This is a genomic window from Mycobacterium sp. P4_H6 (assembly GCF_056400845.1).
Window position 1 is genome coordinate 1 of record NZ_JBFUKN010000015.1, and the last position, 95,857, is coordinate 95,857.

The window sequence follows — 95,857 nt, forward strand, 5'->3', positions numbered from 1 at the left end:
GGCTGGCCGACTGGCTGGAGCAGTACACGCTCGGGTTGCCCGGTGGCGACGTCCTCTGGGACTTTCTGCAGAACCCGCTGGGCAACTCGATCGCGTTGATCCGGGACTTCCTGACGAATCCGGCGGCAGCGCTGCAGACGTGGGGGCCGTTCCTGGCGGCCGTCGCCTATCAGGCGATCTCGTGGGTCGGCGCGCTGACCACCTACCCGATGATCTTCCTGGCGCCGCTGATGGCCGCCGCGGCGTTGGGCATCCTGATCGGCGTGGGCGCCTACATGCTCAACGAGCTGCTCAAGCTGCAGGACCTGCCGCCACTGGATCTGGGTGAGCCGGCCACGCAGCCGCAGGGTGAGCAGCAGCAGCTGACCCCGGCGGCGTTCCCGGGCGGCGGTGCGCCGGCGACGGCAGCCGCGGGAGCTCCCGCGGGATCCGCGACGGCGGCGGCACCTGCCGCACCCGCGGCGACCGTGGCCGCACCGCTGGTTCCGTACGCGGTGGCCGGCGGCGATCCAGGCGAGGGTTTCACCCCGACGCTGCGGGATCACAACAGCGCGCAGGCACCGGCCGAGGGCATTCCGGCCGCCGCGGCCGGGATCGCGGCGTCATCGGTCGCGCAACGCAAACGGCGACGCAAGAAGGCCGCCGTCATCGAGGACCGCGCGTACGCCGACGCGTACGAAGACTATGAACCCGAGGAGCCCGAGCCCGAACGCCGGGCCGAATCCTGGATCGGCACCTCGACGCGCAGCGGTATCGACGCACAAGGGCTGACCACCGTGCGCACCGATCAGTTCGGCGGCTCGGCGGTCAGCCCGATGCTGCCGGGCGGCTGGCGCCCGGACGACGAGAACTAGCCGGCGGACACCGAACGGCCCGCGCTGTGCAGGTCGTTGCACGCCTCGATGACGCGCTCGGTCATCCCGGCCTCGGCCTTCTTCAGGTAGCTGCGCGGGTCGTAGGCCTTCTTGTTGCCGACCTCGCCGTCAACCTTCAACACCCCGTCGTAGTTGGTGAAGAAGTGGCCGGCGATGGGCCGGCTGAAGGCGTACTGGGTGTCGGTGTCGACGTTCATCTTCACCACGCCGAAGTTCAGCGAATCCTCGATCTCGGACTTCAGCGAACCGGACCCGCCGTGGAAGACGAAGTCGAACGGCTTGCTGCCCTCGGCCAGACCGAGCTTGGCCACCGCGACCTTCTGGCCCTGCTCGAGGATGTCGGGGCGCAGCTTGACGTTGCCGGGCTTGTACACGCCGTGCACGTTGCCGAACGTGGCTGCCAGCAGGTATTTGCCGTGCTCACCGACGCCGAGCGCGTCGATGGTCTTCTCGAAGTCCTCGGGCGTGGTGTAGAGCTTGTCGTTGATCTCGGCCTCGACGCCGTCCTCCTCGCCGCCGACCACACCGATCTCGATCTCCAGGATGATCTTGGCTTCGGCCGACAGCTTGAGCAGTTCCTGGGCGATCTGCAGGTTCTCGTCGATCGGCACCGCGGAGCCGTCCCACATGTGCGACTGGAACAGCGGGTTCTGGCCCTTGGCCACCCGCTCGGCAGAGATCGCGAGCAGCGGCCGGACGAAGGTGTCCAGCTTGTCCTTGGGGCAGTGGTCGGTGTGCAGGGCCACCGTGATGGGGTACTTGGCGGCGACGACGTGCGCGAACTCGGCCAGCGCGGTGGCGCCGGTCACCATGTCCTTGACGCCCAGACCGGACCCGAATTCCGCACCACCGGTGGAGAACTGGATGATCCCGTCGCTGCCCGCGTCGGCGAAGCCCTTGATGGCGGCGTTGATGCTCTCCGAACCGACACAGTTGATGGCCGGGAAGGCGAACGAGTGCTCCTTGGCACGGCCCAGCATCTCGGCGTATACCTCGGGCGTGGCGATGGGCATTGACTTCCTCCTGTGTCGCGAGCGCTTTCCCCGGCAGTATCTCAATAAAGCGACGCCGGCGGCAGGGCGGATACCGCCTTCACCGTTTACCGTGGACGAAGTGCGCGCCAAACCGGTCCTGATTCTGCTGGCGTCAGTGGCATCGGCATCGGTGGTCGGGTGCGCCCCTGCCTCTCCTTCCACACCGATATCCACTCCCGTCGCCGCGCCGACTCGCCCGCCGGAACCCGAGTTGGCCAGGTCCGTGGCCCCGGGGCGCGCTCAGGTCATCGTCAACGGGGACACCGGCCCGACCGGCCCGGTGAGCTGTTCCACCGATGACGGGCTGACCACGATCAGCGTCGGGGACAGCTCCCTGGGTGTCAGCGTGATCGTGACCGACGACGACGTGCCCGCGGTCCGGTCGGTCAGCATCGGCGATGTCGGCGGCGTCGCTCTCGGGTTCGCCGTGGGCACCGCGAGTCAGGCACCGACCGCCTCTCGCAACGGCGCCACGGTCATCGTCTCCGGGTCCGGCAGCGGCACYGATTCGGCCGACCCCGCGCGGGTCGTCGCCTCCAGCTATCAGATCGCCGTGGCCTGCCCGTAAGCCCCAGCCGGTATCTTGGGGCCTCATGACCACCACCCATCTGGCCTTGATGCCGGATTTCATGGATCCGATCAATCTGTTGAGTTATTTCGGAACCTGGGCCCTGGTCGGGCTGCTGGTGGTCGTCTTCGTCGAGTCCGGGGTGCTGTTCCCGATCCTTCCCGGTGACTCGCTGCTGTTCGTGGCGGGCATGCTGGCCGCCGGTATCCAGACGGCATCGGCGGAGGGCAATGTCGCCAGCACGGACTTCCAGCTCTGGCAGCTCCTGGTGTTCATCCCGATCGCCGCGATCCTCGGTGCGCAGGTCGGTTACTGGATCGGCCGCAATGTCGGTACCGCCATGTTCAAGCCGAACGCGCGCTTCCTCAAGCAGAAGTACCTCGACGAGGCGCACCTCTTCTTCGAGCAGCGCGGGCCGTTCGCCATCGTGATCGCCCGCTTCGTCCCGATCGTGCGCACCATCGCCCCGCTCACCGCGGGTGCGGCCAAGATGAACTACGCCGTCTTCACGCTGTACAACGCCGTGGGCGCCATCGTGTGGGGTGTCGGGCTGACGCTGCTCGGCTACTGGCTGGGCCGCTTCGAGGTCATCCAGAAGCTGCTCGAACCGATCGTCATCGGCATCGTCCTGCTGTCGGTGCTGCCGATCGCCATCGAGTGGTACAAACGCCGCAAGGCCGCCAAGAAGGCCGGCATCCCCACCCCGCCCATGGAGTCCGGCGAGCAGCCGTCAGCCTAGGTCGGCACTCCGCTGCGCAGCGCATCGAACAGCCGTCCCAGCCGCTCACGGTGGTCGTCCACCACGGCGTCCGGCCGGCCTTCGGCGATGACGCGTCGCGCAGTTCCGGTCATCACTGTCGCGTAGCCCGCGATGAAGAGCGCGGCGAACAACGGGGCGTCCCCGGCGAAACCCGGGTCGCCGTCGAGAAGTTCCGCCAGGGTCCGCTCCATCTCCGACGCGATCTCCCTCGCCCGCGCGATCAGCGCCGGTGACGCCGCGACGGTCCGGTAGAAGGGGATCGACCCCTCCTTGATGCCGGACAGCGCATGACGGTCGTCGACGAGACGAAACGCGACGTCGCGCAGCGACGCGAGCACGTCGACGCCGGATGCGCGGTCGCGCACGGCCGACCGCAGGATCTCGACGGCATCCTCCTCGCGGTCGAAGAGCAGGTCCTCCTTGCGCGGGAAGTGCTTGAACACCGTGACGCTGGAGACCCCGGCCTCGCGTGCGACATCGGCGACGGTGACGGTGTCGAACCCGCGATCGAGGAACAACACGGTCGCGACATCGGAGATCTTCCGGCGCGTGAGCGGGCCGCCGCGCTCCGCGTTTCTCGGCATTTCACCTCACTGTGTTGACTGACTTAGTTTAGTCACTTAGTTTAGTTGCATGGTTGCTACTCAGAGCATTGTGCCGCCTCGCTCGCTGCGGCAGGCCTGGCCGGCGCTGATGGGCCTGTCGGCGGTGTTCCTCTTCGAGATGCTGGACAACTCGATCCTCACGGTGGCGCTCCCCACGATCGGGCGTGACCTGCACGCCTCCACCACCGCGCTGCAGTGGGTGACCGGCGCCTACGCCGTCGTCTTCGGCGGGCTGATGCTCATCTTCGGCGCCGTCGCCGACCGGTTCGGGCGACGCCGGGTCATGGTCATCGGGCTGGTGCTGCTCGCCGTCGCGAGTCTGTCCACCGCCTTCGTCGAGACCGCGGGGCAGTTGATCGCCGTCCGGATGCTGACGGGTTTCGCGGCGGCGATGACCACGCCCGGTTCGATGGCACTGGCGTTCCGGTTGTTCACCGACGACGCCCTGCGCATCCGGGCGATCACCCTGATCTCCACGGTGGGCCTAGTCGGGTTGGCGATCGGCCCGACCGTCGGCGGATTCGTCATCGCGGTCGCGCCCTGGCAGATCCTGCTGCTGGTGAATGTGCCGATCGCCGTCGTCGCGATCATTGGGGTGCGGTCCGGGATCGGCGCGGACCGGGCGGACGACCTGCATCACGATCCGTTGGACATCGCCGGCGCCGTGCTGGGGACGGCGGCCATCGTGCTGGCATTGGTGGCGCCGACGCTGTTCGTCGAGCAGGGTCCTGGGTCGTGGATCCCGTGGCTGGTCGCCACCGTGGCAGCCGTGACGACGGTGTTGTTCGTGCTCAGGGAAAGGTCAGCGCGCTACCCGTTGATCTCGCTCGACCTCCTTGCGCGCCCACTGGTTTCGAGCGGATTGGCATTCAAGGCCGCGGCCGGCCTGGCGCTCGCGGGCCTCGGCTATTTGGTCACGCTGCAGCTGCAACTGGACTGGGGCTGGTCGCCGGCGCTGGCCGCGGTCGGGATGCTGCCGCAGGTCATCGTGCTGGTGGTCGGCAGTTTCTTCGTCAACCCGTTCGTCGCGCGGGTCGGCCCGGAGCGGGCAGCCTGGCTGAGCGCCTCGGCGGTGGTGGCCGGGCTGGCGGTCTACGGGCTGCTGGGCAACTACTGCTATCCGTGGGTGGCGGTGGCGCTGGTCCTGGTCGCGGCCGGGATGCGGGTGGTCGGGGTGGTCGCCGCGGTCAACGTGCTGCGCGGTCTGCCGGAGAACCGGACCACGATCGGCACCGCGCTCGTCGATACCGCCTCCGAGGTCACCTCCGGTGTCGGGGTCGCGGTCAGCGGCACGATCCTGGCGGCACTGTTCACCGGCGCCATCGCCACCTCGCACTGGAGCGCGGCGCAGACCGCGCAATTCCGGGAGTCCGTCACGATCGCGGGACTGGTGCTGACCGTGCTGGCCGGCGCACTGGTGGCGTTCGGGATCGTGCGGAGCCGCCGGGCCTAACGTTCTTCGAGCGCCCGGATCAGACTGGCCGCATCCCACGGCCCCTGGTGTCGTATGCCGTTGACGAACAGCGTCGGCGTGGCGTTGAGATCCATCGCCTCGGCGTCCTCGGCGTCATCGGTGACCCGGTGCAGCACCTTCGACGAATGCACCCGCACGTCCTGGTCGAACTGCTCGATGTCGCACCCTGCGGCCACCGCATACCGGTAGATGTCCGACCATTCCAGGTCGTCCTGGTGGGCGAACAATTCGTGCGCCATCTCCCAGAACTTGCCCTGCAGTGCCGCGGCCTCACTGGCCCGCGCGGCGTCGAAGGCCCGCGGGTGGGCGCGCTCGAGCGGGAAATGCCGCCACACATAGAGCAATTCGTCGCCGAAATGCGCCCGCACTTCGTCGATCGCGCCGGTCGCGCGGCTGCAGAACGGGCATTCGAAGTCACCGTACTCGACCAGGGTCAGCGGGGCGCCGGGCTCGCCGCGGGCGTGGTCCCGGTCGAGATCGATGGGGCGCAGCAGTTTCAGCCCGACCGGCTCGGGGGGACTGAGCCAGTCGGTGAGCCGGAAGATGGCCCAGCCGAGGGCGAATGCGATGACCGACGCCGCCAGCACACCGATGCGCGCCTGGTCCTGACGGCTGGGGTCGGTGATTGCGATGTCGACGATGAACAGCGAGATGGTGAAGCCGATACCGGACAGCGCTGCGCCACCGGCGATCCGGCGCAGGGTGAGTCCGGGGGCGAGCTCGCCGAGCCCGATGCGCTGGATCAGCCAGGTGGCCCCGGTGATGCCGACGAACTTGCCGATCACCAGGCCGGCGACGATGCCCCACGTCAGCGGTGACTGCAGCGCCGTGGACAAGCTCTGCGCGTCGAGCCGCACGCCGGCATTGACCAAGGCGAACAGCGGCAGCACGACGAACGAGACGGTGGGTCCGACCGTGGTCTGCAGCCGTTCGTTGATCGAGATCGATTCGCGCAGCGCGCGACTCGCGGCGCGGGCGTACTCGGAATTGGGCGACTGCCGGAACGCGCGGATCTGGTCGACGGCCCGCTCGACGGGACGCCGCTCGGGCGTGAACACCGGGATCAGCAGCGCGATCACCACGCCGGCCAGCGTCGGATGAATCCCGGCCATGTACAGGGCGACCCAGAGCGCCACCCCGAAAACCGCGTAGGCGGGTCCACGGAATCCCGGCGGCAGGTACCGCACCAGCGCGAGGGCGCCGGTCAGCGCCGCCGAGACCAGCAGCGGGCCGACCTGGACGCTGTCGGAGTAGAACAGCGCGATCGCACACAGCGCCCCGACGTCGTCCACCACCGCCAGGGTGAGCAGGAAGATCCGCACGCGCGCAGGGAATTTGGGCTTGATGATGGCCAGCGCACCGACCAGGAACRCTGTGTCGGTGGAGATGACCACGCCCCACGCCTGGGCGTTCTCACCCGTCGGGTTGAACGCCAGGAACACCACGGCCGGGATCACCAGGCCCGCGGCCGCGGCGATCACCGGCACCGCGGCCCGCGACCGGTCGGTCAGCTCACCGATGGTGAATTCGCGGGTCACCTCGAGCCCGACGATGAAGAAGAAGAACGTCATCAACGCGTCGTTGATGAAGTGCTTGACCGTCATCTCGAAGTGGTGCGCACCGACACTGAAACCCACGTGGGTGTCCAGCAGGGCCGAATAGCTCTCGGCCCAGGGCGAGTTCGCCCACGCGATGGCGATGACGGTGAACAACAGCAGCAATGCGGCCGCCGTGTTGTCCGTCGTCCTGGTGGCCTTGCTGCCACGGCTGAACCGCGACGGCAGCAGCGGGAAACCCCGCTCGGTCGTCGGCTCAGTCACTGATCGGCGTCTCCGTCAGCGTCGTCGGTGTCGTCGAGCGTGTGGGCGGCTTCCATCAGCATCCAGCCGGACAGCTGCACCGAGAGGTCACGCTCGGCGATCTCGGAGGCGTTGACCGCTCCCTCCACGAACTGGRCATCCCCGGTCACCGATTGCGGCACCACGGCGTTGCGGTCCCAGAAGGCGCCGAACAACGGCAACCCGTCCACCGTCTGCCGGTAATCCCACGCCGACCGCGCCGAGGTGAGCACCAGATCCCGGGCGGTGGTGCGGGCCTGCTCGTCCTCGGGTGCGGTGCCGGGCAGATCGGTGGCGACGAACGCCAGATAGCGGGCCAGGATCGCGTTGAACAGCCCGCCGTCACCACCGCCGGCACCGCGGATGACCCCATCGGTGGTCATCTCCTTGGCGACCGCGGCCACCAGTCGGTGCACCCGCTGGGCGTGTTCGGGGTCGTCGGTGCGGTTGGCCAGCTCGACCTCGAGCCCGAGCACCACGCCCTGGCAGTAGGTGTATTGCGCGCGCACCAGCGAACCGCCCTTGACACCGTCGAACACCAGGTGGGTCTCGGGGTCGATCAGCGTCTCGTCGATCCAGTCGGCCATCTGCTGGGCGCGGCGCACCCGGTCGTGGCGCGCCAGGAAGATCGCGGCGGGTCCGTTGGCCGGTGCGTTGAAGAACTGGTCCTGTTTGCGCCACGGGATGCCGCCGCCGTCCTCGGGCACCCAGGAGTTCAGGAACTGATCGGCCAGCTTGTCGAGCGCGTTTGGTCGTCCGATGTCGCACAGCCGCCCGGAACGTTCCAGTGCGAGCGCCAGCCAGGCCATGTCGTCGTAGTAGTCGTTGGTCCAGCGGAGGTTGTTGCGGATGTGGTGCCCGCGGATCTGACGGTTGATGCGGGTGAGGCGCTGCGGCTGGGGGTCGCGCAGCTGCGCGTCGACCAGGCAGTCCAGCAGGTGGGCCTGCCACCAGTAGTGCCAGGTACCGAACAGGGTCTGTTTGCGGGCGGYCGGCCAGGCCACCACGCCGAGCTGGGTGCCGGGCAGCCCCCACAACCGTTTGAGGTGTCGCTTGGTGATCGCGGCTTCCGAACTGGCTGCACGATTTGCCCACACCTGAACCATGCTTAGATCCTGCCCTACCAGGCCCGGGATGTGTCGGCATGCGTGCGGATCCACGCGTGCATCGCGATGCCGGCGGCGACACCGGCGTTGATGCTGCGGGTCGAGCCGAACTGGGCGATGGACACCGTCAATTCGGCCCCGCCGGAGGCTTCCGGGGTGATGCCCGGGCCCTCCTGCCCGAACACCAGCAGGCATTCCCGGGGCAGCGTGACGTGTTCGAGGGGCTGGGACCCCGGCACATTGTCGACGGCGACGACGGTGAGGCCCGCGCCGGCGGCGAAGTCCAGCAGCTCGGCGGTGGAGTCGTGGTGGCGCAGCCGTTGGTAGCGGTCGGTCACCATGGCGCCGCGACGGTTCCAGCGGCGCCGGCCGACGATGTGCACGGTGTCCACCGCGAAGGCGTTGGCGGTGCGCACCACGGTGCCGATATTGGCATCGCTGCCAAAGTTCTCGATGGCCACGTGCAGCGGGTGCCTTCGGGTGTCGATATCGGCGATGATCGCCTCACGCGTCCAATACCGGTATGCGTCAACGACATTGCGGGTGTCCCCGTCGCGCAACAAGTCCGGATCGTAGCGTGGGTCATCGGGTGCGGGCCCGTCCCAGGGGCCGACGCCCGGCGTCTCGCCCCATTCGGTGGGGCCTGGTCGCTCTGACGAGCTGTCAGTCACCGGTCGTCCACAGCGCCGCGTGGGTGCCGACCAGTGACACCGACGGGTAGAGCAGCGCGGCGTTGATCTCACCCTGGGTGCACATCGATGCCCGGATGGACACCGCGTCCCGCGCCGCGTCGGGCATCACCAACAGCGAGGAGCCGTACAACGAACAGGCATGGGAGAGGCCACTTCCCGGCAGGGTCGGGCCGGTCAGCACCATCAGCGGACCACCGCGCGCCTTCGAGTCGTCCTGGTAGCGTTCGGCCAGCCCGTCGATCGACAGGCCAAGCAGCATGTATCCGTTGCCGCTGAACGCCTCCGGGTCACCCAGCGCGGTCGGCGCCAGCTGCGAGCCGTCGGCCTTGAAAGCATCCACGCTGGTCGAGCGCATCGCCAGGCCGGTCTCGGTGGCGCTGGTGGGCGCCAACCCGACCGGGAAGGCCGCCGCGTAGGCGACCGTCGTCTTGGGCATCCGGTCGTGCGGCGAGTACAGGTACACCCCGCGCACCTGGCTCTGGTCCCGGATCGGGCCCAGACATGCTGTGCCACTGAGGCGCTGCGGGTCCCGCGCGGTGATGGGCTGCAGGCTCAGGTCGGGCGCCGACGCGCACCCGCCGATGGCATTGCCTTCGATGGGGTGGGCGAGCGCACCGTACAGACCGAACCGCAGGGTCTCCGCCGGAGCGTGCGCGCCGCCCTCCTCGGCGACGGCGGCATCGACGTMGATGAGCACCTGATCGCCCTCGAACCGCAGATTGGCCACCGACACGTTCCAGCCCAGGACGGACAGCGACTCGCCCACCTTGGCCTGCTGGGTGCCGAAGGGGCCTGCGGTGTCGTCGCTGCCGGAGCACGCCGCAAGCGTCAGCACCGCCAGCGTGGCCGCCAGCATCCGTTTCCACCGCATTCAGGTCCGCCCGCGGCCTTTACCGACCCTTTTGGTCAAGCCGCGCAACAGGTTCCGAGGAACCAGCCGGCTGCCGGTGGTGAGCACCTTGTACTGCAGGCCGGGCACGATCACGATCTCACCCTTGGCGACATCGGCCAGGCAGTCCCGGACCACGTCGTCGACCTCAAGCCAGAACCAGGACGGCGTGCCCGACATCTCGATGCCGGCCCGCTCGTGGAACTCGGTGCGCACGAAGCCCGGGCACAGTGCGTGCACGCCGACACCGGTGCCGCCGAGGCCGTTGGCCAGGCCCTCGGAGAAGGCGATGACCCAGGATTTGGACGCCGAATAGGTGGAGCCGCGGCCGGGCAGCAGGCCCGCCACACTGGCCACGTTGATGACGGTGCCCTCTCCGGCGGCCAGCATGGCAGGCAGCGCGGCATGGGTCAGTTGCATGACGGCGGTGACGTTGACGTCCAGCTGGGACTGCAGCAGCGCGAAGTCAGCGGTCCAGAACTCGCCCGAGGTGCCGAACCCGGCGTTGTTGATCAGGGTGTGCACCCCGGCGGACAGCCGCTCGGCGACCCGTTGCCGATCCGCGGCGACGGCCAGGTCGGCGGGGAGTACCTCGACGGTGCTTCCGGCTTCATCGCGCAGTTCGGCGGCGAGTTGTTCCAGGCGTGCGGTGTCGCGGGCTACCAGGACCAGGTCGTACCCGTCCTGGGCGTAACGGCGGGCGAAACCCTCTCCGAGGCCGGAGGTCGGCCCGGTGATCAGTGCTACCGGCACAGGCGGTTACCGCTGGTAGTGCGGTGACTGCCGGGTGCTGTTGTGCACCGGCGGACGCTGCTGGACATAGCGGCCCACGTCAGCGCGGCCGGGCGGCAGGTCGCCGCGTCCGGCGGGAAGTTCGGCGGGGCGCGGCAGCAACGGACGGCTCGGCGAACCGCTGCGGCGGGCCAGTGCGGGCTGACCGCTGCGGGCACCGACACCGTTGTGGCCGGGCTGCGGGACCGGAGGCAGCACCCGGAGCAGGTCGTTGAACTGACGCACGGTGCGCAGTCCCTCGTCCCACTGGGCGCGGCTGCTGGTGATCGGCATGGCCACCAGCGTCCAGTTCTGCTCGTTCCACATGATCTCGGCGCAATCGGGTGCGGTGTGCGCGAACGTCACCATCCGGCGGTCGCACGCGCGGCGGGCCGCATCGAGATTGGTGGAGTACACCATCCGCGGGCCGATGGCGCCGAGCAGCCAGATATCGCTCTCGCGGGGCTCCTTGATGTCCTTGAGACGCAGGTCCACCACGACATTGGTGCCGACTTTGCGGTGCAGCGCGATCACGGTGGCGACATCGTCGAGATCGAAGATGAAGACMGCCTCGCCGCGGATCTGGCCCAGCACCACATTGCGGGCCGTGACGCTTTCCCCGACGGTCGACATCACGCCGCGCTTCCAGCGGCTCAGGATGTCGGCAGATTCGTGTTCATAGTCGAAACCGTGCGACTTCGCCCACGACTTACGCCGCCGGCCCAACCCGCGCCGGCGGTCGATATCCACGTACAGCAAGACCGCAGCTCCGACAAAGCAGAGGGCGGACAGCGTGAACCAGAGAGGAACCATTGCCCTCAGCGTACTTGCTGGAGCCCGATTCGCCAGAACTCGAGATGGTCACAACAGGGTTACTCGAGCACCAATGGCCACTTGTTGCACGGAATCGCGGGGGAACCGTGCAACAAGTGGCCATCGAGCGGGGTGGATCAGGCCAAGATCAGGCCCTCGCCGTCGGCGCTGACGTCGACGGTGACGGTGTCTCCGTCGTGCACCTGGCCGGCCAGCAACATCCGGGCCAGCTGGTCGCCGATCGCCTGCTGCACCAGCCGGCGCAGCGGGCGGGCACCGTAGAGCGGGTCGAATCCGCGATCGGCCAGCCACTGCTTGGCCTCCAGCGACACCTCCAGGGTGAGCCTGCGCTGAGCCAGCCGCTTCTGCAGCTGGTTCAGCTGGATGTCGACGATGGACACCAGCTGGTCGGGGGTCAGCGCGTCGAAGATCAGCACGTCGTCGAGACGGTTGATGAACTCCGGCTTGAACGCCGCCCGAACGGCCGCCATCACCTGCTCCTCGGTGCCGCCCGACCCGAGGTTGGACGTCAGGATGAGGATGGTGTTGCGGAAATCGACCGTGCGACCCTGACCGTCGGTCAGCCTGCCCTCGTCGAGGACCTGCAGCAGCACGTCGAACACGTCCGGGTGCGCCTTCTCCACCTCGTCGAACAGCACCACGGTGTACGGCCTGCGCCGCACCGCCTCGGTGAGCTGACCGCCCTGGTCGTAGCCGATGTAGCCCGGAGGCGCACCGACCAGCCGAGCGACGGAGTGCTTCTCGCCGTACTCGCTCATGTCGATGCGGACCATCGCGCGTTCGTCGTCGAACAGGAACTCCGCGAGCGCCTTGGCCAGCTCGGTCTTACCGACACCGGTGGGCCCGAGGAACATGAACGAGCCCGTCGGACGGTTCGGGTCGGCGACGCCGGCGCGTGAACGCCGCACCGCGTCGGAGACCGCGGCGACCGCGTCCTTCTGACCGATGACGCGACGACCCAGCTCGTCCTCCATGCGCAGCAGCTTGGCGGTCTCCCCTTCGAGCATCCGCCCGGCCGGGATACCGGTCCAGGCCTCCACCACCTCGGCGATGTCGTCGGGACCGACCTCCTCCTTGAGCATCACGTTCTCGCGGGCCTCCGCGACCGGCAGTGCGGCGTCGAGCTTCTTCTCGATCTCCGGGATGCGGCCGTAGCGCAGCTCGGCGGCCTTGGCCAGGTCACCGTCGCGCTCGGCGCGGTCGGCCTCGCCGCGCAGCCGGTCCAGCTGTTCGGTGAAATCGCGGACGATGTCGATGGCGCTCTTCTCGTTCTGCCACCGCGTGGTCAGTTCGGACAGCTGTTCCTTCTTGTCGGCCAGCTCGGCGCGCAGCTTCTCCAGGCGGTCCTTCGAGGCGTCGTCCGATTCCTTGGCCAGCGCCATCTCCTCGATCTCGAGGCGGCGGACCAGCCGTTCGACCTCGTCGATCTCGACGGGCCGGGAGTCGATCTCCATCCGCAGCCGCGATCCGGCCTCGTCGACCAGGTCGATGGCCTTGTCGGGCAGGAAGCGGCTGGTGATGTACCGGTCGCTCAGCGTCGCGGCGGCCACCAGCGCGGAGTCGGTGATGCGCACACCGTGGTGCACCTCGTAGCGGTCCTTGAGACCACGCAAGATGCCGACGGTGTCCTCGACGGAGGGTTCGCCGACCAGCACCTGCTGGAAGCGGCGCTCCAGCGCGGCGTCCTTCTCGATGTACTTGCGGTACTCATCGAGCGTGGTGGCACCGACCAGGCGCAGCTCGCCACGGGCCAGCATGGGCTTGATCATGTTGCCGGCGTCCATCGCCGACTCACCGGTGGCACCGGCGCCGACGATGGTGTGCAGCTCGTCGATGAACGTGATGACCTGCCCGGCCGAGTTCTTGATGTCATCGAGGACGGCCTTGAGGCGCTCCTCGAATTCACCGCGGTACTTGGCGCCGGCCACCATGGCACCCAGGTCCAGGGAGACCAGGGTCTTGTCGCGCAGGCTCTCCGGCACGTCGCCGGCGATGATGCGCTGGGCCAGGCCCTCGACGATGGCGGTCTTGCCGACACCGGGCTCACCGATGAGCACCGGGTTGTTCTTGGTACGGCGGCTCAGCACCTGCACGACGCGACGAATCTCGTTGTCGCGCCCGATCACCGGGTCGAGCTTGCCTTCCCGGGCGGCGGCGGTCAGGTCGGTGGAGTACTTCTCCAGCGCCTGATAGGTGCCCTCGGGGTCGGGGCTGGTGACCCGGGCGCTGCCACGCACCTTGGTGAACGCGTCACGCAGGGCTTCCGGCGATGCGCCGGCACCGGTGAGCAGCTTGGCCGTGTCCGCATTGCCGGTGGCCAGGCCGACCAGCAGATGCTCGGTGGAGACGTACTCGTCGTCCATCTCGGTGGCCAGGTGCTGCGCCGTGGTGATCGCGGTGATCGCGTCCGGGCTGAGCTGGGGTTGCGAGCTGGAACCGGAGGCGCTGGGCAGCCGGGCGACGAGGCGCTCGGCCTCGGACCGGATCCTCGCGGGCTCGACTCCGACCGCTTCCAGCAGAGGCGCGGCGATACCGTCGTTCTGCGTCAGCAACGCCATCAACAAATGAGCGGGAGTGATCTGCGGGTTGCCTGCCGACGTCGCCGCCTGCAGGGCCGAGGTCAGTGCCGCCTGGGTCTTCGTGGTCGGATTGAACGAGTCCACGACACCTACCTTTCTAGGTTCTTTACAGCTGGGTAAAAATGCTTGTCGTGTTGTGCAACGCAGTCAAGGTTGAGTCTGTTCCGCTCAACTCTATAAATTTTCGGTGAGTCGCGCCGCGCACCCGCCGACGTTCGACCGGACGGGGTTAACGTCTGTGTATGTCCGAGTCCGGTTCCGGCGATTTCGAGTTCGAACGGAAGTTCTTCGTCCGCGAGATGCCCGCCGTCGCGGCGTCCGATCCCACTCCGGCGCTGATCGTGCAGGCCTACCTGTTCGCCGCGGACGGCTACGCGGTCCGCATCCGCCTCCAGGGTCCGGCCCCCGCCGAGCTCAGTGGGACGCCCGCCGAACTCGTGCAGGCACTGAGTGACGACACGATCGGCACCATGACCGCCAAGGGGCCCGCCACCGGCGGCACCCGCTACGAGGCCGAGCGCGAACTCGATCCGGTGGTGGCCGGGCAGATCGTGGCGCGGGCCGAGCACGTCGTCGTGAAGGTCCGGTACTCGGCGTGGCTGGGCGAGGACGGCTGGATCATCGACCGGTTCCTGAGCGGCAACGCTCCCCTGGTGATCGCCGAGGTCGAGCGCGGCGGGCCCGTCGTCGATCTGGTGATACCGGAGTTCTGCGCCACCGAGGTGTCCGAGGACGACCGCTTCCGCAACGAGTACCTCGCGCACCATCCGTTCGGCGGCTGGGCAGGCACCTACCTCGACGAGCTCGAGCTGCTCGGTCCCCGGTTCGTGGAAAGTCTCGGACGAAATACCTTCGGCTGATCGGCGACACTGTGGCGATGCGCTTCAATCCCCCGCCGAACTGGCCGCCTGTCCCGCCGGGGTGGGCGCCGCCCGCCGGCTGGCAGCCCGACCCGTCCTGGCCGCCGCCGCCACCGGGCTGGCCGCTGTGGGTGCCGGCGGGGAAGTCCGGGCGCCGCAACGGACTCATCCTCGGTGCGGTGGGCGCCGTGCTACTGATCGCCGTCGGCGCGGTCGTCACCATCGCCGTGACCCGCGACGGACCGACCGCTGGTCCGGTCGGCGCCCCGACGACGACCACGACCGCCGCGGCGCTCTCCGATGAGGACCAGATCGAGAAGGTCGTCGAGCAGTTCCAGCAGGCTTGGAACGGACAGGAATTCGACAACCTGCGCAATCTGATGTGCGCCGACATGCGTGCCGATGAACAATTCTCCCGGGCCAATTTCGCCCAGATGCGCGACGAGATGGGTCAGTTGGATCTGAGCGTCACGTCGATCGACGTCAATGGCAAGACTGCCGACACCGTGATCGAGAACGACGGCAAAGACCCCGACGACATCGCGTTCTCCTACGAGAACGGCCAGTGGAAGTGGTGTGAACTATGACCGACAGCTGGGGTTCCGTGCTGACCGAGCTCATTCCGCTGGCCATGGTGATCGCGCTCTCACCGCTGTCCATCATTCCCGCGGTGCTCGCCCTGCACACCGACCGACCGCGTCCGACCGGGCTGGCCTTCCTGGCCGGCTGGCTGTTGGGGCTGGCCGCGCTGGTGTCGCTGTTCGTGGTGGCCTCCGATCTGGTCGGCTCCCTGGACAAGCCGCCGAGCTGGGCGTCCTGGCTGCGCATCATCGTCGGTGCGGCACTGATCGTGTTCGGCGGATACAAGTGGGTGACCCGCAAGAAGTCCGAGCATTCACCGGCCTGGATGCGCAAGCTGAGYGGCCTCACCCCGACCCGGGCCGTGGTGACCGCCGCGGCGCTTGCGGTGGTGAACCCCAAGGTGTTGTTCATCTGCATCGCCGCGGGTTTGGCGATCGGCACCGCCGGTATCGGCCAAGCGCACGCCTGGCTGGCAATGATCTACTTCGTGCTGATCGCCGGTAGCACCGCGCTCCTGCCGATCCTGGCCTATGTCGTCAGTGGGGAACGGTTGGCGGCCCCGTTGACCCGACTGAAGGAGTGGATGGAGCACCAGCACGCCACCCTGGTGGCCGCCATCCTGGTCCTCATCGGTCTCATGTTGCTGTACAAGGGAATTCACGCACTCGCATAGTCCCAGAACTGCAACCATCGGACCGAATCGAACAGCAGCAACGTGGCCCCGTAGAGCAGCAGGATCACCAGCGCGCCGGCCAGGCTGCTGCGCCGGCCCGCACCGTCCACCGGATCCAGCCACCGCCGGAAAGGCCTCGACGCCCAAGGCATCAGCCACCACTGCATCAGGACCACGCTGACCACCTGACTCAGCCACAGCGACAGCCAGGGCTCGGCCCCGAACCGGTCCAGCACCGGACCGAGGAACCTCGACAGCAGCGTCACCGTCGGGTACAGCACGACCATGACGAGCATGACCGACTTCCAGTTGGGTGTCATCAGCATGCGGCCACCGTCGGTGCGCACGGTGGTGCCGAAACCGGTGGTGCCCGACGCTGCGGCGAACTCCGCGGTCAGGCTCGACCGCAGACCGGGCAGGGCGGACTCGCGTTGACCCGATGACATCCACCCGGCCAACTGCCGATCGGTGCGAAAACGCAGCACCGAGAGTGCTTCTCCCCCATCCACAAAGAGAACGGTGCCCTCATACCCGCTGAATCCGCGCGCGGCCGCGGCGAGTCCGCGCTGCGAATCCAGGAACTCGCCGGCCTTGCCCTCGACGAGCTGATGCCGAAAGGCTGCGATGCCGGCCGGAGGCGGCTCGTCGGTCGCGAGCTGGATTGCCGGAGCCGCCGGTAGCCATCCCGCAGTGCGCAACACGTCGGCGTCGTCCAGCCAGGCGTCCACTTCCGTTGTGCCGGTGAAGGTCACCGCAACGGCGGGCTCGAAGCATCCGTCGACCACCGACACCCCAGCTCTGATGCAGCCGGGTGCGGTGGCGGTCAACGCGTTCGCCCACTCCGAGAACGTGCCGTCGCCGCCGGGGTGGAACACCAGCACCGCGGTCACCTCGCGCCCGGTCACTCGGGCAGCCCCAACTCGACGGCCGAGGCCGTCAGGTAGCGGTTCACGGTGGGCCCGATCAGGGTCACCACATCCTCGGTCGGCAGATCCGCCAAAGGGGGCACCTTCATCACATAGCGCAGCAGTGCGGTGCCCAGCAGATTGGTGGCGGCCAGCATCGCCCGCAGCGGGGCCTGCTCGCCACCGCCGATGACTCCGGACACCGCGGTCAGCACGTAAGTCTGGATGAAGGACCGCAGCGCCTCGTTCGCGTCGGGGTTCGAGGTGGCGGACTGCAGCATCGCGATCATGCTCTGCCCGGTCTCCGGCCCCTCCCAGATCTGCAGGTATCGGCGGACCAGGCGAGTGCCGACATCTCCCTCGGCGGCGGTCATCGCCGCGACGAGTTGTTCGGGATCGAGCAGCAGCCGCAGGGATTCGCGAAACAGGTCGGCCTTGGACCCGAACAGATACAGCACCATCGACGGGTCGACGTGGGCGTCGCGGGCGATGGCGCGCAGCGTCGTCTTCTCGTATCCGTGCGCCGCGAAATGGTGCTTGGCCGCTGCCAGCACGGCGTCCCTGGAGACCGGCTCACCCTGCCTCCTACCCCGCTTCGAGGTTCTCTGTGCTGGTGAAGGCATGTTTCGACATTATCATTTCACTCACTGTTGAAATACCGCCGAGGCGGAGTTACGCTCTGCGGACATTATTTCAACACTGGATGAAAAGAGCGCACGATGACCGCTCCCGCCCCCGCCAGGCCGGCCCACCATGCCGTCCCCGAGCTCCAGCCCCCTGCCGCGGCCCGGGCGGCGGCCGTCGTGTTCGCCCTCACCGCCCTGCTGGCGATCCTCGCGCTCGCCTTCGCGCTGCCCGCGGCGAAGTCGAAACCACACGAGGTACCGATCGGGATCGCCGGGCCCACAGCGGTGGCCGAGATGCTCGAGCGGACCGCCCCCGGTGCCTTCGCCGTCACCTACTACCCCGGTGCCGCCGCGCTGCGGCAGGCTGTGCTGGACCGGCAGGTGTACGGCGGCATCGCCTTCGACACGGGCCAACCGACGCTGTTCACCGCCACCGGCGGCAGCCCCGCAATCGCACAGCTGCTCACCCAGATCGGGTCGGGTATCGCCGGGCACAACGGAGTGCAGCTGAACACCGAGGACATCGCCCCGCCCAGTGCCGATGACCCGCGCGGCGCCGGCCTGGCCGCGTCGGCACTGCCCATCACGCTGGCCAGCATCCTGCCCGCGATGGCGCTGGTCCTCGTCCTTAGGCAGCAGGTATGGCTCCGCTTCGCCGCGGCGATCGCCTTCGCCGGCCTGATGGGTGTGACGGCCGCGGTGCTGCTGCGCTACCCGCTGGGGTCGATCGATGAGAACTTCTGGGGCGTCGCCGGTGGACTGGCGCTCGGCATTGCGGCCGCACTGCTGTTCGTCCTCGGGCTGGGGTCGCTGTTCGGACGGACCGGGTTGGCCATCGGGTCGGGGCTGGCGGTGCTGGTCGGCAACCCGCTGTCGGGGCTGACCAGTGCACCCGAGATGTTGCCCGCCGGCTGGGGCACGATCGGCCAGCTGCTGCCCCAAGGTGCCACCGCCACCCTGTTGCGGTCGACGGCCTACTTCGGCGGTTCCGGCGCCACCTCGGCGATTTTGGTGCTGAGCTGCTGGGCGATCGCGGGCACAGCGCTGATTGCGACCGCCGCGATCCGCCGCGCCTAAACTCGTACCCCGTGGGACTCGACGACCGCGACGCGCTGCAGACCCTGCGTGCCGCGGTCGGCACCGATGAGGTGATCCGCAGGATCTACACGCGCTGGTTCGCCATCGACATGTCGGCGCGCGATCTGTTTCCTCCCGACCTGACCCGCCAGCGGGCGTCCTTCGGTGAAGCCCTGAGCTGGCTGCTAGCCGAGATGATCGCCCAGCGCGCCGACGAACCGGTCGCCTTCATGGCCCAACTCGGGCGGGATCACCGCAAATACGGTGTCACCGGGGCGCATTACGACACCCTGGGCCAGGCGCTGCTGGCCACCCTGCGCGGCGAGCTCGCCGAGGCCTGGGACGGCCGGATCGCCGAGGCCACAACGGATTTCGTGGGGCTCGTGATCGGTGTGATGCGCGGCGCCGCCGACGCCGAGCAGACGCCGCCGTTCGTCGACGGCACGGTGCTCGAGCACATCCGGGCGACGCGGGACGTCTCGATCGTCCGGTTGCAGCTGGACCGGCCGCTGTCCTATCACCCCGGGCAGTACGTGACGGTGCAGGTGCCGCAGTGGCCGCGCCGGTGGCGTTATCTGAGTCCGTCGATACCCGCCGACGGCAGCGGTGCCATCGAGTTCCACGTCCGGTCCGTCAGCGGCGGAATGGTCAGCACGGCAATCGTCGGCGAAACCGTGCCCGGGGACCGGTGGCGACTGTCCAACCCGCACGGCGGACTGCAGATCGACCGCGACGGTGAGGACGTGCTGCTGGTGGCGGGCAGCACCGGGCTGGCGCCGCTGCGGGCGTTGATCTCCGACCTGTGCCGTTTTGCCGAGAACCCGCGGGTGCACCTGTTCTTCGGCGGCCGTTATCCCTGCGATCTCTACGATCTGCGCACACTGTGGGAGATCGCCTCGACCAACCCGTGGCTGTCGGTGACGCCGGTCTCGGAGTTCTCCACCAATCCGCCGTGGGCCGCCGACTATCCCGATCACCAGCCACCACGCGGCCTGCATGTGCGTCAGACCGGGCAGTTGCCCGAGGTGGTGACGAGCTACGGCAGCTGGGGTGACCGCCAGATCCTGATCTGCGGCGGTCCGGACATGGTGACCGCGACCAAGGCCGCACTGATCGCGAAAGGCGCACCGCCCGAGCGGATCCAGCACGACCCGCTGGCGTGACAGAATTCCGTCATGGCCGAACTCGAGCGCATCACCCTGCGGGACCCATCGTCGGCGCTGACGGCCGCGTTCGTGCCCGGCGCGGGCATGATCGGTACCTCGCTGGCCGATGACGGCGTCGAGTTCCTCGGCCAGCGACGCGGCCTCGAGGCCTACGTCACCGACGGGAAGACGATGGGTATCCCCATCCTCTACCCGTGGGCCAACCGGCTCAGCGGTACCGACTACGCGGTGGACGGGAAGAGCGTCGATCTGGCGGCTGCACCGGGGGTGCGTACCGATCCGCACGGCGCACCGATGCACGGAGTGCTGGCCGCCCATCCGGGCTGGCAGATCAGTGAGCTTTCCACCAATACCGTTGTCGCCACGCTGGATTACCGCACACCCGAACTGCTGGCGGCGTTCCCGTTCCCGCACCTGCTGACGCAGCGGATCACGCTGGCCGACCGGACGCTGACCATCGCCACCACCGTCGAGCCGGGTGACGGTCGGGTTCCGCTGTGTTTCGGGTATCACCCGTACTTCACGATTCCGGATGCGCCGCGCGACGAGTGGGAATTGAGCACTCCCGCGATGCGCCACCTACCGGTCGACGACCGCGGCCTCCCGACCGGCGCGCACGAGCCGTGGGCCGCGGAGTCGGCGCCGCTGGCCGACCGGGTGCTCGATGACGGCTTCGACGACGTGGCCCAGGGGTCGGTGTTCGCGATAGCGGGCGGTGACCGCCGGATCGAGGTCACCTTCGAGCGGGGCTATCCGGCAGCGCAACTGTTCGCACCCGCCGGTGACGCACTGGTGGCGATCGAGCCGATGACCGCTCCCACGGACGCGCTGCGCCGCGGTGGCTACCGGGTGGCCGCGGGTGAACCGGTGACCACGCAATTCAGCATCCGGGTGGTCTAACGGGCGCGGCGCGCTCCGGGCTGCCACAGCACCAGGGCGGTGCTGGGCTTGCGCAACTGCTCGACCTCCGTGGCCAGTTCGACGACGCGGTTCTGGAGCGCCTCGACCTGGTTCGTCAGCTCGATGATTCGTTTGATACCAGCGAGGTTGACGCCCTCGTCCTGGGACAGCCGCTGCACCTCGCGGAGCAGGTCGACGTCATGCTGCGAGTAACGCCGACCTCCTCCAGAGCTGCGCTGCGGGCTGACCAGGCCGAGCCGGTCATAGGTGCGCAGGGTCTGCGCATGCATACCGGCAAGCTCGGCGGCCACCGAGATCAGGAACGTCCGGGCGTCGTCGCTGCGGCTCACGAGAGGTTTCCTGCCCAGCCGGCACGCGGGTCGAACCCGCTGGCCCGTTCGGCTTTCGCGTATGCCTCGAGCGCCTCGGCGGCCTCCCCTTCCAGGTTCGGCGGCACTGCCACCTTCACCGTGACGAGCAGGTCTCCGTGACCACCCGAACGCTTGGGCACACCGCGCCCACGCACGCGCAGGATACGACCGTCCGATGTGCCCTTGGGCACCCGCACCCCGACCTTGCCCTCCAGGGTCGGCACCGAAAGCGTTGCGCCCWATGCCAACTCGTGGAAGCTCACCGGAACGGTGACGGTCAGGTCGTCGCCGTCACGACCGAACACCTTGTCGGCGCGGACGTGCACCGTGACATACAGGTCCCCCGAGGGGGCACCCCGCAGCCCGGCCTCGCCCTGGCCGGCCAGCCTGATCCGCTGACCGTCCTCGACGCCCGGTGGGATCCGCACGTTGATGGTGCGGGTCCTGGTCGTGACACCGGTGCCATGGCACTCATCGCACGGGTGCTCGATGATCGAGCCGCTGCCCCGGCATTCGGTGCACGGCTCGGAGAACCCGAACGCGCCCTGGTTGCGGTTGATGACACCCGCGCCGTTACAGCTCGGGCACACCTTTGGGCTGGTGCCCGGCCGCGCACCGCTGCCGTGGCAGTTGGTGCACGGTGCCGGGCTGGTCAGCCGCAGCGGCATCGCCACGCCCTTGGTGGCCTCCAGGAACGACAGTTCCGTTTCGGTCTCCAGGTCGTTGCCTCGCCGCGGACGGCTCGGACGCGGCTGTTGGGCGCCGCGGCCGAACAGGCCACCGAACAGGTCGCCGATATTGGCGCCGCCGGACTGACCCGCCTGATCGAACAGGTCACCGAGGTTGAATTCGGCTCCCTCGCTGGAGAATCCGCCGAAGTTGCCACCTGCTGTGGGCCCGCGGCGGCCGAAGCCCCCGTTGGCGAACAGGCGCCGCGTCTCGTCGTACTCCTTGCGCTTGGCGTCGTCGGTCAGCACCTCTTTGGCTTCGGAGGCGGCTTTGTAGCGCTCCTCCGCCGCGGAGTTGCCCGGATTCCGGTCCGGGTGGTTCTCGGCGAGGATCTTGCGCGCGGCGCGCTTGATCTCGTCTTTGCCGGCATCAGAGGTGACGCCGAGCTCTTTGTAGAAGTCCTTCTCGACCCATTCACGCTGAGCCATGCGTCACCTCCTCACCGGGTCAGTCTTCTGATTCTGCGGGTTGTTCACTGTTCACGTCGGCATTCTCGACCGTGTCGACCACACCAACCATGGCGTGGCGGACCACCTGGTCGCCCACCTTGTAGCCGCGGCGCATGACCGTGCCCACCACCGGCGACGATCCGTCGCCTTCGTGCTGGACGGCCTCGTGCAGCGAGGGGTCGAAATCCTCGCCCTCGGCGCCGAAGCTGGTCAGGCCGAGACCTTCCAGGGTGGTGACGAGCTTCTCCGACACCGCCTTGAGGGGTCCGGACTCCAGATCACCGTGGCTGCGGGCGCGATCGAGATCGTCGAGCACGCCGAGCAGTTGGGTGATGACCGCCGCCTTCGCGCGCTCGCCGGTGACCTGCTGATCGCGCAGGGCCCGCTTGCGGTAGTTGGCGAAATCGGCCTGTACCCGTTGCAGATCGGCGGTGAGCTCGGCGACCTTGTCGCCTTCCTCGGACGGGGCGGGGTCCGCACCCGGCGCCGCCCCACTGGGGGCGGACGCCGGGTCACGAGCCTCGCCGGTCTCCGGATCGATGCGCCGTTTGTCGGTGATGGTCACCGGCTCTTCGTGCGAATCGCCCTGGCTCACTTGTTCTCCCGGTTGTCCTCGTCCTCGACGACCTCGGCGTCGACGACATTGTCGTCGGCGGCGGCCGAACCGTCTGCGCCATCAGCACCCTGCTCGGCCTGAGTGGCCTCGTAGAGCGCCTGGCCGACGGCCTGGGCTTCGACGCCCAGCTTCTCCATCGCGGTCTTGATGGCCGCGATATCGGTGCCTGCCAGGGCCGTCTTGGCCTCGGCGACTGCGGAATCGACCTTGTCCAAGGTTTCGGCGGGAACCTTCGATCCGCCTTCGACCTCGCGCTGCTCCTTGACGATCTTCTCCGTCTGGTAGACCAGCGACTCGGCCTGGTTGCGGACGTCGGCCTCTTCGCGGCGCTGACGGTCCTCGTCGGCGTGCGCCTCGGCGTCCTTGATCATCCGGTCGATCTCCTCCTTGGAGAGGCCGGAGCCCTCCTGGATCTTGATCGTGTTCTCCTTGCCGGTGCCCTTGTCCTTGGCGGTGACGTGCACGATGCCGTTGGCGTCGATGTCGAAGGTGACCTCGATCTGCGGCACGCCGCGGGGGGCCGGCGGGATGCCGGTCAGCTCGAAGGAGCCGAGCAGCTTGTTGTGCGAAGCGATTTCGCGCTCACCCTGGAACACCTGGATCTGCACCGAGGGCTGATTGTCATCGGCCGTGGTGAAGGTCTCGCTGCGCTTGGTCGGGATGGTGGTGTTGCGCTCGATCAGCTTGGTCATCACGCCGCCCTTGGTTTCGATACCGAGGGACAGCGGGGTGACGTCAAGCAGCAGAACGTCTTTCACCTCACCCTTGAGCACACCGGCCTGCAGCGCGGCACCCGCGGCGACAACCTCATCGGGGTTGACGCCCTTGTTGGGCTCCTTGCCGCCGGTCAGTTCCTTGACCAGATCGGTGACGGCGGGCATACGGGTGGAACCACCCACCAGCACGACGTGGTCGATCTCGCCGACGGAGATGCCGGCATCCTTGATCACCTGCTGGAACGGCGCACGGGTGCGGTCCAGCAGATCCTGGGTGATGCGCTGGAACTCCGCGCGGGTCAGCTGCTCATCGAGGAACAGCGGGTTCTTGTCCGCGTCGACGGTGATGTAGGGCAGGTTGATCGAGGTGCTCTGTCCGGAGCTCAGCTCGATCTTGGCCTTCTCGGCGGCTTCACGAAGCCGCTGCATGGCCATCTTGTCCTTGGTCAGGTCGATGCCGCTGGTGCTCTTGAATTTGTCGACGAGCCATTCGACGATCCGGTCATCCCAGTCGTCGCCACCGAGGTGGTTGTCACCGGAGGTGGCACGGACCTCGACGACGCCGTCGCCGATTTCCAGCAGGGACACGTCGAAGGTGCCGCCACCGAGGTCGAAGACCAGGATGGTCTGTTCCTTCTCGCCCTTGTCCAGGCCGTAGGCCAGGGCGGCCGCGGTGGGCTCGTTCACGATGCGCAGGACGTTGAGGCCGGCGATCTGACCGGCTTCCTTGGTGGCCTGGCGCTGGGCGTCGTTGAAGTACGCGGGCACCGTGATGACGGCGTCGGCGATGTCCTCACCCAGGTAGGCCTCGGCGTCGCGCTTCAGCTTCTGCAGGATGCGCGCGCTGATCTCTTGGGGGTTGTAGTCCTTGCCGTCGATCGCAACGGTCCAGTCGGTGCCGATATGACGCTTGACCGAACGGATGGTCCGGTCGACGTTGGTCACCGCCTGGTTCTTGGCGGGCTGGCCGACCAGCACCTCGCCGTTGCGCGCGAACGCGACAACCGACGGAGTGGTCCGGGAGCCCTCTGAGTTGGCGACGACGACGGGGTCGCCACCTTCCAGCACTGCGACGACGGAGTTGGTGGTCCCGAGGTCGATACCGACCGCACGAGCCATAGTTGTTGCCTCCTGATTAGCTTTTCTTCGGATCTGAGTGAACCTCGCTCAAGCCTGCACCTGGAGGCGGTTGCCTGTCAAGCCAGAGTTGAGCCTGTGTCACTCAAGTTGTCGAAATGGTCAACGGGGTGCCGCACGGATTTGTTCCCGCCACGCCGAAACCGACGCTTCTGCGGCCGCGGAGGCTCCCGAACAGCAGAAACGTCGGTCTCACGCGTCGTTCGGTTGCCCGTCGGTACCGGTTGAACCGGCTTCGGTGTCGCCAGATTCTTCGGTGTCGCCAGATTCCTCGGTGTCACCACCCTGCTCCGTGTCGCCGGTCACACCGGTATCGCCGAAGTCCTGGTTGCCGCCGGCGCCACTCCCACCGGTCGCGCTGCCATCTGTCGTGCCGTTGCTCAGCTGGTGGCTGTCATCGTTGCCGGACCGGTCGGAGGCTTCCAGCTCGTCCTCGAAGGCTTCGCGCGACTCGGGCTCGGGGTCCGGCGTCGATGAAGGATCGAGGGTCGGGTCGGCGGATGAGTCGAGTGCGCTGCTTCCGGGAGTGTCGAGCACCGAACCATCGGGTGTGTCGCTGTCGCGCTTCGAGGTCGTCAGCTCAAACGGCTCCGACTTCTTGGCCTCGGTGATCGTGGTCGTGATGGTTGCGGCGGCAGGTGCAGGAGTGCGCACCAGCGGCGGTAGGCCGACGATGGCCGCTGCGTTGTTGATGCCCTCGCCGACCGCGTTGAGCAGATCGATCAGGACCTTCGCCGGATCCAACCGGGGGATCAATCGCGCCGGCGTCGGCTCCCACGCCGGGATACTGCGGTCGTAGCCCAGTTCCACGAGCACCCGGAAGAACGGCTCGACCACGTCGATCAGGGCCTCGGGCACTCCGAGCGTGCGCAGCGGCGCGAACAGCGGCAGGTTTTGTGACTCGAAGAAGTAGTAGCTGGTGTCGCCGTGAACTCCTTGGTACGCAGGCGATTTCGTGGGATCGTCGGCGGGCAGGCTAGGGTCGAACGGCCATCCGTGCACGTAGGCGATACCCAGGATCGCATTCACGGTGGCGAGGAGATTGAGCGGATACAAGGGGAAATCGACGAACCCGTCGTACTGGCCGTTGATCTCGACCGTGTCGAACTCGGTGTCGGATTTCGCGGCGCCGTTGAACGAGAAATCGAGGAGCGGTATGTAGAGCCCCGGGAACCGGGACATCAAGCCGCCGTTGGGCAGATTCGGATCGCCACCAAGCACGAAGTCGATATCGGGGGCACCGGGTCCGGGGTACTGCGCGGCCAGCCTGCGCTTCACCACATTCGCGACGCCTGCGCCCTGCGAGTAGCCGTAGATCACCTGATGCTCGCTGGGGTTCGCGGCCATCGCGTCCTGCAGAGCAGCCGCCCCCACCTGCACCGATTGGTTGGCGGTGAGGTCGAACAGTCCGGATAGTTTCCACAGCGGCACATCCGGCCACGCACCGCCACCGAGTCCGCCCAACCTCGGATCCGCGAGGGCGAGCAAGACGAGGCGCGCGAGTCCGGTGAGGGGCCAGAGCTCCCCCGGCGCAGTCACCGCGACCGTTGTCACGGTGTCACCGGGTAGCAGCGGATGGGTGGGCGTGACGAACTGATCCATGATGCGTTCGATGTCGGCGGGGAGCCATGTCGGGCAGGTGACCCCGCACACCGTGAGAACTGTCGACTCCGCAGCCAGCTTCACCGCCGGCGGCTGCGGTATCGGAGCGGCCGCCGCCGTCATCACCAGCGCCGTGACCGCCAGCGCCCCGAAGTGCTTGCCAATGCTCATGATCGACCCCCGCCGCCGTTGCCGAGTCCACTGGGGCCGATGCTCCTCGCGCCCGGCGCCGCCGACCTGAGTAGTGCGCTACTCAGGTCTGCCTAAAGCACCTCGGCGAGGAAGTTCCGGACCACGGCAACGAACTCGTCGGGACGGTCATAGGTCACGATGTGGCCGGCGTCCGCCACGGTGACCAACCTCGAACCAGGCGTCTGCGCGTGGGCGGCAGCAAGGTCGGCCGCGGCGACCAACGGGTCTCGATCGCCGCGCATCCACAAGATCGGGACGGTCAGCGTGTGCAGCGCGGGTGTGAGGTCGAAGCGCATCGCGCGGGGGCCGTAGGCCTCGATCTGCCAGTCGTCCAGCGCTTTCTCTCCGTGGCGGTTCTTCGCCCGGGCTTCGGTGACGGCCTGGGCGATGATGCGCTCGAATCCCGGGGTATCGGCACCGGCCGTCAAGTTGGCCGCCATGGATGACCGGACGTAGCCGGGATACCGGGTCAGAATCCAGCTGCACAGCCTCAGCAGGCCGGGTGTGTGCATCGTCGCCCAGGTGAGGAATTGATGGGGCCGCTTGGCGCCGATCCCCCCGGGGCCGATCGACACCAGCGCACTCACCCGGTCCGGGTGCTCCAGCGCGAATCCGACTGCCACACCGCCACCCATCGACAGTCCGATCAGTGCGGCCCGCGCCAGCCCGATCTCATCGAGCAGCTCCGCGATGAACCGGCGGTAGAAGGCGTCGTCGAGTGTGCCGGCCCAGGGCCTGCTGCCGCCGTGCCGGGGCAGATCGATGACGTGGACGCGGTGGTCGCGCGCCAAGTCCGGGACCACGTCGTGCCACACGCCCTGGCCGGTGTCGAGCATCGCACCGTGCAACAACAGCAGGGGTGGTCCGGACCGGCCCGCGCGGTACAGCCGCACGGGCCCTCCACAGACCGTCAGATCGGTATGGGATTCGAATACTGCGGACATCAGGGCGCGTCCAACTGATGCAGCTGGGCATCGAGCCGTTCCAGCAGGATCAGTTGCGCCCGCCGGGCTGCCGCGGGATCGACGGGCAGACCGGTCGCCAGTCCCCGCCCGACCAGATCGGCGAACAGCCCGACGGTGTCGCGGAGCTGGTCGTCGCCGCCGACGTCCACGATGCCCGGCGCCTGCAGCAGCCCGACGGTGAAGACACTCAACATGCGCACCAACGGCTCGATCGCCACGTCCGCGTCGATCACCCCGATGCGTTGCAGGGCGACGATGTAGTCGGCGAGCCAGTCGAACCGCTGCTGGTATCGGCCGTCGGAAACGGCGCGGACATGATCGCCGAGGATGGCCTCGTCGCCGAGATACAGGGCGCGCATCAAGGGTTCGGCGAGCAGCGCCTCCACACCGAACCGGTAGATCATCGGCAGGTCGATCACCTCGCCCGCGTCGAGCACCCGTCGATGGACGTCGACGGTCATGGCGCGCATGCTGCGGTTCAGCACGGCCGCCAGGATCGCGGACTTGTCCGGGAACTCAAGGTAGACAGCGCCTTTGCCGATGCCGGCCCGGGCAGCAATTTCGGCGACGGTGGTGGTCGTCCACCCCTTGTCGAGCGCGAGTGCGCGCGCCGCGGTCAGCAGACGTTCTCGCCGATCGGGGATCAGCGGACGGGGCATCACGACGCCCTTTCGTAGTGACCAAAATCTGTTATCTGGTCACTACCATACCTCGCCTCAGGTCACCGAACTGATCAGCGCACTGCACATCGGCATCCCGACGTCCAGGTGCCGCGACTGGAAGGTGTTGGGGGCGATGATGACGACCAGTCCCCACTTCCCGCACGGGCTTTCGGTCTCCCGGTTCACGTCGCTGGCCCGCAGATCAGCGGTGGCGATGTCGCCGGGCGCCAGGGTCAGCAGGGGCGCGGCGTTCTGCTGGCGGCGCTCGACGTGCACGATCGGCAGGTCCACGTCGACGATGTCCGCGCCCGGATAGCCCTGCAGCGTGCACGCCTTGGAGGTCACATTCTCGAACAGCAACACCAGCCGGTACTCCGAGCCCTGCGATTCCAGCGGCTTGTTCGACACCACCAGATCGGTATCCGCGCAGGGCGTGGGCACTGCAGGCTCCGAGGCGACCGGTGACGGCGGCGCGGTGACGGTCACGGTGACCGGCGGGGTCGCGACCACCGTGGTGGTCTGAGCCGGTGCACCGGCCGGGGCGGGCGTGGTCTCGGATTCGGCGGCCGGCGTGACGGGCTCCGACGTGCAACCCGCGAGCAGTGCGGCCGCGATGACGGGCAGCGACAACTTCCACATGTTCATGACAAGAATGAGACGGCATATCGGCGGCTACCGATCCCAAAATCGGCAGCCGGTCGGCAATAATGCCGCGGTGGAACCTGAATCCGGTCAGCCGCGCGGCGCCGCCCAACGCGTCCTGACTCCGATCTGGCAAGAAGCCCGACGCCGTCCCACCCACCTGCGCCCGCGGGCACTTCCGGTGCCGCTGCGCGTGCTCGCTGTTCTCACCTGGCTGGGCGCCGCGGTGATGCTCGCCTTCGGCTTCATCCCCGGCTTCTTTGCACCCGAGGAGCATTCACTTTTCGGCGGCGAGCTGGTCTTCAAGTACTCACCGATCTGGCCACTGCTGTGCGGTCTGGCGGTGGGCTCCGGTGTCGCGGTGGTCGGCTACGTCTACACCGCCACAGCTCCGGATGCGCCCCGGCATCATGCGCTGCTGGCCTGGTGCGCGGGTATCGCGACCCCACTCCTCCCGATCCTGATCCTGACCGCCGACCGGGCCTGGCAGGTGTTCCCGGCGCTCGCGGCGTGGCTGGTGGCCGCGACGCTGGTGATCGCGCAGCTCCATATCCGTCGGCGACCGACCGGTCCCTGGCTGAGCCTCCTGCTGACCTGCCTGGTTGCCGCGCCGTGGGTCCCGAGCATCTGGGCCAACATCCGGTTCGGCCAGGCGCTGCACGCTGTGCCACCCGCGGACCCGAACGACCTCCTCTACCTGCTGCTCGATGACATCGGGGCCCAGACCTACGTCCCGGCGATCGCGCTGGCATTCGTGGCAGCGATGGCCACCGGCGGTGTCGCGCTGGCCGCACATTCCCGGTCGGCCATCGCGCACAGCGTGTCGCGGCACCGGCAGGGCTGGAAGTACACCGCGCTGCTGTGCACGGTGGCCGTGATCATCGTCGTCCTCGAGATCACCGAAGTGGGCGGCATCTCCTCGGGTTTCAAGGAGAACTACTGGACCCCCGGCGGTCCGGGCACCTGGCCGCACGCGATCCTGGTCGCCCTTGCCATTGCCTACGGCACGCGCCGATCGTTCCGGTCGGCCCTGCTGCCCCGCGGCGATGTGCGCACCACGCTGGCTGTCGGGATCAGTGCGCTGGCCGGCCAGATCGTCATCGCGGTGGTGATCATCGTGAACCTGGTCGCCAATGCGATCACCGGCCCCACCGAGGCCAGCATCGCGCCGCCGGCGGGTCTGGAGCTCGCCATCATGTGGCTGGCGCTGTTCACCTTGGTGCCCGTCGCCGTGCGCCGAAGCCGCAACGGCACGGTCGGACAGCTCGTCGCCCGGGTGGGTCTGCTGTATCTCCTACCCGTCTACGTGAACATCACGTTGAGCCAGTTGGGCGTGACCGTACCCGTCGCGTTCTGGGCCAAGCCCACCCAGGTCGTCACCTGCCTCGTCGTGATCGGATGTGCGGCAACCATTCTCGGCCTCGTGGGCCGGCCCACGCCCATCCCGTCCGAGCTGGTGAACCGACTGGTGCTGATCCCACTGCTCATCGTCGTCGGCACCGCGTGGATCCCGAGCGTCCTCGCCGTGCCGCTGACGCCGGTCATCGCGGTGACGGCCGCGCTGTTCGCGCTGCTGTGGGCAATGCCGCCGGATTCCGGAGCGGCGCACACCGGAGTTGTGCTCGCGGTATCGGCGCAATTGCTTCTGGTCGCGGCGGCGGCCGGCATCGTCACCGTCTATCAGGACTTCTCACCCGACGACACGACGCTGGCACTGTTGCTGTTCGCGGTGCCGCTGAGCACGCTGCTGTGCACCCAGGTCCGGTCCGCGACCGAGGGCACCGACCCGCCGCCGTCGCTCTAGCCGGTAACGTGCCTTATCCGGTCAGAGTGGACCGCAGAGCCGCTCACCCGTCGCGCACATAGGGGTCGATCACAGGTGTCAGAGCACAGTCGTCATCACGGCCCGGCCGAGGTCCCCGTCGACGTCCCGATCGAGGATGTCATCGACAGCCCGGCCGAGACCGTCGAAACCCCCGAGGCCGAGGAACCTGTCGAGGCCACCGTCACCGACAAGACACCAGTCAAGCGCAACGGCTTCAACCGCCGCGGGTTCCGTTTCGCCACCCCGCTCGGTGACATCGCCATCGCCATCCGCACCCCCAAGCAGCAACCGGTGGTGCCGAAATGGTTCGACCCGCTGGGGATCACGGATCGCGCGATCGACKCCGCCAAGACCGGCCTCAAACTCGCCAGCTGGACCGAGGAGCAGCTCGCCACCTTGGTGAAGAACCGGTTGGAAGCCCTGGACGCCGCGCCGCGGCCGTTGAAGTCCGCAGAGGATGCGCCGTCGGCGACCGACTCGCTGCACACCAAGCTGGGCCGGCTGCTGGATCGCGCCCTGGACCAGAGCACCAGCGGCAGCCAGCAGGAGCTCTATCACCGGCTACTCGACCAGCTCGTCGCCGATGAAGCTCGCATCGTCGGCGCGTTGTCGGACGGCACGTCCTCACCGCTGGTCAACGTGCACAGCCGGTCGCGCAACCAGGTCGTGCTGCAGAACGCGTGCCTCATTGGGCGCACCGCAAACGTCGCACTTCCCCATATGGTCCCGCAGTACGTCGATCATCTGCTATCCCTTGGTCTGGTTGAGACCGGTCCCGAGGACCCGTCCCGAAAAGCGGACTATGAGGTGTTGATGGCGGAGCCGATGGTGCTGAAGGCGGTCAAGAGCGCATCGCGCGGGCCGTTGATCGCCCGGACGGAGAAGTTGTCGTTGCGCCTGTCGGGCCTGGGCCAGGGGCTGTGGGCGGCCGCAGTCGCCAATGAGTAGCCAGACGGTCCTCGCCATCCAGTCCTGGCAGGAGATCCAGGCCGATTTCGGCGCCAACTGGTTCATCTACCTGTCCATGCCGTTCGTGGCGGCCTTCGTCGGGTGGAGCACCAAGATCGTCGCGGTGGAGATGCTGTACCGCCCAATGGAATTCAAAGGGATCGGCCCGTTCGGCTGGCAGGGCATCGTGCCGCGCCGGGCCGGCAAGGTCGGCTCCAAGACCATCGAACTGCTCACCCAGAACCTGCTCAAACCCGAGGAACTGCTCGACCGCGTCGACGCCAAGGAAGCCGTCGAGGCGCTGCGCGAACCGCTGACCGAAGCCATCGACGAGATCTCCCGCGAGGTCGCCGAACAGATCCGGCCCGGCCTGTGGGACTCGCTGCCCGAAGCCGGCCGGCGGGCCATCCAGAAGCGCATCCACGATGAGACACCGCGCGTCGTGGAATCGCTGATGAACGAGATGCGCTCCGATCTCCCGCGATTCGTCGACATCCAGTACCTGGCCGTCACCACCCTGGTCCGCAACAAAGACAAGCTGAACAAGCTGATGCGCGGTATGGGCGATGACGCGATGGCGTTCGTCCGGCGCAGCGGCATCTATTTCGGGCTCGTCATCGGCGTCGTGCAGATGTTCGCCTGGGCGTTGTTCCAGAATCCGTGGATCATGCCGGCCTTCGGTTTCGGCGTCGGCTTCATCAGCGACTACATCGCCTTGAACATGTTGTTCCGACCCATCGAACCGAAGAAGTATCTCGGCTTCATCCCGTTCCAAGGTCTGCTGCACGCGCAGCGGGACAAGGTCACCCGCGACTACGCCAGGATTCTGGCCGAGGACCTGTTCTCCCCCGAGATCCTGTTCGACGGCGTGCTGCGCGGCCCGGGCGCGGACAAACTGTTCAGTCTCGTCGGCAAGGAAGTCAGCGCGGCCATCGATGCGCAGACCGGGATGGCCGCGCCCTTGGTCAAGCTGGCCGTCGGCACCCAGCGGTACAACGCACTCAAGGACAATATGGTCCAGATGGTGCTGGCGCAGCTGCCGACCACGCTGCTGGAGGCCCAGGATTACGCGATGAACGTGCTCGACCTGGAGAACACCATCATCGACAAGATGAGCCAGCTCAGCAACGAGGAGTACGAATCCATCCTGCGGCCGGTCTTCAAGGACGACGAGCCGACCATGATCGCGGTCGGTGCCGTCCTCGGCGGAGTGGTCGGCGAACTCCAGGTGGTGCTCATCGAGAACTTCGGCAACGAGCCCGGCCACCAGGCGCTGCCCGACGCGCTGCGCATCGCGCTGCACCAGTAGCCGGACGCACGGTGTGCTGCCCCGATGATCGGCGATCTGCCCGGTAGCCTCGAACTCGTGGCAGGCAGGGCGATACGGGCAGCGGCGTGCATCGGGACCGGCGCCATCGCGCTCACCCTGGTGCTCGCCGGATGCAGCGACAGCACAGACGGAAACCCGGTCGGTTCGGCGCCCTCGGGTACCGAACCTGACTTCCCGACGACGCGGCCCAGCCGCACCACCTCCACGACGCCACCTGCGCCACCCACGTCGGCCACCCCGGTGCCGGCCGGTCCCGAGGCCCTCGCACCGCAGAACGGTTACGTCTATCTCGAGACGAAATCGGGGCTCACCCGCTGCCAGCTCAACGTCGAAGCAGTCAGCTGCGAGGCCGAATTCGAGAAGTCACCGAGCATCGACGGGTTTCCGGCCAACGGCGTGAACCTCAACGCCGACGGCGCCGTCACCTGGGTGTCCGGGAACCTCGGCGACATCCCGACGGTGCCGCTGGATTACCGCACCTACACCGCGCTGGGCTGGACCATCGAGGCCACGGAGGCCGGCACGCGTTTCACCAACGACGGGACCGGGCATGGCATGTTGGTCCGAATCGAAGGTGTGGAGACGTACTGATGACTGTTGCCCGCAAGGAACGTGCGGCGTTGGTGGACACCATGCGGGCCGCCGGACCCGACGCACCCACCCTCTGCGAGGGCTGGAACGCCCGTGACCTGGCCGCGCATCTGGTGGTCCGCGAACGGCGCCTGGACGCCGCGCCCGGGATCCTGGTGCCCAAGCTCGCCGGTTACACCGCCCGCGTGCAGGAGCAGGTGACGGCGTCCACCGACTGGCCCGAACTGCTCGCCCAGGTTGCGGCCGGCCCGCCGCTCTACTCCCCCTTCATCCTGATCGACCGGTTCGCGAACGTCAGCGAGATGTTCATCCACAACGAGGATGTCCGCCGTGCCGGAACCAGCTGGGAACCAAGGATTCTCGACGAAGAGACGACGGACGCGCTGAGCGGCCAGGTCGGCATGTTCGCGCGGATGACGCTGTCGAAGTCCCCGGCCCGGGTATCGCTGACCACGCGAGAGGGCAAGATGCTGGCCACCGCGGGCAAGGGTGCGCCGGTGACGGTCACCGGCGATCCCGGTGAGTTGTTGTTGTTCTCCGCCGGACGCGAGCCGGCCCGGGTCAGCTTCGACGGGGACGCCGACGCCATCGCCGCGGTACAGGGCAGCCGCCGCGGTCTGTGATGGCCGACGGGTCCTGGACCGATGAGGGTCACTGCGTCACACTGCTCAGCGGCATCGAACCCGACGCGGTCCTCGCGGCGCTCGGCGCGAGCACCATCGCGCACGCGGACGGTATCGATGCCGTGGTGGCCCGCACGGTCGAGCGCTGGGATGCCGGCTACCGGCCCGACGAGGCGATCATCGCGGTCACCGAAGCCGGCCCCGGCTGGTCGTTGATCGCCGAGGTCAACGGCTATCTCGGCGTCACCGAAGCCGCCATGGAGCCGCTGTCCGGTGGCCGGACCGTCGTCTCGCATTTCCGCAACATCAACTCGGTCAGCCGCTTCCACTGGTGGCGTGACGGCCGGTTACTGCTCGATGTCGATCTGCTGTTCCCGGACGAGCGGCTCGGCGCCGAACCCGATGTGCTCGGGGACCTGCAGGATCTGGGCGCCGACCTGACCGCAGCCGGTTTCACACTCGCCGAGCGGATCACCGGGGTGAGCTGCACCCAAGAACTGTTCGAGCGGGCCGGGTTCACCGTCGCGATCGCCGCCCTGCCCGGGTGAAGCAACTAGGCTTGCTCGCATGCCTTCCCTCGACTTCCGTGTCTTCGTCGAACCCCAGCAGGGCGCGAGCTACGCCGATCAGCTCGCCGTCGCGCAAGCCGCCGAACAGCTCGGATATTCCGCCTTCTTCCGGTCCGACCACTACCTGGCGATGGCCGGTGACGGCCTGCCCGGCCCGACCGATTCCTGGGTGACGCTGGCCGGCATCGCGCGCGAGACCAACACCATCCGGTTGGGCACCATGGTCACCTCCGCTACCTTCCGGCACCCGGGACCGTTGGCCATCGCCGTCGCGCAGGTCGACGAAATGAGCGGCGGCCGAGTCGAACTCGGCATCGGCGCCGGCTGGTTCGAGGCCGAGCACGCGGCGTACGCCATCCCGTTCCCGCCGTTGGGTGAGCGTTTCGACCGGCTCACCGAGCAGCTGCACATCCTCACCGGGCTGTGGGACACCCCGGTCTTCGAGACCTTCGACTACGCGGGAACGCATTACACCGTCAAGGATTCCCCGGCGCTGCCCAAGCCTGCGCAGACACCGCACCCGCCGATCATCATCGGCGGCGGCGGCCCCAAGCGGACACCCGCGCTGACCGCGCAGTTCGCCGACGAGTTCAACATCCCGTTCGCCTCGCTGGAAGACCTGACAGCGCAATACGATCGGGTCGCCACCGCGGTCGCTGCCGCCGGCCGCGCCCCGGACTCGCTGATCTACTCGGCCTGCTTCGTGCTGTGCGCGGGCAGCGGCGAATCCGAGCTCACCCGCCGCGCCGCAGCGATCGGCCGGGAACTCGATGAGATGCGCGGCAACTCACCGGTCGCGGGCACCGCCGACGAGATCGTGGACAAGCTGGGCGCCTTCACCCGGGCCGGCGTCCAGCGGGTCTACCTGCAGGTTCTGGACATGTCCGATCTCGACCACCTGGCCTTCTTCTCCTCGGAGGTCATCCGGCAGCTGGATTGATCCGGGGCTACTATCGGTGGCCGTGACGGGCGATCCCAAGTGGCATGAGCGAACGCCCACCCTGCTGGCGGCCAGCGTGGCCGCACTCGCGGCCATCGCACTGATCGTGTGGTTGACGATGTTCGTGGTCCGCCAGGCCGGCACCACCGAGCCGGCACCGCTGGAGTACGTGACGCCGTTCTCGGACAGTTCGTCCAGCACCGACTCATCGTCGACCACGACGTCGACGATCACCAGTACCCGGCCACCCGAGACGACCGATATCACCGACATCTCCACGCCGTCGTCCTCCTCGGAGACCTCATCCTCATCGGAGCGGCCGACCCGCACGCCGCGCTCGCGGGCGAACGACGATGACGACGAAGAGGACGAGACCACCACAACCCGGCGCCGGGCCCGCCAGAACGAGACCCGGACGCTGTACCCGCAGCCCTAGCGTCGTCGTCTTCTCTTCGCGCGAGCGCTTATCGACCCCGCGCGTGGAACTCCGCGACCAGCCCTTCGGCGCTGCGCACCGCCGCCCGGCACGCTCTGGTGGTGAACGGATCGTTGAGCGGGTGATCTGCGCGACGGCGCCATCGCTGGGTGGCGGCGAACGCCGCGCGGGGGCCGTCGTTCGGAGCGTCGGGACCCAGGCCCAGCCTGCTGGCCGCGTCGGTTCCCGAGCCACCGATCAGGCGCCGCAGCGAGGACATCTCGTCCTCGGTCAAGGTGGTTGGCCGGGAACGCAATTGGCTCAACAGGCGCAGCTCCTCGAAGGCGTGCGCATCGGCGAGCAGCGGTTCGATGTCGGCGAGGATCTGCCGGCTGGCAAAGATCGGATTGATCTGGACGAATCGGCGCAACGACAACAGCGCGGTGTGCGCCTTGAGCAGGTCGGAGCGCTGCGCGAACTGCTGGTCGATGACGTCGCGCAGCGCGATCAGGCCGCTGCGTTCCAGCAGTTCGTCGGCCAGCGCCACCGAATCGCTGATCCCGGCGCTGAGCACGGCGATGGAGATCCGGATACCGAACATGCCGAACCGCTCCAGCAGGGCGGCGCGGGTCGCGGCGTCGACCGGCAGCGAGGCATCCTCCCGCACGAAGCGGTCCACGCTGAGCATCGCCTTCGCCAGCTCCGCGGACGGCACCCCGGCCAGCTTCTCCAGCGCGACGAACTCGCTCTGGCGCAGTGTGCGCGCGGTCAAGGCGAGCAGCCCTGACACCGGCACCACGGCCTGGCAGATGCCGGTCTTGTCCATCTCGGCGGTGAACCGGGTGGCGACATCACGGGCCGAGAGCATGGCGTCGATGCGACCGGCACCGATCTCGTCGGCGCGGGAGGCCACCCCGATCACGCCGAGCGCACCCGAGGACCCACCGACGAGTTCGCCGATCTGTTTGAGCAGCGCGATGTCGGCGGCATTGAGGGTGCGCAGCAGGAAGACCACCGCGTCCACCCGCGGCACCCCGTCCTCGGGGACCAGCAGCCGCAACGTCCGCTGCGACACGTCGCGCGACAGCGACGAGGTGCCCGGGGTGTCGATGATCGTGGCGTCGGTCAGTTCGGCGGCCGGCCATTCCACGTCGAGATCCTCGACGTCCTCGGGGTCGAGTCCGGTGAAGCTGAACGTCAGGCTGCGTTGCTGGTCGCCGGCGGCGCGGGCGATCGGGACGTTGGACCGTCGGCCGTCACGGTGATTGGCCGTCACCTTCGGGGACGGCCCGTGCCGGAACCGGGTGACGATGCGGGTGGCCTCGGTGGCGTCGGTCGGGGCGATGTCCTCGCCGACCAGTGCGTTGACGAGCGTGGATTTGCCAGCCTTCAGTGTGCCGGCCAGTGCAATGCGCATCGGCTCGTTCAGCCGGCGCTCGATCCGTTCGAGTTCGGCGTGCACATCGGGGCGCTGCCGGTACACGGGGTCGGCCCGGTAGGCCGCAATCGTGCCACCGAGAATTGCGCGCACGTTATCGCTGGTGCTCATGACGGGGCCAAGCTTAGAGGGGGCGAGCGAAGCGACGGGGAATCAACGGGGGGCTACCAGCTTGTCGACGTTGTCGACGACCTGCTTGAGGATGTTGAGCTGACGTTCCAGCTCCTTGATGCGGGTGTTGCGCTCGTCCTCTTCCATCTTGGCCGACGCGAGAGTGGCCTGCAGCGACTCGTTGAGTGAGCGGCTGGTCTGGTTGGCGATACCGCGGTAATGGTCGCGCAGTTGCCGTTGCACGGCGCGCAACCGGTCCCGGGATTCTTTGTTCACGATGAAGGAGATGTCGTCGACGAATCGGCGCGCATTGGTCTTCGCCTCGTTGCGTACCCGCAGCATCCGGTTCTCCATGTCCTCCTTGTAGGCCTTGCGGCCCAACAGGAATCCCGCCCCCAGCGACAACGGATTGAACATGCCCAGCCCGGCGAACGAGGTGAGCATGCCGAACATCAGGATGCCGCCGTAGGAGCCGCGCATGCCGGTGACCACCTTGTGGCCGGCCTTGATCGGTTTGGCCTCCAGCCGGGCCACCGACTTGAACTCCCCGAAACCGGCGCCCATGTCGCGGGCACTGACCTCCGGCAGTTCGACGACGTCGAGGCCCGCCTCGGTGAACAACCGGGCGACCTCGGCGGCCAGCGCCTCGGCACGCTGGTAGGCCCAGACGAAGTTGTCCCCGACCGCGGTGGCCACGGCGGTCTCCAGTTCGGTGCCGATCTCGGCCCAGTGCTGGGTGGGATCGCAGCCGTCGATCACCTTCTCGGTGTGGGCGGTGATGTGGCGGAAGCGGTTGCGCAGATCGTGATCGACATCGGCGGTCAGGTCGGCGATGCCGTCGTTGAGGGTCTGCTGCCACAGCGCGGTCTGCTGCAACGCTTCCTGGGCTTCTTCTTTGCGCCGCTCCAGGTCCGCGGTGAGCCGTTCGCGGGCAGCCGGATCGTTGAGCACGGACAGCTCACTGTGCACGGTGAGCGTCAGATGTTCTGCGGCGGCGCGGATCTCACCGAGCACATGGTCACGGATCCGATCGTTCTCCCGTGACATCACCTTTTCGGACAGGAATTTGATGATGGCCGGGAAGTTGGATTCCTCGTTGAGCTCTTTGTCATTGAGGGTGACGGCGTGACTGCGCAGCACCGAACTGGCCGGGATCACCGGGGTGCTCACGGCGGCGTGGCGCAGGTGCGCCTCGTTCGCGGCGACGACGTCCCGCCAATGCGGGTACAGGTCGGTCTTGGTGGCGACAATTGTTGCGACCGGGCAGATTTCGACGGCCTGTCGGATGAAGGTCATCTCCGGTTCGGTGAATTCCTGGCTGGTGTCGCTGATCATCAGCATGGCATCGGCGTCGGGCAGCAGGCCCAGCGTCGCCGATAGGTGGGGCTGGCCGTGCCCGCCGACACCGGGGGTGTCCACGAACGCCAGGCCGTTCTTGAGCATCTGGCTGGGCACGCCGACCTCGACCCGGAGCACCTCGCGCCCCTCGGCCGCCGGTGCCCGGCGCAGATCGTTCTTCAGCTCCGACATGTCRATGTCGACGAATTCGGCATCGTCGCCCTCGGGGGTCACCACCACCAGGCGTGCGGTCGGCGTCTCGGCGTAGAAGACCACGGTGGCCAGCACGGTGCTCTCGTCGTCCCCCACCCGGGCCACTGGGATGTTCAGCAGCGAGTTGAGCAGTTGGCTCTTGCCCTGCTTGAGCTGGCCGGCGATGACCACCCGGATCTGCGGATCGGTGATCCGCTCCTTGGCGATGCGCAGCCGTTCCGCCAGGTCGGCGCGTTCGTACAGACCGGCGATCTTGGTGGTGTGGTCGATGAGTTCGACGATCACCTTGACCGGGCGTGCGGATTGCGTCATCTCGCCCCTTCCTGAGGGTCAACCGTAGGCGCGCCGACTGGCGGGGACCAGGAAGCGGTCCCCGCCAGTCGGATTGTCGGGTCCGGGATCAGGGCTCCCGGGCGAGCGTAGCGACGGGAAATCAGAACAGTCCGGCGTCGACGTTCGTCTCGATGGTGTTGTCCACGTCGAGGGTGTTGGAGTTGTCCACCGAGTTGTCGATATCGGTGTCCACCACGGTGGTGGTCACGCTGTCGTCATCGCTGGCGTCCAGGGTGCCGGAGTTGTCGATGATGGTGATGCCGCCACCGTTGCCGGCGTCGCCGCCGCTGGAGTGACCGCCCCCGATCAGGCCACCGCCGGCGACCGAGCCGCCACCGTTGCCGCCGCTGGTGTCGACGTCGTTGAGCACCGGGCCCTCGTTGTCGGAGATGATGTCGTCCCCGGCGATCTGGGAGTTGTCCTCCACCTCGTTCTCGTCGCCGATGATGACCGGCGAGTGGTTGCCGGTCTCGACGTCGACCTTGGTGTTGTCCGTGACGTTGTCGTCGCCGACCACATTGCTGTCACCGGTGACGTTCTCGTCGCCGACCACGATGTCCTCGCCGGTGATGTTCTCGTCGCCGACCACGTTGCCGTTGCCGGTGGTGACGGTGCCCGCGTTGTCACCGTCGACCACGACGCCACCGTCGGTGGCGGTGTTGGAGGTCTTGTTGCCGAAGGTGATGTCACCGAAGCCGAGGTTGAAGCCGCCGACCTGCGAGTTGGCACCGGAGCTCTGGTCGGGGCTCAGGAACTCCGCGTTGGTCTTGTTGTGGCTGGCGATGTCGGTCTCCGGGGCGAAGGTCCGCTGCGGGGCGTACATCGGGGCGAACGAGTTGGCCAGGCTGTGGTGATCGGCGACCGCGCGCTGCAGGCCGAGCACCGGGTCCCCGCCACCGAGGGCGACGCCGGCCGGGGCTGCCGTGGCCGCGACGGCCGACAGCTGGGCGGCGGTGACGTTCGGCAGGCCGGCGTCACGCAGGGCCTGCTCCGGATCGCTCACGAAGGCACCGGCCAGGTCGGGGCTACGGAAGAGGTCGAGGATGTAGTCGATGATGGTGGTCATTGGAGTGCCTTTCTCAGGAGGTATGTGGTTCCTGTCGCTGGGTGGTCCGGCGAACTGAAGACAACGTTATGGGCGCCGCGACCCCCGTGAAACGGGGCGCAATCCCCTCCTCCACCAACCCCGTACCGGGGTGTGGGGGACGCCCCCATTAGGGGATTAGGGGGTCGTGGGGGGCACACGAAAAAGCCCGCCCTGCCGCGGGGAATCGCAGCTGGGCGGGCTCGGGTCGAGCGTGATCAGTCGAAGAGGTCGAAGCCGGCCGCGTCCGGTGCCGCGCTCCACTCGTGATCGAGGATGTTGTCGTGCAGCGGGAGATCCTCGACCACGGTGTTCACCGGGACATCGGCGTACTCATCGTCGAGGCCCTGGACGACCCCGACACCGTCATCGGTGATGCTCGGCACCTCGTGGACGGGTAGGTCGTCCAGCCCGTCGGCGATCACCGGCACCGAATCGTCGATCCCGAACGCATCGAAGGCCGYGGTGGCGGCGCCGCTGGTCCAGACGTTGGAATCGACGGCCGGGAGGGTGCCGGCCCAGTTGGTGGCATCGACACCGGGTACCGCCGAGGACAGCGATTCGGCGACGACCGGGATCAACTGGTCGACGTCGGCACTCGTCACATCGGACAGGTGGGCGTCGGCGATGGCCGCGGCGGGATCGGCGGCGTAGCGTGCCGCAGCGTCGGAGTCCCGCACCAGCGACATCACGAAGTCGAGCAGTGAGTTGGCCATGAGTTGGTGCCCGCCCCATCCTTCCCGGAGTTACATCTGAAGCTTGTGCACCGATGTTATCGAGGGATGGGCCCGCTGAGATCGGTGCTGAACCCAGCCATCAGGTGCACCCGTTAGGGGATCGCCCGTTAGGGGTTCCGACACGTTAGGGGGATTCCCGCTGATGGGGTATGCCAGCCGTTAAGGTGAGTGCTTGCAGAAGGAGGTCGCATGAGCGACTCGCTCGGATTGTCCGTCGGGATGACCAATCTGGTGGCGGCCCGCGAGGGTCGGCCGCCGGTCACACGCCGGTCGGTGCTGACCCTGTTCAGCGACCGGGCGCCCGAGGTCGGTGTCCCCAGCGAGAACCCCAACCTGGGCCACCCCGGCCTGGTGCTCGGCGGTTTCGTGGACCGCGTCGGTGACCCGGTACCGCTGGTGGCCTCCGACGGGTCCTCACACCGCGGCGATCAGGTACTCGCCGAAGCTCTCGACGCCATGACCCACACGGTCGGCGGCGGCAACCCCATCACCATTGCGCTGCCCGCGCACTGGGCGCCCTCGGTGGTGGCTGCCCTGCAGACCGCCCTGCGCAACAAGCCCGGACTGGCCGCCGCGGCGGTGGTGCCGGATTCGGTCGCCGCGCTGGCCGGTCTGCGTTCCAGCCTGCCGCCCCAGGGTGTCGTCGCCCTCGTCGACCTCGGTGGCAGCGGCACCAGCGTGACGCTGGCCGACGCCGGCGCTCAGCTCGCCCCGATCGGCGCGACCCTGCGGTACGCCGATTTCTCTGGTGAGCAGATCGACCAGGCGCTGCTCAACCACGTCATCGCCGGTATCGCCGATGCCGGCGACGCCGACCCGGCAGGCACCGCCGCCGTCGGGTCACTGGGACGGCTGCGCGACGAATGCCGCCGGGCCAAGGAACGCCTGTCCGCCGACACCGCCACCGTGGTGCCCGCCGAACTTCCCGGCTACAGCTCCGATGTGCGGGTCACCCGCGCCGAGCTCGACCAGCTCATCGACGCGCCGCTCGGCGGGCTGCTGGCCGGTGTCGAAGAACTGTTGCAGCAGAGCGGCATTGCGCCCGGACGGTTGAGCGCGGTCGCGACCGTCGGTGGCGGTGCCGCCATTCCGCTTGTCACGCAACGGCTCTCCGAACGCCTGCAGGTTCCGGTCGTCACCGCCCCGCAGGCCGCGACCCTCGCGGCGGCCGGCGCGGTCCTGGTTGCCGATCTCGCCTCGGAGGCCGGCGCGGCGACGGGCCTGGCCCCGGCGGCAATCCCGGACCCCGAAGCCACCGGAATGGCCCCGACGATGGGCTGGGCCGGTGGTGCAGCCGCCGCCGACGCGGAGGCCCCCGGCGGCCTGGCGTGGTCCCAGGATGAGGACGCACCGACCGGTGAACCGGTCCCCTACCAGGGTCCTGATTACGAAACCGGTTACGCCCCAACCCCTACCGATGCCCGCCCGCCGATTGCGTTCACCCCCGGCGAGGACGATTACCCCGCCGAGCCCGAACCGCTGCCCTGGTACAAGCGCCCGCCACTGCTGTTCGGCGCCGCCGCCGCGGCCGCCCTGCTGGCCGTGGGTGGCCTCGCCGTCACCCTGACCGGGACCAGCAGCCCGAGTGGTCCGGTCACCGAGACCGCGACGAGTTTCTCCACCGAGCCCGGGCAGCCCGGCGAGCCGGTGGTGACCGAACCCCAGACCGTGACCGTCACCGGTGACGACGGTCTGGTGACGACCTCCGAGATTCCGCCGCCACCGCCGCCGTCGACCACGACGACGACCACCACCCCGTCGACCACGTCGTCCACCACGACGACGACCACCACCACGACCACCACCACGACGACGACCACGACGACTCCGCCCACCACGACGACGACGAAGCCGGTCACCACGACCACTGCACCGCCCGTCACGACGACCACCGTGGTGCCGCCCCCGCAGCCCGAACCCGAGCCGGAGCCGATACCGGAGCCCGAGCCCGCGGAGCCCGCCGCCGCGGCCGGATAGTCATCGTGGGCTCGGACTCCGGTGCGATCGCGGCGTTGATCGCGGCTCCCTCCGAGCCGGTCAAGGTGCTGATCTCCGGGGGTATCGGCGCCGGTAAGACGACACTGCTCAGCACGGTGCGCACCGCCTTGCGGGAGGCCGGCGTGCCGGTGCTGAGCCGGCCCGCGGACGACAGCCCCGGCGCCCTGATCGTCGATGACGCCCATCTGCTCGGCGACGACGAACTCGCGTTGCTGTGCGAACGGGCCGCCGAGCCGGGGCGCACCGTCGTCGTGGCCGCCGAACCACTGGCCCACCACGGCGCCCTGCGTGCACTGACGCTGGCGCTGACCCGGGAGAATCCCGCGGTGATACTGGGTGCCCGCACGCCCGCCGAGCTGGCCCATGTCGAGCAGCTGGACGCCGTGCTGGCCGCGACGGCGGGGATACCGTTCCTGCTCGCGGCCGCGGAGGGCGCCGACGCACCGGCCGACGCTGCCCGGTTCGCGCTCGTGGAACGATTGCGCCGCCTCGATCAACCGGTGCTCGACACCCTGCTGCTGTGCTCACTGGATCCGCGTCTCGGGCCCGACGATATCGCCGCCGCGTTGCGGGTGGAAGCCGTTGCGGCCCAAGCACTTGTGGATCGCGCCCGGGCCAGTGGGCTGCTGGAGCCGGGCCGGCACCGAGCGTTCCGGCGCACCCTGCATCAGGCGGTGGCCGAGATCGTCGGCACCGCGCGCCACCATGACACCGAGATTGCGCTGCTGCAGTCGCAGCTCGACATGACCACGCTGTCAGCCGATCTCGCGCTCGGACTAGCAGAACACGGACTGCGGGACGGCCGGCTGGCCGAGGCGTTGACCTCGTTGGCGGCGCGGCACCGCGACGAACCCGCGCGGGCGGCGCGGCTGTACCGCGCGGCATCCGATGCCGGCTCGACCCAGCTGAGCACCGAACTCGGCGATGCGCTGGCGCTGACCGGTGACTGTGCAACCGCCGCGCGGCTGGCCGACGACCTACTGGGCTCCGCCGACCCCGCGCAGCGTGCCGCGGCGGTGCGGATCGCGGCGAGTGTGTCCATGCATGACGGCAGCGCCACCGCGGCAGCCGACCTGTTCCGCTGGCTCGGTCCGTACCCGGATGCATTCATCGGTTCGGCGGGCGCTGTGGTGTCGGTCGCCACCGGTGACATCGCCACCGCCCGGGCCGCACTCGATGTCGAGGACAGCGGTCCGCCGACTTCCACCGCGCGCGCGGCCCGCAGCCTCGCCGAAGGACTGCTCTACACCTTGGATCGGCCGTTCCCGACCGCCATCGGCCGGCTGAGTCAGGCGATCACCGCGGAGTGGTCGTCCACCCGGGTCGCGCCGGACAGCCCCGCCGCCCTGGTCACCCTGGCAGCGCTGCACGGCGGCGATCCGGTTCGCGCCCGCAGCATCATCGGGCGCGCCGCCGGTGCCGAACCCGGGCACGGCGAGGTCTTCAGCGCTCACCGGCACCGGCTGCTGCTGGGCTGGACCCGGATGCTGGACGGCCAGCTCAACCGGGCCGCCGCCGATGCCGCCGCGGTCGACCCGGCGGCCCTGCACCGCCGCGACGCGCTCTGGTCGGCGGCGCTACGCACCGCGATCGCGCGGCGCGCCGGTGACACCGGCGCCAWGCAACAGCACTGGTATGCCGCCATGGAGGTGCTGGCCGAGTATTCGGTGGACCTGTTCTCGCTGCTGCCGTTGGGCGAACTGTGGGTCGCGGCCGCCCGGCTGCGCCTGGTGGACCGGCTGCAACATCACCTCGATGACGCACTGGACCTGCTGGACACGCTGGGCCGGCCGCCGCTGTGGTCGGTGCCGCTGCACTGGTCCGGGGTGCACGCCGGGATCCTGGCCAATTCACCGGACGCGGTCGCCCCGCACGGTCAGGCCCTCACCGCCGCGGCCGCCGACAGCACCTATGCGCGGGCGCTGGCCACCGCCGGGCGGGCGTGGCTGCGGGTGCTCGCCAACCAGGTCGACGTCGACGACGTGACGCTGGCCGCCCGCGCGCTCGCACAGTTCGGGCTGACCTGGGATGCGACCCGGCTGGCCAGTCAGGCCGCGTTGCAAACACCTGATCCCCGGGTGTCSGGGGTGATGCTGCAACTCGCGCGGGACCTGAAGTCCACCACCCCCGACGCCCCGGACGGTCCGGATGCGCGCGAGACCTTCGCCGACGCCGCGCGGCCGCCGGGAGCCGTCCCGCGTGCCGGCGCGGCGCCGTCATCGCGACTGTCGGACCGCGAACGCGAGGTCGCCGAATTGCTGTTGCTCGGTATGCCCTACCGCGATATCGGCAGCCAACTTTTCATCTCGGCCAAGACCGTCGAACATCACGTCGCACGCATCCGGCGCCGCCTCGGAGCGGAGTCCCGCTCGGAGATGTTGTCGATGTTGCGCGCACTTCTGGGCACCCCCGCCTGAGCTCGGGCACCCGTCCCTCGAGGCGACCAACTAGTGAGTTAGGTCAGCCTTGCTAGCGGTATGACAAACGGTGATGTAACTATGAGCAGGCAAATAGCCTAAGTTACCGCTCAGTAACTATACTCAAGTTACCGGCTAGTAACTTAAACCTCGGGGAGGCACGCGGTGCAGCACACGCTCGAAGTGAGCAGGTTGGTCCTCGCAATGCTGATGACCGCCGTCGTCTTGGTGTTCGCCGCCAAGCGCGTGCTGTGGCTGACGAAGCTGATCAGCTCAGGCCAGAAAGTGGGCGACGAGCGCGGCCGGAAGAACGATCTGGTCAAGCGCTTCCTGAACCAGAACAAGGAAGTCTTCGCCCAGTCGAAGCTCCTCAAATGGTCGATCCCCGGTATCGCGCACTTCTTCACCATGTGGGGCTTCTTCGTCCTCGGCTCGGTGTATGTCGAGGCCTTCGGCGTGCTGTTCGACCCCGAGTTCCACATCCCGTTCGTCGGCCGCTGGGCCGTCCTGGGATTCCTGCAGGACTTCTTCGCCCTCATGGTGCTGCTCGGCATCCTGACCTTCGCGATCATCCGTCTGACCCGCGAGCCCAAGAAGATCGGCCGTGACTCCCGCTTCTACGGCTCGCACACCGGCGGCGCGTGGGAGATCCTCTTCATGATCTTCCTGGTCATCGCCACCTACGTGCTGTTCCGCGGCGCCGCGGTCAACGTGCTCGGCGAGGAGTTCCCCTACCAGTCCGGCGCCTTCCTCTCCGATGGCATGGCCTGGCTGCTGGCCCCGCTCGGCGCGACCGCGAACATGTGGATCGAGACCCTCGCCCTGATGGGTCACATCGGCGTCATGCTGGTGTTCCTGCTGATCGTGCTGCACTCCAAGCACCTGCACATCGGCCTGGCCCCCATCAACGTCACCTTCAAGCGCCTGCCCGACGGCCTGGGCCCGCTGCTGCCCATGGAGCACAAGGGCGAGCCGATCGACTTCGACGATCCCGCCGAGGACGCGGTGTTCGGCCGCGGCAAGATCGAGGACTTCAGCTGGAAGGGCTACCTCGACTTCACCACCTGCACCGAGTGCGGCCGCTGCCAGTCGCAGTGCCCGGCCTGGAACACCGGCAAGCCGCTGTCCCCCAAGCTCGTGATCATGAACCTGCGCGACCACATGTTCGCGAAGGCGCCGTACTTCCTCGACGGCAAGGAGAGCCCGCTCGAGAACACCCCCGAGGGTGGTCTGGGCGAGGAGATCCGCGGCGAGAAGCACGACGAGAAGCACTCGCACGACCACGTGCCCGAGTCCGGCTTCGAGCGCATCCCGGCCGATTCCCCGCTGCAGGCGACCCGGCCGCTGGTCGGCACCCTTGAGCAGGGCGGCGTCATCGATCCCGACGTGCTGTGGTCCTGCACCAACTGCGGTGCCTGCGTGGAGCAGTGCCCGGTCGATATCGAGCACATCGACCACATCGTGGACATGCGCCGCTACCAGGTCATGGTCGAATCCGAGTTCCCCGGCGAGCTCGGCGTGCTGTTCAAGAACCTGGAGAACAAGGGCAACCCCTGGGGCCAGAACGCCAAGGACCGCACCAACTGGATCGACGAGGTCGACTTCGACGTCCCGGTCTACGGCGAGGACGTGGACTCGTTCGACGGTTTCGAGTACCTGTTCTGGGTCGGCTGCGCCGGCGCCTACGAGGACCGCGCCAAGAAGACCACCAAGGCGGTCGCCGAACTGCTCGCCACCGCGGGCGTGAAGTACCTGGTGCTGGGCACCGGAGAGACCTGCACCGGCGACTCCGCCCGTCGCGCCGGTAACGAGTTCCTGTTCCAGCAGCTCGCGGCGCAGAACGTCGAGACCATCAACGAGCTGTTCGAGGGCGTCGAAGCCGTCGACCGCAAGGTCGTCGTCACCTGCCCGCACTGCTACAACACGATCAACCGCGAATACCCGCAGCTGGGCAGCAACTACACCGTGGTGCACCACACCCAGCTGCTGAACCGCCTGGTCCGCGACAAGCGACTCATCCCGGTGACCTCGGTCGACCAGGAAGTCACCTACCACGACCCGTGCTTCCTGGGCCGGCACAACAAGGAGTACGAGGCCCCGCGTGAGCTGGTCGGCGCGGCCGGCGCGAAGCTCACCGAGATGCCCCGCCACGCGGACCGCGGCCTGTGCTGTGGTGCCGGTGGCGCCCGGATGTGGATGGAAGAGCACATCGGTAAGCGCGTCAATACCGAGCGCACCGAGGAGGCCATCGACACCGGCGCCTCCGCGATCGCGACCGGTTGCCCGTTCTGCCGCGTGATGATCACCGACGGTGTCGACGACGTCGCCGCCGCCCGGGACATCGAGAAGGTCGAAGTGCTCGACGTCGCGCAGCTGCTGCTGAACTCGCTGGACACCAGCCTGTACACGCTGCCCGAAAAGGGCACCGCCGCAGCGGCTTCCGCAGAACGCGCCGAGGCCCGTGCCACGCTGGAGGCCGAGCAGGAAGCGGCCGCTGTCGCGGCTGCTCCCGCCGTCGAAGACGAGGTCGAGGAGGCCGACAAGCCGGCCGCTGCGGCCGCCGCAGCTCCGGTCACCGGACTCGGATTGGCCGGGGGCGCCAAGCGTCCGGGCGCCAAGAAGGCCGCTGCTCCGGCCGCCGAGGCCGCACCCGCTGCCGAGGCCGCCGCCCCCGCGGCACCGGCCAAGGGGCTCGGATTGGCCGGGGGCGCCAAGCGTCCCGGTGCCAAGAAGGCCGCCGCGCCCGCTGCACCTGCTGCCGAGGCCGCACCCGCTGCTGAGGCCGCCGCCCCCGCGGCACCGGTCAAGGGGCTCGGATTGGCCGGGGGCGCCAAGCGTCCGGGCGCCAAGAAGGCCGCCGCGCCCGCTGCACCTGCTGCTGCGGCCGCTCCGGCTGCCGAAGCCCCCGCCGAGGCCGCACCTGCCACGCCCGAACCCGAGGTCAAGGGACTCGGGATCGCCTCGGGCGCACGCCGTCCGGGTGCCAAGAAGGCTGCTCCGGCAGCGGCCGCGCCGGCCGCTCCGAAGGCCGAGGAGGCCCCGGTCGCCGAGGCGCCTGCGGCCGAGCCCGCTCAGCCCGCGGAACCGGCCAAGCCAGAGCCGCCGGTCGTGGGTCTGGGTATCGCCGCCGGCGCACGCCGTCCGGGTGCGAAGAAGGCAGCGCCCACGGCGCCGGCTGCTGAGCCGGCTCCCGCGGCGGAGCCCGCCGCCGAACCTGTCGCTGAGGCCGCGCCCGAGGTGGTCGACGACGCACCTGAAGCACCCGAGGCACCGGCCGCCGAGCCGTCGTCGAACGGTTCCAGCGGTGCGGACCGCGTCGTCGGCGACGAAGCACCGGTCAAGGGTCTCGGTATCGCCAAGGGCACCCGCCGACCGGGCAAGCGCTGACTCTCAGCTCCATCCGCGATTTGCGCACATTCCGTAACGCTCACCGTTACGGAATGTGCGCAACTTCGTTCAGGAGACCTGTTTCAGCTGGAATGGCGTCGCACTGGTGATTCCGCCCGGACACGCGCCATTGGAATCGGCGGACAAGATGCCGCGCAGCGACACCGGGTCGACCTCCATCGAAATGACGGCCGGCTGGAAACTGCCGTCCGGACAAATGAATCCGTCGGGTTTGGTGACGGAGAAATACCAAATGCCATTGGTCAACGTCATCGGGCTTGTCCAGCCCGCATTGCTGGCGACAGTCCCCGCGCAACCGGCCGGCCCGCAGGTACTCGCGATGTTCCAGACGTTCTCGGGGTCACCCTCCGCGCCGGAATAGGCGCCATTGAGCAGCGGTGGTTCAGCCTGCGCAGCGGCGGCGAATGCCACACCGACAGCCACAGTGATCCCGAATGCCGCGCCCAGCGAACGTGTTATCGACGTCATAATGATCCGGAAAATAGCACCGCGCCACCGAAAAACCGCGGATACGCACCGGTTATGCCCGTCAATTTATGGCGCGGGTGTCGAATTGTTACTTCGGCCAGAAAATCGGTTTGCGAACCCGTGGGAGACTTGAGCCCGTGAGTACCCATCAGCTGCCTGACAAGACGTGGCATTCCAGCCAGCAGCCGCGCCCGCGGACGTTCGCTCAGTCGACCAAGCTGCAGGACGTTCTCTATGAGATCCGCGGCCCGGTACACGAGCAGGCCTCCCGTCTGGAGGCCGAGGGGCACCGCATCCTCAAGCTCAACATCGGCAACCCGGCGCCGTTCGGCTTCGAGGCCCCCGATGTGATCATGCGCGACATCATCGGTGCGCTGCCGCACGCGCAGGGCTACTCCGACTCCAAGGGCATCATCCCGGCCCGCCGCGCCGTGTTCACCCGCTACGAGCTCGTCGAGGGCTTCCCGAAGTTCGACGTCGACGACGTCTTTCTGGGCAACGGCGTCTCCGAGCTCATCACCATGACCTTGCAGGCCCTGCTCGACAACGGCGACCAGGTCCTGATCCCGGCACCGGACTACCCGCTGTGGACGGCGTCCACGGCGCTGGCCGGCGGCACCCCGGTGCACTACATGTGCGACGAGACCCAGGGTTGGAATCCCGATATCGCCGACCTGGAATCAAAGATCACCGACCGCACCAAGGCGCTGGTCGTGATCAACCCGAACAACCCGACCGGCGCGGTGTACAGCCGCGAAATCCTGGAGCAGATGGTCGAACTCGCGCGCAAGCATCAGCTGCTGCTGCTCGCCGACGAGATCTACGACAAGATCCTCTACGACGACGCCAAGCACATCAGCCTGGCGACGCTGGCACCCGACATGCTGTGCCTGACGTTCAACGGCCTGTCCAAGGCCTACCGGGTGGCGGGATACCGCTCGGGCTGGCTGGTGATCACCGGACCCAAGGAGCACGCGAGCAGCTTCCTGGAGGGCATCAATCTGCTCGCCAACATGCGGTTGTGCCCGAATGTGCCTGCCCAGCATGCGATTCAGGTGGCCCTCGGTGGCCATCAGAGCATCGACGACCTGGTGCTGCCCGGTGGCCGGCTGCTCGAACAGCGCGATACCGCCTGGACGAAGCTCAACGAGATTCCCGGTGTCTCCTGCGTCAAGCCCGAGGGTGCGCTGTACGCCTTCCCCCGGCTCGACCCGGAGGTCTACGACATCCACGACGACGAGCAGCTGGTGCTCGATCTGCTGCTGCAGGAGAAGATCCTGGTGACCCAGGGCACCGGATTCAACTGGCCCACACCGGATCACCTGCGCATCGTGACGCTGCCGTGGTCGCGTGATCTGGCCAGCGCCATCGAACGCCTCGGCAACTTCCTGGTGAGCTACCGGCAGTAGCCGAGGCRCCGCCTACGCTGTTGCGGTGGCACACTCGCATTCCCACTCATTGAGCGGTCCGGCACCGCTGGGCCCGTTGGCCGCCCGGATCGTGGTCGGCCTGCTGATCGCTCTCGGCGTCCTGACGCTGGCGGGCGCGGCCTGGTTGTGGCCCAGCCAACAGAAGGTCGACATCCCGCTGCCGTTCCAGAGCTCCGCCGGCGGCAGCGTCAGCACCGAAGCCGGGCAGGTGCAGTCCGTCAGCGCCGCCCAATGCGGGGGCCCGTCGGTCGGGGTGGTCATCACCGCCCCGCCGGCCGCGACCATCGGCGCGGACACGCACTGCACCCAGGCGTTCATCGCGATCGACTCCGGACCCAACGCCGGGGCGTACACCCTGCTGGAGTTCAGCGGCGGTCCCGGCCAGCCGCAGCTGGCGGTCGGCGACGACATCCGGATCACCCGCGCGGTCGATCCCACCGGCACCACGGCCTACTCGTTCTACGACTATGAGCGCGCGTGGCCGCTGGCGGCGCTGGCGGCCGCCTTCGCGGTGGTGGTCGTGGCGATCGCCGGCTGGCGCGGGTTGCGGGCGCTGATCGGTATCGTCGTCGCGTTCGGGGTGCTGGTGGTGTTCATGCTGCCCGCGCTGCGCGACGGCGCCGACGCGATTCCGGTCGCGCTGGTGGCCTCGTCGCTGATCCTCTACGCCGTGCTCTACCTGGCGCACGGCGTGAGCCTGCGTACCAGCGCCGCCCTGCTCGGTACCTTGACCTCACTGGTGCTTGCCACCGTGTTGTCCTGGGCGGCAATCGAACTGACGCAGTTGACCGGGTTGTCCGAGGAGGAGAACAACGCCGTCGCGACCTATCTCGGCGGCGTGTCGATCACCGGACTGCTGCTGGCCGGGTTCATCATCGGCTCGCTCGGTGTGCTCAACGATGTCACCGTGACGCAGGCATCGACGGCCTTCGAGCTCGCCGAGCACAGCGAGTCACGGCGTGCGGTCTTCTTCGGCGCGATGCGGGTGGGTCGCGACCATATCGCCAGCACCGTCTACACCCTGGTGCTCGCCTACGCCGGTAGCGCGCTGCCCTTGCTGCTGCTGTTCAGCGTGGCCAACCGGTCGCTGGGTGATGTGCTGGTCAGCGAGAGCGTGGCCATCGAGATCGCGCGTTCCGCGGTCGGCGGTATCGCACTGGCGCTTTCGGTGCCGTTGACGACCGCGATCGCGGCGGTGCTGTCGACCCCTACCGCTGCAGCAACTCCAACAGATAGGTCCCATAACCCGATTTGAGCAGTCCCTGCGCCCGCTCGGCGAGCTGCTCGTCGTCGATGAAGCCCAGCCGCCACGCCACCTCTTCGGGGGCGCTGATCTTCAGGCCCTGGCGCTGCTCGATGGTCCGCACGAAATCGCTTGCGTCCAGTAGGGAATCGAAGGTCCCGGTGTCCAGCCAGGCGGTGCCGCGGGCCAGGGTCTCCACCGACAGCCTGCCCTGGCGCAGATAGATCTGGTTGATCTCGGTGATCTCGTACTCACCGCGCGCCGACTTCTGCAGCGACCGGGCGATCTCCACCACGTCGTTGTCGTAGAAGTACAGCCCGGGCACCGCGTAGTGCGATTTCGGTTTGGCCGGCTTCTCCTCGAGCGACAGCGCCCTGCCGTCGGCGTCGAACTCGACGACACCGTAGGCCGACGGGTTCGCCACCCAGTACGCGAAAATGGCTCCGCCGCTGACATTCTGGAAACGTCGCAGCCCGGTGCCCAGCCCGGGACCGTAGAAGATGTTGTCGCCCAGCACCAGTGCCACCGTGTCGTTACCGATGTGATCGGCGCCGATGACGAAGGCCTGCGCCAGTCCGTCGGGTTCATCCTGCACCGCGTAGGTCAGGTTGATGCCGAGATCGGCACCGTCGCCGAGCAACCGGTGAAACGCCGCAGCGTCATGCCCGGTCGTGATGATCTGGATGTCGCGGATGCCCGCCATCATCAGGGTGCTCAGCGGGTAGTAGATCAGCGGCTTGTCGTAGACCGGCAGCAGCTGCTTGCTGATCCCCCGGGTGATCGGGTGCAGCCGGGTGCCAGATCCGCCGGCCAGGATGATGCCGCGCATCTAGGTGTCGAGATCCCGTTCGGACAGGCCCGTCGCGGCCAGCGCTGCCTCCAGCGTCTCGTGCCGGAACACCGAGGTGACGTGGTCGTGCACGACCCGGAACGCCGATGCGTCGGCCACGCCGTCGGCCCCGGTGGCGGTCTGTTCGGCGACGACGACGCCGTCATGCACGTAGAGCCTGCCGACCTCCACGACGCCGCGGCCGGAGTTCTGCACCCAGTCCAGCAGGGCCTGGTGTCCCTGGAACGCGCCGTTCGAGTCGCCGACCTCGACATCGTCGCTGCACAGGGCCAGCAGGGTGTCGTTGTCGCCGGCGTTCAGCGCGTCGTGCCAGGCAAGGACGGTGGCGATTTCCGAGGTGCTCATGCTGCAACCTTAGAACGGCGAGTTGGCCAGCCAGCCGTCCCATACCGAGGCGTCGCCCAGGACCTCCAGGCCGGCGTCGGCGGCGGTGCGTCTGCGGGTGATGGCCATCAGCAGATCGACGGCCGGCCCGCGCACGGCCACGTCGCCCTTGCCGTGCGCATGCGACCAGGACACCCCGTCCTCGTCGTGCACGATGGTCCACTCGCCGGTCGGGCCCAGGCCGTCGTCGGTGGCGTGCAGATGCAGCGTCTGGCCGCGTTCGATGGGTGCATACCGTGCGGTCGCCAGGTCGATCCATTCACTGACACCGTCGGCGGCCAACTCGGCGGGCAAGGTGAACTCCCTGCCCAGCGCCATCTCGGCGTCGGCGCGGTGCACAGCCTGCTCGTGCACCCGGCGCCGGATCCACCAGCCCGGGATGTGCGGGCCGACGAAGGTCCACACCTTGGCATGCGGGCCGATCCGTTCGACGGTGTCGATGAGCGCCTGCGCACCGTCGTTGAGCCAGTCGACGGCCTCGTTGATGTCCTCGGGCGGCTTACCGTTGGACACCTCGCGCGGGTCCAACGGTTCGGTGCGGCGCTCGGCGATTATCTGTGTGCACCAACGGTTCCCGCGTCCGACATGGCGGAACAACTGTTTCAAGGTCCACTCGTCGCAGGTCGGCACCGGCGTCGACGGGTCAGCGTCGCGAATCAGGTCACCGAAGGTCTTGGTCTGCTCGAGCAGGGCGGCTCGGAAATCCACGCTTACGACCGTAGCGCGGTGCGGGAGTCGCCGAGGGCGATTGGCAGGCTGGACCACCCACGCAGCACCCGGGTATCCCGGCGGGCGCCGTCACCGGCCAGCCGCGCGTTCGGGTAGCGCTCGAAGAACGTCCGCAGCCCGACCTCGCCTTCGGCGCGGGCCAACGCCGCTCCCAGGCAGAAGTGCCGCCCGCCGGAGAACGACAGGTGCCTGCCGGCGTTGTCGCGTTCGATGTCGAAGCGGTGCGGATCGGTGAAGACGTTCGGGTCGCGGTTGGCGCCGGAGATGTAGACCAGGATCCCGGCGCCCGCGGGCACGTGCATGCCCCCCAGTTCGGCGTCCTTGACGGCGATGCGGGCGCTGAGCTGCACCGGGGATTCCAGCCGCAGGATCTCCTCGACGGCCGTCGGCCACAGTTCGGGACGTTCGGCGAGCGTCTGCAGGTGCTCGGGGTGTTCCAGTAGCAGCCGGATCCCGCTACCCAGCAGGTTGACCGTGGTCTCGAAGCCGGCAGCGAGCACCAGCCCGGCGGTGGCCACCAGCTCGCGCTGCGTCAGCGGCCCTTCCTCGGAGGCCTCCGAGGCGCGGATGATCTGGCTCATCAGGTCATCACCGGGATTGCGCCGCAGCTCCTCCAGATGCGCGGACAGCCAGTCGTTGAAGCCCTGCACGGCTCCGCTGACCACCTTGTACTGCGGCCAGGTCAGCCCGATGTCCAGGCTTGCCGCGCCGTGCTCACCGAATTCCAGGATGTGTGGACGGGCGTCTTCGGGCACCCCGAGGATATCGCCGATGACGGTGACGGGCAGTTGCCCGCAGTACCGCGCCACAATGTCGACGGTGCCGCCCTCGTCGGCGAGGTCGTCGAGCAGCCGGTTGGCGGTGTCCTGCACCCTGTCCCGCAGCGCGGCCACGGCCCGGGTGGTGAACACCGAGGACACCAGCTTGCGGTAGCGGGTGTGATCCGGCGCCTCCACCGACAGCATGGACGGCGGCTGCAAGGGGTGCAGCACATCGGGTTTGGTGCGGTCGATGACCCACTGCAACGGTTTGGGCAGGTTGGATCCGAGCGCGATGACGCGGAAGTCCTCGGAGCGCAGCACGTCGCTGCAGATCTTGTGGTCGACGCTCATGTAGACGACGCGGGCCTTCACGATGGGGCCTTGGGCGCGCAGTTCCTCGGTGAACGCGACCGGGTCTGCCCGCACCGAGAGGTCGGCGATCAGCCGGCCCTGCGGATCGCCGCGGCGGGCGAACACCTTGGATATCCCGCGGATGACGCCGTGCATCGCCAGCCAGTGCAGACGTTGTTGAATCGGGCGTTGCTTCATGACATCCCCTTTGATTCCCGGGTCGCTTCGCTCCTGCCCGCCGGGAAACCGAATCGTGGTTCGGTACTGTGATGGCAGCCTACCGAATTACAATTCGGTATGGCAAGGACTCGGATCCCGGCGGCACAGCGGCGTGCCCGCATCCTCGATGCGGCCGTCGAAGCCTTCGCCGAGCACGGATTCGCCGAGGCCAAGATGCAGGACATCGCCAAGCTCGCCGGCGTGGTGCCCTCGGTGCTCTACGACCATTTCGGTTCCAAGCGCGAGCTGCACATCTCGGTGCTGGAGCTGCACGCCGAGCAACTGCGGGAGCGTTCGCTGCGCCGGGTCGAAGGCGCCAGCGCCGAGGAACTGGTGCGCGCGAGCATCGCGAACTACTTCGCGTTCGTCGAGGCCGATCCGTTCATGTGGCGCTTCCTGCACCGCGATCCCCCCGCCGACCCACAGACCGCGGCGGTGGTCCAGGAGATCGCCGACCGCGGCACCGCGGCCATCGCCGACCTGATCCGGTTCGGCGCCGGTGACACCACCTCGGTGCGGGGCATCAGCCTCGACGATTCGGCTTGGATCCTGGCGCGCGCCACCCAGTCGGCCTGCCACGGGGTGGCCACCTGGTGGTACGAGAACCGCGAGGTGCCCCGCGAACGGGTCGTCGAGCTGGTGTCCATGCTGCTGTGGCAGGGGTTCGACGGGATGCTCAAACAGGCATCGCGTTAGGTGTTGCGGCCGCCGTTGACGCCGAGGATCTGGCCGGTGATGTAGCCGGCCTCCTCCGAGATCAGGAACGAGCAGGCCGCGGCGATGTCCTCGGGCCTGCCCATCCGCCGCACGGGCGTGGCGGCGATGGTGTCGTTGATATCGCCCAGCAATCCCCGGCTTTCGGCGCCGCGCAGCATCGGGGTGTCGATGAAGCCTGGCGGCACCGCATTGACGGTGATGCCGAACTGGCCGTATTCCAGGGCCAGCGATTTGGTCAGGCCGTTGACCGCCGACTTGGCCGACACGTAGTGGCTCATGAACGGCACACCGGAATGCGTGCTGGAGGAGGAGATGTTCACGATCCGCCCCCAACCCGCGTCGATCATGTCGGGCAGGACGGCCTGCACGGTGTGGAAGACGCCATGCAGGTTCACGTTGATCACCCGCTGCCACTCCTCGAAGGTGATGTCGGTGAACTGCTTGAAGCCGTCCAGGCCTGCCGAGTTCACCAGAATCGCCACCGGGCCCAGCTTTTCGCGGATCTGGTCCAGTGCGGCGTCGACCTGGACGCGGTCGGTCACGTCGGCCGTGAAGGAAAAGTCCTCGCCGGAAGCGTTCAGATCGAGGGTGGCGACGTTGTAGCCGTCGGCCGCCAAGCGTTGCGCGATGGCCCGCCCGATACCGGATCCGCCGCCCGTGACCACTGCTGTCTTCATCTGGTTCCCTTCGTGGAATCGGTTGCGGGCGAACGCCGTGGGGCACGCAGGCCCAACGTCCGTCGCCCGGTCTCGACCAGATGGCCGAGCAGGTCGTGGTCGTCGATGCTGATCCAAGCGGGCCCGACGGCGCCGGCGATGCCGCCGACCACGACGGCCGCCTTCACCAGTCCGCCGGGGCCGGGTTCGACGTCGGCGAGCAGGCTCATCTGTCGTTCGATGAGTTCGGCCCAGCCGGGTTGGGTGCTGAGTTGGCGGATGACGCTGGGGTCACCGCCGAGCACGGAGACCAGCGCGCGATGTCGGACCGCCATCTCGGCGTAGCCGCAGAGCACGGCGTCCGCCCGGGCCGACACGCTGCGCAGTCCCTCGGCGGCGTCGACGACGGTCTCCAGCTGCCGGAAGATCGGCTCGACGACTCCGGTGAGCAGCTGCTCGCGGGAGCGGAAGTGGTAGTAGATCGCGGCCTTGGTGAGGCCGAGTTCATCGGCGATCATCTGCAGCGAGGTACCGGCGAAGCTGTGCTGCTGAAACAGTTCGATTGCGGCATCGATGAGCCGCGCGCGGGTGCCCGCTGCGTCCATGGCCCATCCCCCTCGTGGTCTACTTGCCGATCGTAAAGCAATCCACTTGCCGATCGTAAAGCGGGGCAGGTCAAAAATCGGGCCGCGCCCGAAGACGCGGCCCGACCTGTGGAGAAATGTCAGTTACAGAAGATCAGGAAGCAGTTGCCTCCTTGGCCACCGCCACCCTGACCCCCGGGGCCGCCGCCACGGCCACCGGAATCGCCGCGGCCGTAGTCACTGCGTGAACCGGAGTCACCGCGGGAACCCTCGGAATTGCCTCCGCCCGAACCGTTTCCACCGTTACCGCCGGTCGGCCAGGGCCACTGCGGTTGCTGCGGTTTGGGCTGCTGCGGCTGCGGCTGTGGAGGCTGCGGCTGCTGCGGGTAATTCGGGTAATCGTCGTCGTCATAGTCCGGATAGTCGGGCCGCTGCGGCTGCTGCGGCTTCTGCTCCCACGGCGGACGCCAGACCGGCCACTGCGGGCGCGGCAGCACGATCACCGGCGGCGGCAGCACTACCGGCGGTGTCCACACCGGCGGGACCACGGGCGGCGCGACCGGGGCCGGAGCGGGCGGCGGGGCCGCCGGAGCCGGGGCAGGTGCCTGCGGCGCGGGAGCCCGTTCGACGTACACCTGGCGCGGCGCCTGCTGCGGGGCCTGCTGCACGACGGGGATGGGCGCCTTGATGGTCTCGGCCGCCGCCGGAGGCGGAGCCGGGGCGGGCTGCACGGGACGGGCCTCGGGCACCGCGGCGGGCGGGGGTGCCTGCACGCTCGGTGCCACCGCAGCGCGCGCCGGGGCGGGCCGCTCATCGGCGGTCGGGCGGATGCTGACGGCCAACGAGACCGCCAGTGCGACGACGCCGATCACGAAGATCGACGCCATGCTGCCGACCAGGAGGAAGGGTTTGTGCCCCTCGGGCGCGGGTTCCACGTCCAGGCCGGCGATATCGTCGGGGACGTCGACGTAGTTCGGGACCGAGGCCGGGGCCAGCTGGGTGTCGGCTGCGGCGAGCACCGAACCCGCGGTGGGACCGTCGGGGTCCAGCGAGTAGGCCAGCCCGACGGTGGACGCCTCGAAGGCGGGCGCGCTGGCCGAGGCAAGGGCGGCGCCGCGTGCCAGCGCCAGTCCGGATTCCTCCGGCGCGCTGACCGGGATGTCGACGAGATCGCTCAGGTGCGCTTTCACCGAGGCCACGTCGACACCGGAGCCGACGATGAACATGCCCTCCGGGGCGGTGTCCTGCCCGGCCACCGCGGCGGCCATATCGGCGAGCACGGCCATCGCGTCGGTGCTGTGCAGGCTGCGGCTGAGCACCTTGACCACCGAGCCGTCATCGCCGCGCACCACCGACAAGGTGGCGGTGTCGCGGTTGAGGAACAGCAGGGCCGTGGAGCTGTAGCCGACCGCGCGCCCGGCCGCCTGCGCCAGCGCGCCGGCGGCGTGCAGTTCGGACACCAGCATCACGTCGGTGATGCCGTGCGCGTCGAGCGCCTCGCGCAGCGCGGAGGCGTCGGTGTGATCGGTCCAGGTGACGCCGATCGACTTCAGATGGTGTCCGCCGGCCTGCGCGCTCTCCTGGGTTCCGAGCACCGCCTGGACGACCTGATCGGCCGCGTTGAGCGTTGCTGAGTCACCCGATGCCGATACCTCGAAGACATCGTGGTCGACGGTCGCGCCGTCGCCCTTCTCGCCTTCGACCAGCACCATACGCACCGTGGTAGGTGTCATCGACACACCTAATACGATGTCCACTTTACCCCTCCAAAGTGTTTGCTACGTAGCTCATTTCGTCGACGCCGAGCACTCGACACAAACCGGCAACTAGATAGTTCATCGCCGTGAGCAGCGCCTCCGTTACACATGGCGGCGTTAGCTAGAGCACGAAATAAACCCTACGCGGGTTCAGGGTTTGACGAAGTTCAGATAGGACTTCGACGGGGTCGGCCCGCGCTGCCCCTGGTACTTGGATCCGGCCGCCGAGGAGCCGTAGGGATGCTCGGCCGGGCTGGTCAACCGCAGCAGGCACAGCTGCCCGATCTTCATGCCCGGCCACAGCGTGATCGGGAGGTTGGCGACGTTGGACAGCTCCAGGGTGATGTGCCCGGAGAACCCCGGGTCGATGAATCCCGCCGTCGAGTGCGTCAGAAGCCCGAGCCGTCCCAGCGAGGACTTGCCCTCCAGCCGGCCGGCCAGATCGTCGGGCAGCGCGCAGCGCTCCAGCGTCGACCCGAGCACGAACTCCCCGGGGTGCAGCACGAACGGCTCACCCTCCTTGGGCTCGACCAGGGTGGTCAGATCGTCCTGGCGTAGCGCCGGGTCGATGTGGGTGTAGCGGGTGTTGTTGAACACCCGAAACAGACTGTCCAGGCGCACGTCGATGCTCGACGGTTGGATGAGGGAGTCATCGTGCGGGTCCAGCGCCAGCCGGCCCGCGGCGATCTCGGCGCGGATATCGCGATCGGAGAGCAGCACGCGACGAGCGTAACCGCCTCAGGTCATGGACATGCCGGTGGCGCGTCCACGCGCACGGGCGCATCGGCGGGCAGCGTGTAGGTGACGACGGCGTTGGCGTCGTGCGGGCTGTCGTTGCGCACGATGTGCGGCACGCCCGCCGGAATGAAGATGGCCTGCCCGGCGAGATAGGGCGTCGGCGCGCACTGCTGGGCGGTTTGGATGGACACCGTGCCACCGGTGATGACGGTGTGTTCCGGGCCCGGGTGGGTGTGCCAGCCGCTGCTCGACGGCGGGTGCAGCAGCAGTTCCTGGACATAGAGCGTGGTCGGGCCGGTGGTGTCGATCTGCACCGGCTCGGAGCTGGTGCCGCTGGCCAGGTCGGTGCGTTCGACGTCGCCCTCGGCGGGTGTGGCTGTTGCGCTCGGTGCGGTGATGATGGCAAGCACGGCTGCGGCGGTGGCGGCGAAACGTTTCATGGATCCCCCAACTCATGAACTGGCGCGAACTGGGTGCTAGCCTTCCTGATCGAGCATGCCGATGTAGTTCAATGGCAGAACATCAGCTTCCCAAGCTGAATACGCGGGTTCGATTCCCGTCATCGGCTCCACGACGCACCAGCCAGACAAGGTCTTCCTCCCTCACGCAGCCCCTCAAGATCCATTTTTGACCGTCGGTTGACCGTGACTGCGCGAGACGCCGTCGCCCCAACGGTTTGCTGGTCTTGCGACACGCCATCGCATCACGGCCGGTATCTTTGGCGCCAACGTCAAAGGGGGAATGCGGTGCCTGAAGCTTTCGAGTTCAAGTCGATTTCAGAACTGATCGACCTCACAATGAAGCACCGAAACGACGATCAACCTTCTCGACCAAGTTGGTTCCGCGGTCATTCGTCACACGAATACAAGCTAATACCGAAGATCATGCGCGACGATCCACGGCCAATGGGTGATGTCTACGGCCGCGAGGCGCGCCTGATGGCCCGCTTTCGCGAACGCAGCCTCCCCTTTTGGCCAGCAGGTTACCCCCAGGGTACGTGGGAACATCTATTCTCAATGCAACATCATGGCTGCCCCACGCGTTTACTGGATTGGTCCGAAAACCTGTTCGTGGCCGCATACTTCGCAGCGCTACCGGCAAGAAACGCGGACGCCCGACCTACCATTTGGATGTTTGACCCCTTCGGATGGAACTCACATATCCCTCAATTAGCGGACTCGGGGGTCGGAATTCTTACAGTCGCCGACGAAGAACAAAACCGATGGGCCCCCGTCGTCGACCCAACTCGCATCATCGCCAAGCGTGCCAAGCATCCAGTCGCTATATACGGAATTCACAACAGTAATAGAATTGTCGCCCAACGAGGCACGTTTACGATGGCAGGCGATGAATGGCTCGCCATGGATGAGATGCCTACCGCGGACATACCGTGGGACCGATATCTACGCAAATTTGAGTTTGTGGGCGATCGCGAGTCGTTGAAGCGTGATCTATCTTTTCTCGGATTCACAGACAGCATGATTTTCCCTGACCTAGAGAACTTGGCACGGGAACTTACCGAACTAGAGGGATGGGCATAGCAATGACCACACCAAAGGCGGATGCGCTCGACCGTGAAGTTCTAAAACGTCGTCGCTATATCAAAACTGAGCGTTACTCAATGTCCTTAGGAGAACTTACTTCTCAGTACCGTGACGGAGAGCTCATCGTCCATCCTGAGTTTCAGCGGTTCTTCAGGTGGGATGTGGATCAGAAGTCGCGACTGGTCGAAAGTATTCTTCTCGGGATACCCCTGCCGCCAATATTTGTGTCCACCACTCCAGGCGGCGTTTGGGAGCTTGTCGACGGGCTTCAACGCGTTTCGACGATTCTTGAATTGCAAGGAGTGTTGCTAAACAACGATGGACAATTACTTCCGCCGTTGAAACTGCATGGCACGAAGTACCTGCCCGCCCTCGATGGAAAGCAGTGGATGGACGCGGCGAATCACCAGGATAATCTGAGCTTGACGGTTCAGCGCGATATCAAAAAAGCTCGTCTGGACATTCAAATCATTGAAAGAGACTCTTCGACCGACACTAAGTATGATCTTTTCCAGCGCCTAAATAGTTACGGATCGCAGCTGACATCGCAAGAACTACGGAGCTGCCTGCTCGTTAGCGTAAACACGCGCTTTTTCGGGTGGATCGAATCTCTTTCTAAATACCCGCCGTTCGTCAACACAGTACAGCTTCCAGATAAACTGCAGACCGAACAGTATGACATCGAACTGGTACTCCGCTTCCTCGCATTGCACGACCGAGAGCACATTCGCCAGAATGACCTTCGGGGTTTCTCGGCTTTTCTAGACGATCAATCCGTTGAGATGGCTGAGCGATTCCCCCACGACCAAGAACGCCTAACCGCCGTCTTTGAGGAAACTTTCAGCATCCTCAACGCCGCAGTAGGCGAAGATATATTTCGTAAGTGGGATGGAGCGCGAGAGCGCCCGACCGGATCGTTTCTAAACACGGCTTTTGAAGTGTTCGCGATGGGGCTTGGATACCATATCGCGCGGGAAACTCCGCACACTTTTGGCATCGCTGAGACTTGGCGTGAATTCTGGGATGACCCTTCAATGGTTACCAAATGGGCTACCGGCATGAGTACGGAACGTCGCCTCTCACGCTTCATACCGGAAGGGCGGCGACTGCTCGCCGCGGACAAGTGGGATTGGGACTAAGTCCGGCCTCGAATCGACACCACGTTGGACGCGCTTGTGATCGTGTTCACTTGGCGATGGTTCAACGTCGCCGAAATTTACAGATCGGCAATGCTCTCACCGTTACCAGTCTTACGAGCTCACGTCTTGTGGCGACAGGCCTGTTCATCGCTTCGAGCGCGGCCATCGTTTCAGAGTTGTCGTCATCGAGCACGACAGAGTCGTGGTCACCTTAGCGTGACCCATGAATCGCGACAGCTGCAGTGGCGGAATCCCTGCCGCGACGCAGAAACTCGCGTATGTATGGCGCACCAACTGGCCGTCGATCGTGATGATCGTCCGAACCACGCGCAGCACGCCCGGTCGATCGGAGCGTTCGGGTTGATCGGCGGATCGGGCAGTTCCACGTCACCGACCTGTAAACCCGCCAGTTCGGCAGCGCGCAGACCGCACTGGCAGCGACGTGTACCGACACCAGGCATGGCCAAGGGGTCCCGTCGGCCAGCGCTGAGACCTCGGCGGCGGTCAGGAACATGTCCGGACCATCGACGACGCCAGGGGACCTCCGGCTGCGCTCGGTAGGCAACTAGACGATCAGCCGGACTGACCGTCAGCCGGCCATCAGCCACGCATTCCGAAAGCACATGGCGCACAACGAAATGGTGGTGACGAACCGTTGATGGCTTGCCGGCCTTCGCCAGCCTGCCAACCCCAATCCGCAATGTCGGCGCGTTTCAAGGTTTGCGTACGCGCCTCCGGCAGCTAGGTAATGTGGTGCCGCGATGGAGAAAGACATGCGCTTCTCCTAGCGACGGAACAGACACTCTGCTAGAACGAACCACGTTGGCGACGGCCGCTGTCGGGGATAGAGAATGCGGTGAAAATCATCGGCCTCCCCGTCGATCTGCAGATGGATCAGTGAGGACGAAAAATCTGTCGAGTTGGATCAGGCTTACTGATCTGTAAGTACCAGATCAGTAAGAGCGTGTAGTCCACGCAACTTCCGATCCGGGCGATCACACCCGCGGCTGCCCGGTACCGTTCTTCCAAGCCGAGTTGCTGATCAGTGGCCGAGTAGATCAACTGCGTGTGAGCTCGTCGCTGTTCAGCCGCTGGCTGCGAGCTCAACATCGGGTGGGCAGCCCTCTCTGTCGTAACGTAGACCACCGCAGACTGCGGTACATCAGGAAATTCAGGCTTAAAACAGCTTGGCGTCGAACCTTTCATGAAAGGCAGTGGAGTCTGGATGATTCGTTCGAACAACAAACATTGCTTGCTGCACTAACGGATGGTTATGCGGATATAATTCGCGCAGTATTTTTATAGCACGAAGGTGATAATCGATCGCAACCTCGGACTCACCACGTCGAGAAAATGAATTTCCCAAGTTCAGAACACACAAAGCTACCGCAGTATTGTTCTCTCCGTGTGCAGACTCAAGAATCGGTAGGGCTTTCAAAAACGCCTCGGCAGCCTTTTCTTCGTCACCAAAACCTGACCACGAGTTACCAAGGGCGAATAGAGCCGTCCCTAAATCAGAAAATGTGTTTCGTTCTTGACCGAAAAATAAGACAGCTTGCTCATGCAACTCGATAGCCTTCGCACTGTCTCCGCTAGCTTGCCAAGCATTTCCCAGATTCGTTAGAACCCTCATCGCAAAAACGGGATCCGAGCCAGAATTCACCGATAAAATCCCGAACGCACGCTCCAGACTATCCCGCGCTTCGAGCGGTCGCTGGTATAACATTAATGTCCGTCCGATGTTACTGAGGACTGCTGCGACCTTGAAGTGCCTCTTACCCAGATCTTCTTCAACGATTGATAATGCACGTTTCTGAGTCTTGAGTCCTTCATCGACAGCCCCGAGTTCAACATATACCTGTCCAAGGTGATCCATAATGTACCCAATGAAACTCCTCTTCATTCCTTCACGCTCGGCAATCTGCAATGCGCGAAGAAATGCGACACGAGACTTTTCATACTCGCCAAGCTTGAGGTGAACAATGCCCATATGGTTTAAAATATGCGCAGCCTCAGCCATATCATTAGGCTTATCGGAGCCATTTATCGCCTGCGCCCGCTCCAATGCTTTCATGCCCTCTTCTGGTTGCAATAACTCAGAGTAGCTGCTGCCGAGCCTGCGTAAAATGGGCACCAACCTCTGATCATTGGCACCCAGGATTGATTCGAAAGTCTCGAGAATGCTTAGAAAAAAGTCGTGAGCACACTGTAATTGTCCCGCGTCCGCCAAAGTAGCAGCAAGTTCTTTCGTTATTTCAGCCGCTTGAATAGACTGTTGGCCGAACTCAAGCACGGTAAGCTCCAAGAGGCGTTCCAGGGGAGCCACCGCTCCGATGAAATCGCCCGCGTTCCTGCTCACAACCGCAGCACGCTCCATGTACTCAACGGCAGAAGGCTCCAACGTGTGGATGTCAGCCCAAGATCGCGCGGCAATCTCGGTCTTTCCGTGCGCATGAGCGCTGAACCCGACACGGCCAACAGTTTCACAGTCCTTAGCCATTCGAGCCTGATCCTGAGCGGCGGCCCATACATCGGCGCTCGGGCCGTCAGATTCTGCGCGGCCAATCTCGACGAGGACTGGGTGAACCGCCATTCTAGATTGACCGCCATCAGTGTCGATCTTGACGAGCGCTGCTTTACCAATAATCGGTTTCGTCGCCCACTCCAAAGCTGCGTCGATATGAGACTGGCCAAGCGACTGCCGATGACCGCATCGCTGCTCTAGCAGAGTCGATAGTTGAGCCATTGATAAATCTCGTCTTATATCTGTTTGAGCCCACTCGTTTATTAATTGGACCAACCCTCGCGAAATAGCGCAATCAACCATCTGCGGTTCATGAGGACAGCTGGTATTCCCACCTTTAAGGCGTCTCAAAAGTCTTCCAGTGACCGTAAACGCTGTCGCAATGCCGTCGCCGAAATCCTCGTCTGGGTAAAGCAGACTTGCCCTCTGCAGCTCGTCCAGCGAAGGCAATCGTTCGACGACGATTGGGTTGATAAAAATATCGGCGACTGCACGATACTCGCTAGCCCAACTTTCGTACTTCAAAGATGAAATCGTCGCGACTATACGGAGACCTGGAAAACGCTCACGACAATGGCGGATAATAGATACGTTCAAGCCAGCGGAGGTGTATGAATCGATTTGATCGAGCCAAATCACTAAGCGAGAATTTTTCTTCTCAATACGCGAGATGATATCTAGCTCACCGAACGCTCTTATCAGCCCCGCCGGAGTCAACGGAACAATTGCAACAGACGAACTCGGGGCGGTAAGTGCCGCTTGGAGCGCGCTGCGAGTCACGCCGCTTGAAGGGGTGCCTATCAACAATAGTGCTCCTTGCGCTTGAAGTTCTTTGACAGCGACCGCGTCGATGTCACGCGGCACATATACAGATAGATGCTCGCCTCTGGCGATGTACTTACTGGCCAACTCGGATCGCACGACGCTCAGATCCCGTACGGGATCTACATCGTGCAGGCTGGGCGGTTCCCAAATAACGCATTCTCGAACCGCACACAACCATTTCTGAACCTGCTCTGACTGCAGCATATTCTTGTCTTTCTCGACTTCACTCTTAGCCCGTTGTTCAGATCTCCACTTCTCCACTACTACGCCGACGCCTGTCACTAATACGCACACGGCTCCTAGAACGCGAGCCCACACAGGTGCCTCCACGATTGTTAGAATGGCGTATACGGCAGCGGCAGCTGCTGCCGCTATCCCTAACGTCATACCAGGCGGAAACGCGGGAAGTCGGGGCTTTAACATTGACCGTGGACTCTCCTTCTTCTATAGCTGACTCGCCACCAAATACACTGTCAATTCAGCAAGGTCACCGCACCAAGCTGCTTACGGATGCGCATCTGGAGTGCTGGCTAACCAGCTTATCGGCCTTACGTGGACGCCGCATCCGCACTTGCCAACTAAACTCGTGTCAGGAGTTGTGCCCCCTACATTCGCAAATTAAGCGTCTCGCTCAAGCAACACACACCGGGCGGCCATTCACCGTCAGCTAGCCATCGTCGAGGTCTATTACGGACTTTCCAAAGTCGTGAATCCATGACGACATCGCCCGTATATTTTTGCGGTGCAAAATTCCCACAGGGCAGCTAGTTTCGAGTACTGCTGACGCTAGAGCCGCCAGCAAGCGGTTCTTCAGATCCGCAACAAGCCCGAAGCGCTCAGGGGCGCACATTCACTTTCGTTATCGACCGCGACGATCGTACGGTCCCAGAAGAACCCGTGAGCACGTTAGCGGAYCAACCAGATCTCGTGATCGAACGCTAACCTCGGAAGCGCCCGGGGTAGGGTGACCGAACTGCCCGGAGCGCTCGCCACGAAGTAGATCAGGTAGCCAGGTTCTGTCCAGGTAGTCAACATGCCCGCGCGGAGCCTCCCTCATGACTCATTCCCTCGCAGATTCGGGCTGAAGAAGCTCTTTTTAATACGCGGGTTCGATTCCCGTCATCGGCTCCATATTGACCAGCGCGTAGGTGCGGGCCAGAACGGGTATGCACGCTCGATGGCGGTCATCGGATTCCACTGTTCGCACGAGCAGATCAGTCCGGCCCAGTTGCTCAAGGACGTCCAGCACGCGGAGCGCGCAGGTTTCATGGCCGGCATGTCCTCGGACCACTTCAGCCCGTGGAGCACCCGCCAGGGCGAGTCGGGCTTCGCCTGGTCGTTTCTCGGCGCGGCCCTGGCCACCACGCAACTGCCCTTCGGCGTCGTCAACGCCCCCGGGCAGCGCTACCACCCGGCGATCATCGCCCAGGCCATCGCCACGCTGGCGCAAATGTTCCCCGGCCGCTTCTGGGCGGCCCTCGGATCCGGCGAGGCCTCCAACGAACGTGTCACCGGAGAAGTGTGGCCGCGCAAGGAATTACGCGACGAGCGCCTCATCGAATGCGTGCAGGTGATCCGGCGGCTGCTGCAGGGTGAGGAGGTCAGCCACGAGGGGCTCGTGCACGTCAACCGTGCGCAGCTATGGACGTTGCCGGACACCGTCCCCGACCTCGTCGGCCCGGCCGTCACCCCGCAGACCGCGGCCCGGCACGCCGCCTGGGCCGACGGCCTGATCACCGTCAACCAGCCGAAGGACACACTGCAGAAGATCCTGGACTCCTACCGCGAGGCCGGGGGCCGGGGTCCCGCGCGTCTGCAGGTCCACCTCAGCTGGGCTCCCACCGAGGAGCAGGCCGTCGCCATCGCGCACGACCAGTGGCGCAACAACGTCTTCGCCCCGCCGGTGTCCTGGGATCTGGAGACGGTGGAGGCGTTCGACGTCATCGGGGAAACCGTGTCCACCGAGCAGGTGAGGAAGTCGGTGAACGTGTCCAGCGACCTGGCTCAGCACGCGGACTGGCTCGCACAGTACGTCGACCAAGGGTGGGACGAGTTGTATCTGCACTTCGTGGGCCAGCAGCAGGCCGGCTTCATCGACGCGTTCGGCCAGCACGTGCTGCCGCAGCTGTCCGCGACTCGGCAGCCCGCATGAGATCGGCAGACTCGGGCGACCTGTGGTGGAAGAACGCCGTCTTCTACTGCGCCGACATCGAGACCTTCTACGACTGGAACGGCGACGGCACCGGCGACATCCGCGGGATGACCGACCGCCTCGAGTACCTCAACGACCTCGGCGTGACGTGTCTGTGGCTCATGCCGTTCTACCCCACCGCCCGCAAGGATGACGGCTACGACATCACCGATTTCTACGGTGTGGACCCGCGTCTGGGAACCCTCGGCGACTTCGTCGAACTGGTGCGCACCGCGAAGGCGAAGGGCATCCGTGTCATCGTCGACTTCGTCATGAACCACACCTCGGACGCGCACCCGTGGTTCAAGTCGGCCCGGCGCAGCAAGGACGACCCGTACCGCGACTACTACGTGTGGAGCGCAACCGAACCCAAGTCCAGCCCCAAGGACGTCGTCTTCCCCGACCAGGAGGACAGCATCTGGGAACTCGACCCCAAGACCGGTGAGTGGTACCTGCACCACTTCTACAAGCATCAGCCCGATCTCAATATCGACAATCCCAAAGTGCAGGAAGAAATCTCACGCACCCTCGGGTTCTGGCTTGAGCTCGGCGTGTCGGGGTTCCGGGTAGATGCCGTCCCGTTCCTGTTCGCGAATGACACGGTGCCCGGGCAGAAAGCCACTCTTGACCCCTTCCAGTACCTCGGCGATATCCGCAACTTCATCACCCGCAGGCTGGGTGACGCCGTTCTGCTCGGCGAGGTGAACCTGCCGTACAAGGATCAGAAGAAGTTCTTCGGCGGCCCCGACGGTGACGGTCTGAACATGCAGTTCGACTTCATCGGTATGCAGCAGATCTACCTGTCCATGGCCCGCGGCGACGCCCGACCCATCGCCAAAGCCCTACGTCAGCGACCCACACTCGACCCGACCAGCCAGTGGGCGAACTTCATCCGCAATCATGACGAGCTCACCCTCGACAAGCTCAGCGACAGTGAGCGACAAGAGGTTTTCGACGCCTTCGGGCCCGACCCCGACATGCAGCTCTACGACCGAGGACTGCGCAGGCGGCTGCCGGCGATGCTCGGCGGCGACGAGCGCCGGATGAAGATGGCCTACTCGCTCGCGTTCTCCCTGCCGGGAACTCCCGTGCTGTTCTACGGCGAGGAGATCGGGATGGCGGAAAACCCGGACATTCCAGGACGACTCGCGGTCCGCAGTCCGATGCAGTGGACCGGCGGACCCAATGGTGGCTTCTCCAGCGGATCGAAACGCCGCCTCACCCGCCCGCTCCCGGACGGCCTGTACGGACCCAAACGCGTCAACGCCGCCGATCAGCGCCGCGATCACGGCTCCTTCTGGTGGTTCATGCGCAATCTCATCTACACCTACCGCGAGCAGCCAGAGATCGGCTGGTCGACGGTGGAGATCCTCAAGCAGCCCCACCGGGCGGTACTGGCGCATATCTGCCGGGAGGAGTCCGGATGGTCGATGGTCGCGCTACACAACTTCGGCGCCGAAGGCTGCATCGTTGCTCTCGAACTCGCTGACGTCGCACCGGGATCCGTGCTCGTCGACCTGCTCGACGGTCTCACCGAGACCGAGCTCGACAAGTCCGGCCGGGTCGAGTTGGACCTCGCCCCCTACGGCTATCGCTGGCTACGCGTTCTGGGCCCCGAGGAGGAACCGATCATATGACCTCAGACATCACCGATCTGATCCGGGAGGACCACGACTGGTTCCGGGAACAGTTCGCCAGACTGGACGACCTACACGCACAGGAATCGTCGGATTCCAGAGCACTGCAACAGGTGTGGCGCCCACTTGCGGACAAGTTGGACGTGCACGCCTATATCGAGGAGAAGATCTTCTATCCGCGACTGCTGGAGCGCGGTGCCGACGATCCCGAAGACGAGACCTTGGACGCCATCGGTGATCACAACGACATCCGCGACGGCGTCCGGGACGCGGACGCGGCGTCGGTCGGTTCGGCTACCTGGTGGGCAGCCGTCGGCCGGACGCGCGAGGCCAACGACGAACACATGGGTGAGGAGGAGCGCGACGGGTTGGCGGACTTCCGCTCGAACGCACCTGCTGATCTGCGCAACGAACTGGGCCGCGAGTACCGGAAGTTCATGGCCCAGCACCCCACCCCCAAAGGCCTGCTCATCGTCGATCGCGACCCGCAGACCTACGTCGACGACGTCGAGGCCAAGGCCGAGCAGCGGCCCAAGGACGGTTCGCTCGGAATCGGCAGTCTGAAGGGACAACCATGAACACAGGCGCCCGATGACCGAGACGGTCACGGACGGCGACGACCGGGAGTCCTTCATCGTCGAGACACTCGTCGACGCCTTCAGCGATCTGATGGAGGCGGACCCGGACGCCTTCCGGACCAAGTTCCGCAAGATGGCCGCCGACCCGTTCGCGTTCTTCCGCGGGAGCGCCTGCCTGTTCTACGCCGACGTGTTCGCCCTGGAGGACAGGTGGGCCGACGAACGCACCAGCCGGGTCTGGATCCAGGGTGATCTGCATGCCGAGAACTTCGGCACGTACATGGACGGCGCCGGGGTCCTCATCTTCGACGTCAACGATTTCGACGAGGCCTACGTCGGCCACTTCACCTGGGACCTGCAGCGCTTCGCCGCAAGTGTGGCGTTGATGTGCTGGCAGAAGGCGCTTTCGGACGAGACGATCACGATGCTGATCGAGACGTTCGCGCGTGCATACCTGAACCAGGTTCGCTGGTTCGTCGAGATCGAGGACGATTCCGCGTTCTCCCTCAACCTCGAGACGGCCCGCGGCGCGGTGCTGTCCGCGTTGCAGTCGGCCCGCCTCTCGACCCGCGCCGGGATGCTCGACCGCATGACCGTCGTCGACGAATGGGACCGTCGCTTCCGCGAGCTACCCGGCGTCGTGCGACTCGACGACGAGGAACGCGAGAAGGTGGTGGCGGCCTTCGAGAGGTACCTCGAGACGATCCCCGAGACCCAGCGCTTCCGTGGGATCGTCTATGACGTCAAGGATGTCATCGCCAAGACCGGCTTCGGTATCGGCAGCGCCGGCCTGCCCGCCTACACGGTGCTGATCGAGGGGTTCAACCAGGCGCTCGACAACGACGCCGTGCTCTCGATGAAGCAGGGCAATGTGGCGGCGCCGAGCCGGGTGATCGACGACAAGGAAGTCCACGACTACTTCACGCATCACGGCCACCGAACGGTGGTCTCGCAGCGCGCTTTACAGGCACACGCCGATCCCTTGCTCGGCTACACCGACATCGACGGGGTCGGTTTCGTGGTCAGCGAGATCTCGCCCTATGAGGCCGATCTGGACTGGAGCGAGCTGACCGAGCCGGACGAACTCGCCGAGGTCATCGAGCAACTCGGTCAGGCGGTCGCCAAGGTGCACTGCGTCAGCGACACGGACAGCGACCAGTCGCTGGTCGACTTTCAGACCGAGGAGGCCATCGTCACCGCGATCGGTGACAACGAGGCCGACTTCGTCGCCGACATCGTCGCGTTCGGACTCGAGTACGCGGCCAGGGTTCGCGACGACCACCGGCACTTCGTCGAAGCGTTTCGCGAAGGACGGATTCCGGGCGTCACCGCCACCTGAATACCCGGACTACGCTGCTCAACGAATCACTGCGCCGGTACATCACCTAGGAGGCACCGTGGCATCTGAAGAGACCAACACGACTCGCGCCCTCGTCGCCGATTCGTCCGGACCTGAAACGGTCCTGGCCGTCCGTTCGCTCCCCCTGTCCGAACTCGGCGACGGCGACGTCCTGATCGCCGTGTCGTGGTCGAGCGTGAACTTCAAGGATGCGCTCGCCACGAGCAAGGACGGCAAGGTTGCCCGCATCGACCCGCTCATCCCCGGAATCGACCTGGCCGGCACGATCGTCGACCCGGGCACTTCCGGTCTCGACGAGGGCGCCGAGGTGCTGGTGCACGGCTACGACCTGGGAGTCGCCCATCAYGGCGGCTACAGCGAGTATGCGCGCGTCCCGGCCGACTGGGTCGTCGCGCTGCCCGACGGCCTGAGCCTGCGCGAGGCAATGATCGTGGGCACCGCGGGATTCACCGCCGCACTCAGCGTGATCGCACTCGAAGAACACGGACTCACCACCAGTGACGAGGGCCCCGTCCTGGTCACCGGAGCCACCGGTGGCGTGGGCAGCGTGGCCGTGTCGATCCTGGCCGCCCAGGGCCACTCCGTCACCGCGGTGACCGGCAAGGCAGAGGCCGCCGACTGGCTGCGCACCCTGGGCGCCACCGAGGTGGTGGACCGGTCGGCGGTGGGTGATCCGAAGCGGCCGCTGCAGAAGGAAGCTTGGATCGCCGCAGTGGACAGCGTCGGCGGTGAAACCCTCGCAGCGGTGCTGGCCTCGCTTCGGTACGGGTCCGCGGTGGCCGCGTCGGGTAACACCGGTGGAATAGCGTTGCCCACYACGGTTTTTCCGTTCATCCTGCGAGGTGTCTCGCTGCTGGGGATTGATTCGGTGCAGTGCCCGATCGACCGCCGCCGCGACGTGTGGGCTCGACTCGGCCGCGACCTGCGTCCCCCGCTGCTCGACGAGCTGGCCGCCGATGAGGTCGCGCTCACCGATGTACCCACCGCTTTGGAGCGCATCCGCGCCGGGGGCAACCGGGGACGCACCCTGGTCCGGGTGCGCTAGCCGGCAGCCACCGCCTCCAGATTGCGCGGGTGGTGGCAGGCCGCCGCGTGCGCCTGCTCCCGTTCGATCATGTCCGGCTCCTCGGCCGTACACACGTCGGTGGCCCACCGGCACCGGGTGTGGAAGCGGCATCCCGACGGTGGGTCGATCGGGCTGGGCACGTCGCCTTCCAGGATCACCCGCTCGCGGGCGGCGTTGCGCCGTGGATCCGGTATCGGGACCGCGGACAGCAGCGCATTCGAGTACGGGTGAAATGGCTTGTCGTACAGCTCGTTCGCCGCAGCGGTCTCGACGATCTTGCCGAGGTACATCACCGCCACCCGGTCCGAGACGTGCCGCACCACCCCGAGGTCGTGGGCGACGAACAGATACGACAACCCGAATTCCTGCTGGAGATCTTCGAAGAGGTTGATGATCTGCGCCTGCACCGAGACGTCCAAAGCCGATACCGGCTCGTCGGCGATGATCAACTTGGGCCGCAACGCCAATGCTCTGGCGATCCCGATCCGCTGCCGCTGCCCGCCGGAAAACTCGTGCGGGAAGCGGTTGTAGTGCTCGGCCTGCAGACCCACCCGGTCCAGCAGGTCCTGCACCTGGCGCTTCACCTCGCCGCCGCTGGCCAGCCCGTGCAGCTCGAGGGGGTCGCCGACGATCTGCCCGATCCGCTTGCGCGGATTGAGTGACGCGTACGGGTCCTGGAACACCATCTGGATGTCGCGCCGGATCGGGCGCAGATCCCGGCGGGACCGCCCCACCAGCTCCTGCCCTTGGAACCGCACCGATCCCGAGGTGGGCGCCAGCAACTGCAGGATCAGCCGGCACAGGGTCGACTTCCCGCACCCGGACTCACCGACCAGACCCAGGGTCTCCCCCTCGTGCAGGGTCAGGCTGACGCCGTCCACGGCACGCACCCGAGCCACCTCACGCTCGATGACCGCGCCCGCCTTGATCGGGAAATGCTTGACCAGGTCGGTCACCTCCAGTAGCGGCTCACCGGCGCTCATGAGCTCACCGCCTTACGCAAACCGATCCGGCCGTCCACCTCACGCAGCGTCGACTTCTGCACCGGGTCCAGCCAGCACCGGTCCAGGTGGCCGACCGCCGCTCGCGTCTCCAAGGGCGGTAGCTGCGTGCAGTTGTCGAACGCATGCGGGCAGCGCGGCGCGAAACGGCATCCCGGCGGCAGCGACAGCATCGACGGCGGAGCTCCCCCGATCTGCGGCAACCGCGAATGCTGCGGTGCGTCCAGCGGCGTCAGCGAACCGAAAAGGCCCCACGTGTAGGGATGTTGCGGATCGTAGAAGATGTCCTCGACGCTGGCGTCTTCGACCACCTGCCCCGCGTACATCACCAGCACCCGGTCGGCGACCTCGGCGACCACCCCGAGATCGTGGGTGATCAGCACCACCGCCAGCTCGCGCTCGGCGTTGAGATCGGCCAGCAGCCGCAGGATCTGGGCCTGAATCGTGACGTCCAGGGCGGTAGTGGGCTCATCGGCGATCAGCACTTTGGGCTCCAGGGACAATGCCATGGCAATCATCACCCGCTGGCGCATACCGCCGGAGAACTCGTGCGGGTAGTCGCGCACGCGCCGCTCCGGATTGGGAATACCCACTGTGCGCAGCAACTCGACCGCGCGGTCACGCGCTTCACCCCGGGAGACGTCGCGGTGCGCGCGGATCATCTCGGTGATCTGATCACCCACCCGATAGACCGGATTCAGCGAGGTCATCGGATCCTGGAACACCATCGCGATGTGTTCGCCTCGCACACCCTGCAATTCACGGTCGTCGAGTTGGGTCAGATCCCTGCCGTCGAATCGCACCGCGCCGCCGATGGTCGCGTTCGGCGCGCGGGTCAGCCCGATCACGGTCTGCGCGGTCACGCTCTTGCCGGATCCCGATTCGCCCACGATGGCCAGCACCTCCCCGGCGGACAGGTCGAACGAGACGCCGTCAACGGCACCGACCACACCGTCCTGGGTGGTGAAACTGACACGCAGATTGTCGACTTCGAGCAAGGGACTCATACCGGTGCTGCCTCTCCGAGCCGGATCCGTGGATCCAGGAATGCGTACGCCACGTCGACCAAGGTGTTGAACAGCACGATGAAGAACGCCCCGAACATCGTCACCCCGATCAACGGCGGCAGGTCCAGTGACCCGATCGCTTGTCCCGCATACAATCCGACGCCGTTGAGGTTGAACACCGTCTCGGTGAGGATCGCGCCACCGCCGACAACGGCGCCGAAGTCCAGCCCGAACAGGGTGACGATCGGGATCATCGAGTTGCGCAGCACATGTTTGATGCGCACCTGCCGTTCGCTGATGCCCTTGGCCCGCGCGGTGCGCACATGGTCGTCGTTCATCACGTCGAGCATGTTGGACCGCAGCACGCGGCTGTAGAACCCGACGTAGAGCACCGCCAACGTCAGCCACGGCAGGATCAGGTGATACGCCCAGTCCAGCGGATCCTTGGTGAGTGGTACGTAACTACTGGTGGGGAACAGCTCGGCCTTGAAGCTCAAGTAGTACAACAGGATTGCCGCCAACCAGAACACCGGCATCGAGATGCCCACCAACGACAGGATGGTCAGTGCGCGGTCGGTGAACTTTCCGGCATGCACGGCGCTGAGATACCCGAACCAGATCGCCAGCGCCATCCACAGCACCGCAGCACCGATGCACAGCGACAGCGTGGCGGGCAAGCCCTTCCAGATCTGTTCGACGACGTTCTGCGAGCTGGCATAGGAGGTCAGCTGGCCGGTGAAGATCTRCTTCATCATCGTCAAGTACTGCACGTACACCGGTTGATCGAGCCCCAGATCGGCACTCACCCTGGCGATCAGCTCCGGGTCGGCGTTCTTACCCGCGATGCGCGCCGCCGGGTCGGAGTTGGGAATCACATTGAAGATCAGGAACACCAGCACCGAGATGGCGAACAGCACGCCGACCATGCCGATCAGCCGTCGGACCACGAAACGCAGCATGTCAGTGCTCCAACCGGATCTTGGCGCGCGGATCCAGCGCGTCCCGCAAACCATCGCCGAACACGTTGAGCGACAACACCGTCAGCACGATCATCAAACCGGGCACGATCGTCAGGTGCGGCGCGGTGTAGATGGTCTGGTAACCGTCGGCGATCATGGTGCCCCAGGAGGCGTTCGGGGCCCGCACACCCGCCCCCAGGAACGACAGCGCCGACTCCAGCAGCATGTTGTTGGCGATGTTGAGGGTGAAGAACACGATGATGGTGGACACCACGTTGGGCAGCAGCTCACTGACCATGATCCGCACCGGGCCCTTGCCCTGCGCCACCGCCGCCTCCACGAACTCCTTCTCCCGCAACGCCAGGATCTCGCCGCGGATCGGCCGGGCCATATAGGGCACATAGACCAGCCCGATGATCAGGATCGGGATCCACAACGAGTCACCGGCCACCTGCAGCGCGCCGATCTTCAACCCGCCCAAGGCAAGTGCGGTGCCCAGCGCGATGCCCAGCAGCAGTACCGGAAACGCCCACACCACGTCCATCACCCGCGACAGCGTGGCGTCGATCCACCCGCGGTAGAAGCCGCACAGCAGCCCGACCAGGACGGCGAGCACCGTGGTGATGGCCGCGGCCGCGACACCGATGTAGATGGAGGTCCGGCCGCCGTACATCAGGCGCACCATCACATCGCGGCCGTTCTGGTCCGCGCCCAGCAGATACCGGCCGTGCAGGCCCGGCCCGATCGGGGTGCCGTCGGGTGAGACGACGTCGGTCTCCTGGCCGTCGATCATCACCACGTCGGTGATGTGGTTCTCGTTGGGCCCGGTGTGCGCCACATGCTCGGCCCACAGCGGGGCCGCCAGGCAGAACAGCACGATCACGATGAACAGCACTCCGAAGGCGAGGCTGACTTTGTTGCGCCGCAGCCGAAGCCACGCCAGATACCAAGGGCTTCGGCCCTGGATCTGGGCCGCGGGAACCCCCACCGGAAGTGCGGGGTCCCCGGGTCCTTCGACCGCGTCGATCGGGGTGGCCATACCTACTTCAGTGCCAGCGCCGACCAGTCCTGATTGAACAGGAGGTGGCTGTAGGCCTTGTCGAAGTCCATCCGGTCGGAGACGAAGGTGGCGAACTCCTCGTTCCCGTACGGCGCCCACGCCGCCTGCTCCATGTAGGCCTTGTCCAGTGCCGCGTACTGCGCCTCGGTGTCACCGTCGGTGAGCAGTTTGGTGCGCAACTCGTTCATCTTGGCGTCCAACTCCGGAAAGGACGCCCGGGAGAAGTTGTTGCCATTGGTGGGCAGGATCGACTCGCTGTTCAGCAGCGGGCGGAAGAAGTCATCCGGGTGCGGGAAATCCTGGAACCAGTCCGCGAACCCGGTATCGAGATCCGGGGTGCTCTGGTTGCCGATCGTCGCCCAATACACGTCGCCGGCGATCACTTTCAGTGTGGCGTTGAAGCCCAACTGGGTCAGCACGTCGTGGTAGTACTCGCCGATGCGCTTGCGGTCCGGCTCATCGTCGGTCCACACGGTGATATCGCGGTCCGTCGGATTGGCCTCGGCGATCAGCTGTTTCGCCTTCTCCATATCGGGTCCCGGGTAGAGCTTGTACTCCTCGTAGCCGGGCATCCCCGGCGGGAGGATCTGCTGTGTCGGGTGCAGCCGCCCGCCAAACACCCGGTTGAGCGCTTCGGGGTCGACCGCGTAGTTGATGGCCTGCCGGACCTTGATGTCGTTGAACGGGGCGGTCTTGTTGTTCATCCAGAAGTAGTAGGTGTTGATCGATTCCTCCAGCCGGAACCGGTCACCGAACTTGGCCTTCACCTCCGCCAGCCGATCGGCGTCGGGCGGGTCCACCATGAAATCGATGGTGTTCTGCTCGACACCGGTGACCTGCGCGGTATTGCTCTTGTTCTGCGTGACGGTGATCTTGTCGACGCTGGCATCGGCCACTTCGTCGGCGCCGGCATCCTTGACCGTCTGGAAGTTCGGGTTGCGTTCCAGCGTCATGGTCTGCGGCGCTTCGACTTTGGTGATCATGAACGGACCACTGGACGGCGGCGGGTTGTTCGTCGCGTCATCGGACAGCGGGGTGCTGGGCGGAACGGGCGCCGCGAAGGTCAGCCCGAGCAGATTTTCGAACGTGCCGTTCGCTTCGTTCAGTGTGATGGTGATGTCGCCGGTGTTGTCATCGGTGACGATGCCGCTGATCGTGTCGGCCTTACCGTCGGCGTAGTCGCCGGCACCGGCGATCGCCTGATAGAACACCGAGCCACCCGAATCCGCCTTGAACAGTCGCTGGATGGCGTAGGTGAAGTCCGAGGCCTTGATGGGTGTGCCGTCGGAGTACTTCATGTTCGACCGCAGCTTCAGCTTGTAGGTCTTGCCGTCCGGCGAGACCTCCGGCATGGCTTCGGCCAGCCCGGGCACCACCTCGGTGCCGTCCTTGCCCTTGGCGTGCTTGTACGTCAACAGCGGGGTGTAGGTGTTGTACAGCACCTCCCACCCTTCGACGGTGTACGACAGCTGCGGGTCGACGTAATCCGGGAACGACGTCATCGAGATGTTGATGTCACCCCCGCCGCCTGAGGCGTCGGAGCCTTCGTCGCCGCCACACGCGGCGACGCCGAAGACGGCGACAACGGAGATACAGGACACGACAGTCGTCTTGCGCAGGGCTGTGCGCAGCTTGCTCATCTGGCTCCCTAGGTTCGCGGCTCGGGCGAGTCCCGTCCACGTTTACGCTTCTTAAGCGATCCGGGTAGCCATCTTGGCCGGAAATCTATGATTCCGCAGTCCGAAGAGCGTAAATTTTCTGGTCTCCCAGGGAACTGACAGGAAACATTCCTGTAATTGTCGTCTGCGCAAGCGATCGGAGCGTCAGGGCGTGATCAGGATTCCGTCGTCGGACGCCGCCTTGAGCAACTGCTGGATGGTCAGCTCGCCGTAACCGGTGTGGACGGTGCCCCGCCGCGTCCCCAACCAGGGCACCACGCCGGGGGTCGGATCGACGTCGAGGTGGTAGGCCTGCACCCCCATCAGGTGGTACTGGAAGAAATTGCCGAGGAAATCGACCGCGAAGACGAGGCTGCCGATCAGGCTCTTGCCCCACATGGCGGCCGCGTTGCGCATCGGGTTCATGGCCTCGGCATCACCGATGAGCACGATCGGACCGTAGTGCGGCTTGCTGCCACCGCCGGGCACGTAGGGCGGGAAGAACGGTTGCAGCGCAGGAAGATCGGTGGCCATGAACGCGGCGGGACTGCCGTACTGCGCGACGTTGACGAAGTTCGAGTCGGCGCCGTTGCCCGCGATCTTGGTGTTGAGGCCGGGCGACTCGAATCCGATCCCGGCCAGACCGGTGCGCTGCGCCACGAACTGCGCCTCCCAACCACCCAGCGAATGGCCGGTGACGAAGACATCGTCGGCCGCGTAGCCCTGCAGGGCGGCCTCGTCCTGGACGCGGCGCGCGAAGCGCAGCGCATCATAGAACGCCAACGGCGTTGTGCCGGTGAGGATCACCTGCATGTCGGCGGCGATCTGGGTCAGCGTGATGAGTGGGTTGATCAGCAGGTTCGTGCCGCCGGTGGTGCCCTGGTAGGCGATCACGACCTGTCCCTGCGGAGTCACCCAGGCCTTGCCGGACATGCCGGAGAAGATGTTGGTCGACTGGAGCTGGAATCCGTTGACGGTGAAAGGCACCATGCCGCCGGGCGTGGTGCCCCAGCCGTAAGCGGCCGTCGATGCGTTGAGGAACTGGGCCACGGTCGGCGTCGGCCGGTCGGTGGGACCGGTGTAGGTCATGGTGGGCAGCACCGGCTGCACCGCCGGTGTCCGGTGCAGCCCGCCGAGGCGTTCCAGTTCACGGAAGGCCGCGAACAGCAGATCGTTGATCGGCGCGATGTTGAACGGGCTTCGTGGGCCACTCGCGCCGGCAGTGAAATCGAGGAACTGCAGCACCGCGTTGATGACGCGGCCGGGCAGCTCGAGCACGGTCGCGATCGGCGACAGCGGTCTCGGCGGCGCGGGTGTGGTCACCTCGACGGCGGCGGCAAGGGTTCCGAGCACTGTGGGCGCCGCGGTCTTGGCCGTCACTGCAGGTTCCGCCAAGTGTGGCGGCGCGTCCTGGACCGTCAGCACCGCCACCGACGCCGCACTGTTGCTCGCGGCGCGTGCGGTCCGCACGGACCGCTCGACCCGGCGGGTGGTGAGCGGCTCGTCGCGGTCCAGCCTGGCCTCGGCACCGGCGCGCTTCGGGGTGGTCCTGGGTTCCTTGACCGACAAGCCCGGCTTGTCGTCGGTCGGGTTCTCGGTGGTGTCCCCGGACTCCGGTTTGTCCGGGTCGGCCTGTTTCGTGGGCTCGTCGGACGGATCCGGTGTGCTCGTCGAACCCGAGTCGTTGGACGTCGATGACGTCGACCCGGTGTCGTCAGCCCACGCCACCGCCGGCCCGGGCGCGACCACGAGACCCGCGCTGAGCAGCATCGCCGCCACCCCGAACCGCAACGACCTGCCCGTGACGCGCTCCTCAGACTRCACCGCCGACCCCCTACGCCCTGACAACATGCGATGTCATGTGGAGGCTAGGCCACCGCGCACTGCGGCACGGCCGTTTCGGCAAGGGACCGGCAGATCAGCCGTTCAGTGCGCGGTCCAGGTTGATGGCGGCGCTGATGAGCGCCAGATGGGTGAACGCCTGCGGGAAGTTGCCGACCTGGTCGCCGGTCGCCGAGACCTGCTCGGCGTAGAGGCCGACGTGGTTGGCGTAGGTGAACATCTTTTCCAGCGCCAGTTGGGCGTCGGCGAGCCTGCCTGCGCGGGTGAGCGCCTCGACGTACCAGAAGGAGCAGATCGAGAACGTGCCCTCCTTCCCGTCGAGTCCGTCGGTCCCCGGTTCGTACCGGAACACCAGGCTGTCGGTGACCAGATGCTTCTCGACCGCCCGCAACGTCGACAGGAACCGCGGATCGGCCGGCGACAGGAACTTCACCATCGGCATCAGCAACACCCCGGCGTCCAGATCCTCGCCGCCCTCCACCCGGGTGAAGGCTTCCAGCTCGGGATTCCAGGACTTCGTCATGATGCGTTCGTAGATGTCGTCGCGGGCCTTGCCCCAGGCGACCAGGTCCCCGGGCAGTCCGCGGGCCCGGGCGATGCGGATCGACCGCTCGATTGCCACCCAGCACATCAACCGCGATGTCGTATACGGCATGGCCTCGTCGCGGACCTCCCACATACCCGCGTCGGATCGGTCCCAGTTCTCGGCGACCCAGTCCACGATGTCGCAGACATCCATCCACGCATCGTGGCTGATACCCGGGCCGTACTTGTTGAACAGGTAGACCGAGTCGATGATCTCGCCGTAGATGTCGAGCTGTAGCTGCGTGGCGGCCGCGTTGCCGACCCGGACCGGCCTGGACCCGCGGTGCCCCGACAGGTGGTCGAGTTCGTACTCCTCGGGCAGATTGCCGTCGATGTCGTAGAGCACCCGGAGCGGACCGAGACGCTTGTCGTCCTTGCCGTCGCGCTGCCCCATCCGCTCGGACAGCCAACGGGTGAATTCCCTTGCTTCATTGAGGAATCCGAGGCGCAGCAAGGCGTACATGCTGAATCCGGCATCGCGGATCCAGACGTAGCGGTAGTCCCAGTTGCGGCTGCCCCCGATCGGGGCGGGCAGGCTGGTGGTCGGCGCGGCGATGATCGCACCGGTGGGCTCGTGGGTGAGCAGCTTGAGTGTGATGGCCGAGCGGTGCACCGTCTCGCGCCAGCGCCCGGTGTAGGTCGACGAGGAAATCCAGTCCCGCCAGAATGCCGTCGTCGCGTCCAGCAGCGCGTCGGTGCGGTCCATCGAGTCGGCCGTGACCTCGTCGCCGTCGGCGAGCATCTCCAGGATGAACGACGCCGTGTCGCCGGTTTTCAGCTCGAATTCTGCTGTCACGAGGGTGTTCTCGTCGTCCTCACTGATCGCCAGGTCGGTCGAGGCGATCAGTCCGAGCCGCACACCGTCACCGGTGACCAGGACCCCGTCCCCTGAGCGCTCCGCGGTGCACGACTGGCGGGCGTAATCAGGTCGCGCGTCGAGGCGCATCTGCAGCCGCAGACAGCCTCGCACCCCGCTGACCCGCCGTACCAACCGCTGACGGTGCTCCGGCTCGTCGGGCGAGAGCACCGGCATGAAGTCGTGGACTTCCACCACCCCGTCGTCGGTGAGGAACCGGGTGATCAGCACCGCGGTGTCCGGGTAGTAGAACTGCTGAGTGCGGGTGACCTCGGTGGTGGGTGTCAATTGCCAACTGCCGCCTCGGTCTTGATCCAGGATCGACCCGAACACACTGGGAGAGTCGAATCTCGGTGCGCAGAACCAGTCGATGGTGCCATCGGTGCCGACCAGCGCGCAGGTGCGTAGATCGCCGATCAACCCGTGCTGCGAGATCGCGAGCGGGCGCTCACTCATCGGGCAGCCACCAGTCGGTGAGCGCCAGCGCCTCGTCCGGGCCCCATGACCCTTTGGCGTAGGTCTTCACCGCCGGCGGCGCGTCGAGCACCGGCTGGCACACCTGCCAGAGCCGATCGACTTCGTCGGAACGGGTGAACAGTGTCTGGTCACCGCGGATGACGTCCAGCAGTAGCCGCTCGTAGGCCTCCAGCGGAACGTCTTCGGTCACCGTCTCGCCGAGGTCGAAGGTCAGGTCGACCGGCATCAAGTCGAGGTCAGGACCGGGCCGCTTGGCCAGCAGGTGCGCGCCGACCCCCGGTTCGTCGGTCAGTTCCAGGACCAGCCTGTTCGGGCCGTGGTCGTCGCCGGTGAACGGGCCCGCCTCCGGCGCACGGAACGTCAGGGTGACGGTGCGGCGGGTATCGCCCATGGTCTTGCCGGTCCGTAGATAGAACGGCATGTCCTGCCAGCGCGGTGTGTCGACAAAGGCCTCCAGCGCCACGAAGGTCTCGACGGCCGAATCCTCGTCGACATCGTCCTCGTCGCGGTAGCCGTCGTACTGACCGAACACCACCCGGTCGGGATCGAAGGGTCGCAGCGCCGCGAACACCTCGGCCTTCGCGTCCCGCAACGACACCGCGTCGACGTGCTGCGGGGGCTCCATCGCGATGAAGCCGAGCACCTGGCACAGGTGGGTGGTGATCATGTCGCGGAAGCAGCCCGTCGATTCGTAGAAGCTGCCGCGGCCCTCGATGCTGAGTTCCTCGGGCACGTCGATCTGCACCGACTCCAGGTGCTCACGGTTCCAGGAGGGCTCGATGAGCCCGTTGGCGAACCGCAGCGCCAGGATGTTCTGCACCGCTTCCTTTCCCAGGAAGTGGTCGATGCGGTACACCCGGTCCTCATCGGCGATCTGCTTGAGCGCCGCGTCCAGATCACGCGAGGACGCCAGGTCGGTGCCGAACGGTTTCTCGACCACGATGCGCGCGTCCTCGGCCAACCCCTCGTGGCCGAGCATGCCGATCATGGACTGCATCGCCTGGGGCGGTACCGACAGATAGATCACCACCCGTGCGTCGTCACCCAGCTTCTCCCGCGCCTCCCGTACCGCGGCCGCCAGATCGGCGCCATCGTCGGCATCGGAGGTCTGGAAGCTGATACGGGACAACAGGTCCGACAACACGCCGTCGTCCAGCCCGTCGACCGAGTCGCGCAGGGCCGCGCCGATGGTGTCGCGGAACTCGTCGTCGCTGCCGGGCGAATGCCGGCCCGATCCGATCACGGCGTAATCGCCCGGCAGCCTCTCTGTCGCCGCCAGGCGGTACAGACCGGGAAACAGCTTTCGCTGGGCGAGATCGCCGGTGGCGCCGAACACGACGAAGACATGTGGGTTCGGTTCACGGCGGGGCACCGGGGGTTAATGCCCGGTGGGTGCCCTCCGCTAAACACCGAGGTTGGGGAACTCACGCCTCGCTGCAGTTCTGGTAGGGCGCACCACACCAAGATCACAGCACTTTCAGCAACAACTGTCGATCAGGTCAATTTCGTGCCGGCCGGCCTCCACAGCAGCGCGCCAACCAGCAGACCGGCGAACGGCACCGCGGCCAGGATGGTGCTCAGGGTGGCGCTGCCACCGGTGACGAGGGTGAAGTTGGACAGCACGAGCCACAGAGAGGCGAGCAGACCCAGCACGGCCAGCACGGGAGCGATCCGGGTGTGCCACACCCGGGCGCCGCCGAGATCGCGGTTCTTCAGGAAGAAGACCAGCACCGCCACCGATGTGGTGAGCATCAGGAGCACCATACCGACCGTGGCGACACCCGCCATCGAGCCGAAAACGCCGACCAGCGGGTCGATTCCGAGGACCGCCAGGATGGCGACGATGATGGCGGCCGTCACGGTCTGCACCACCGAGGAGAATGCCGGTGACTCATGGCTGTCGTGCACCGCGCCGAGGCGGGCAGGCAACAGACCCTTGCGTGACAGCACGAACTGGTACCGGGCGATCACGTTGTGGAAGGACAGCACACAGGCGAAAAGACTTGTCAGCAAAAGGATGTTGACGATGTCGCGGCCGATGCGGCCGAGCGCGCCGTCGGTGGTGTCCAGCAGCATGTTGCCCTCACCGTCGAGCGTCTGTTGCGCGGTGGCCGCCACCAGGTCGGGACCGATCGCGACCACGAAGGCCCACACGGTCAGGGTGTAGAAGGCGCCGATGAGGATGACCGCCGCGTAGGTGGCGCGCGGGATCGTCCGTTCGGGGTCGCGGGCCTCGTCGCGGAAGACCGCGGTCGCCTCGAAGCCGATGAACCCGGTGAGCGCGAACAGGATGGCGATGCCGATGGCGCCCTGGCTGAACACATCCGGGGTGAAGGAGGCAAAGGTGATGCCGGCCGGACCGGGGTCGGCGACGATGGCCAGATCCAGGATCACCACGATGCCGATCTCCAGGGCCAGTGCCACACCGAGCACCTTCGCGCTCAGTCCGATGTGCCGGTAGCCCAGGACCGCGACGACAGCCAGCACTGCGAAGGAGTAGACCGGCCACGGGATGACCGGACCGTCATAGAACGCGACCGTGTCACTGATGGCCCAGCCGATGTAGCCGTAGATGCCGACCTGAATTGCGGTGTAGGCGATCAGCGCCACCACCGCGATCCCCTTGCCCATCCGCTCGCCGAGACCGACTGTCACATAGGAGAAGAAGGCCCCCGCCTCGGGGACGTGCGGTGTCATCGTCACGAAACCGACGCTGAAGACCAATAGCACCAGTGAGGCGATCAGGAAGCCGACCGGTGCGCCGGCGCCGTTGCCCAGGCCCATCGCCAGTGGCATGTTGCCGCCGATGACAGTCAGCGGGGCGGCCGCCGCTACGACCATGAAGACGATGCCGACGGGTCCGAGGCGCCCGGAAAGGCGACGACTTTCGGTGCTGGTCATGAGTTCTCCTGAAGGGCCGACGTGAGCTGGTCGTGGTCGATGGCGTGCACGGTGTATCCCCGGTAGCCGGTGACCGTTTCGGCGGCCACCATGGCGTTGACGATCGCTTCTTCGGTGGCCTCGATGGTCAGATCGAACAGCACATCCATCAACTGTGGGCCGACCATGCGCAGCGGGATCTCCGGCGCGATCTCGGCCACGTCCTCGCTGACGCCGTAGGGCGGGATGCCGCGGTTGCCGGTGGCGAATGCGAGCATCAGGTCACCGCTGTACTGTTCGCCGGTGCCGCCGAGCCGGCCGACGGCCAGCGCCGCGCGCTGGGCCAGGCGTTGACATTGATGCGGCAGCAGTGGTGCGTCGGTGGCGACGATGACGATGATCGACCCTGATCCCGGCGCGTACCCCGGCGGAAAGGCCGGCAGCGGGACAGTGGGCTGCGTGATGGACGTTCCGTTGATCCGAAGCCGTTCGCGGCGGCCGTGATTGGCCTGTACCAGCACACCCACGGTGTAGCCGAGCACCCGCGATGCGGTGCCGATACCACCCTTGAACTGATGGCAGATCATCCCGGTGCCGCCACCGACATTGCCTTCGGCGACGGGGCCACCCGAGGCCGAAGCCAGGGCCTCGCGGACATGTTCGGGCCGGACGTGAAAACCGTTGATGTCGTTGAGGAAGCCGTCATAGGTCTCGCCCACCACCGGCAACGACCAGTAGACGCCGTCACCGCGCACACGCACCTGCTCGGCCACCAGGCTGTCGCGCACCACCCCGACGCTGTGGGTGTTGGTGAGCCCGATGGCGGTGGTGAGCTCGCCGGATTCGCGGATCCATTCCAGTCCGGTCAGCTCGCCGCTGCCGTTGAGCACGTGCGAGCCCGCGAAGACCGGTTCGGTCCAGATGTCGTCGTGCGGGACGACGACGGTCACGCCGGTGTTGACGTCGCCGGTTTGCAGCGTGGTGTGGCCGACGCGCACACCCGGCACATCGGTGATGGCGTTGTGGGGTCCGGTGGGGTGCTGTCCGATGACCACGCCGAGATCTCTGGCACGCATTGGTTTCTTTTCGTTCAGGAGTTATTTTCCTATTTGGAAAAGAACTATGCGCCCGCGTGCGCCTCCGCGCAACAGAAACGGCAAAATAGGGTGATGGCGCGACCGAACCGGCAAGAAGAGCGACGTGGCGAGATCCTGGACGCCGCCATCGCCGTCATCGAACGCCACGATCTGGCCACGCTCAAACTCGCGGATGTGGCCGCCGAGCTCGGCCTCACCACCAATGCGCTGCGGTATTACTTCAAGGACATGACCGATCTGCTGTCTGAACTCGCGCTCCGATCCGATGTCCGGTTCTACGACGAGCGCCTGCAGATCGGCTCGCAGACCGATGACCCGGCGACCCAGCTCGCGTTGACCATCGCGRCCGGCCTGCCATCCGGACCCGAAGACGCCGAGTGGCGCGCCATCTGGCGGGCCGTGCTGGCCGCCGGTTTCGAACTCGATCAGCGCCGCGATGTGCAGGCCATCTACCACCGACAGGTCGATCTCTACAGTGACCTGCTCACGGCGGGCGCGCAGGCCGGCGCGTTCCAGCTGAACTCCCCCGCCCGCGACATCGCCATGACGTTGATGTCGATGGAGGACTACTTCGGCTATCGCATCGTGGCCCGCGACCCAGCGCTGGACCGCCGCACCGCCCTACGGTTGATGCGCGAGTACGCCCGGCTGGCCACCGAGGCCAACCTTCCCGACACCCTGTGATCAGCCGGTACTGAGTGCAGCATCGGGCAGCCGATGCGGCCTGCCGTCCGGGTCGCGGGCGATCAACCCGAGCGACTGAAAAGCCTGCAGCCATCCTTCCATCGGCCACCATCCCCACTTCTGTTGGAACACCGCAGCATTGCGCAGAATGTCCTCGAGGTGTTCGACCGGCGGATCCGACACCGGGTGGTACTGATGGAAGGCATCCGCACCGCCGATCCACTTGAGGAAGACACCCCGGGCCGCCGCCCGCTGCGCAAAATCGGTGTCCTCCCCGCCGTAACCGCGGTACTCCTCCGAAAAACCGCCGATTCGGTGCCAGGTGGGTGACGTCACGGCGAAGGACAACGACCAGAACAGCCGGTAATCGGCACCGACCACGATCTGGCGGCCGGGAGGAGCCGGGCGGCCCGGATGTGGACTGGCCAGTTCGTGCAGTCGGGTCATCGGATAACCGTCCGCCCCGGGTGGCGGCAGGTAGGTCACCGGCCCGCACAGCAGTGCGCCGGCATGTTCGGGATGTTCGGCGGCCTCGTGGTAACACGACACGAGGTCGCGCCCGGGTATGCAATCCACATCGAGGAAGACGAGCAGATCCGCCCCTTCCTTCAGCGCGGTGGCCGCCCCGAGGTTGCGCGCGTGAGCGATCGGCAGCGCGTCGTCCGCGGCCGGGCAATTCACCAGGACAGTGGGCACGTCCGCCTCGCCGAGGATATTCGAGACGTCCGGATCATCAAGGGCGACAATCACATGCAGGTCGGTGTGTCGCCCATTGCCCAGGAGTCCGATGCGTTGATTGCGTAGGTGCCCGGACCTGCCGCGGACGGTCGTGATGACGGCGGTTCTCATCACACGGACCTACCCCGGCATCGCAGCGCCGTATCCTCGATCGCTTTCGCCGCGCGACCCGCCGCGCCTTCGGTCTCCCACAACTTCCACCGTTCGGTGTCCATCGATCTGGCCCGGTCCAGCAGCGCGGGCCAGGCATGGCGCTGTGGCCAGCGGGACGCCACCACGGCGAGGTGGTGGCGATGCAGCACTTCCGCGGTCGTTCGTTGTTCGTCGAACGGTCGGGTCTGCGGGATCACGATCGTGGGCCGGGACGCCGCAGCGACATCGGCGATACAGTTCTGCCCTGCGTGCGTGACCACCACATCCGCCGCGCTCAGTTGCGGCCACGGATCCGCCGTCCAGTCACCGGGCTTCGCCCCCAACGACATCCAGGTCACGGAGTCACGACCTGCGTCGGCGTCCGCCTCGCTCTCGCGCACGCACATTCCGTCGGCACCGGAGAGCACCACGACCCGCGTGCCGGCATGCTCGTCTTCGCATCGCGGGCGTCCATCGAAGCGGCTGATCCCGCCCACGAAGGCCGTCTTGTTCTCATGTGGCCGCAACCACGACGGCACCCGGAGGTCCTTCGGCCATGCCGCGATGATCTGATCGGCCATCCGGTGCACCAACCGATGCGGCGCATCGATGCGGTTGCCCGGCAGCGCCGTCACCACCACCGGAACTCCGAGCAACCGCACGAACACCGCCACCTCGACCGACACGTCGACGACGAAGACCTCGGGCTGGGCGTCGCGCACCCACTGCACGATGGCACCCATACGGTCGCCGTACCCGGTGTCCAGGTGCGGGGCCCAGTGCAGGGCGCCGTTGGCGGTCGGGTTATGGGCACGAGCGACGGCGTAGTCGTCACGCGGTAGCTCGACAAGGGAGGTGAACGGATGCGGTTCCGGTACCGGCCGGCTGGTCAACACGGTGACCGGATGGTTCAGATGTGCCCCGATGCTCATCGCTCGCGCGAGGTGCCCGAAGCCGTGATGGTGCACGTAGTAGCCGATCATCGTCCTTGCCCCCGTGCTCTGTGATCATGTGCCGATACAAGGTCAGATAGTTGTCCAACATGGCCTCTGCCGAACAGTGGTCTTTGGCGTGCCGGCGGACCGCAAACCGGTCCAGCGCAAGAACTTCCGGGATGGCTGCGGCCATCGATTCCACATCGCCGGGTGCCACCAACCGCCCGGCGCACGGATCGAGAAGTTCAGGTATTCCGCCCCGGGCAAAAGCCACCACCGGCGTCCCGCAGGACATCGCCTCGGCCACCACCAGTCCGTACGGCTCATCCCAGGCCGGGGTGACCAGCGCCGCCGACGATGCGCCGACCAACTGCGCCAATTCACCATGGGTGAGATGTCCGGCGTAGCGGATCCGGTGATCGAGCATCGGCTCGACGGACTGGGCGAAGTAGGCCGGGTCGGACACCGGCCCGGCCAGCACCAGGGGCACCCGGGCGCGGTGCGCCGCCGCGATGGCCAGATGCGGCCCCTTCTCCGGTGTGATCCGCCCGAACCACACCAACTCGTCGCCGCCCGGCCCGAGCGTCCAGTGCGTGGTGTCTATCCCGTTGGGAACGACCTCGACATCGCGCGCAATGTGCGCCCATGAATGCGCGGTGTGCCGGCTGACGGCCGCCAATCGGGTGCCCTCCCCCGACGTCGCCGTCAGCGCGGATTCGAGCCACGGCGTCGGCGGTGTGTGCACGGTGGTCAGCATCGGCACGTCCAGCATCGGGGCCATCGCCACCGGCAGGTGGTGCAGGCTGTGGTTGTGCACGACGTCGAAGCACTCGGCGCCGGTCTGTGCGAGTTCGAGCATCACACTCAGGTACGCGTGGTGGTCGGCCATGAATGCCTCAGCGGGCATGGACGTGTCGCGTTTCGCCGCGTCCGACAGAGCCAGTCGGCGCACCGTCAACGCATGCCATTCCGGGGCAGTGTCCGACCCGTTGTCGGCGAACAGCGAGACGCTGTGCCCACGTGCGGCCAGGGCCCGCGCCAGATGCCAGACGTGCGATTCCAGCCCCCCGGCAAAGGGCTGCTTGATCGGGAAGCGGTTGGAGGCGATCAGCGCGATCCGCAGCCGGCAGGTCATGACGCCGCTTCGTCATAGAGCCGGGCATGCTCGGCGGACAGGGCCACCCGTTCGCGGTACCGGTCCGCCCAGCTCGCGCGCGGCGCGGATATCCCTGCACTCCACCGTCTATGGGTTGCGCTCACCGCACGATGCAGCGAGTTCTCGTCGAAGGTGCCCTCGGTCAACTCGAACACTTCGCACTGGCGTTGCTCGCGGTAGAACCCGCAGCTGGGGGCGATGACTTCGGTGCCGAGGTCGTGGCAGGCTTCCAGCCAACCCGAGTGCGAGCCGAACCGGTACGGCAGCACCGAGACGTTGAGCGACGCGAGGTAGTCCCAGAGCTCAGCATCGGTGAAGTACGGGTGAACCGCGACCCGCACCCGTTCGTTGCGTTGGTATTCCAGCAGGGTGCGGCCCACGTCGGGAGCGAACCAGTGATTGTCCTGCTCGAAGATCTCATCGTGGACGTCGATCTGCAGGACGGCACCGGGCAGCGCTGTCACCGATTCGACAAGGGTATCCAGAATCGCCAACGGGTCCATGTTCGCCCGCAGACTCTTCACGTGGACACCGACGACGAACTGTTCGCTGCGCGAACGGGGGCGCTCGATCCACTGGCTGCCCAGCACATGCGGGTGCGGGAGTACGTGGGGCCTGCGGCCCCACCGGTCCTCGACCGCCCGCGCGGCGCCCTCGGTCAGAGTGATCAGTGTGTGGGCGGCAGCGACCAGGACATCCTGCTGGTCTTCGTGAGCCGAGGGATCGGGATGGTGGGGATTGCGTAAGTCGTGCACGGTGTAGATCAACGGCTTCTGGTGCCGCTCAAGTTGCTCCACGACGTCGACAAGATCCTGGGTGGTCACTGCATCRAACCCGAAGTGGATGTGGAACGCGTCGAAGTCATCGTGATGGTGGGCGATCCATCCCGACTCCAGCATGAGCGGCGGCCACCACCCACCGGGCACCTTTCGACCATCGGTAGGCACCGGATCATTCAGGCGCACAACAGGTTCCAGCTCTCCCGGGTGGGACAGATGCTGCACGTAAACGTGCGAAGCGGGTACAGAGGCAATGCGCAAGGCGAACTCCTCGGTGCATGGCATCGTCATGGTCGATGGCAGAGATGACCCGGTTCAGTCACGGGTCGGCGTTCCCACCCTTCTTGAGGACGCTGCGCGATCGGAATACCCCTGCGAATCGAAAAGAAACACACCACACGCTCGAGGTTTAGCGCGCAGACGGGCAGGTAATGCAATGGCCGTATGGGGCGGTGTTCCGCCGAGTGTCCAGCGATGGGATCTTCGCATGACAAACCTTGAGACGAAGCCCGCCGAACAGGCTTCGATACCCGAATTGATAGACCGCCTGACCACCCAGACCTCACGTCTGGTGCGCGACGAAATCCAGTTGGCGCAAAAAGAGTTTCAGTTGGCCGCCAAACGCACCGGAATCGGCGCCGGTCTGTTCAGCACTGCGGGCCTGCTCGCTTTCACCGGCCTGTTGGCGGTGGTGACTGCCGCCATCGCGGCACTGGCGCTGGTGTTGCCGGTCTGGGCCGCCGCGGCCATCGTCGCCGTCGTGCTGCTGGCTGCCGCCGGTATCGCCGCGGTCATCGGCAAGAAGCAGGTCGAGCAGGCTCCTGTGGCCGCCCAGGAAGTGGTCGCCAGCGTGACCGAGGACGTCAACACCGTGAAAGAAGCCCGCCATGCCCGGAACTGACGATCACCCGGAGCCGGCCCAAGGAGCGAGTGTGGAAGAGATCACCGAGGACATCGAACGCACCCGACACGAAGTGGGCGAGACGGTTTCAGCATTGACCGACAAGCTCGACGTGAAGGGGCGGGCGCAGGACAAGGTGGCGGAGACCAAGGCTCGCGTCGCCGACGTCGCCGAGACCGCCCGCCACGATGTCGTCAGTGCCGTCACCGACGACAAGGGGGCGGTCAAACGCGGCCTGCCCGCCGCCGCCACCGTGGTGGCCACTGCCGCCGTCCTACTCGGAATCATCGTGTGGCGTCGCCGCCGACAAGGAGGAAAGCGATGACCACCTACAAGTCGAGCCTGACGGCGAAGCTGATGTACCGACCGGTCGGGCTTGCCAGTTCACTCGCCGGCGGACTGGTCGCGGGCGCGATCTTCAAGCAGATCTGGAAGCGCGCCTCCGACGGCGACCATCCGGATCCACCGAATGCCCTGGACCGCAACTACTCCTTCAAGGAAGTCGTGATCGCGGCCGCATTGCAGGGGTTGATCTTCTCCGTCGTCAAGACCGTGATCGACCGACAGGGCGCCAAAGCCTTCGCCCGTTGGACCGGTGAATGGCCAGGAGAGTAGACGTTTCCGCTGGGTAGCGGCGGGTATACCTCACTGCGTGACTCTTGCTTCTCTCAGCGTAGAACCCCGACTACCTGATCCGCGCGGCCCGCTGTCGCTGGCCGTGACGGAGTTGCTCGCCGAGCGGGCGCCCGTCAACCGACTCACCCAGGTGGAGGCGTCCATCAGTGACGCCGACCCGTTGGGGCTCGATCTCCAACTCGCGCTGTACATCTGCTATGAACTGCACTACCGCGGCTTCGACACCGTCGATCCGGGCTGGGAGTGGAATGCCGGTCTGCTGCACCTGCGCGGACGCCTGGAGAACACGTTCCTGGCCGAAGTCCGCAGCCGGGTCGGCGAGATCGGCGCCGACGAGACTGCCGTGGCCGAGATGGACAAGCTGTCGATCGAACCCGCCGACGGCGAAGGTCTGTCGTACTACCTGCGCGATACCGGCACCTGGGGTCAGATGCGGGAGTACTTCGTGCACCGCTCGCTCTACCACCTCAAAGAGGGCGACCCGCACGCGTGGGCGATACCGCGGCTGATCGGGCAGGCCAAGGCCGCCTTCGTGGCGGTCGAATACGACGAGTTCGGCGCCGGGAGGGGCGCGCGCCTGCATCAGCAGTTGTTCGCTGACCTGCTGGATGCCGCCGACCTGGATTCGAGCTACCTCGGCTATATCGATCATGTCCCCGCCGAGGCGCTGGCCGCGGTGAACCTGATGTCGCTGTTCGGCTTGCACCGCAAGCTGCGCGGAGCCGCGGTCGGGCACTTCGCCTCCACCGAAATCACCTCACCTCCGGGTTCACAGCGGCTGGTGGACGCGCTGCGCCGGATGAACGCACCGCAGCCCTGCATCGGCTTCTACGCCGAACATGTCGAGGCCGACGCGGTGCACGAGCAGGTGGTCCGCACCGACGTCGTCGGCGATATGGTCGCCCGCGAACCGCACCTCGACGGCGATGTCGTGTTCGGGATCCGAGCGCATGCTTTCGTCGAGGACCTGCTCGCCGACCACATGATGCAGTGCTGGTCGGCGGGCGAAAGCTCCTTGCGCCGACCACTTGACTGATTCAGACACTTCGTTGCCTGGATACGCTTGCGCCGTTTGACCTTCCAGTGCCACCGGTAGCGCTGCGCCCCCCGACCACGGCTAGTATTCGGTCCATTGTCGGGTCGGGGTGCACAGCTATTCGGAGGTGAAGATGGCGGGCGAACACGAATCGGTCGTCGGCAGTCCCAAAGCGGCCCCCGGCTGCACCGTGGAAGAACGCACCGTCGGTGACGTTGTCGTCGTCGCCATTACCGGCACACTCGACGTGCTTTCCGCCCCGGACCTGGAAACCCGAGTCAAAGCGACTGCCACGGGTTCCCCCGCCGGCGTCATCGTCGACCTCAGTGCGGTGGACTTCCTGGGATCTTCGGGGATGGGGGTGCTGGTCACCGCGCATTCGGATTTGACGCCCGCGATCCGGTTCGCGCTCGTCGCCGACGGCCCGGCCACCAGCCGTCCGCTCAAACTGATCGGGATCGCCGACATCATCGACGTCTTCCCCACCCTTGACGAGGCCCTGACCGCGCTGTCCGCTGATTGACGCTCACCGCGAGCCGCTGCTGTAAGCGGCTGCTAGGGACGGTCGGGCCCGGCCGAGACGATCTTTTCGGCCACGTCGACCAGTTTGATGTTCATGTCCTGGGAGAGATGCCGCAGGGCGTCGAACGCTGCGACACCATCGATGTCGAACCGTTCCATCAGCATGCCCTTGGCCTGTCCGATCAGGTCACGGCTACCCAGGGCTGTCTGGAACTGCCTTTCGCGATGCAACGAGTTCCAGACCAATGTCGTGTGCGCCGCGAAGACCCGGGCCAGCTCGGCTGAGTCCTCGTCGAAGGATCCGGCAGCCTCTGCCTGGAAGTTCAGCGCGGCGATCCCAGCGGCCGGTGTATCGAGCTGCACCGACAACACCGACCGCACCGGGGTTCGCTTGGTGACTTCGCTGCAGTAGGCCGGCCAGCGCTGCTCGGCCACCAGGTCGTCGATCAACATGGTGTGGTTTTCCCACGCCGCCGACAGACACGGCCCCTCATTCAGCTCGCCCTGCAGGTCGTCGAGCATTCTGGGGAAATCGTGGGTCGCGCCCACCGAGGTCACCTGACCGTGCTCGTCGACGAGGGTGATGCCTGCATATCGGGCCCCGGGGATGGACGCCACCGTCGCTTCGTTCAGCTCCCGCAGCGCCTGTTCGACGTCGGTCTCACCCCGCTGCTGGAAAATGACGGCGCGTTGCATCGCGTCGTAGAACCGACGTCGTTCGCCAGTCGGATCACCGTCAATCAGAGTCACAATCGATCATTGTGACCAGCACGTACAGCTTCAGCAACTAAGACGACCCTAACGAAATCTCTGTCCGGAATCCGAACCACCCACCGGGACCACCGGACAGTTCGTGCGGTGGCATCCGCCGCCGCCACCGGGCCTTACCCGGCTCTTTGCACGGATGTTCGAGAGGTAGAGCAGAATGCCGTCATGACGTTCTTGGAGAAGCGAGACCTGGCCGCGAGGATGGCCGAGTTGGCTCGCACCCTCGCCGGCCCACGCAACCTCGATGAAGTGCTCTCCGGGGTCGCCTCCGCGGCATTGGAACTCATCCCCGGGGTCGACGCCGCCGGGGTCCTGCTCATCGGTAAGGAACACACCTTCGAGACGGTGCCGAAAGACGCAGGCTTGACCAATGAGCTGCACCGCCTACAGATGCAGTTCGACGAGGGCCCCTGTGTGCAAGCGGCGCTGGGCGATCTGATCGTGCGTACCGATGATTTCCGCGAAGAAACGCGCTGGCCCCAGTACGCGCCGGCATGCGTGAAGATCGGCGTCCTCAGCGGCCTGTCGTTCAAGCTCTACACCTCGGACCGCACCGCGGGCGCGCTGAACCTGTTCGGATTTCAGCCGAACATCTGGCGCGGGGAAGCCGAGACCATCGGCGCGATTCTCGCAGCCCACGCAGCGGCCGCCATCCTTGCCAGCCAGGAAGGACAGCAGCTGGAGGCGGCCCTGTCCACCCGGGACCGCATCGGCCAGGCCAAGGGAATCGTCATGGAGCGCTACAAGGTCGACGACGTGCAGGCTTTCGAGATGCTCCGCCAGATATCGCAGGACAGCAACACCAAGCTGGTCGACGTCGCTCAACGGGTGATCGACACCCGCGACTGAGCTGCGTCAGGCGGATTGCGGCGTCGCGCGACTCGGCTTGGCGCCCTTGGCCCGGATTTGTCGTCGGTGGCTGGTGTCGCACAGCGGGAAATTCTTGCTGCGCCCGCAGGCGCAGATCGCCACCATGAAGCGATCGGACTCCACACAGGTGCCGTCCGGCATCTCGATGCTGACCGGCCCTTCCACCATGACCGGTCCCCGCCGCACCACCCGCACCGAACGACGTTCGCCGTCGGTCATGGTTTGTCGGCTCGAATCACCAGGAGTTCCTCTTCGCGTCGGCCCGGTTGCAGCAGCCCGGTGTCTTCGAGCCACTGCGCACGCGAGTGCATCAC

The 95,857-nt window shown here is 66.5% G+C and carries 88 protein-coding genes, 1 tRNA gene and 1 pseudogene; 39 read left to right on the forward strand and 51 right to left on the reverse strand.

The genetic code is table 11. The annotated features are described in order from the left end of the window. On the forward strand, positions 1-854 hold an 854-nt coding region (locus AC1DTF_RS08470), incomplete at its 5' end, for a PPW family C-terminal domain-containing PPE protein (protein WP_477473762.1). Here AC1DTF_RS08470 and fbaA read toward each other — a convergent pair. Then, complete coding sequence (gene fbaA, locus AC1DTF_RS08475) at positions 851-1,888, reverse strand: class II fructose-bisphosphate aldolase (RefSeq protein ID WP_057170271.1); 1,038 nt, start codon at positions 1,886-1,888, stop codon at positions 851-853. The genes AC1DTF_RS08470 and fbaA overlap by 4 nt on opposite strands. A 100-nt stretch (positions 1,889-1,988) precedes the next feature. Here fbaA and AC1DTF_RS08480 point away from each other — a divergent pair, with 100 nt between their 5' ends. Together AC1DTF_RS08480 and AC1DTF_RS08485 are read left to right on the forward strand one after the other, a co-directional pair. Continuing rightward, entirely contained in the window at positions 1,989-2,477 is a 489-nt protein-coding gene (locus AC1DTF_RS08480; protein WP_162264275.1) for a lipoprotein LpqH, read from the forward strand. Between the two features lie 25 nt (positions 2,478-2,502). After that, positions 2,503-3,216, forward strand: a complete 714-nt coding sequence (locus AC1DTF_RS08485; protein ID WP_477473763.1) for a DedA family protein — start codon at positions 2,503-2,505, stop codon at positions 3,214-3,216. On the opposite strand, the gene AC1DTF_RS08490 is transcribed toward AC1DTF_RS08485, so the two are convergent. Next, entirely contained in the window at positions 3,213-3,821 is a 609-nt protein-coding gene (locus AC1DTF_RS08490; RefSeq protein WP_477473764.1) for a TetR/AcrR family transcriptional regulator, read from the reverse strand. The two genes, AC1DTF_RS08485 and AC1DTF_RS08490, sit on opposite strands and share 4 nt — an antisense overlap. 49 nt (positions 3,822-3,870) lie before the next feature. On the opposite strand from AC1DTF_RS08490, the gene AC1DTF_RS08495 reads away from it, so the two are divergent. Beyond that, positions 3,871-5,295, forward strand: coding sequence for an MFS transporter (locus AC1DTF_RS08495; protein WP_477473765.1), 1,425 nt, complete (start codon positions 3,871-3,873; stop codon positions 5,293-5,295). Here AC1DTF_RS08495 and nhaA read toward each other — a convergent pair. From nhaA to clpB, 7 genes are all read right to left on the reverse strand, one after another. Continuing rightward, positions 5,292-7,136: a Na+/H+ antiporter NhaA gene (nhaA, locus tag AC1DTF_RS08500; protein ID WP_477473766.1), complete on the reverse strand. Its 1,845-nt coding sequence runs from the start codon at positions 7,134-7,136 to the stop codon at positions 5,292-5,294. The two genes, AC1DTF_RS08495 and nhaA, sit on opposite strands and share 4 nt — an antisense overlap. Next, positions 7,133-8,260: a glycoside hydrolase family 76 protein gene (locus AC1DTF_RS08505; protein WP_477473767.1), complete on the reverse strand. Its 1,128-nt coding sequence runs from the start codon at positions 8,258-8,260 to the stop codon at positions 7,133-7,135. The genes nhaA and AC1DTF_RS08505 overlap by 4 nt, the downstream gene beginning before the upstream one ends. Before the next feature lie 14 nt (positions 8,261-8,274). After that, entirely contained in the window at positions 8,275-8,931 is a 657-nt protein-coding gene (locus tag AC1DTF_RS08510; protein WP_477473768.1) for a TrmH family RNA methyltransferase, read from the reverse strand. After that, on the reverse strand, positions 8,924-9,808 hold the full coding sequence (locus AC1DTF_RS08515) for a hypothetical protein (protein WP_477473769.1): 885 nt from the start codon (positions 9,806-9,808) through the stop codon (positions 8,924-8,926). The genes AC1DTF_RS08510 and AC1DTF_RS08515 overlap by 8 nt, the downstream gene beginning before the upstream one ends. A gap of 15 nt (positions 9,809-9,823) precedes the next feature. Next, a complete protein-coding gene (locus AC1DTF_RS08520) occupies positions 9,824-10,594 on the reverse strand; it encodes an SDR family NAD(P)-dependent oxidoreductase (protein ID WP_082614451.1) in 771 nt (256 codons plus the stop codon). 6 nt (positions 10,595-10,600) lie between these two features. Beyond that, the gene (gene ttfA / locus AC1DTF_RS08525; RefSeq protein ID WP_057170280.1) at positions 10,601-11,425 is read right to left on the reverse strand and encodes a trehalose monomycolate transport factor TtfA; all 825 of its coding nucleotides are present in this window, start codon (positions 11,423-11,425) and stop codon (positions 10,601-10,603) included. 137 nt (positions 11,426-11,562) lie between these two features. After that, positions 11,563-14,109, reverse strand: coding sequence for an ATP-dependent chaperone ClpB (clpB, locus tag AC1DTF_RS08530; RefSeq protein WP_057170281.1), 2,547 nt, complete (start codon positions 14,107-14,109; stop codon positions 11,563-11,565). 158 nt (positions 14,110-14,267) lie between these two features. On the opposite strand from clpB, the gene AC1DTF_RS08535 reads away from it, so the two are divergent. The 3 genes from AC1DTF_RS08535 to AC1DTF_RS08545 are packed head-to-tail and all read left to right on the forward strand — an operon-like array spanning position 14,268 to position 16,140. Beyond that, positions 14,268-14,885: a CYTH domain-containing protein gene (locus AC1DTF_RS08535; RefSeq protein WP_057170282.1), complete on the forward strand. Its 618-nt coding sequence runs from the start codon at positions 14,268-14,270 to the stop codon at positions 14,883-14,885. A gap of 17 nt (positions 14,886-14,902) precedes the next feature. After that, positions 14,903-15,472 (forward strand): Rv0361 family membrane protein, encoded by a 570-nt coding sequence (locus AC1DTF_RS08540; RefSeq protein WP_057170283.1) that lies wholly within the window; start codon positions 14,903-14,905, stop codon positions 15,470-15,472. Further along, positions 15,469-16,140, forward strand: coding sequence for a GAP family protein (locus AC1DTF_RS08545; RefSeq protein WP_057170284.1), 672 nt, complete (start codon positions 15,469-15,471; stop codon positions 16,138-16,140). The genes AC1DTF_RS08540 and AC1DTF_RS08545 overlap by 4 nt, the downstream gene beginning before the upstream one ends. On the opposite strand, the gene AC1DTF_RS08550 is transcribed toward AC1DTF_RS08545, so the two are convergent. Next, positions 16,125-17,045: an antibiotic biosynthesis monooxygenase gene (locus AC1DTF_RS08550; protein ID WP_477473770.1), complete on the reverse strand. Its 921-nt coding sequence runs from the start codon at positions 17,043-17,045 to the stop codon at positions 16,125-16,127. The two genes, AC1DTF_RS08545 and AC1DTF_RS08550, sit on opposite strands and share 16 nt — an antisense overlap. Then, positions 17,042-17,668 carry a TetR/AcrR family transcriptional regulator gene (locus AC1DTF_RS08555; RefSeq protein WP_057170285.1) on the reverse strand — a complete coding sequence of 209 codons (627 nt, stop codon included), beginning with the start codon at positions 17,666-17,668 and terminating at the stop codon, positions 17,042-17,044. Before AC1DTF_RS08555 ends, AC1DTF_RS08550 begins: the two co-directional genes overlap by 4 nt. Before the next feature lie 96 nt (positions 17,669-17,764). Here AC1DTF_RS08555 and AC1DTF_RS08560 point away from each other — a divergent pair, with 96 nt between their 5' ends. From AC1DTF_RS08560 to AC1DTF_RS08570, 3 genes are read left to right on the forward strand one after another with little or no spacing between them, the layout of a single operon-like run. Then, positions 17,765-18,748: a hypothetical protein gene (locus tag AC1DTF_RS08560; RefSeq protein ID WP_057170286.1), complete on the forward strand. Its 984-nt coding sequence runs from the start codon at positions 17,765-17,767 to the stop codon at positions 18,746-18,748. Between the two features lie 11 nt (positions 18,749-18,759). Continuing rightward, a complete protein-coding gene (locus tag AC1DTF_RS08565) occupies positions 18,760-19,911 on the forward strand; it encodes an FAD-binding oxidoreductase (RefSeq protein ID WP_057170287.1) in 1,152 nt (383 codons plus the stop codon). Between the two features lie 12 nt (positions 19,912-19,923). Then, entirely contained in the window at positions 19,924-20,814 is an 891-nt protein-coding gene (locus AC1DTF_RS08570) for an aldose 1-epimerase (protein ID WP_057170288.1), read from the forward strand. Here AC1DTF_RS08570 and AC1DTF_RS08575 read toward each other — a convergent pair. The 8 genes from AC1DTF_RS08575 to AC1DTF_RS08610 form a co-directional block, all read right to left on the reverse strand. Then, positions 20,811-21,164: a heat shock protein transcriptional repressor HspR gene (locus AC1DTF_RS08575; RefSeq protein WP_057170289.1), complete on the reverse strand. Its 354-nt coding sequence runs from the start codon at positions 21,162-21,164 to the stop codon at positions 20,811-20,813. The genes AC1DTF_RS08570 and AC1DTF_RS08575 overlap by 4 nt on opposite strands. After that, positions 21,161-22,342 (reverse strand): molecular chaperone DnaJ, encoded by a 1,182-nt coding sequence (gene dnaJ / locus AC1DTF_RS08580; RefSeq protein WP_477473771.1) that lies wholly within the window; start codon positions 22,340-22,342, stop codon positions 21,161-21,163. Before dnaJ ends, AC1DTF_RS08575 begins: the two co-directional genes overlap by 4 nt. A 19-nt stretch (positions 22,343-22,361) precedes the next feature. After that, the gene (gene grpE / locus AC1DTF_RS08585; protein WP_057170291.1) at positions 22,362-22,958 is read right to left on the reverse strand and encodes a nucleotide exchange factor GrpE; all 597 of its coding nucleotides are present in this window, start codon (positions 22,956-22,958) and stop codon (positions 22,362-22,364) included. Further along, entirely contained in the window at positions 22,955-24,814 is a 1,860-nt protein-coding gene (gene dnaK, locus AC1DTF_RS08590; protein WP_057170292.1) for a molecular chaperone DnaK, read from the reverse strand. The genes grpE and dnaK overlap by 4 nt, the downstream gene beginning before the upstream one ends. Positions 24,815-25,024: 210 nt before the next feature. Beyond that, a complete protein-coding gene (locus AC1DTF_RS08595) occupies positions 25,025-26,605 on the reverse strand; it encodes a PE-PPE domain-containing protein (protein WP_477473772.1) in 1,581 nt (526 codons plus the stop codon). A 92-nt stretch (positions 26,606-26,697) separates the two neighbouring features. Next, the gene (locus AC1DTF_RS08600) at positions 26,698-27,570 is read right to left on the reverse strand and encodes an alpha/beta fold hydrolase (protein WP_477473773.1); all 873 of its coding nucleotides are present in this window, start codon (positions 27,568-27,570) and stop codon (positions 26,698-26,700) included. Then, entirely contained in the window at positions 27,570-28,250 is a 681-nt protein-coding gene (locus AC1DTF_RS08605) for a TetR/AcrR family transcriptional regulator (RefSeq protein WP_477473774.1), read from the reverse strand. The genes AC1DTF_RS08600 and AC1DTF_RS08605 overlap by 1 nt, the downstream gene beginning before the upstream one ends. A 57-nt stretch (positions 28,251-28,307) precedes the next feature. Further along, positions 28,308-28,898 carry a DUF4232 domain-containing protein gene (locus tag AC1DTF_RS08610; protein WP_477473775.1) on the reverse strand — a complete coding sequence of 197 codons (591 nt, stop codon included), beginning with the start codon at positions 28,896-28,898 and terminating at the stop codon, positions 28,308-28,310. Positions 28,899-28,968: 70 nt separating this feature from the next. On the opposite strand from AC1DTF_RS08610, the gene AC1DTF_RS08615 reads away from it, so the two are divergent. The 8 genes from AC1DTF_RS08615 (at position 28,969) to AC1DTF_RS08650 (ending at position 36,157) form a co-directional block, all read left to right on the forward strand. Further along, positions 28,969-30,699, forward strand: coding sequence for a hypothetical protein (locus tag AC1DTF_RS08615; RefSeq protein WP_477473776.1), 1,731 nt, complete (start codon positions 28,969-28,971; stop codon positions 30,697-30,699). Between the two features lie 75 nt (positions 30,700-30,774). Then, positions 30,775-31,668: an Abi-alpha family protein gene (locus AC1DTF_RS08620; protein ID WP_477473777.1), complete on the forward strand. Its 894-nt coding sequence runs from the start codon at positions 30,775-30,777 to the stop codon at positions 31,666-31,668. Next, positions 31,661-32,977: a DUF445 domain-containing protein gene (locus AC1DTF_RS08625; RefSeq protein ID WP_057170298.1), complete on the forward strand. Its 1,317-nt coding sequence runs from the start codon at positions 31,661-31,663 to the stop codon at positions 32,975-32,977. Before AC1DTF_RS08620 ends, AC1DTF_RS08625 begins: the two co-directional genes overlap by 8 nt. Before the next feature lie 24 nt (positions 32,978-33,001). Beyond that, entirely contained in the window at positions 33,002-33,589 is a 588-nt protein-coding gene (locus AC1DTF_RS08630; RefSeq protein ID WP_235571578.1) for a hypothetical protein, read from the forward strand. Next, positions 33,589-34,212, forward strand: a complete 624-nt coding sequence (locus AC1DTF_RS08635; protein ID WP_477473778.1) for a TIGR03085 family metal-binding protein — start codon at positions 33,589-33,591, stop codon at positions 34,210-34,212. The genes AC1DTF_RS08630 and AC1DTF_RS08635 overlap by 1 nt, the downstream gene beginning before the upstream one ends. After that, positions 34,212-34,760 (forward strand): DUF6461 domain-containing protein, encoded by a 549-nt coding sequence (locus AC1DTF_RS08640; RefSeq protein ID WP_477473779.1) that lies wholly within the window; start codon positions 34,212-34,214, stop codon positions 34,758-34,760. Before AC1DTF_RS08635 ends, AC1DTF_RS08640 begins: the two co-directional genes overlap by 1 nt. A gap of 19 nt (positions 34,761-34,779) precedes the next feature. Beyond that, on the forward strand, positions 34,780-35,721 hold the full coding sequence (locus AC1DTF_RS08645) for an LLM class F420-dependent oxidoreductase (RefSeq protein ID WP_057170301.1): 942 nt from the start codon (positions 34,780-34,782) through the stop codon (positions 35,719-35,721). 22 nt (positions 35,722-35,743) lie between these two features. Beyond that, complete coding sequence (locus tag AC1DTF_RS08650) at positions 35,744-36,157, forward strand: hypothetical protein (RefSeq protein WP_477473780.1); 414 nt, start codon at positions 35,744-35,746, stop codon at positions 36,155-36,157. A gap of 28 nt (positions 36,158-36,185) precedes the next feature. Here AC1DTF_RS08650 and AC1DTF_RS08655 read toward each other — a convergent pair whose 3' ends face one another. From AC1DTF_RS08655 to AC1DTF_RS08670, 4 genes are all read right to left on the reverse strand, one after another. Continuing rightward, positions 36,186-37,685: a dynamin family protein gene (locus AC1DTF_RS08655; RefSeq protein WP_477473781.1), complete on the reverse strand. Its 1,500-nt coding sequence runs from the start codon at positions 37,683-37,685 to the stop codon at positions 36,186-36,188. 42 nt (positions 37,686-37,727) lie between these two features. Next, entirely contained in the window at positions 37,728-39,548 is a 1,821-nt protein-coding gene (gene iniA / locus AC1DTF_RS08660) for an isoniazid-induced dynamin-like GTPase IniA (RefSeq protein ID WP_057170303.1), read from the reverse strand. A 121-nt stretch (positions 39,549-39,669) separates the two neighbouring features. Continuing rightward, positions 39,670-40,635 carry an IniB N-terminal domain-containing protein gene (locus tag AC1DTF_RS08665; protein WP_057170304.1) on the reverse strand — a complete coding sequence of 322 codons (966 nt, stop codon included), beginning with the start codon at positions 40,633-40,635 and terminating at the stop codon, positions 39,670-39,672. 236 nt (positions 40,636-40,871) lie between these two features. Next, the gene (locus AC1DTF_RS08670) at positions 40,872-41,369 is read right to left on the reverse strand and encodes an Rv0340 family IniB-related protein (RefSeq protein ID WP_477473782.1); all 498 of its coding nucleotides are present in this window, start codon (positions 41,367-41,369) and stop codon (positions 40,872-40,874) included. A gap of 210 nt (positions 41,370-41,579) precedes the next feature. Here AC1DTF_RS08670 and AC1DTF_RS08675 point away from each other — a divergent pair, with 210 nt between their 5' ends. The 3 genes from AC1DTF_RS08675 to AC1DTF_RS08685 all read left to right on the forward strand — a co-directional run bounded on the left by AC1DTF_RS08675 (position 41,580) and on the right by AC1DTF_RS08685 (position 49,192). Then, positions 41,580-43,367 (forward strand): Hsp70 family protein, encoded by a 1,788-nt coding sequence (locus AC1DTF_RS08675; RefSeq protein ID WP_477473783.1) that lies wholly within the window; start codon positions 41,580-41,582, stop codon positions 43,365-43,367. A gap of 5 nt (positions 43,368-43,372) precedes the next feature. Then, positions 43,373-45,805 carry an isoniazid response ATPase/transcriptional regulator IniR gene (gene iniR, locus AC1DTF_RS08680; protein ID WP_477473784.1) on the forward strand — a complete coding sequence of 811 codons (2,433 nt, stop codon included), beginning with the start codon at positions 43,373-43,375 and terminating at the stop codon, positions 45,803-45,805. A 204-nt stretch (positions 45,806-46,009) separates the two neighbouring features. Then, on the forward strand, positions 46,010-49,192 hold the full coding sequence (locus AC1DTF_RS08685) for a (Fe-S)-binding protein (RefSeq protein ID WP_477473812.1): 3,183 nt from the start codon (positions 46,010-46,012) through the stop codon (positions 49,190-49,192). A gap of 69 nt (positions 49,193-49,261) precedes the next feature. Here AC1DTF_RS08685 and AC1DTF_RS08690 read toward each other — a convergent pair whose 3' ends face one another. Beyond that, positions 49,262-49,624 carry a hypothetical protein gene (locus tag AC1DTF_RS08690; RefSeq protein WP_235571585.1) on the reverse strand — a complete coding sequence of 121 codons (363 nt, stop codon included), beginning with the start codon at positions 49,622-49,624 and terminating at the stop codon, positions 49,262-49,264. Positions 49,625-49,749: 125 nt separating this feature from the next. On the opposite strand from AC1DTF_RS08690, the gene AC1DTF_RS08695 reads away from it, so the two are divergent. Both AC1DTF_RS08695 and AC1DTF_RS08700 read left to right on the forward strand, forming a co-directional pair. Then, positions 49,750-51,090, forward strand: coding sequence for a pyridoxal phosphate-dependent aminotransferase (locus AC1DTF_RS08695; RefSeq protein WP_156409398.1), 1,341 nt, complete (start codon positions 49,750-49,752; stop codon positions 51,088-51,090). A 25-nt stretch (positions 51,091-51,115) separates the two neighbouring features. Next, positions 51,116-52,366, forward strand: a complete 1,251-nt coding sequence (locus AC1DTF_RS08700; protein WP_477473785.1) for a YibE/F family protein — start codon at positions 51,116-51,118, stop codon at positions 52,364-52,366. Here the strand turns inward: AC1DTF_RS08700 and rfbA are convergent. Genes rfbA through AC1DTF_RS08720 form a run of 4 tightly spaced genes read right to left on the reverse strand, consistent with a single transcriptional unit; the run spans position 52,320 to position 55,627 of the window. Beyond that, positions 52,320-53,183, reverse strand: a complete 864-nt coding sequence (rfbA, locus tag AC1DTF_RS08705) for a glucose-1-phosphate thymidylyltransferase RfbA (RefSeq protein ID WP_477473786.1) — start codon at positions 53,181-53,183, stop codon at positions 52,320-52,322. The two genes, AC1DTF_RS08700 and rfbA, sit on opposite strands and share 47 nt — an antisense overlap. Next, positions 53,184-53,549 carry a nuclear transport factor 2 family protein gene (locus AC1DTF_RS08710; protein ID WP_057170312.1) on the reverse strand — a complete coding sequence of 122 codons (366 nt, stop codon included), beginning with the start codon at positions 53,547-53,549 and terminating at the stop codon, positions 53,184-53,186. It lies immediately after the preceding gene. 9 nt (positions 53,550-53,558) lie between these two features. Further along, positions 53,559-54,296, reverse strand: a complete 738-nt coding sequence (locus tag AC1DTF_RS08715) for a maleylpyruvate isomerase family mycothiol-dependent enzyme (RefSeq protein WP_057170313.1) — start codon at positions 54,294-54,296, stop codon at positions 53,559-53,561. 2 nt (positions 54,297-54,298) lie between these two features. Further along, positions 54,299-55,627, reverse strand: coding sequence for a cytochrome P450 (locus AC1DTF_RS08720; RefSeq protein WP_477473787.1), 1,329 nt, complete (start codon positions 55,625-55,627; stop codon positions 54,299-54,301). Between the two features lie 99 nt (positions 55,628-55,726). Between AC1DTF_RS08720 and AC1DTF_RS08725 the strand changes: the two genes are divergently transcribed. Then, positions 55,727-56,344, forward strand: coding sequence for a TetR/AcrR family transcriptional regulator (locus AC1DTF_RS08725; RefSeq protein ID WP_477473788.1), 618 nt, complete (start codon positions 55,727-55,729; stop codon positions 56,342-56,344). Here the strand turns inward: AC1DTF_RS08725 and AC1DTF_RS08730 are convergent. The 5 genes from AC1DTF_RS08730 to AC1DTF_RS08750 all read right to left on the reverse strand — a co-directional run bounded on the left by AC1DTF_RS08730 (position 56,341) and on the right by AC1DTF_RS08750 (position 60,540). Then, positions 56,341-57,042, reverse strand: coding sequence for an SDR family NAD(P)-dependent oxidoreductase (locus tag AC1DTF_RS08730; RefSeq protein ID WP_477473789.1), 702 nt, complete (start codon positions 57,040-57,042; stop codon positions 56,341-56,343). The two genes, AC1DTF_RS08725 and AC1DTF_RS08730, sit on opposite strands and share 4 nt — an antisense overlap. Then, on the reverse strand, positions 57,039-57,626 hold the full coding sequence (locus AC1DTF_RS08735; RefSeq protein ID WP_477473790.1) for a TetR/AcrR family transcriptional regulator: 588 nt from the start codon (positions 57,624-57,626) through the stop codon (positions 57,039-57,041). The genes AC1DTF_RS08730 and AC1DTF_RS08735 overlap by 4 nt, the downstream gene beginning before the upstream one ends. 119 nt (positions 57,627-57,745) lie before the next feature. Next, entirely contained in the window at positions 57,746-59,362 is a 1,617-nt protein-coding gene (locus AC1DTF_RS08740) for a DUF7159 family protein (protein ID WP_082614452.1), read from the reverse strand. Between the two features lie 150 nt (positions 59,363-59,512). Beyond that, on the reverse strand, positions 59,513-60,082 hold the full coding sequence (dcd, locus tag AC1DTF_RS08745; protein ID WP_057170319.1) for a dCTP deaminase: 570 nt from the start codon (positions 60,080-60,082) through the stop codon (positions 59,513-59,515). 23 nt (positions 60,083-60,105) lie between these two features. Beyond that, positions 60,106-60,540 carry a cupin domain-containing protein gene (locus tag AC1DTF_RS08750; protein ID WP_477473791.1) on the reverse strand — a complete coding sequence of 145 codons (435 nt, stop codon included), beginning with the start codon at positions 60,538-60,540 and terminating at the stop codon, positions 60,106-60,108. Between the two features lie 57 nt (positions 60,541-60,597). Here AC1DTF_RS08750 and AC1DTF_RS08755 point away from each other — a divergent pair. From AC1DTF_RS08755 to AC1DTF_RS08765, 3 genes are all read left to right on the forward strand, one after another. Continuing rightward, a tRNA-Gly gene (locus AC1DTF_RS08755) sits at positions 60,598-60,671 on the forward strand. A gap of 175 nt (positions 60,672-60,846) precedes the next feature. Then, entirely contained in the window at positions 60,847-61,641 is a 795-nt protein-coding gene (locus tag AC1DTF_RS08760) for an FRG domain-containing protein (RefSeq protein WP_477473792.1), read from the forward strand. 2 nt (positions 61,642-61,643) lie between these two features. Continuing rightward, positions 61,644-62,783: a GmrSD restriction endonuclease domain-containing protein gene (locus AC1DTF_RS08765; RefSeq protein ID WP_477473793.1), complete on the forward strand. Its 1,140-nt coding sequence runs from the start codon at positions 61,644-61,646 to the stop codon at positions 62,781-62,783. A gap of 1,177 nt (positions 62,784-63,960) precedes the next feature. Here AC1DTF_RS08765 and AC1DTF_RS08770 read toward each other — a convergent pair. Continuing rightward, positions 63,961-66,462, reverse strand: a complete 2,502-nt coding sequence (locus AC1DTF_RS08770; protein WP_477473794.1) for a tetratricopeptide repeat protein — start codon at positions 66,460-66,462, stop codon at positions 63,961-63,963. A gap of 847 nt (positions 66,463-67,309) precedes the next feature. Here AC1DTF_RS08770 and AC1DTF_RS08775 point away from each other — a divergent pair. From AC1DTF_RS08775 to AC1DTF_RS08795, 5 genes are read left to right on the forward strand one after another with little or no spacing between them, the layout of a single operon-like run. After that, entirely contained in the window at positions 67,310-68,284 is a 975-nt protein-coding gene (locus tag AC1DTF_RS08775) for a TIGR03885 family FMN-dependent LLM class oxidoreductase (RefSeq protein ID WP_477473795.1), read from the forward strand. Further along, complete coding sequence (locus AC1DTF_RS08780) at positions 68,281-69,960, forward strand: alpha-amylase family protein (protein ID WP_477473796.1); 1,680 nt, start codon at positions 68,281-68,283, stop codon at positions 69,958-69,960. Before AC1DTF_RS08775 ends, AC1DTF_RS08780 begins: the two co-directional genes overlap by 4 nt. After that, complete coding sequence (locus AC1DTF_RS08785; protein WP_477473797.1) at positions 69,957-70,538, forward strand: hemerythrin domain-containing protein; 582 nt, start codon at positions 69,957-69,959, stop codon at positions 70,536-70,538. Before AC1DTF_RS08780 ends, AC1DTF_RS08785 begins: the two co-directional genes overlap by 4 nt. Before the next feature lie 13 nt (positions 70,539-70,551). After that, positions 70,552-71,877, forward strand: a complete 1,326-nt coding sequence (locus tag AC1DTF_RS08790; RefSeq protein WP_477473798.1) for a DUF2252 domain-containing protein — start codon at positions 70,552-70,554, stop codon at positions 71,875-71,877. A 58-nt stretch (positions 71,878-71,935) separates the two neighbouring features. Further along, positions 71,936-72,943 carry an acrylyl-CoA reductase family protein gene (locus AC1DTF_RS08795; RefSeq protein ID WP_477473799.1) on the forward strand — a complete coding sequence of 336 codons (1,008 nt, stop codon included), beginning with the start codon at positions 71,936-71,938 and terminating at the stop codon, positions 72,941-72,943. On the opposite strand, the gene AC1DTF_RS08800 is transcribed toward AC1DTF_RS08795, so the two are convergent. The 10 genes from AC1DTF_RS08800 to AC1DTF_RS08845 all read right to left on the reverse strand — a co-directional run bounded on the left by AC1DTF_RS08800 (position 72,940) and on the right by AC1DTF_RS08845 (position 86,365). Then, positions 72,940-73,947, reverse strand: a complete 1,008-nt coding sequence (locus AC1DTF_RS08800) for an ABC transporter ATP-binding protein (protein WP_477473800.1) — start codon at positions 73,945-73,947, stop codon at positions 72,940-72,942. The genes AC1DTF_RS08795 and AC1DTF_RS08800 overlap by 4 nt on opposite strands. Beyond that, a complete protein-coding gene (locus tag AC1DTF_RS08805) occupies positions 73,944-74,972 on the reverse strand; it encodes an ABC transporter ATP-binding protein (protein WP_477473801.1) in 1,029 nt (342 codons plus the stop codon). The genes AC1DTF_RS08800 and AC1DTF_RS08805 overlap by 4 nt, the downstream gene beginning before the upstream one ends. Further along, positions 74,969-75,931, reverse strand: a complete 963-nt coding sequence (locus tag AC1DTF_RS08810) for an ABC transporter permease (RefSeq protein WP_477473802.1) — start codon at positions 75,929-75,931, stop codon at positions 74,969-74,971. The genes AC1DTF_RS08805 and AC1DTF_RS08810 overlap by 4 nt, the downstream gene beginning before the upstream one ends. A 1-nt stretch (position 75,932) precedes the next feature. After that, a complete protein-coding gene (locus AC1DTF_RS08815; protein WP_477473803.1) occupies positions 75,933-76,970 on the reverse strand; it encodes an ABC transporter permease in 1,038 nt (345 codons plus the stop codon). 2 nt (positions 76,971-76,972) lie between these two features. After that, positions 76,973-78,631 carry an ABC transporter substrate-binding protein gene (locus tag AC1DTF_RS08820; RefSeq protein WP_477473804.1) on the reverse strand — a complete coding sequence of 553 codons (1,659 nt, stop codon included), beginning with the start codon at positions 78,629-78,631 and terminating at the stop codon, positions 76,973-76,975. 183 nt (positions 78,632-78,814) lie between these two features. Next, on the reverse strand, positions 78,815-80,419 hold the full coding sequence (locus AC1DTF_RS08825; protein WP_477473813.1) for an alpha/beta hydrolase family protein: 1,605 nt from the start codon (positions 80,417-80,419) through the stop codon (positions 78,815-78,817). Positions 80,420-80,567: 148 nt separating this feature from the next. Further along, complete coding sequence (locus tag AC1DTF_RS08830; protein WP_477473805.1) at positions 80,568-82,388, reverse strand: glycoside hydrolase family 15 protein; 1,821 nt, start codon at positions 82,386-82,388, stop codon at positions 80,568-80,570. Further along, complete coding sequence (gene zwf / locus AC1DTF_RS08835; RefSeq protein WP_477473806.1) at positions 82,381-83,781, reverse strand: glucose-6-phosphate dehydrogenase; 1,401 nt, start codon at positions 83,779-83,781, stop codon at positions 82,381-82,383. The genes AC1DTF_RS08830 and zwf overlap by 8 nt, the downstream gene beginning before the upstream one ends. A 122-nt stretch (positions 83,782-83,903) precedes the next feature. Then, entirely contained in the window at positions 83,904-85,310 is a 1,407-nt protein-coding gene (locus AC1DTF_RS08840; RefSeq protein ID WP_477473807.1) for an APC family permease, read from the reverse strand. Further along, positions 85,307-86,365 (reverse strand): DmpA family aminopeptidase, encoded by a 1,059-nt coding sequence (locus AC1DTF_RS08845; protein WP_477473808.1) that lies wholly within the window; start codon positions 86,363-86,365, stop codon positions 85,307-85,309. Before AC1DTF_RS08845 ends, AC1DTF_RS08840 begins: the two co-directional genes overlap by 4 nt. Before the next feature lie 93 nt (positions 86,366-86,458). Here AC1DTF_RS08845 and AC1DTF_RS08850 point away from each other — a divergent pair, with 93 nt between their 5' ends. Continuing rightward, positions 86,459-87,070 (forward strand): TetR/AcrR family transcriptional regulator, encoded by a 612-nt coding sequence (locus AC1DTF_RS08850; RefSeq protein WP_477473809.1) that lies wholly within the window; start codon positions 86,459-86,461, stop codon positions 87,068-87,070. On the opposite strand, the gene AC1DTF_RS08855 is transcribed toward AC1DTF_RS08850, so the two are convergent. From AC1DTF_RS08855 to AC1DTF_RS08870, 4 genes are read right to left on the reverse strand one after another with little or no spacing between them, the layout of a single operon-like run. Next, a complete protein-coding gene (locus AC1DTF_RS08855; RefSeq protein ID WP_477473810.1) occupies positions 87,071-87,919 on the reverse strand; it encodes a glycosyltransferase family 2 protein in 849 nt (282 codons plus the stop codon). Further along, entirely contained in the window at positions 87,919-88,872 is a 954-nt protein-coding gene (locus AC1DTF_RS08860; RefSeq protein ID WP_082614464.1) for a glycosyltransferase, read from the reverse strand. The genes AC1DTF_RS08855 and AC1DTF_RS08860 overlap by 1 nt, the downstream gene beginning before the upstream one ends. Then, positions 88,772-90,010 (reverse strand): glycosyltransferase family 4 protein, encoded by a 1,239-nt coding sequence (locus AC1DTF_RS08865; RefSeq protein ID WP_477473811.1) that lies wholly within the window; start codon positions 90,008-90,010, stop codon positions 88,772-88,774. The genes AC1DTF_RS08860 and AC1DTF_RS08865 overlap by 101 nt, the downstream gene beginning before the upstream one ends. Further along, positions 90,007-91,095, reverse strand: coding sequence for a hypothetical protein (locus AC1DTF_RS08870; RefSeq protein ID WP_057170716.1), 1,089 nt, complete (start codon positions 91,093-91,095; stop codon positions 90,007-90,009). The genes AC1DTF_RS08865 and AC1DTF_RS08870 overlap by 4 nt, the downstream gene beginning before the upstream one ends. A 202-nt stretch (positions 91,096-91,297) precedes the next feature. Between AC1DTF_RS08870 and AC1DTF_RS08875 the strand changes: the two genes are divergently transcribed. The 5 genes from AC1DTF_RS08875 to AC1DTF_RS08895 all read left to right on the forward strand — a co-directional run bounded on the left by AC1DTF_RS08875 (position 91,298) and on the right by AC1DTF_RS08895 (position 93,906). Beyond that, on the forward strand, positions 91,298-91,711 hold the full coding sequence (locus tag AC1DTF_RS08875; protein ID WP_057170389.1) for a phage holin family protein: 414 nt from the start codon (positions 91,298-91,300) through the stop codon (positions 91,709-91,711). Beyond that, positions 91,698-92,036, forward strand: coding sequence for a DUF3618 domain-containing protein (locus tag AC1DTF_RS08880; RefSeq protein WP_057170390.1), 339 nt, complete (start codon positions 91,698-91,700; stop codon positions 92,034-92,036). Before AC1DTF_RS08875 ends, AC1DTF_RS08880 begins: the two co-directional genes overlap by 14 nt. Beyond that, positions 92,033-92,326, forward strand: a complete 294-nt coding sequence (locus AC1DTF_RS08885; protein ID WP_057170391.1) for a DUF4235 domain-containing protein — start codon at positions 92,033-92,035, stop codon at positions 92,324-92,326. The genes AC1DTF_RS08880 and AC1DTF_RS08885 overlap by 4 nt, the downstream gene beginning before the upstream one ends. Positions 92,327-92,363: 37 nt before the next feature. Next, positions 92,364-93,383 carry an iron-containing redox enzyme family protein gene (locus AC1DTF_RS08890; protein ID WP_057170392.1) on the forward strand — a complete coding sequence of 340 codons (1,020 nt, stop codon included), beginning with the start codon at positions 92,364-92,366 and terminating at the stop codon, positions 93,381-93,383. A 133-nt stretch (positions 93,384-93,516) separates the two neighbouring features. Beyond that, positions 93,517-93,906, forward strand: a complete 390-nt coding sequence (locus tag AC1DTF_RS08895) for an STAS domain-containing protein (RefSeq protein ID WP_057170717.1) — start codon at positions 93,517-93,519, stop codon at positions 93,904-93,906. 32 nt (positions 93,907-93,938) lie between these two features. On the opposite strand, the gene AC1DTF_RS08900 is transcribed toward AC1DTF_RS08895, so the two are convergent. Beyond that, the gene (locus AC1DTF_RS08900; protein WP_235571616.1) at positions 93,939-94,655 is read right to left on the reverse strand and encodes a GAF and ANTAR domain-containing protein; all 717 of its coding nucleotides are present in this window, start codon (positions 94,653-94,655) and stop codon (positions 93,939-93,941) included. A 183-nt stretch (positions 94,656-94,838) separates the two neighbouring features. Between AC1DTF_RS08900 and AC1DTF_RS08905 the strand changes: the two genes are divergently transcribed. Then, positions 94,839-95,522, forward strand: coding sequence for a GAF and ANTAR domain-containing protein (locus AC1DTF_RS08905; RefSeq protein ID WP_057170394.1), 684 nt, complete (start codon positions 94,839-94,841; stop codon positions 95,520-95,522). A 6-nt stretch (positions 95,523-95,528) separates the two neighbouring features. On the opposite strand, the gene AC1DTF_RS08910 is transcribed toward AC1DTF_RS08905, so the two are convergent. Both AC1DTF_RS08910 and AC1DTF_RS08915 read right to left on the reverse strand, forming a co-directional pair. Beyond that, positions 95,529-95,762: a CDGSH iron-sulfur domain-containing protein gene (locus AC1DTF_RS08910; RefSeq protein ID WP_057170395.1), complete on the reverse strand. Its 234-nt coding sequence runs from the start codon at positions 95,760-95,762 to the stop codon at positions 95,529-95,531. Then, a pseudogene (locus AC1DTF_RS08915) lies at positions 95,759-95,857 on the reverse strand (methylase); the annotation flags it as partial. The gene AC1DTF_RS08910 and the pseudogene AC1DTF_RS08915, both read right to left, overlap by 4 nt.

Coding starts and splice junctions, on each gene's coding strand:
- AC1DTF_RS08640 (WP_477473779.1), top strand. CDS start 34,212: ATGGCCGACGGGTCCTGGACCGATGAGGGTCACTGCGTCACACTGCTC.
- AC1DTF_RS08720 (WP_477473787.1), bottom strand. CDS start 55,627: ATGAAGCAACGCCCGATTCAACAACGTCTGCACTGGCTGGCGATGCAC.
- AC1DTF_RS08630 (WP_235571578.1), top strand. CDS start 33,002: ATGATCGGCGATCTGCCCGGTAGCCTCGAACTCGTGGCAGGCAGGGCG.
- AC1DTF_RS08625 (WP_057170298.1), top strand. CDS start 31,661: ATGAGTAGCCAGACGGTCCTCGCCATCCAGTCCTGGCAGGAGATCCAG.
- AC1DTF_RS08840 (WP_477473807.1), bottom strand. CDS start 85,310: ATGACCAGCACCGAAAGTCGTCGCCTTTCCGGGCGCCTCGGACCCGTC.
- AC1DTF_RS08600 (WP_477473773.1), bottom strand. CDS start 27,570: ATGTCCGCAGTATTCGAATCCCATACCGATCTGACGGTCTGTGGAGGG.
- AC1DTF_RS08825 (WP_477473813.1), bottom strand. CDS start 80,419: ATGCTGCTCAGCGCGGGTCTCGTGGTCGCGCCCGGGCCGGCGGTGGCG.
- AC1DTF_RS08735 (WP_477473790.1), bottom strand. CDS start 57,626: ATGGACGCAGCGGGCACCCGCGCGCGGCTCATCGATGCCGCAATCGAA.
- AC1DTF_RS08780 (WP_477473796.1), top strand. CDS start 68,281: ATGAGATCGGCAGACTCGGGCGACCTGTGGTGGAAGAACGCCGTCTTC.
- AC1DTF_RS08485 (WP_477473763.1), top strand. CDS start 2,503: ATGACCACCACCCATCTGGCCTTGATGCCGGATTTCATGGATCCGATC.
- AC1DTF_RS08635 (WP_477473778.1), top strand. CDS start 33,589: ATGACTGTTGCCCGCAAGGAACGTGCGGCGTTGGTGGACACCATGCGG.
- AC1DTF_RS08805 (WP_477473801.1), bottom strand. CDS start 74,972: ATGAGTCCCTTGCTCGAAGTCGACAATCTGCGTGTCAGTTTCACCACC.
- AC1DTF_RS08570 (WP_057170288.1), top strand. CDS start 19,924: ATGGCCGAACTCGAGCGCATCACCCTGCGGGACCCATCGTCGGCGCTG.
- AC1DTF_RS08750 (WP_477473791.1), bottom strand. CDS start 60,540: ATGAAACGTTTCGCCGCCACCGCCGCAGCCGTGCTTGCCATCATCACC.
- AC1DTF_RS08845 (WP_477473808.1), bottom strand. CDS start 86,365: ATGCGTGCCAGAGATCTCGGCGTGGTCATCGGACAGCACCCCACCGGA.
- AC1DTF_RS08495 (WP_477473765.1), top strand. CDS start 3,871: ATGGTTGCTACTCAGAGCATTGTGCCGCCTCGCTCGCTGCGGCAGGCC.
- AC1DTF_RS08910 (WP_057170395.1), bottom strand. CDS start 95,762: ATGACCGACGGCGAACGTCGTTCGGTGCGGGTGGTGCGGCGGGGACCG.
- AC1DTF_RS08905 (WP_057170394.1), top strand. CDS start 94,839: ATGACGTTCTTGGAGAAGCGAGACCTGGCCGCGAGGATGGCCGAGTTG.
- AC1DTF_RS08675 (WP_477473783.1), top strand. CDS start 41,580: ATGAGCGACTCGCTCGGATTGTCCGTCGGGATGACCAATCTGGTGGCG.
- AC1DTF_RS08800 (WP_477473800.1), bottom strand. CDS start 73,947: ATGAGCGCCGGTGAGCCGCTACTGGAGGTGACCGACCTGGTCAAGCAT.
- AC1DTF_RS08855 (WP_477473810.1), bottom strand. CDS start 87,919: ATGAGAACCGCCGTCATCACGACCGTCCGCGGCAGGTCCGGGCACCTA.
- AC1DTF_RS08605 (WP_477473774.1), bottom strand. CDS start 28,250: ATGCCCCGTCCGCTGATCCCCGATCGGCGAGAACGTCTGCTGACCGCG.
- AC1DTF_RS08895 (WP_057170717.1), top strand. CDS start 93,517: ATGGCGGGCGAACACGAATCGGTCGTCGGCAGTCCCAAAGCGGCCCCC.
- AC1DTF_RS08865 (WP_477473811.1), bottom strand. CDS start 90,010: ATGACCTGCCGGCTGCGGATCGCGCTGATCGCCTCCAACCGCTTCCCG.
- AC1DTF_RS08860 (WP_082614464.1), bottom strand. CDS start 88,872: ATGAGCATCGGGGCACATCTGAACCATCCGGTCACCGTGTTGACCAGC.
- AC1DTF_RS08555 (WP_057170285.1), bottom strand. CDS start 17,668: ATGCCTTCACCAGCACAGAGAACCTCGAAGCGGGGTAGGAGGCAGGGT.
- rfbA (WP_477473786.1), bottom strand. CDS start 53,183: ATGCGCGGCATCATCCTGGCCGGCGGATCTGGCACCCGGCTGCACCCG.
- AC1DTF_RS08710 (WP_057170312.1), bottom strand. CDS start 53,549: ATGAGCACCTCGGAAATCGCCACCGTCCTTGCCTGGCACGACGCGCTG.
- AC1DTF_RS08695 (WP_156409398.1), top strand. CDS start 49,750: ATGGCGCGGGTGTCGAATTGTTACTTCGGCCAGAAAATCGGTTTGCGA.
- AC1DTF_RS08655 (WP_477473781.1), bottom strand. CDS start 37,685: ATGAGCACCAGCGATAACGTGCGCGCAATTCTCGGTGGCACGATTGCG.
- AC1DTF_RS08785 (WP_477473797.1), top strand. CDS start 69,957: ATGACCTCAGACATCACCGATCTGATCCGGGAGGACCACGACTGGTTC.
- AC1DTF_RS08490 (WP_477473764.1), bottom strand. CDS start 3,821: ATGCCGAGAAACGCGGAGCGCGGCGGCCCGCTCACGCGCCGGAAGATC.
- AC1DTF_RS08685 (WP_477473812.1), top strand. CDS start 46,010: ATGCTGATGACCGCCGTCGTCTTGGTGTTCGCCGCCAAGCGCGTGCTG.
- AC1DTF_RS08725 (WP_477473788.1), top strand. CDS start 55,727: ATGGCAAGGACTCGGATCCCGGCGGCACAGCGGCGTGCCCGCATCCTC.
- AC1DTF_RS08790 (WP_477473798.1), top strand. CDS start 70,552: ATGACCGAGACGGTCACGGACGGCGACGACCGGGAGTCCTTCATCGTC.
- AC1DTF_RS08875 (WP_057170389.1), top strand. CDS start 91,298: ATGACAAACCTTGAGACGAAGCCCGCCGAACAGGCTTCGATACCCGAA.
- AC1DTF_RS08815 (WP_477473803.1), bottom strand. CDS start 76,970: ATGGCCACCCCGATCGACGCGGTCGAAGGACCCGGGGACCCCGCACTT.
- AC1DTF_RS08820 (WP_477473804.1), bottom strand. CDS start 78,631: ATGAGCAAGCTGCGCACAGCCCTGCGCAAGACGACTGTCGTGTCCTGT.
- AC1DTF_RS08730 (WP_477473789.1), bottom strand. CDS start 57,042: ATGAAGACAGCAGTGGTCACGGGCGGCGGATCCGGTATCGGGCGGGCC.
- AC1DTF_RS08645 (WP_057170301.1), top strand. CDS start 34,780: ATGCCTTCCCTCGACTTCCGTGTCTTCGTCGAACCCCAGCAGGGCGCG.
- AC1DTF_RS08765 (WP_477473793.1), top strand. CDS start 61,644: ATGACCACACCAAAGGCGGATGCGCTCGACCGTGAAGTTCTAAAACGT.
- AC1DTF_RS08830 (WP_477473805.1), bottom strand. CDS start 82,388: ATGAGTGAGCGCCCGCTCGCGATCTCGCAGCACGGGTTGATCGGCGAT.
- AC1DTF_RS08880 (WP_057170390.1), top strand. CDS start 91,698: ATGCCCGGAACTGACGATCACCCGGAGCCGGCCCAAGGAGCGAGTGTG.
- fbaA (WP_057170271.1), bottom strand. CDS start 1,888: ATGCCCATCGCCACGCCCGAGGTATACGCCGAGATGCTGGGCCGTGCC.
- AC1DTF_RS08885 (WP_057170391.1), top strand. CDS start 92,033: ATGACCACCTACAAGTCGAGCCTGACGGCGAAGCTGATGTACCGACCG.
- AC1DTF_RS08540 (WP_057170283.1), top strand. CDS start 14,903: ATGCGCTTCAATCCCCCGCCGAACTGGCCGCCTGTCCCGCCGGGGTGG.
- dnaK (WP_057170292.1), bottom strand. CDS start 24,814: ATGGCTCGTGCGGTCGGTATCGACCTCGGGACCACCAACTCCGTCGTC.
- AC1DTF_RS08775 (WP_477473795.1), top strand. CDS start 67,310: ATGGCGGTCATCGGATTCCACTGTTCGCACGAGCAGATCAGTCCGGCC.
- AC1DTF_RS08560 (WP_057170286.1), top strand. CDS start 17,765: ATGACCGCTCCCGCCCCCGCCAGGCCGGCCCACCATGCCGTCCCCGAG.
- AC1DTF_RS08535 (WP_057170282.1), top strand. CDS start 14,268: ATGTCCGAGTCCGGTTCCGGCGATTTCGAGTTCGAACGGAAGTTCTTC.
- AC1DTF_RS08595 (WP_477473772.1), bottom strand. CDS start 26,605: ATGAGCATTGGCAAGCACTTCGGGGCGCTGGCGGTCACGGCGCTGGTG.
- AC1DTF_RS08610 (WP_477473775.1), bottom strand. CDS start 28,898: ATGAACATGTGGAAGTTGTCGCTGCCCGTCATCGCGGCCGCACTGCTC.
- AC1DTF_RS08665 (WP_057170304.1), bottom strand. CDS start 40,635: ATGACCACCATCATCGACTACATCCTCGACCTCTTCCGTAGCCCCGAC.